The following is a 115343-nucleotide window of genomic DNA, read 5'->3' on the forward strand; positions in this document are numbered from 1 at the left end:
CTCACTTTCTTCGAGCTGTCACCCAATCCGAGCAGAATCGCTTGGTTGCGCAATTCCTCTGACAGCGTCTCCTTTGCCGCTAATACGGTTTGCGTCACAAACACGCGATTCTCTGTATCCAGCTTGTCAAATTGAGCCAGACTCATTTCCGGATTCGCTACGACCAACGAACGATACACCTCTTCATTGACGTCTGTGTAATAATAGTGCGACTCCTTGATCGACAATATCTGATAGAAAAGTGTCTGGATATCTACAGCTTCGTCCTTCCGGTAATGATCGATGATGGCGGTCAATCGATCCTGGAACGCATGAGCGAAGCACATATGGCCTACTCTGCGATTGGACTTGTCTTTGTATTGGCACATGAACGGAATCAGACGCGCAATAAACGGATGGTCTACAGGCAAGAAGCTCAGCAGGATCATCTGCTGTCTTACGAGCTGTACGTCCTCCAGATGAACATGCTCAAGTACATCCTCTAGTACAGCTTTGTCATCCAAATAGTTCGCCAGCTTTGTCGAGCCCTTCGCACGGCGCAACGCGTCTTGAGCAATTCCTTCCAAAGTAGGCTGGAAATCGGAGAGATCCACGCCTTGTTCCGCCAACGTTTTGTGTAAAAATCCTTTGACCATTGGGATCGAAGCAAGCTCAAGTGCTCGTCTTGATTTCGTTACGTCTTCTAGCACCAGCTGCTTCACTTGCTCCCATTTTGTCGGCGGGGATAGCAAATGCTCGCGCAGTCCCAACAGTAGATCGTAAGGCTCATCCATGTGCACGAGGTCAATCAGTCTCTTATCTTCGGACAAGATATCAAGCGGGAACATGTCAAAAAGGATTTGCAAGGTGTTGTGCAGCTCCCGATCCATCTCCTCTTCCTTCTTCAGGAATGCACTGATCCCGCCTTTGACGTGAATGCGGTAGTACAGCAAGCTGATGACCAGCTCCATATATCGCTTCAAATGCTTCTGGTTCAAAAGGGAGCCTTCCTTGACCTGCTCTTCTGGATAATACTTTTCTCGCAACGCAGCCTTTTTCTCTTTAACGTATAAAGGGTACAACGACTCGTTGGTCAGCAAATTGTTGCTCGAAAACTGCATGGTCACGACTTCTTTGGCAATGATTTGCAGCTCTTTTATATATTCACGCGTATCCCCTGTAAGCAGGTAATAATAGATCGGCATCAGCTTTTCTTTTGCTTCCTCCAATACGCTTGGAGAAATCGTGTATGCATACGAAATAAATAGCAAAAATTTGGCCCGCTCAAATGTCGAGGAGTAATCACGGCTGATGCTTACGCGATAATCCTCCGCCGCTTTTGACAAAAATTCGCCAAACAATGCAGGACCAAGATGCTCGGCCGTTTTTCTCATAGCCTCCAATGCTTTCTGATCTTTTGCCCGGATATCAGCATCACCGATGTCCATCATACACTGCAATTCAATCTGGTCCAGGAAGCACTCATCCATCACGTTTTTCTTATCGTAAAAACGGTTGCTTGCCTTGTAGATCAGTACGGCTGCTCGGTAGAATGCAAGCTCCTCGCCGCGTTTTTTCAGCTTGTCAAATTCGGATCGAACCGTATAGCTGTAAAACCGCGGGTCCTCTGCGATTTCCGGGCATTCGTCTGTGTCACCTGCAACGTAATCAGCGATTGGATCGTACAAATGCTTGTTTCGATCACTTGCACTGATAAACTCCTCCACAAATTTCTTCGTAATCGGATTCAGATCTGTCTTTCGTAAAACCATTCCTTACTCCTCCTTCTCTCTATTTGATAACCTTACCAATCCACTGGGCGAGCTCATCAGGCGTGATCGCGGCGACATTTGCCCCCATATCGCTCAATACCCTTGCAGCATGCTGGTTGTACGTAGCGTTGCCATTGAAGTCCAAGGCCGTCAGCACTAAAAACTTACAACCCGCGTCAATAATTTCCTTGCTCTGGCGATACATTTCCTTGATCGGATAACCCTCCTCCAAATCGCTGACGAGGATAAATATCGTCTTCGATGGATTTTCGAGCAGTGTTCTTCCGTATTTGAGCGCTTGGGCAATATGAGTCCCCCCACCAAGTTGCACACTCATCAGCACATCGACCGGATCATCCAGTCTATCGCTCAAATCAACGACTTTTGTATCAAAAATAACCAAATGCGTCTTCAAGGCGGCGAGCTTGTAAAAAATACTTGCCATAACGGAGCTGTAAATCACAGAGTCCATCATACTTCCGCTCTCGTCCACAACAATGACGATGTTCCATTTGTTGTGATGCTGAATATTGCTGTGGAAATACAGCTCATCGATGATAAAACGACTTTTTTTGTGATCGTAGTTCTTCAAATTTTTGCGAATCGTTTTATGCACATCCAGGTTTTTCATCGACTTCGTATAGCCGCGTTTGTGGCGATTGCGTTTGCCGACAATGCTGGTCTGCACTTCATTTTCCAGCTGACGCCGCAGATCGTCTACGACCTTGCGTACGATTTCCTTTGCGCTTTTCACGACCTCTCCTTTCATCCTGCCTTTAAATTGAAGGATGTTTTTCAAGAGGGTCATGTTGGGCTCCATGCTTTCCAACACTTTTTTGTCTGTCAACAGCTCTGTCATGTTATAGCGGTCCAGAGCTTGCCGCTCGAGGATTTCTACCGTCTTTTTGGGAAACAGCTTGCGGATTTTATTCAGCCAGACGGGAACCGTCAATGCCGAATCTCCCCGGCCACCTTCTTTTCGATAGCCTTGCTCTTCTCCGTATTCACGGTCGTATAAAAATTCAAGAATCGAGTCCAGTTCCTGATAGGAAAACTCGGATGATTGATAGCCCCCGCTGCCTTCCAATGACTCCTCGGCATGAGAGCCCAATAACAACCGCCAGCGGTTCAAGGCTTCGCGGCTCAAATCAGGTTCCATTTGGCAAACTCCTCCTTGATCGCTTGATCGAGCATGCGGGCATCACGCAAGGTACGCTCATCGATGACTGGATTCGTGACTTGTTCCACCGTCGTTTGGAAGAGAGCTGCCACTTTTTCCGAGAGCATACTGATTTCCATTGGGCTAAAATATGTAAACGCCAATCGCAGCTCAGGCACCACCTGTAAAAAGTCGTCGTAGGCCAGAGCTGTAATCATCTGATGCAAATCGCGCAGGATTTCCTCTTGATGAAACAGATAGTCACGAGCCACGATAAAAACGCCATGTAAATACGCGGCGGTATGCAGCATTTGCTCAGGCGAGCCGAACATATAGGCACGGGCACGTCTCGAGATTTCTGCGCGGTCGATCACTTCGAGATTGCACAAGATCGCGACCACTACCCCCTCCAGTTTCGCGGGGAGCTTGTCGTTACGCAGCAATTCCCGCAGTTGATCACTGAAAATCTCTCGGGAATCATCCGCCTGTCTCTTCTCACTCAGCATGTAGAGGAATTTGAGCTGATCGGCCAGCTCATCCAGTTCGTTGGGGTTCGGGTTTCCCTGCTCGACGATTTTGGTCACAGCCTGGTAATATACTTCTTCCACCAAGTTCTCCAACCGTTCTGTTTCGCTAAGGCCGAACAAGCGTTTTTGCTCCAAAAGAATGGTGAGTGTCTTCAACGTCTTGCAAAGCGAGAGAAAATGTCCATCCTGCCTAACGGACTCTACTACAGATTCAAAGAGCCTTTCCGACAGCTCTTCCAACCCCATAACGACCGCCATCAATAGCCATTTTGCCAGCTCATGGCTCTGGTGTTGCGGCAGTTCTTTTACCATATCGGCTAGCTTATGGGCAGCTGCCTCCTTCACCATCCCACCGTAGACCGAGCTCTCGATCAGACGGGCTTCTACGAAGGAGGAATAGCTGTAGCGCCATGTTTCTCGGACAAGATTGACATTTCGGTTGTTCATCCAGTCAGGTCCGGTTTCTTTCGTGCAAAATTCTGTACCCAAGAACTGCATGCAGTGAAAAAACTGGCTGGCTTCGCGATGTGACTTCTTAGCATACAGCTCTAGCACCTTCTGATTGCGCGCTGTTGTCGTGATCGCAAGTTTTAGCGATTTACATCTGTCTTTGCAGTCGCGAACGATGGGCACATCCAGTGAATTTGGAGCAACCTCACCGATTCCGTCTCCTGTCAACAGCTCTCGCAATGTCTCGATCGGCTGTGAGGTTGCAATAGAGCGCTCGCCTTTTGTAAAAGCAGAGAGAACGGAATCGAACAACTCATAGGCACCGCCCTCGGCCTTTTCCCGCATAACTGCCAAGCCGTTCATGAGGCTGTAGGCTTCAATCGCATCCGCAGTCGACGTCGTTTCTCCTTTGTCACGCAGCCTTTTGAGCAGCTGCGGGAGGTACATCAAGGCACTTTTCGAGAAGGGAGCACGCTCCTTTTTCTCCAACGCCTTCCACACACTCTCGTAATAGTGAACGTACGGCATTCCGCTTGCGTACCCATTCAACTGATCTGCTTCCTGGTACGTGTACACCATTGGGTATATTTTTTCTTCCTGCACCTTTTGTATCTTGTAGGAAGTCTTGCGTTCCTCGATGAGTCCGTAGGTATGAAATCCCCCGGTAACCACGAGAATTCTCGCATGTTTTTGCTTTGCCTCTGCAATTTTTTGACGCATGTGGGCCTCGCGAATCAAATCCCCTTCTGCTTCCAAAGTGGCGTCATCATAGCATTTTCGAGACAGATAGCAGTAGGCAAAGACATCCTGGACGAAATCCTTCGTCTGTTTGCGGATACCATCAATCTCAAAAACCTTTTCCCACAGCTCATCGAAGTTCCGACATTTCATCGTCTGGCACAATCGCTGAATAAATTGCGAGCCTGCCAGCATCCGCTCATCGTGATAGGACAGCTTTTCATTCTTCTTTTTCAAATCATGGCCGTCTTCCAAGCTTTCGAGGCGGCTTCCGTAGCTTAGATCAATGAAAGCAGCAGGAATCTGCCGACGCTTTGCTTCGACCAAGGCCACATATTCCGGCGAATACTGAAGAAACGGAAAGTAACAGACGTATTTTTGCTCCCCTGAGGCGTACGCATAATAAATGCTCACAGGTGGCTTCGTCCGTTCATCCGTCAAGATCGGAATGATATGATTGCTATGGTCCGGGCCTTCAATCAGAATGATTTCCGGTTGGTACTCTTCAATCGTTTTTTTCAAATGAAACGCGCAGGCAGGACTATGATGACGAACCGGGAAATAGACGACCTGTTTGCTGAGGTTGTAGACCTCTTCTTCGACGAATGATTTTATGAAGCGGTCCTGACCGTTTATTTGATCCATTTCTTCTCGTTGTAATACGTTCCCCATAGACCCTCTTCCTTTGCCCGTTCTTTGACCACTTTGGTAAAGTAGGTTTTCAGGATATTTGCGTCCTTTTGGTTTTCCTTGACGACCGCTCCCAGCATGTTCTGCACCAGTCGATCCATGGAAATTGGCCTGCCATCATAGTAATGGGACGTCATTGCACTTTGGACATAGACGGATACCGCTTCGGCTGTACTCATCACGGATTGAGGGGAATCGATTTTGAATCCTTCCTTCGTCTCACCCATACGCAGTTCCATGAAGGTCGTCGCCAATATCTCAACCACATCCCGATCGATTTCGATGTCTACGCCACTTTGCTCCAGAATTACTTTTGCTTGGGATTCGATAATTTGTGCTTCCATTTTCACATGATTAATCGGCGCGATTGTCTCGAAGTTAAAACGGCGTTTGAGCGCGCTGCTCATTTCATTGACGCCTTTGTCCCGCAAGTTCGCTGTTGCAATGATATTAAAACCGGGCTTGGCAAACAGGATGCCGTCTGACAGCTCGGGAATGTTCATCACCTTGTCACTCAAAATACTAATCAACACGTCTTGAACCTCAAACGGACAACGGGTAATTTCTTCGAATCGCGTAATAATTCCTTTACTCATACCGGTGTATAGCGGCGAAGGAACCAGGGCTTGCAGCGAAGGACCTTTGTCCAGCAGCATCGCGTAGTTCCAAGAGTATTTGATCATATCCTCTGTCGTGCCAGCGGTACCTTGGATCGTATTCGTGCTCGTACCGGAGATGGCCGCAGAAAGCAACTCAGAGAGCATCGTTTTTGCCGTTCCAGGTTCTCCGACGAGCATCAAGCCGCGATTGCCTGCCAACGTGACGATGGCGCGCTCAATAAGCACGTCGTCTCCGTAGAACTTCTTCGTAATGGGTATGCTTTCGCCCTCATAAGAGAGGGGGTCATCCGTTCCTAAAATAAAGTCGCGCACAGCTCGAGGCGACATCAGCCAATTGGGAGGTTTTGTCCCTGTATCATGGGATCGCAGCGCATTCAGCTGTTTTGCATATAACACTTCCATTGGTGGCTTCATTGTTTCCATCCAAATGCCCACTCCATTTCTGGTTGTACTTGAAAAATAAGGTATACTATAAAAAATGAAAACATATGTTTGTCAGGAAAAGAAGGGTATTTGTACCCATTATTAGGAAAGATATGTGAAAAGATGTGAATTGAGTACTACATGCCAAAAAGCGCCCTGGGTCCCCAAGACGCTTTTCTTCTTTATTTGAAGAGTTTTTTTACAACAGTGTCCGCAAGCTCCAAAGCTCCGGGAAAAAACGGTGATCGAGAGCTCTGCGTAAGTACATGACGCCTGATGACCCTCCTGTTCCCGACTTTTGGCCTATGATGCGTTCGACTGTCGTCATATGGTTAAAACGCCATTGTTGCTGCTGGCTGGCGATATCCACCAGCTTTTCTGCCAACTCGTATAAATCCCAATACTGGTTTACATTTCGATACACGGTCAGCCAGGCCTGCTCTACACTCTGATTGGGTTGATAGGGCTGTGACCAATCGCGATTCAAACATTCCGGATCAATTGGCAAGCCACGAGCAGCCATCTCCCTGATCGCCGCATCGTAAATGCTGGGCGCTTGCAAGGCCGCACTCATTTGGGCGTGAAGCTCTGGTTGATGCGCATACACCGCTAGGACATGCTGGTTCTTATATCCTAGTGTAAATTCGATGAATCGGTTTTGATAGGATTGAAATCCGGACGAATGACCCAGCTTGTCACGGAACTGGAGGTAGTCCGCTGGCGTCAATGTAGAAAGGACATCCCACGATTTAATCAATTGCTGCTGGATACGCGAGACACGCGCGAACATTTTGAAAGCAGACTCCAGATCGTGATTACAGATGCATTCATTTGCTGCTGACAGTTCGTGCAAAATTTGTTTCATCCATAGCTCACTCACCTGATGAATGATGATAAACAGCATTTCATCATGATGCGTGGATTGACATTGTTGACTCGACAAGATTTGGTCGAGCTGTAAATAATCGCCGTACGTCATTTCTTTTTGGAAATCAGTGTGAATCTGTGTCTCCAATGAGGTGTCGTTCGGTTGATTATTTCCTCGTTCATGTTGACTCATCGTGGCATGACCTCCTTTTCCATCTAATTCCTTTCCATCCCTCCTTCTTCCTGCTTATTCTCCTTCTCACCCTATTTTATTTCGCTGATTCCAAATATTTCAAATTAATCAAGCCATCGATTTTATTACTCGAAATATAGCCTGCTTCCTGGCTGATATCTGCCATTTCCTGAATGACTTTTTCATTAACCGCCGTCGTTACTTCCAAACGGGAAAAAGCTGCCTGCACTTCTTTTTTGCTCAGCTCTTTGCCAGTCAGATTTTTTAAATGCTTGATGATCAGGTCTTGGCTTTCTTCAGGATTTTCTTGAATGAATTTGACTGCCTTTTTATGTGCTTGCAGGTAGGCGGTGGCCAATCCTTCTCTTTTCAAAAATTCATCGCTGGCTGCTACCACGGTATTGGTTGATTCTTTCCCCCAAGCGAATTGGTCCCAGTCCAAAAGCAATTTTCCTTCCGCCTGATCTTCCAGTACATATCCCCACGGCTCCTGCGTTGCTGCACCGTCAACCGATTTTTGCACGAATAATGCTGCCGTATCTGCTGGAGCCGCTGCATACAGTTCCACATCTCCACCATTCATCGTCGGTTTCAGGCCAACGTCATTCAGTGCTTTTCTGAGCATGACATCCTGTGTACTGCCGATGACCGGTATCGCGATTTTTTTGCCTTTTACATCTTTTAGTTCTGTAATATTGATTGAACCATTCATGACGAGCACAGCTCCGCCGTTGGCCGCACCTGAAATCAAACGATACCCGGGATGCTTGACATAAAAGTTCAATAGCGGCCCTGGCCCCACTGTCCCTACATCAATCGCCTTCGTTGCCATTGCTTCCATAAACAATCCGCCATTAGCGACCGTTTTTGTTTGAATCTTCATATCAGAACCAAAGGCTTCCTTGAAATAGCCTTTCTCCAGCGCGATGATCGTTGCGCTATGGGTTAGATTTGGGAAATATCCGATCCTTACTTCCTTCTCGGAGGATGCAGCTCCGCCAGTAGAGCACCCGCTCGCAATCCCCATCAATAATAGAGATGCAACAACGGTACTGAACACTTTTTTAAGCATGTGACGACACACTCCTTAGCCATTTTTCTTTTATGAATGGACTCCCCACTTCATCTGAACGTTGCGTTCGATCCGTGAAAAGACAACATTATCGACGATGGTACCGATGACCGCAATCATAATCATGACAGATATCACCAAATCCATTTGTCCAAGTGAACGTCCCATCTCGAGCAGTTGACCGAGACCACCGCCACCACCGAGCAACTCACCAGCCATGAGTGCCCGCCAGGAAAATGCCCAAGCGATTCGAAGGCCAGAGATGATCTGTGGTATGGATGCAGGAAGAATGACTGTTCGTACAAAGTGAAAGCCAGTCGAACCGTAAGTCTTGGCTACCCGCTGATATAGCGGCGGGACATTTTTGAATCCGCTGGTCGCGTTGACCGTCATCGTCCAGGTCGCCCCAATCGTCACGATGAACAAGATGGAGAAGTCATTTAAGCCAAACCAGATTATCGCAAGCGGGAACCAGACAATGCTCGGGATAGACTGAAGAGCGGTCACCACGAAGCCAAGCGTATCTTCTACGAGTTTGTACCTCCAAATGAAGTAACCCAATATCAGTCCGACGATAATGGCTATAAGAAAGCCCAACATGATTCGTCCCATGCTTTTTCCAATCGCAGCGGTAATTTGCCCGCTTATCAAACCATTTACGAGTGTTTCAAAAACCTGGGCCAAGCTGGGAAACATGAACGATGGTAGCCCAGATAATTTAGATGTGACTTCCCATATCGCCGCTATCATAGCGATGAAGATGACCCGTCTGAAAGCTGTAGTCATTGCCCATTTCCTCCTTCAGCACCTTTTCTATCTCTTCTTGCAGGATCGACAGCACCTTTTGCTCGGTGTTTACTGTCACACTGTCCGGCGTGACTCCATCGCGCATGGCAGGAACGGCAATGATCTCCTTGATTTTTCCGGGGCGTGTGGCAAAAACGACGATCCTCTCCGCAAGCAAAACGGCCTCCCGGATATTATGGGTGACGAAAAAAATCGTGACCTTGGTCTTCCTCCAAATCTCAAGCAACTCCTTATGAAGAACCATCCGCGTCTGTTCATCCAGCGCCGAGAACGGTTCATCCATCAGCAAAATGTCGGGTTCCATGACAAGTGCCCGAGCGATGGCTACACGTTGCTTCATCCCGCCTGAGAGCTGATGGGGATAGGAGTGAACATACTTGCTTAAATGGACCATTTTGAGCACTTCCAGCGCCTTTTCGTTGGCTTTCGATGCAGACATTTTCTTCAACTTGAGCCCGTATGTAACATTTTCCAAGACGGTCAGCCATGGAAATAACCCTGCTTCTTGAAAAACAACGACTCTGTCGGGGCCGGGCTTATTCACTTTATGGCCAGCAACGCGTATGTCACCGCTGTCAGGTCGGTCCAATCCGGCTATTAAGTAGAGCAGCGTCGATTTTCCACAGCCAGAGGGACCGACAATGGAAACGAAGCTGCCCTTTTCCACTTCCAGATTGATATCATCCAGCACCTTTACTTTTTGTTTCTGCTCATTCACAAAATGTTTCGTAACATTATCAATAGTCAGATACATGGCTGCACCTCTTTTTATTCCAACTTTGTAGATGGGGATTATGAATAAATAATGATTAATCCTATCGTTTTTGTCAACTATAATCCAATAAAAAAGGGAAGGCGACGGGCACCTTCTCCTATTCAATGCAAGGGCAACACTTTAGGTGCAGCATTGCACTACGTCCATTTCATCTAATCGGTTGACCCATACGGAACCGTCTTCTTTTATAAGAAAATCGATGTTATTTTTCTTAAATGCTTCGATTTGTTCGAGAGAGGCACCTTCCGAAATCTTGTAATAGTCGTTACCTGTTTGAAAAAATAAAAATGTGATAACAGCAATGGATACAGTCGCTGTTGTAATCAGAGAAATAGCAATCTCCCTTTTCATAAAAACTCACCTCGCGTAAAAGATAAGCATTTTCATAATATACCATTTTAAGGAGATATCTTACAAAATACCTCTTTCTCATAAGTGCGACACAAATCCCGTTTTATTCATGTGTAAAACTGGAATAATCCCCCACCCAAATAAGCTCGCCCATGCCCCCAGAAATACTCGCTTGGCTACATGTAGATTTCCAGACTTGCCCGCTCGATCGTCGATTCACCTCTCGGTTCCAAACGGAAAAACCACCTTCCCTCGAAGGAAAGATGGTTTTTAAACTTTAGGCATCCGCTTTTCGTTTGCGGAGGAAAAAAATGAGAAACACGATCCCGGCAAAGGCAAGTACAACATAAACGATATTGGAATAGAGATCGAAATAGTAGAGAATGTCTTCCCATGATTCCCCCAATAAGTGACCAGCCATCACAAGGACGATGTTCCAAATAAACGTACCAAGTGTTGTAAACAACAAAAACAGCGGGAAATTCATTTTGGTCATACCAGCTGGAATGGAAATCAGGCTTCTGATTAATGGGACCATGCGGCAAAAAAAGATCGTCCAGTACCCGTATCGATCGAACCATTCATTCGCTTTATGGATATCTGCCGTTTTAATGCGCAGAATATGCCCCCATTTCACTACGATTTTCTCTATCTTTTTGACGTCTAGGTAATAACCGATTCCATAGAGAATGATTGCCCCGATCACCGAACCGATTGTAGCTGACAAGATTACGCCAAAAACCGTTAAGGATGATTGCGTGGTCATAAATCCACCGAAGGTCAAAATCACCTCAGAAGGTATGGGTGGAAAAATGTTTTCCAGTGCCATCATGAGCAAGATACCGAAGTAACTATATTGTTCAATAATTTGGGTCATCCAGTTCTGCATGCTATCCCTCACAATTATTTACCAATGCTTATCTCACCAGTATAGAGACACGCGTTGCATAGTTCAATGAAAAGCGATAATCTTTTCCTTTATTTCATTACGAAAGAAGGAGGTCTTGGGTTACCCTTCCTTTGAAATTTTTCATTTCAACTATTTCCGGGTCAAAAATATTGCAAAGAAAGTTAATATATGGAATATTAAGAAGGTGCCTCCATGCACAGAAAATCATGAATCGTTAGGAGGTGAACAGTGTGCTTCGGAAGATTGTCCAATCACTCGTATGTCTTTTACTGGTTATGACTGCTAGCGCCGTTCATGTAAACGTGGCCGAAGCAAAAGAAACCGGCATGTTATTCATTGAGAAGCCATTTAAGAAAGAAGGACTTCGCTTTCAAGTGACCGTTACCGAAATCGACAACCCCAAATCTGACTCCCCAGAATACCGAGTAAATACGATTGTCACGAATACTTCGCGGAAACCGATCACATTCACAACTGATCGTTGCTATTTCGTAACAACAGAAATCAAAGCGTATGCTTCCTCCGGAGACTCTTGGGAGCTTCCTTACCGTGAAGACGAACCTGCCTGTACCTTGGAAATCAAGGAAAAAACCTTAAAACTTAGACAATCGATCGAGCAAGATGAATATTTTCGAACAGACGAACTGCCGGTTGATCTCACGCCAGACTACTTTCAGTTAAACTCTTCCGTAAATATCCTCGTTGGACCTGAAGATAAGGAACGCGAAGAAGAAATCGTAAAGATGCAGACGAAATTTCTTCCAGGGCTAGCCCTCAATCCAGACGAGATTGAGATCCAGTCTGAATTGAGCGAATTTCCTAGATGGCATTTCGAAATCAATGCGACAGGAAAAGTCTCTAATAAGGAAATCAAGCGTGTAACGCTTCAGGTCTTTAATACGATCATTACGTTGCGGATTGACTCGAAGTCAGGAGAGTTTTCCACGAAGAAAAAAATAAAAGCAAAACACGAGTCCCTTCAACCAGGTATACTCGAAGTGACGTATAACGATGGAACGAAACACATCTATAGCATTCCCATTAAGAATACCAGCAACTGATGTTTTCCACGAAAAAAAGGACGGCCATGTGTGCGTCCTTTTTTCGTGTTTCACTCTGGTTTATGTTCTGTTGTGCTATTCCCTACTGCTTAGACCAGTAAATCAATGTGTCGTCCCTCTTCATTTCTGTAAATCCCATTTTGACTAATATTTTCGCGGAATCTATGTTATCTAGCAGGCATTTCGCCGTAATCTTTTTCACATCTGGCTGCAATAACGCCCAATTTGCTAGACCTTCTGACGCCTCATACGCGTAGCCTTTTTTTCGCTCGGCTTCAATAATTCCATAGCCGATGTCCACTTCTCCCTGCGCATTCGGAACTCCCTTGAATCCTACATCCCCGATGATCTTCATGCCATCTTTTGTAATGATCATCCACGATTCAAATCCTGTCGGTTCCCCTGTGAGTTCCAGTGCTTTGATGATTTTGGGTATCGTTTCCATCGCATCCTCATCAGGCCAGCCTTTGCCTAATGTAAGCCCCAAATCCAATAACTCTTCGTAATTTTCTTGCAAAATATTCGTCGCGATTCTATGTGTAAATGGAATCAATTTGAGCCGTTGTGTATGAATGCTTTTTTCATTCACGGACAAGTACCCCTTCCTCTTTCCTAGATTGTCGGTGACGATATTTACGTTGGATTTACACGCCATATGTTTTTCAGAAAGGGTCTATTCCTACACCTCAGCTACTCTTTCCATACTCCGATAATAAGAATCACTCGGGCATCACCATTATAGCATGATTTTCCATCCCGTTTTCTCAGAACGAATGGAAGATTGATTAATGGGTATCTTTTCCGAATAATGAGAGATAACGAATGATGATGGACACCAAGTAAAGCCAGTTGATAAGGAGTGAGAGCATGTCCACAACGCTAAACACGCTGGCACCGTACAATACCCATGAGGAAATTGACCGATTCATTCAAGGGATAAAAGCCATTATACGAGCATAATACAAGACCCGGGTCAACGCGACTCGGGTCTTCTACGTTTTTATCCATGAAGCCCGGTCTGAAATCTGGCGCGAGGGCGATAATGCCCGACCGGGATTTGAATCAAGCAGGTTTTCTCTTCGGTCTTCAGGTTGTAAAGATCATCGCAATTCTCCACGTCAAATCCGAGTAGCGGATGACCGCCCATTCCACACGTGAACGCTGCCAAAAGCAATTGATGCACGACGATTCCCGCCTCCATCTGCTGGATGCGATAGCCTCTAAACCCTAGCTGATTGATCAAATGACCACGTTTACCCGCCACGTGAAAACAGAGGGGCACTTGATACAAATTCACGTTGTCCATGGTCAGTCCGTCTTGAAGGCGTGCTCGTAAATCTCCATAAACAATCGGATAAAGAGCGTGCTCCTGTGGTTCGTATACATATGCCCCATCCGGCACCCCTTCTACCTGATGAATGCTCACAAAGAGAGAAAGCCGTCTCCACGCTGCTTCCTGATTATTTCCTAAATCATTGCCATACGACAGAGCACTCATCGTCATTTCCATGATACGCGCTACCTGATTCAGGTCTGTTTTCCTCCTGATAAAGTCCATTTCCGGCGAAAAACGCTCCCGACAATATTGCGCCAGATCATAGCTCGATTTCTGTAAACGCGGGAGACGAATTCGTTTATCGAAACGACGAGGCCACTTGCTTTCCAACTGATCCGAATATCGTCTAAATGCATGGATAGATTCCTGCATGGCAGCTTCATTCATTTTCAGGAGCGCAGGATATTGTCTCATTCTTTTTGAACGCATCACATGCACATGCTTTTGCTCAGCCAGTTCTCTTATTAGCTCGCTTGCCGTCTCCTCACCTCGCGTTGTCCATTGTGCCGGTGAGTGCGAATGACTCTCCCCTTCTGTTTGCAGCGATAAGGGAACTACCGCGTATACACTCTCCTGATCGGCAGATAATCCTAACAGTTTATTCATCGCTCTATCTAGGAACTGGTAGTGTACCGCAGTCGTCACACCGAGCTGATTTGCCATTTCCTGCAATTGCCCTAGCAGTACACCGGCATCGAGGCCCTGCAATCGATAGGAAAACTCATCATACTTAAAAAAGTTCTTCCAAAAATAGATGGATACGAACGCAACTCCAAAGCATGCGTGTACTTGACAATTGCCACCAAGCGCCAGGCTAAGGATGTGATCAAAATTCCCTTCGCGCAATTGTACGAGTCTGTGATGGGCCACATCGTAGTGGTATAGACCTGGAGGAATACTCGACAGCTTCAAATACACATATAGCTCACTCGGATAGAGCGCTCCCCCGGACGGAACCGGTCTTCGATTCGTTACAAGCGGCAAAAACGACTCAGAGCCTGCGTCTGTCGAAGTTGAGGTTAACAACGATTGGCTCATTTGGATGAGTCCGTAGCTATACCACAACCAAGCGCCTAATTGAGGAAGAGACATTTCTTGTGTAACCGTTTGATCTACGAGCGATAGAGGGACGTCTTCTCGCAGAGGAATGACAGGTAGCCCCCTGTACAGCTTATATGTCAGTGGCGCATCCTCCCAATCCACTTCAAGGTCACTTGGTCGGGAGTTTTCTGTATCAAAATGAAGGCGGTACAAAAAATTTTCGAGACTCATCCGGCTCACTCCCAGATGCATGTTATGGAAACGGATGCGGAAAAGGATTCAACTCGTCTACACGCAGTGGTTGTTTCGTGTACCCCAGCTTCACAGGGACCTCCCGTACTCTTTTCAATCCCGTTACTCGCGTGAGATGATGGCCAAAAGTCATCGGAAGCATGCCAGGAATCAAGACACGCACGCAAGTTAAGCCATGGCGCCCTACCTCTGGTGTCGTTTGATCTACCACAATGACATCGAGATCGAACTTTTGGAACACTTTGAGCAAATCCCGTAAATCGTCTGTTAGGTCACGATGTTGGTTTCTTCTAGGAAATTGTTCAGCGAAAGAGACCATCGGACGTGAATCATCCAAAAGGAAGGATAAGCGCTCCGCTGCTTCCGGCAAGCTATAAAGCATCGCATGATCATCCATTTTTTTCACCAGGGACGAATCATGGAGCATGCGTAAGTATTTGACTCGATTCGCTTCGTACTTCTCTGTCAAAGTCATGAGCATAGCGGCCGTTTCGAAAATGGAGCTTTTTACAGCACGGATGGGGTCTGGATGCGCTCCTGCTGCACAAACGAGGTGCAAGCCTTCCGCTCCGCGGTTTTTCGCAATCGTCCATACAGCGGGAATTCCATTTTCCATTGTCGCATCGAACAAGTACAAATCGTAATTGGTAATCGTCTGCATCCGATCGATCAACAAAAGCAATTCTTGATCGTTGACCGAAGCCGGATCGAGGCGCGGCAATGGCAATTTGGCATACCAGGTCAACAAGAAAGCATCTCGCTCTACCACTTCGAGGATGCCGTAAAAGATCGCCTCCTCCAAACTGCCGCCTAACGCACAGCCATTGGAGGTCTCAAATACAACTCCCTCCCCGAATCCCATACTGTAGTAGGCCATGAGCTCAGGTACAAGAATGGGTCGCTCTTCTTTAAAGGAATAACCCCATACCCAGTTCATTTCTCGCTTGGGATCAAACGGCTGAAACGGAAAATCTGGCAGGGCATACTGCTCTTCTGAATGGGTTCCTGCCGTCGTCGGATCAAGTGCATGTGGTGCAAGATTTGCATAGCAATCTCGAACCGTCGTCCTCTTACCACGCGGCATTATCCCGCAATATCTTTCCATTCCCTCCAAAATCGCCGTTAACTCGCTATCCGCGTACGAAACGGATCTGCCTGCTGTGCCCTCATTATGCGAAAATAAAGGTAAATTGACACTTACATCTGCAAAAACAGACACGAGATCCCGGACTTTTCCGTTCAAAAATCCGGTTCGGGAATCCAAATACTCGGAGGTCAGTGCTTGTTTCATCTCAGCAATGGATTTTGTGCGGTAACTATCAGGACTTCGCTTTATGTTTGGCTTCAAGCGTATTCTTGCCCGATCCTCTGAATCCTCAGGCAACCGATTACATACTGGACATAATGGATTTGGTAAAAAGAAATGGCGGGTACTTGTCAATGTTTGTAAATCAATGAATTGGATATGCTCCGATAAGTGGGCTTGCCTGCCCTCTATGAAACGTAACACCTCCGCGATGACGTGGTGTGCCACCTGTAGTAAGCCAGAGCGAGATGACCACGGATCTCGATGTATTTCTCCTTTTTCGCTCAGCATTTTTTGCATCTTCCACATCTCTTGCCGATCGCGTCCCGCCATCAAACGACGCATATCTGCGCACTGGGAGCACCCTGTTTGACCTGGTCGTACCAACGGGCCTACTATCGCTTCTCCGAATGAAACAAAACCGCGCAGCCATGGAATATTCGCTTGTTGGAAATGTTTTTCTGCATGCAGAAGCAAAGAAGGATGATAGGTATCAAGCAAGAGAAGTGCCAAGTCTGCTACCCTTGTCTTCGGTTCCATTTTCTCACTCCGCCACACGCGGTAGTCCGTCATCAGGCGTTCGGAAATCAGCTCTGCCAGTACACCATCTCCGATTACAAGAATGTCAGCACTCATGGACGCACCTCCCGAGAGAGCAGCAAAGCGAATACCCCACCAAGGTCTTCCTCCAAGAAAGGCTCTATCGCCGCGTTGATGATCAGCGGTTTATTGTGATGAAGCGCTAATACTTCGACGGCGTGCTGCCAGACTTCACTCTCAGATTCTTCTTTACTAGGGATGAGTGTCAGTTCCGTTGTTTCACCCGTCAATGCTACAGATTGTGCGGTAAGTACATATTTGGACAATTGTGTTGATTGATCCTGGATACGATGCAAGGCATGCATCAACGCTTTTCGCAACGCATCTAACTCCTGTAATCCGACACTCCCAAACCAACCAAAGCGCGTTCCCACCCAAAAAACCGGAAATCCGCACACATCATGGCCCTTGGCAATCGTCGTTTCTTCACCCAATGTAGCGAATGACCTCATATAAAACTGGGATTGCTCATCTGCAATCGATCCAACGTGCACTGGTCTGGCTGTTGGTTGTCGTCCTTTCATTTCTGACACATACGTGAGTGTTAAATAATGTAGTAACGCCCGATTTAACCCTTCTGCTGCCGTTTCTCCCGCTCCAATTCCGATGTTGCCATCTACCCCCCTTTGAAAAACCTTGTTTTGGGTAGCGAGATGGTTCACCATTCTTCCGACATACATCTCTGCCCCAAGTAATCCTGCTTCTCTTCGCGCCTCATCATGGGTATAACCCGCGCATACGACGGATGGCAAAAGCTCTGCGGGACCATCTGCGACGGGATCGACTGCTGTGACGATACACTGAGTAAGCGGCAATTGCGTTAGCTCACCCTCATCCCATCTGTCAAAAATTCCGGTACCAGATGAGATCCATGATGGAAACAGAGAGAGTAGACTTTCCTTTTGTTCTGCCTCTTTTAATAGCCGCGATTGGAGATCACTTTCATCCAATACCTCCATGCTCATGTCCACTCTTAGCATCGGATGCCGCATGAATGACTGCCAGCTTCCTTCCAATGTCTCTAGATTTAGCAAATAAATCTTGTCAGGCGCCTCGGTTTCTACGACCCCTGTAACGTATTTGAACCATTCAAAAACAGCGATGTTTGCCAACATGGCTGCTGCGGTCATCGAAAATGCATGATGATCAGGGTCTGCACTCAAAGCCTGTCGATGCAACCGACGCCAAGCCGATTCAAAGCAAGCCTCTGATTGTGGATGAATCAGCGGCCCTACCATCCCTTTTTGGAGGACGAATAGCGCCGGAATAAACACCTTCTCTCGCTCTCTGCATACAGAATGAATCACACTTATTTCATCCTTGTTTGCCTGTGCTGATGTATACAAAATAGCAGTGAATGGCTCGATTGCCTCCGACCACTCTACCTTCCCCCACGACGTTAGTTCTAGCTCTTCTAGCTTTACTTGAGGGTCTTTCCTGCGCGTATTCTCGATGAGCGTCTCTAGCCGCTCACGATCAGTCGGAGTCTCACCCGTCATTGCATAATGGAATTGAACGCATCCCGATTCTAACAATGCATGTATGACAGAAAGGAGAAATGGACCAGCCCCGATTACCAGAACGTTTTCTTCTCGATACTTTTGAAACCGATACCCTCCCGAACCGCCAAACTGGTCCAAAAATTCAATCTGCGCTGCATAAGTTGACATCATTTCTCGAGATAAATCATGTGGTTTATCCTGACTCACGTCTTGGAGAAATCCATTTTGCAAAAGAGTACCTGCTACCTGGTATATTTGCTGTTGGTATTCATCCGGCAAATCGTCGGTCAATTGTTCCAATGTATGCTCACCATTAAACATGGGCATTAATTGGTCTACCCATCGTTCGATCATGTCACCCTTCATACGGAAGGTCCCTATGTTATTGCGAAAATAGACACTTCCATCTGCATCAGGAATATAAACGGTATCCCGCTTCACTTTTATACGCATCGCAGGATTCAACCTATCCATTCTCCTCCCCCTCCCTTTGCGAAATCAGTCTATTTGTGACGAGACATGTCACTCTCATTTTATGTAGCACTATTTGTCTCACATTCCTGTTCGTAAAAAAACAAAGCTCCTGCCAAAACAAAACGGTTGGCAGGAGCAGAATACGGGGTGCGATCATTATTCGTCAAATATGATAAAGCACGGAAAAAAGCAAGAGCAAGAGCAACTGCAAGAGCAACTGCAAGAGCAAACGCAACTGCAGGAACAGCTACAAGAGCAGCTGCAGCGACCACATCTGTGGCAGCCACCGCATCTTCCACAGCCGCCACACCGACCGCGAACGAGCATCGCTTCATTCATTTTTTGTTTTTCCCAACGGTGCACTTGATCGGCTTTTATTTCAGAAGCCTTCAGTTTTTTTAGCTCTTTTTTGAAATCATCCATTCATTTTCACCTCCGCCACTTCATGGAGCTACTCTAGGTTTATGAAGTGACGTTGGGTATTCGTTCCATGATCATGCGCCCATTTTTTGTTCGACAGGAGAAAAACCAGCTATGCTGCAAGATTCCCAGCAAAAAAAAGAAGCCGCCCTCAAAGTGAAGGCAGCTTGGATGATCACTGATTTACAGTTTGAAGATAATGCCCATCAGCGAGTAAATAATCACCGTCGAGAACAGCACCGTCATATGAATCAGCGAATAAATAAACATCGTTTTAGACCATTTCTGTGAATCCATTTTCCGGTATCCAAAAACACTTAGAACCAGCCATAAAATATTCAAGAGCAGGGCCATAAACGTAAGACCAACGCTTAATGACCAAAATAGAAAACTGCTAGCAATTAAAATAACTAAATAAACATTTGTTTGGATGTAGGTACGTCTTGCACCTTTGACCACAGGCAACATCGGAACCCCAGCCGCTTTATACTCATCATGCTTACGAATCGCGATCGCATAGAAGTGAGGCATTTGCCAAATGACCATGATGATAAAGAGACCAAGGATAGCAGGATGCGTGATATCTGGGTGAATGGCAGCCCAACCGATGAGCGGCGGCATTGCGCCAGAAATACTCCCTACCTCCGTATTGTATACCGTCCTTCTTTTGGTCCACATCGTATAAGGCACGACATAAAAAAACAGTCCGAGAAAACCCATAATAGCAGCCAAAGGTGATGCCAAGACGAGAGCGACCAAGCCCAAAATTGTCATCAGGGATGCAAGCCATAAAACCGTCTTCGTTGATATTTCTCCTGTCACCGTAGGTCTGTTCTTCGTTCTCTCCATGACAGAATCGATATCGCGATCATACACGTTATTAAATGCACCCGCTGCGCCCATGATTAAAATAGAGCCGATGGTAGCAAATAAGATTTCTGGTAGCTTATCCATTAGACTGAAGTGATACGTATATAAAGCCAATGTTAATCCGGCAAACATCGGAATCAGATTCGATTTGATAATCCCCGTCTTAACCGTTTGCGCCAAAATATTGGACATAGGCCGATTCCGCGTTGCAACGCTTTCTTCCCTCTGCATTCGTACACTGTCCCCTCTTACTAGATGATCTATTCTATCGTACTCCAAAATAGCATGACATAGTAGACGGTTAAATCCTACAAAACTGCCATTTATATCATACATACCGGTAAGGATTTAAATACTATATGGAATGTTAATTCTATATGGTATGATTGTCAAGAGAAGGAGGCGGACGAATGAACAGACGCAGATTAACCCAAGCAGAGCGTAAACAGGAAACACGGCAATTGCTCATTGACGCAGCCATTGAAATCTTTGCTCAGTTAGGCTTCCACGGGGCTTCCGTTGATAAAATCGCAGACCATGCTGGTTTTACCAAAGGAGCTGTTTATGCTCATTTTCAGTCCAAAGAAGATCTCTTTCTCGCTATCTTGGATGGTCAGATGCAATTACATGTGTCCAATATCCATCACGTAATTGATCACCAGCCATCATTATCGCATTTTATAGAAGCCATGGACGCCTATTTTATGTCCGTTCAGCAACAAAATCGCACGTGGAGCATGCTAAACCTGGAATTTTTGCTTTATGCCATGCGAGAAGAATCTGTTCGAAAGCGATGGTCAAACATGATTATAGAGGCGGTACATCATCTTTCCAAGGCTATACAGACATTGATGCCAACAGAAAGTGACTCTAGTCTATCTGCCGATGAAATGGCATGGACGATTCTTGCTTTAGAGAATGGCATGGCTATCTTTTATTACATGAGCGGCGACCAGATGCCCCTGTCTTTATACGGAAAAGCTTTGCAAAACATGCTATCGTCAAAATAGCGATTGCCTCATTTTACATTCTTACTGTGAGTCTATTCAGCAATTTCTCTCCCTCTGTTTTGAACTGCTTGTTCGCTTCGAGAAATTCGTTCACTTCACGTAATTGGGCTGGTCGATATCCTGGTCCATCACAGCCACAGGAATGATAAGCAAATCCGTGCTGATAGAGGATTTCAACCTTTTTCCACTGCTTCACATCCGTTTGCTTTGGTGCCTTGAAATCATGCCCCATCTTCTTCATTCCCTCACCACATTGCGGACAGCTATGCTTGATCTTGCTCCACTCTTCCTCCGTCAACTCATTCTTGGAGGTTTGCTTGAACACTTTTCGGCACGTGAAACAGGCGTATATCTGTTTATAAGGACCATACATCCCATATCGACACATGATGATCAACTCCTCTTTCGGTATTGCTATATATCCCCTTTTTTGACGAGCGTACTACCGATGAATTCAAAGCGCAAAGGCGCACCCTTTTTGTCAGGCTGCCATCCCAGCTTGATCGCCTCTTCAATAATAGCCGCGACGTCAGCTGGCTTTATCACTCTCATGTCCAAATGCTGCACAAGTGGAAACTCCACCCAAAAATCATTCACATCTGATTTTACATACACGCGAATCAATTGACCCGTACCTTCGTTGTGCTGGATTGTCAACGCGAGCAGCCCCTTCGCTGCTGGGCTAATGACCCAACGATATCGCTGCTCTCCTACCGTGATACCCCGTGTTCCTTTTTTGGGTAATGCCATGACTACCTCCTCATTGCGAATAAATGTTTATTAGTTCTGCCAAATACGTTTTTATTCCATCCAACATTTCCGGTGAATGCTGTACAGTCACTTCTTTACCCAGCCCAATCAAGAACTTTGCAAAAAATAAAATGTCTCTTCTCGCTACCTTTCCTTCCAACCAACCACTTCCATCCTGCCGTATATGCAGCATGGATGCAAGCCAAAGTTCAGCCTCACAAGCCTGCACACCTTCAGTGGTCAGCTCAGCAAATAAGTGGACCGTGCCCTGATCCTCGAATGTTTTGATCTGTCGATTTTCCAAGTGAATGTCTCGAAACATCTTCTTGCCCGATCTTGCTGATCCATGGCAAAAAAAGCTTTGTATTGGATGAAAATCAAGCCGAAAGTATGGTGACCCAAAGGCCAAACACAAAGCTTGCCAGTTTTGCAGAGTGTGGGCATGATATCCATTCTACGGACCCTGACGGATACTATCAGGCTGTAAGTACCTTTCTTGACGAGTGAAAATAATGGCCGATGCTCCCAATAAAAAACAAGCCACGATACCCCCGCAGCTTGTTCCCTCTTCTCTTTCTTTACAATTCCAGCGTATGTTTCTCCAAGAAGTTCGTAGCGAAATTCCCTGATACAAAGTCAGGGTGCCGAAGCAGCTTCTCATGGAATGGAACTGTTGTATGCACGCCTTCGATCACGAACTCACCCAATGCCCGCTTCATGCGTGCCAATGCTTCGTTGCGATCTGTTCCCCAAACGATCAGCTTGGCGACCATCGAATCATAGAAGGGAGAGATTTCGTAGCCGGGATATACCGCACTGTCCACGCGAACTCCGTAGCCGCCAGGTGGTAAGTAATTGATGACCTTTCCTGGTGATGGCATGAAGTTTTTCGCAGGATTCTCCGCATTGATTCGGCACTCGATTGCCCATCCGTTCATTTTTACGTCTTCTTGTGAAAAGGATAACGGATTGCCTGCTGCGACAAATATTTGTTCTTTGATCAGGTCAATCCCTGTGATCATCTCTGTCACGGGATGCTCTACCTGAATCCGCGTATTCATTTCCATGAAGTAAAATTGACCGTGCTTGTCGAGCAAGAATTCAACAGTACCCGCTCCGTGGTACGAAACCGCTTTGGCTGCCGCCACCGCAGCTTGCCCCATTTGCTCGCGCAACGCTTGGTCCAGCGCCGGAGATGGCGCTTCTTCTACCAGCTTTTGATGACGACGCTGGATAGAGCAATCCCGCTCTCCCAAGTACACAGCGTTGCCATGCTTGTCGCCCATGATTTGAATCTCCACATGCCGCGGCTCTTCCACGTATTTTTCCAAGTACACGCCAGCGTTGCCGAATGCCGTCTCTGCTTCTTTCTGGGCTTGCCGAATCGCCTTGGACAACTCATCGGCGTCAAAAGCGACACGCATGCCTCTGCCGCCGCCACCAGCCGTTGCTTTTACGATGACAGGATAGCCGATTTTCTCCGCCACCTGCAATGCCTCATCAATGTCATCAATCAAGCCATCTGTGCCCGGTACTAATGGAACATTCGCTTGACTCATCGTTGCTTTTGCTACCGCTTTGTCACCCATTTTGGTGATCGCTTCAGGATCGGGACCGATAAAGGTAATCGAGCAATCTTGGCAAAACTGGGCAAACGAAGCGTTTTCGGCCAAGAAGCCATAGCCCGGGTGGATAGCGTCTGCCTTCGTGTAAAGAGCGACCGTCATAATCCGTGCCATGTTCAAATAGCTGTCCTTGGACGCCGTAGGTCCGATGCAATACGCTTCATCCGCCAATTCTACGTGCAAGGCTTCCCGATCCGCCTCTGAAAAGACAGCGACGGTTTGTATACCAAGTTCCTGGCAAGCGCGAATAATGCGGACAGCGATTTCGCCGCGATTGGCAATCAATACTTTCGTAAACATAGGCGCACTCCTTCCTACTGAGTTTTGACAACGAGCACTGCTTTTCCATAATCGACAAACTGACCATCCACCGCAAGAATTTCGGTGATAATGCCGCTAACGGGAGTCGTAATGTCGGTAGAAAGCTGAAGAGCATCAGCCGTGCAACGTCCAACTTTTTCGCCTGCTTGAACAGTCTGCCCTACTGTCACTTCCGCATAAAACAGTCCTACTCCCAAAGACATGACTTGCTGTGTCACTTCCTTAGGTACCTTAGCAACGACATCGACAGACTCAGCAGTGGCGGCTGCCTCTTGATAACCATGCTGCACTTCGCCCACCTGTACAGGCGCATGGACAGCCACGACTTCGGCTGGTGCGCTTTTCTTAATTACGATTCGAGTCTTGCCCTTCTCCCATTCCAGCTCCTCAATGGAAGACTGATTCACCAGCTTGATAAATTCACGCAGTTCATGCAGCTTCATAACACGATCAGAGCTCCTTTCTAAAGTGGGATGTTCCCGTGCTTTTTGTACGGGCGATCTTCCTGCTTGTTTCTGAGCATTTCCAAGGCCTGGGCGACCTTTTGGCGGGTTTCGCGCGGGTCGATGACGTCATCCACCATCCCGAGACTTGCCGCGACATAGGGATTGGCAAACTTTTCACGGTAGAGGGCAATTTTCTCTGCGCGAGTCGCAGCCGGGTCCTCACTTTGTTCGATTTCCTTTGCAAAAATAACGTTGGCTGCTCCCTCGGGACCCATGACGGCAATCTCTGCGTTCGGCCATGCATACACGACATCTGCTCCAATCGATTTGGAGTTGAGCGCCACATAAGCTCCTCCGTAAGCTTTGCGCAGAATCACGGTGATTTTGGGAACCGTTGCTTCTGAGTATGCATACAAGATTTTCGCCCCATGACGGATAATCCCTCCATGCTCCTGATTGATTCCTGGGAAAAAGCCAGAGACATCCTCAAAGGTCAGCAGCGGAATGTTGAAGCAATCGCAAAAACGGATGAACCGGGCCAGCTTATCCGATGAATGAATATCCAGTCCGCCTGCCATGACCTTCGGCTGGTTGGCGATAATGCCGACACTATGTCCATCAATACGCGCCAGACCGATCACGATATTGCGGGCAAAGTTCGGCTGTACTTCCATGAAATCACCGTGATCCACGATTTTTTCAATGACTTTGCGCACATCGTATACTTTGGTGCTTTCAGCAGGTACCAGCTCCAAGAGATCCTCTTGCCAACCATTATTTTCCTTTTCTTTTATCACAGGTGCGCGATCACGATTGTTTTGTGGCAGGAAGCTGAGTAGCCTGCGCACTCCTTCCAATACTTCTTGTTCGGTCTCTGCCGTAAAATGGGCATTGCCGCTCACTGTCGAATGGACTTTGGCTCCGCCTAGGTCCTCGGCGGATATTTTTTCACCTGTAACGGTCTCGATCACTTTTGGACCTGTGATGAACATTTGGCTCGTCTTCTCAACCATGAACACGAAATCCGTAATCGCTGGGGAGTAAACGGCTCCTCCCGCACACGGACCGAGGATGACAGAGATTTGCGGAATCACGCCGGAGTAAATGGCATTGCGATAAAAAATCGTGCCGTAGCCATCCAGTGAGCTTACTCCTTCTTGAATGCGTGCCCCGCCAGAGTCGTTTAGACCGATAAAGGGAGCGCCGTTTTTCGCTGCCAAGTCCATCACCTTGGCAATTTTCATCGCGTGCATCTCACCCAATGCACCGCCAAACACCGTGAAATCCTGCGCGAACAAATAGACAGGGCGACCATTGATTTTACCGTAGCCCGTCACGACACCTTCGCCTGGTGCCTCCATCTGGTCGAGACCAAAATGCGTAGCACGGTGCTCAACAAACGGGTTCAGCTCCATAAAGGTGTCTGGATCAAGCAGGAGCTCGATTCGCTCGCGTGCAGTCAACTTGCCGCGGTTATGCTGGGCATCGATGCGAGTATCTCCGCCACCAAGCTGGATTTTATATTTGCGTTCCATCAATTCATCAATTTTTTCGTACATATTGTTGCTCATATGGGCCACCATCTCTCTATTCCTTTTTCATGATCGCACTCTCATAGATCGCCACTAATTGCTGTACGGCACTCGTCGGTGAAATCTCGCCACTCGCAACAGCTCCTTCAATGGAGGGAAGCAGCTCGGCTACTTGCTGGTTGCCGAAAAAGGTCGCGCGCAAGTAGTCCTGAGCCATACTGTGCATCCAATCGAGTAGCTGCGCTTTGCGCCTGCTCTCGAAGCCACCTGATTGGATGGTGGTTTCACGAAATTGACCGATGACCTCCCAAATATCTTCAATGCCTTCCCCTGTCAGCGAGGAACACATATATGCCTTCGTCTCCCAGCCAGTTGTTGCCGGCTGTAAGTAATGCAGAACACGATTGTATTCACCTTTGGCGATCAAGGCACGCGTGCGGTTTTCCCCATCGGCTTTGTTGATCAGAAGCGCATCTGCTATTTCCATGATGCCTTTTTTGATTCCTTGCAGTTCATCGCCTGCCCCTGTCAGCATCAGCAGTAAAAAGAAATCGACCATAGACCTGACTGTCGTCTCACTCTGTCCGACCCCGACCGTCTCGACCAAAATCACATCATAGCCTGCTGCCTCACAGATCAGCATTGTTTCCCGCGTCTTCCGATTGACTCCTCCCAGCGTGCCACCCGTGGCAGAAGGTCGGATGAACGCCTGTGGATTGCGCGACAAGAGCTCCATCCGCGTCTTGTCACCGAGAATGCTTCCGCGTGTAACCGTACTGCTCGGATCAACGGCCAAAACAGCGACACGATGACCTTTTTCGCAAAGCATACTGCCAAATGCTTCAATGAACGTGCTCTTGCCTGCACCTGGCACACCGGATATCCCTATGCGTATGGATTGACCTGTATGAGGAAGCAGCTGTTTAATCACCTCTTGAGCCATATCCATATGAGCGGGAGCATTACTCTCGACCAGCGTGATTGCCTGTGCCAAAACCGTTCGGTTACTATCTCGTACGCCTGTGACATATTGATTCACTGATAAGCGTGGGAGACGTGCCTTGGAGGAAACGTTCAAGAAATTCTTGTCAGCCTTGCCCCCGGTCATTGTCCAGCAGCCTCCAGGCGATACACGATCTCTTGCAGAACGTGCTGGGCTGCTACAGGAATGACTGTTCCTGGCCCAAAAATAGCTGCGGCACCATGCTCTCGCAAAAAGGCGTAATCCTGTGCTGGTATCACACCACCTATGACGACGACAATATCCTCGCGTCCCAACTTCTTGAGCTCTCCCACCAGTTGTGGCAGCAATGTTTTATGTCCTGCCGCAAGCGAGCTGAAGCCGATCACGTGCACGTCATTTTCTATTGCTTGCTTCGCTGTTTCCTCAGGAGTCTGGAACAGTGGACCGATATCGACATCAAAACCCAAGTCGGCAAAAGCGGTCGCAATCACTTTCGCGCCCCTATCATGTCCGTCTTGACCCATTTTCGCGATCATAATACGGGGACGTCTGCCTTCCCACTGCTCGAATTCGTCTGCCATCTTGCGCACAGCCGCTACCTCATCGACATCTGCGTATTCGGAACTGTAAACGCCGCTAATGGAGCGAATGACCGCCTTGTGTCTACCTACGACTTTTTCATAGGCATCCGATATTTCGCCCAAAGAAGCTCTTGCTCGCGCCGCTTCAATAGCCAGCTCCAACAGATTGCCTTCGCCCGTTTTCGCGCATTCCGTAATGGCCTGTAGAGTTGCTTGCACTCTCGCCTCATCTCGGTTATTGCGCAGCTCCTGCAAACGTCTGATTTGCGCTTCTCGAACCGCTGTGTTGTCGACTTCGAGGATTTCCAGCGGATCTTCCTTGTCCAGACGGTATTTGTTCACGCCAATAATGGCTTCCTTCGCTGAATCGATATGTGCCTGACGGCGTGCAGCCGCTTCCTCGATTTTCATTTTTGGCAATCCCGTCTCAATTGCTTTTGCCATACCGCCAAGTGCTTCGATCTCTTCGATGTGCGCCCACGCTTTTTCCACGAGCTGGGCAGTCAAGGACTCGACGTAATAGGAGCCAGCCCACGGATCGACGACCTTGGTTATCTCGGTTTCGTCCTGCAAAAACAACTGCGTATTCCGCGCGATCCGAGCCGAAAAGTCTGTCGGCAATGCAATCGCTTCATCCAGAGCGTTTGTGTGTAGAGATTGGGTATGCCCCAGAGCCGCGGCCATGGCCTCGATGCACGTCCGCACCACATTGTTATACGGGTCCTGCTCGGTCAAACTCCATCCCGATGTTTGCGAATGCGTCCGCAGTGCCATCGACTTTTCGTTTTTTGGATCGAACTGCTTGATCAGATTGGCCCAAATCAAGCGGCCTGCACGCATTTTCGCTACTTCCATGAAGTAGTTCATGCCAATCGCCCAGAAAAATGACAGACGTGGCGCAAACGCATCGATGTCGATGCCTGCTGCAAGGCCAGTACGAACGTATTCCAAGCCATCTGCCAACGTGTAGGCCAATTCAATATCCGCGGTCGCACCCGCTTCTTGCAGGTGGTAGCCTGAAATACTGATACTGTTGAATTTGGGCATGTGTTTGGAGGTGTAGGCAAAAATATCGGAAATGATCTTCATCGACGCTTCTGGCGGATAAATGTAAGTATTCCGAACCATGTATTCCTTCAAAATGTCATTTTGGATTGTTCCGGTCAGCTCCGCCTGCGATACTCCTTGCTCTTCGGCTGCCACGATATAGAACGCCATAATCGGCAATACCGCTCCGTTCATCGTCATGGAGACGGACATTTTATCGAGGGGGATGCCGTCGAACAAGATTTTCATATCGAGAATGGAATCAACGGCCACGCCTGCCTTCCCGACATCACCAACTACCCGGGGATGATCGGAGTCATAGCCGCGATGAGTCGCGAGGTCGAAGGCAATCGATAGCCCTTTTTGTCCCGCTGCCAAATTCCGTCGGTAAAAAGCGTTACTCTCTTCCGCCGTAGAAAATCCGGCATACTGGCGAACCGTCCACGGTTGAGTCACGTACATCGTCGGATACGGTCCGCGCGTATATGGTGGCAAACCAGGCATGTAGCCGAGGTGATCCATGCCCTCCACATCTTCCCTGGTATACGCAGGTTTTACAGGGATCTGCTCCAGCGTCTGCCACATTTGCTCCATTCCTTGTGAGTTTGTACATAGTTGGGGAAACAAATCAGACACATCACGTTTGGACTGATAAGCCATTTGTGAAAAATCAGGTCGCTTCATTATGAGCTCACTCCTATCCGCTCCTGAAGTTCTCGCAGCATCTCGTAGCAATTGGAACGCATGTGGATGCAATCATCTACACCCGCCGCCTTATAAGTAGCCAGCTGCTCCGCCTCAGGCAAGCCAGCCAACAGCACCGTCATCTGGGGTACACCTTGCTTGATTGCATGAGCTAATGGTGGGACCTGCTCCGGATAACTCGCATCGTCCGAACAAATGACTGTGATCATCGCACCTGATGCCACCGCAGCTTCAGCCGCCTCTACAATCGTAGAGAATGCTTGCTTGCGCAAAATGTCAAAGCCGCCAACCGCAAAAAACTCTGCTGCGAAATCTGCTCGGCCCTTATGCTTTGCCACTGGACCCATCGTAGCCAGGAACACGGTTGGTCTTTTGCCTGTTGTTTTCAAGTAAGCATCTGCCTGTATCCGCAAGGCTTCAAAGCGTTCGGATGCCCGGTGAATACGGAGTGGCTGGATGATTGTCTCCACCGAATCTTCACGTCTCATGGCTTTGGCGATATCGCCCACAGTCGCTCCATGAAGCACTGCTTTTACTGCATGCACTACGAATTCCTGATTGGTATGTTTCGCCAGCTCATTGAGCGCTGAGGAGACGTTCTGCTTCATCCGATGGGAACGTGCTTGTGCTGCTCGCTCTTCGTGTATGTTCGGATGACTCTCGGCCTGCAGTGGCTGCTCAGCCGTATTGGGATACATGTTGGTTCCAACCAAACGCTTTTTACGTGTATCGATGCTCGCTGCTTTTTGATCCGCGATCTGGGCGATCAAGCCTTGTGGGAAGCCTGCTTCTAATGCGCTCAGCATGCCACCGTGTGCTTCTACCTGCTGGAACAGCTCCCATGCTTTTTTCGCTAATGCGTCTGTGAGCCATTCTACGTACCAAGAACCACCCGCAGGGTCGATCACTTTTGCCAAATGCGCTTCTTCTTGCAAAATGATTTGCGTATTTCTGGCGATTCTTCTCGAAAACTCGCTGGCAGGGCGAATGGCTTCGTCAAAGGTGGATACATGCAGACTGTCTGCTCCGCCAATGACGGCTGAAAATGCTTCTGTCGTGGAGCGTAGCATGTTGACATACGGGTCGTAAATCGTCTTCGTCCAGGCGGAGGTTCTGGCGTGAATCGTCATCTTCTGCGCTTCCGTTGTTCCACCGTAGGCCGTCACGATGTTTGACCAGAGCATTCTTGCAGCACGCAACTTCGCGATTTCCATGAAGACGTCAGAGCCGATCGAATACGAGAACTGCATACGTGCTGTGATATCCTCTATGGAAAGCCCCCGCACAAGCATCGCTTGCAAATAGTCGACCCCTGTGGCCAGTGAAAAAGCAAGTTCGGTTACTGCGTTTCCGCCGCCATCCTGATAAGGATTGCTTTGAACCAAGATCGTTTTCAACGCGGGCGCATGATCTTTTGCCCATTGCGTCATGCTTGCCATGGCGCTATAAGCTGTCTGCAAGGAACAAGCGAGCTTGCCCTCTGTGAGAAGGACCGCTATAGGGTCTTGCCCGATGCACCCACGAAGCTCGAAGGCTTGTTGGCCTGTCGCTTCAACATGTGCGAGGATGAGTGAAAGAATGGGCAACCCAAGCGCTCCCGTGTTCACGTAAAGAGGGACCTCTGAAAGCTTCACCCCTCGAAATGCCTGTTCTATATCCTCTCGGCAAAAAACAGATATGCCTTTGTGACCAATCGTATCTGGTAATGCTTCGTCCGGATCAAGTCCAGCCAATGTCGCTTGATCCACCATCAGATGCAGCATCGTTTGTCCACGCGCTAAGTCGTCTACGGCTGCCTGACTAAATGCCTCGGCACTCGTTGCGATGATTTCCTGACAGACCTGCCATTTATGTTCCTTATGCTCGCTAGGCTGCTGATTCCCTCTATGAAAAGGTGCCTCACCTGGTAGCGCTTCCAGATGCGGCAATGTTTTGACATCTTCGTACCGATAAATGGGCTGGCGAACAATTCCCTCGTACGAATGCGTTAGTAGCTTGGCATCAAAAGATGCTCCCTTTAGCGATTTCTCTGCTGCTTCCCGCCATTGCTCGTACGTGGGAACGGAGAATTCCTTGAACCATGTATGTTTGCTCACTCTTCGAGTCCTCCCCTTAAAAGCTGCTCCATTACGCTTGCTTCACCAGGAACAACGGCTGTCCATGCTCCACCAACTGACCGTTTTCCACCAAGACTTGGACAATCTCTCCTTTTACTTCTGCTTCAATCTCGTTAAACAGCTTCATGGCTTCGACAATACAGACAATAGTAGTAGGCTCTACTCGATCATTTACGGATACGTATGGTGCTGCGTCAACGGCAGGCGCTGCATAAAAGGTTCCGACCATAGGTGAAGGGATTTTGTACAAGTTTTCCGTCACTTCCGCCGATTTCTGAGGCGCTTCCGCAGGGATTATTACGACCGGGCGCTCAATCGTTTCTGTTTTAGGCAAAAGGACAGCGGGTGCCGCCGTCACGATTGGCGCGCTTTTCGTTTGTACGGGGGCTTGATGTACCGATGTCACTTGATTTCCATTTCTTCGTTTAATACGCAAAGAAGAATCTTCGTCATTTACCTCAAAAGATTCTATGTCCGTCTGCTCCAATAACTTCACAAGTTCTCGTAATTCGTAAATGGTAAGCACGACTATTCCTCCCCTATTCCCGAATCTGACTGGCACAACCTCACGAACCGACTAGTTGGTCTCTAATGATTACGCAAGACCGACCAGTTGGTCTTTTTGATATTATAACAAATGTCAGAATACTAGTACAGACCAACCAGTTGGTCTGATCGAGTTGTTTTAGATGGGACCATCAAGCGACTATGCCCCTGTCTCCTATCGAAAAGCTTGAGTGTAGCCGCATGATCCTTGTTAGCACCCTTACAATGACTTGAAGGGATTTTCTTGTGATTGCAGGAAAAAACGTTGAAATGCCGGGTTTTCCATCGATTCTGATTTCAAGACGGAATGAAGAACCATATCTGCATAAATATCCGCGATTTGCTCGATCGAGTACGTCCCTGATTTTTGATACCATTTGTAAATCCAGTTCACCATGCCAAAAATAGCCATGGACACAATCGGCACAGGCAGCTCCGGACGGAACTCACCCGATTCGATCCCGTCCGAAATGACGGTGAACATACTTTTTTTATAGCGATCCCGTTTCGTTTCAATATCCGTGTAGTACTCCGGAGCTAAAAACAAGCTTTCCTGATAAAAAATCGTAACCTGCGAGCGGTACAGATCAATCATCATGACGAAGGATTTTACGATGGCTTGCAGTCGTTCTGTCGGGGTGTCCCACTTCTCGTAAGCCTCCTCTGCTTTCTCCAGCACATACGTAATGAATTGATCATGAATGATGTAGAGGAGTTCATCCTTGGATTTGAAGTTGTGATAAAATCCTCCCTTCGACGTTCCGCTTTCTTTCACAATTTGATCCACAGTCACTTTGTGGTAGCCATTTGCTTCAAACAAGCGCATGGATGTTTCAATAATACGTTCTCTGATTGATTTTTCGGCCATTATCTTCACCCGTGAACATTATAGCATAACTACATAGCAAAAACGCCGATTCTCTTCGGTGAGAGATCGGCGTTTCGTTTTTAATTCGTTGGTGTGGAAACAGGCACCGCACCTGAATATTCTTCAAGCGTAATCCCTTTTTCTCGGATTTCTTGGGCGATCTCGACACCTACATAACGCAAATGCCACGGCTCATAAATATAGCCCGTAATCGCGTCTTTTCCCTCTGGGTAGCGAATGATAAATCCAAACTTCTCGACGTTTTCATCCAGCCACTTCGCTTCCTTGGTTCCGGCAAAGCAGCTCATTGCTGCACATTTGCCATCCTTACCAGAAACGTCAATCGCCAGTCCCGTCTCATGCTCACTCGTCCCAGGAACCGCACTGTAAGTCCTTGCCTTCTCTACGCCGTCTTTTTTTACATAGCGATTAAACAGCGCTTTCTGGTACGCGTGGGAGCGATAGGCAGACACACCCGCCAACTGGACACCATCAGCCTGGGCTGCCGCAAATAATTGCTCAAGCGCCCCCCCTGCTTCTTTGCGCATTTTGCGTTTCTCACTCTTTTCCGGGAGCAAGTAAGGGACGTTAGGAAACACTAAATCATTTGGCTGATAGCTCTCCGGAAGCTTGCGTTGCTTGTTCACCAGTACAGCAACACTCTCAGGCTCACCCACGACCTCGATGTCCGGGAACGACAGCTCAGGCGGCTGACCCGCTGATGGCTTTTCTCCTGACTTCGTTTCCGTTGGCTTCGCTTTCTGGGGTTGCTCCGGTTGTTCTTGCTTTAGTGTTTCAGCAGGTGGAGAGGTGGTCTCCTCCTTTGGCTTCGCTTCTTCTTTCTTTGGAGGAGTTGGCGTCTCCACAGATGGTGGTGTCTGGGGTTCTTGTGGAGCAGCCGTACTGCTACAACCAGACAACACAAATGTCAATGCCGTAACGAGTACGAGCGGATGCAAGAGTCGGTGTCGAAAATTTCTCATTGTAACGTCCCTTTCGTTTTGGAGCTGATCCAATTATGTAGGTCATAAAAGTACGTACCTATTATGACATAATTGGCCGGCTTTTCGTTACATGTTTTATAGAGAAAGACGACCATGATTGCTGCGAGTAACAGTCCAATTCGTTTGTGAAAGGATGTCTGTGTGTAGATTGGCCCCTCCCTGCATGCTCTTATGATTTACCTAGTAGTATGTTTAGCAAAAAGACCGCCCTTCTCCCATGTTCCCCAGAGAGTAGCGGTCCACGCTCTATTCTTTTTCAAATAATCGCTTATACGCCCCGAAGCCATCTTCTTCCAAACGATCCTTCGGAATGAAGCGCAATGCGGCTGAATTGATGCAGTAGCGCAATCCATTTTCTCCAGGACCGTCCTCGAAAACGTGGCCGAGATGAGAATCTGCTTCTTTGCTGCGAACCTCTGTACGAATCATATTATGTGTCAAATCCACATGCTCGGTTACGGTTTCCTCTTGCAATGGCTTGGTAAAGGATGGCCACCCGCAGCCGGAATCAAACTTGTCCAAGGAACTGAACAAAGGCTCGTTGGAGACGATGTCTACGTAGATGCCCTCTTCCTTGTGATCCCAGAATTCATTCGTGAATGGACGTTCTGTCCCGTTATTTTGGGTCACCTCGTACTGGAGCGGGGTCAAGATTTTTTTCAATTCTTCTTGTTTTGCACGGTCGCGCCATGCTTCCTTTGTGAATTTCGCTCTGCCTGATGCCGCCCGGTAGTATTGGTAGCGAACGGAATTTTTCTTATAGTAGTCCTGATGATATTCTTCCGCTGGATAGAACGGCTTGGCTGGCAAAATCAGCGTTGCAATGGGCTTTTGGAAACGACCGCTCGCATCTAGCTCTTGCATGGATTTTTGCGCAAGCCTTTCTTGCTCTTCATTATGATAGAAGATCGCTGGCGCATACGATTGACCTCGATCACCGAATTGACCACCAGCGTCAGTCGGGTCGATTTGTCTCCAAAACATTTGCAGCAATTCCTCGTATGAGATGTGCGACGGATCATATGTAATCTGGACCGCTTCGTAGTGTCCTGTCGTATCAGAGCATACCTGTTCATAGGTTGGGTTTTCGACATGACCGCCTGTATAGCCGGAGACGACTTCTTCAATGCCTGGCATCTTGTCAAACGGACTGACCATGCACCAGAAGCATCCGCCTGCAAAGGTTGCGATTTCGAATGGATGTGTATCGCTGTTCACGCATTCCGCCTCCTGTAAATGTATGTATACTATCATTTACGATTGTACATGGTTTACAAAAGCAAAGTCCACTCTGGAAGTGCTGCGAGAGGGTTCCAAATAGGAAAGGAGACCTTTTACACGAAAGGTCCCCTTTTCGCTATCGAATTGCATGATTCTTCACTCGTATGTCGCTACTCTGAAAGCGCTTTGGCAAATCCGGAGAGCATGACAACCATATGGGCAATGCCTTCCTCGAAGTCTTTCAAACGGATAGATTCGTTCGGCGCATGTACTTTGCAACCAACCCAGCCTACCCCTGTACTGACAACAGGAAGCTTCAGCTGTTCCCCGAAAATATACATCGGCCCCGTGCCTGCCGCGTTTGGAGAAAGCACTGGTTCATGTTCGTAAATGGCGCGAGCCGAATCCAGCACGTGAGCAACAAACGGATGGTGGAAATCAGATCGATACGCTTTTTGTCCGTTGATCATGGTGACGGTAATATCCGTAAAACCATGCTTCTCCAAATGATGCTCGATGCAATTCATGATATGCTGTGGATCTTGTCCTGGGACAAGGCGGCAATCCAACTTGGCCATCGCGCTTTTCGGAAGTACCGTCTTCGCGCCCTCTCCTGTATAGCCGCTTTCCAGACCGCAAATGGTCATGGTCGGGTGAAAAACCATAGCTTCTCGTGGGTCCACATTGTTTGCTGCGGTAATCAATGGGCGTTTCAAACCGTATAGCGTTGCGGTCGCCTCTTCACTGAACGGCAATTCGGAAACGACTTTCTTTTCATCCGCTGTCGGTTCCTCGATCCCATCATAGAAGCCTTTGACCAAAATTTCGTTTTGCTGATTTTTCATTGTCGCCAATGCCTGAACCAAGCGCCATGCTGCATTGTCTACATACGCACCGACAGAGGAGTGCATGTCGATCTCTGCCCCAACGCATGTCAGCTCTAGGTACGCCATTCCTTTGATCCCGGCAACCATGCTGATTCGCTCATTTTCGTCCTTTCCACCGAATTCCCAAATGCAGGCATCCGCCTGGAAAAGATCCTTGTACTCTCGAAGATATGGCTCCAGATTCGGGCTGCCGATCTCTTCTTCTCCTTCGATCAGGAACTTGATGTTGCAAGGCAAACCGCCCGCTTGCTGCTGCAAAATGTGAATCGCGGTCAAACGTGCAACGAGGTCACCTTTATTGTCGGCAGCACCACGCGCATACAGCTTTCCATCGATGATCGTAGGGTCAAACGGCTCCGTGTTCCACTCATGAAACGGCTCAGGTGGTTGAACATCGTAGTGATCGTAAAACAGAAGCGTTTTGCTGGCGTCTCCTTCACTGCCTGCTGCAAAAAACGCATACACGACCGGATTGCCGCCAAGATTGTCGAGCACCTTTGTCTCTCCGCCAACCTCATGAATCATCTTGACCACGTATTCAACTGTCTCTGGGATGGCCTTATGCTGTGCGGATACGGTAGGAAAACGCAAATATTGCTTCAGCTTCTCGATTGCTTGCGGCAAGTTTTCTTGCACGCTACTTATGACTTGTTCTTTGTTCACAAACGGGCACCTCCTGTTGGCTTATTCGACTTTCTCTTTTTGGTGTGCAACCAAATAGCTGTCAAACCAATCTGTCGTATATTGCAGTCTCAACACGCGTTGCCGAGGATCACCACTGCGGGAAAGCTCATGACTGGCACCCGGGAAGCGAACAAACGACACCGGAGCCTTACCTTGATGCTTCAACGTTACATAAAGCTGCTCGGCCTGTTCGATTGGGCAACGGTAGTCATGTTCCCCATGCATGATCAGCAGAGGCGTCTCGATGTTCTCTACCAAGCGAATCGGTGAATGCTGCCACATTTTTTCCGGATTCGTGAATGGATTTGCCTGAATCTCTTCGGCAGTGAAGTAGTAACCGATATCACTGACACCGTAAAAGCTGACCCAGTTGCAAATACTTCGGTCGGTTACACCCGCTTTGAATCGATTGGTTTTACCAACGATCCAGTTCGTCATGAAGCCACCGTAGCTGCCGCCTGCTACACCCAAGCGGTCCTCATCGACAAAATCGAAATGGTCGCATGCATATTCCACGGCTGTCATCAAATCGCGATAATCGTTCCCTCCATAGTCACCGCAGCACGCCTGAACAAAACGCTCTCCGTAGCCAAAGCTCCCTCTCGGATTCGTATAGAGTACAGCGTAACCTTTTGCAGCGAGCAGCTGGAACTCATGGAAAAACGTATTTCCGTACATGCTGTGAGGACCACCATGGATTTGCAGAACCATCGGATATTTTTTTCCTTCTTCAAAACCGACAGGCTTGAGCATCCAGCCATGCAGCTTCCAGCCATCCTTTGCGACAAACTCCATTTCTTCTGGAACAGGGAGCTCAATCCCCGCAAATAGCTCTTTGTTCAGTGCTGTCAAACGTTTTTCTTCTCCGTCCTTCAGACCTACTTGATACAAGTCGCCCGGCGTAAACGGATCACTGATGGCAGCAACCACCGTTTGGTCTTTTTCATGCAGCGAAAAACCGTAAATATTCCGGTTGCCCGCTACAACATTCGTGACTTGTCCGTCCAGTGTTACGTGATAAATGCCGGAATTTCCTCGCTCACTTGCAATAACATACATGCCTCTTCCGTCCGCTGTCCATACAGCGCCTGGATTCGGGTGACCTGGCGAGCGCATGTCTCCGATGGTGGAATCGCCAACCTGAACGTCCCAATCCGCTGTGATGCAAGTATAGTCGCCCTTTTCAAAATCATACACCCAGATGCGCTTCTGCGCTGCGTACAATTGGGTGTCCGATTCACTTCCGATATACGCTAGCTTCTTACCATCATGTGACCAGGTTGGATAGGCAAAGGTCCCCTTACTATTGGTCAGCTTTTTCCATTCTCCCCCTTCCGAAGGGATAAGAAAAACGTCGATACTATGCTGAAAATCAGGATCCTCCGCTCGGTTCGCCGTAATGGCGAGCCATTTTCCATCCGGGGACCAGGAGCCAATTGTATGATTGTACGGGCCATCGCTGAGTGGAGTAACCTCGCCTGTTTCTACATGAACAATGGCCAACTGCTTGTTTTTCTCGTAAATGAACCCGAGATCATCGGATTTATACTTCATTCTGCCGACATGAATGGCTTTGGCATTTACTTTTTCCTCGGTCCCCTCCTGATCTGCGAATGTTTCACCCTCATCCAGGAGAGACGAAAAGACAATGTAGTTGCCGTCAGGTGACCAAATCGGATTGCTGACGCCGTTTTTGCAATGTGTGAGCTGCCTTGCTTCTCCTCCGTTTGCCTCGATCAGCCAAATCTGTGGTTTTCCAGATCGATTCGAAACAAAGCTAATCTTTGAACCATCCGGGGACCAGCGCGGGAAGGTGTCGCGGGAGCCAGCCGTCAGGGGCTGTGGTTCATCCGCATCCAATCTGCGTAAAACCAAGTGATTTTGATAGGCGTGGGACTCATCGATTTGATTTTCGACATAGGCAAGCGTTTTTCCGTCTGGTGATAGCTGCGGATCGCTCGCGTACCGCATTTGATACAAATCTTCAGCCGTTATGCCTCTTTTTTCTTGCGTCATCCTAATCACTCCTCGATTTTCTTGGTGGATGCGAGTTGCTCCAAAAAGAACTGGGAAATCTTTTGATTCATCGTGATGTGATTGTCCAGCTTTTCGGTAAAGTGGCCTTCATCCTCAAAAATGTGCAAATCGACTTCTTGACCCCTGCCTCTCATGTCTGCTACGAGCTGTTCTGCTTCGCTGACAGGAACACGCGTATCATTGCGCCCGTGGAATACGAGAAGCGGAGCCGTGATCTTATGGGAATGATTCAAAGGAGCAATTTCTTCAAAAAAGTCATCGTCTTCGCCGAGGAACCCGTACTCGAGCTCACGCAATCTCCTTCTCCATGCCCCGGTGTTCTCCAAAAAGGTTTTGAAGTGGGAAATCCCTACAATATCAACACCCGCGGCCCACAGATCGGGGTAGTGCGTAAGCGCAGCCAGTGTCATGAAGCCTCCGTAACTGCGACCCATGATACCAATCGCATTCGGGTCAACACTTGGGCGGTTGCCTAAATCTTTGACCAGCCAAGCCAAATCTGCGACAGAATCCATCCGCTTGCGACGATCATCGAGCTGGACATATTCCCGACCATAGCCCATGCTACCGCGAACATTCGGTGCTACCACCGTAAAGCCTTCATTCGCTAAAAATTGAAAAACAGGATGATACTCTGGGCGAATTTGGCTCTCTGGCCCGCCATGGGCGTAGACGACGACTGGTTTTTTTTCTGCATGATCAGATGTATCTTTGGCATAAAGGAAATACGGCACTTCCAAGCCATCAAATGAGTGAAAGGTGCACAATTCCGGCTCGATGAGTTTATCTTCCAGCACATCGGATTGGCCAATATTCGTTACACGGCGGCTGATTTGCTCCGAGATGGTGTACGTCCAGATGTCTCCTGGAAGTGTAGGGCTTTTCAGCGTATAGGCGAGCTGATCATCACTCACCCACGCCAAGGAAGAGATCACGCCACGTGGTGCTTCCTCTACCCGCTTCCAACTTTGCTCTGTCAAGGAATAGAGAGCAAGAACGGAGTAGCCTCCTTCATTGATCGTGAAGGCAAGAAGCGTCTCGTCCGGGGATAATTTGGCCTCCTCGATGTCCCATTTCGAGTCATGCACCAGTTTGTCCAGCTCTCCTGTACGCAGTGAAAAACGGCACAACGCTTTCGTGTTTTCATCGCGGTCGGTTACAAGATATCCCGTTTGGCCGTCTTCCGACAGTACCAAGGAATGGTAGCGAGCATGTTTGCTGCAAATGGCGAGCTTTTGTGCTTCCTTCGTTTGCAGATCCAACCAATACAAGCAATTGTCAATGTTGGTTTCCTGCACGCTGAAAATGAGTCCTGTCCCGTCTGGCAGCCAGCCGATTGGAGTTGTGCGCCCATCGTAACGAAAGACTTCCTCATACGCACCACTCTCGACATCCTGTACGAAAATATCAAAGCTACGCGGGTTGCGACGATTGCTGGACCACGCGATCTTTTGCCCACACGGAGACCAGCCTCCTAAATAGTGAAAGTAATCGGGAGCGTCCGTCAGCGGCTTTACGACTACACCATTGCCGGTCAGCAAAAAGAATTGCTGCCGCTCGTCGCCCTTGTTGTCCATACCGACAATTGTTTTCGTTCCACATGGGGAATGGTCAACCTCTACTACACGATCAGGCAAAAAGGTCACTTGCTCCGAACTGTTCGCCTCATCATTCCAGCGCCACAACTGCGCGATGCCTGTCAGCTTCGTTAAAAAGGTAATCTCTCTACGCTGCGGCACCACCTTCAATTGATACGCGGATTTCACTTGCAGAAAGTCCAAAATCACGAGAATCATCCTTTCCTCTTTTGCTACTTGTACGTTGGAGTATGTAAAGAGAAAAAAGAGGAGAAGCTCCTCTTTTTTTCTATTTCTTTGTTGCCCAGCGAGCGCTAGGGAACGCGTTGACTGGGAAAGTGAGACCTTCTAAATTCGGTTTCACCAAATAGTTTTGCTGGTAGTGGTAGACTGGCATGAACGGCATTTCATCCATCAAAACGGCTTCTGCCTGATGAAGCAATTCCATACGCTTGTTCGGGTCTTGCTCAACTTTTGCCGCCATATTCAACTGATCATACTCTTTGTTCACCCAACCCGTACGGTTGTTCGGGCTTTCACCCAAATAGTAGTCAAGGTTAAATGAAGGGTCGTTGATTTGACCTACCCAGCCCATACGGCCCATTTGATAGTTCTTTTGTTTGGTTGTATCCAGATACACTTTCCACTCTTGGTTTGTCATTTTCACTTCTACGCCCAAGTTTTTCTTGAGCATTTCTTGGATCGCTTGTGCTATTTTCTTGTGGCTTTCATCAGTGTTGTACATGAGTGTAACTTCTGGCAGCGTAGACCAGCCTTCTTCTTGCATACCTTCAGCCAACAACTTCTTCGCTGCTTCGTAATCTTCTTTGAAGTAGTCTCCGCCCTCTTCGCGGAAGTCTTTACCGTTTGGTTGCATCGCTCCACGCGGAACCATGGAGTAAGCTGGTGTTTCTCCACCTTGGCTCACCATTTCTGACAGGGCTTTACGGTCGAGCGACATGGCGAATGCTTTGCGAACCTTTTTATTCGTAAATGGCTCCTTCGTTACGTTAAACATGTACATGTAGGTACCGTAGTAAGGAACGGATTTAAAGTCTGGGCTCGATTTTTCTTGCGCGAGAATGTCAGATGGCATCTCTTTGTTGAAGTCGAGCTCACCGCTCTTGTACATCTGATAAGCAGTCGTGGCGTCATTCACCATTTTCCAGGTGATCTTTTCCATTTTTACGTCCGCTTTGTTCCAATAATGCTCGTTCTTTTCTACCACGAGCTCGGAGTCATGCTTCCATGAAACAAGCTTGTAAGCACCGTTTGAGATGTAGGTATCTGCATTTGCTGCCCATTTTGGAGTGGCTTCTGCCTGCTTCTTGTTGATTGGGTGCCAGTAACGGGTAGCCAGCATTTTATCAAAGTACGATGTAGGAGCAACCAGCTCGATTTCGAGCGTTTTTGCATCCACGGCCTTGATGCCCACGTCTTCTGCTTTTCCTGTGCCCTTGTTGTACGCCTCTGCTCCTTTAATGTAATAGAGCAAGTAAGCCGTAGTCGAAGCAGTTGCTGGATCAAGATGCTTCATATACGTGAAAACAAAATCCTCGGCTGTCACTGGCTCGCCGTTGGTCCATTTCACATCATCGCGCAAAATGAACGTGTACTTCAGCTTGTCATCCGACAGCTTCACTTCCTTGGCTTGTCCTAGAATCGGATTACCGTCCTTATCCTTGGTGTACAAGCCTTCGCCCAAGTGATCCATGATCCAGAAGGACGTGGTATCCGTCGAGGTGAGCGGGTTCAAGTCTGGCGGCTCAGACTTGGCATTGAACGCGACTTCTTGTTTGGCAGCAGCGCCTGGGGTAGTGGTACCACCAGTCGATGCTGACTCGCCACTTCCGCCGCAACCAGCCAGAGCCGGAATGACGAGCGAGAGCGACAGGGCAAAGGTAGCTAATTTCTTCACGTTGTTTCCCCCTATATATTAAGATAGAAAATCGAACTACTGATAGAGATGACAAGCAACCCAATGGTTCGGTGCGGCTTCCTGCCATTCAGGAACCTGTGCCGCGCATTGCTCCACGGCCTTTGGGCATCTTGTTCGGAAAACACAACCGCTTGGAGCGTTGGCAGGACTCGGCAAATCGCCCTGCAAAATGATGCGCTCCCGCTTGATTGTCGGATCAGGAATCGGAATCGAGGACAGCAATGCTTGTGTATATGGATGAAGTGGCTTTGCGTACAACTCGAAGCTGTTTGCCATTTCTACCATTTTGCCGAGGTACATTACTCCGATTCGAGTGGAAATGTGCTTCACCATGGACAGATCGTGTGCGATAAACAAGTAAGTCAGCCCCCTGTCCTGCTGCAAGTCTTCTAATAGATTCACGACCTGCGCTTGAATCGACACATCAAGCGCAGAAATCGGTTCATCCGCGATGATAAATTCCGGCTCGACTGCAAGTGCTCGGGCAATCCCGATCCGCTGTCTTTGACCTCCGCTGAATTCATGGGGGAATCGATTCGCATGTTCCTTAGACAAACCAACCAGCTCCAGCAATTCTTTGACCCGATCCGCTCTTGCGCCACGGGACAAGCCGTGAATATCCAAGCCCTCCGCAATAATATCCATGACGGTCATGCGTGGATTCAGACTTGCTTGCGGATCTTGAAAAATCATTTGGACGTCGCGGTGGAACTGCTCTGCCTCTTTTCCCTTTAGACGGTGGGCATTTTTACCTTTGAACAAGACTTCTCCGTCTGTATTTTCATAGAGGCGAATCATCGTTCTGCCCAACGTCGACTTGCCGCAGCCGCTCTCTCCGACAAGCCCGAGCGTCTCACCGCGATTAATGCTGAAAGTCACGCCGTCGACTGCCTTTAGCGTAATCCCATTACCGATCTCAAAATGCTTTTTTAGATTTTTGACTTCAACCAACGCTTGGCTCATCTACGTCTGCCTCCCTGCTGCGACCAGTTCTTCCCGCTTCGGTGCCCGTGGATCATGTAGCCAACATGCAGCTTGGTGACCCTCGGTGAATGTGGAAGCGTCCGGCATTTGCTGCTCACATATTTCCATAGCAAACTGACAACGCGGAGCGAACGGACAACCTTTTGGCGGGTGGAATAAATCTGGCGGCGTTCCCTCAATCGGTACCAGTCGTTCCTTTTCCACGCCATCGATCCGCGGCAGAGAGCGCATCAAGCCCCATGTATACGGATGCTTCGGATTTGCGAAAATATCTTCTACCTTGCCTGTTTCCACCACAATTCCTGCATACATGACCACGGCCCGGTGCGCGATTTCGGCTACGACACCCAAGTCATGAGTAATCATCACGATAGAGAGCTGCTGCTTTTCCTGTAATTCTTTAAGCAAGTCCAGGATTTGTGCTTGAATCGTTACATCTAATGCTGTCGTCGGTTCATCTGCAATGACGAGCTTTGGATTATTGGCGAGTGCAATGGCGATGACGACACGTTGCCGCATTCCCCCGGAAAACTCATGCGGGTATTGATCGACCCGTTTTTCCGGATCAGGGATACCGACCAGTCGAAGCATCTCCATCGCTTTTGTACGCGCTTCTTCTTTGCTGACCTGCTGGGTACGAACAAATCCCTCTACGATCTGGGCGCCGACCCTCATCGTCGGGTTCAATGCCGTCATCGGGTCCTGGAAAACCATCCCGATCTCAGCTCCACGAACCGAAAGCAATTCCTTCTTGCTCATCCCCGTGATGACTTTTCCGTCAAAACGAATCTGACCATCCACGATTCTTCCCGGCGGGTTCGGGATCAAGCCCATGATTGCTTGGGCGGTTACACTCTTCCCACAGCCGCTCTCTCCCACTACCGCAAGCGTCTCGCCACGATCAACATGAAAGGTAACTCCCCGTACAGCCTGTACCTCTCCACCGTACGTTTTGAAATGTACGCGGAGGTTTTCTACTTGTAGCAAATGATCCGCCATGTCTGATCCTCCTATCTGCGTGGCGAGGTTACTCGCGAATTCTTGGGTCCAATGCGTCCTGCAAGCCATCACCGAAAACGTTGAAGGCAAACATCGTCAAAGAAATCATCAGGGCCGGGAAGAAAAGTCTCCACCAATCCCCTGTCAAAATGACGCCGAGTGCATCGTTAGTCATCGTACCCCAGCTAGCGATTGGCGCTTGCACACCCAAGCCCAAGAAGCTGAGGAAAGATTCTGCAAATATCGCCGACGGAATGGTAAACGTCAAGTTCACGATGATGACTCCGATGGTATTCGGAATCAGGTGTCGCAACAGAATGCGAGGGAATTTGGCACCCAGCACTTGCGCTGCCATGATGAACTCCTGGTTTTTCAATTGCAGGATTTGTCCCCGTACGAGACGAGCCATCCCTACCCATCCGGTTGCAGACAACGCGATGATAATGGTAACAATTCCAGGCTCCATGACAACCATCAGCATGATCACCACGAGCAAGTACGGCAGTCCGTACAAGACCTCGATCAATCGCATGATGATGGTATCGATTCGGTCTCCCTTTTTGCCTCGACCGGCCATGTATCCGGCAATACCGCCGACGGTCACCCCGATGACCAAATCAATTAACGCTGCCGATATTCCGATAATCAGTGAAATCCGCGCTCCGTACCATGTTCGTGAAAACATGTCGCGCCCCAGCTCATCTGTTCCGAACCAATGCTCGCTCGAAATTTCCTGATTCGCATTCAAGAGACTCTGATCGGAATAGCTATACGGAACGAGATGTGGACCAATGATCGCCATGGCTATCAGCAAAACAATCAGGGTCAAACCCACCATGGCCAGCTTGTTTCTAACGAGCTTTCTCGCTACTTGTTGAAAATGAGTCAGGCTCGGTCGCATCTGGGCGATCTGTCCATCTGCTTTTTGAGCTCTAGGTCGAAACAACTCATTTACTGATTGATCTACCGCCATTGGCTACCTCCCCCTACTCGATAGTTTAATTCGTGGATCGATGAACATATAGGCCAGGTCAATCAAGAAGATAATGAGCACCAGGATGGCACTGTAGAATACTGTCGTTCCCAAAATAACAGGATAATCCCGATTGAAAATCCCATCGACGAAGTACTTCCCGATGCCCGGTACCGCAAAAATCTTTTCGACGACGAACGTTCCCGTTAACAAACTCGCGATAAGCGGTCCCATAAATGTGACAATTGGCAAAATCGCGTTGCGGATTCCATGTTTGATCACTATCAGAAAAGTCGGAATTCCTTTCGCCTCAGCGGTCCGTATATAGTTCTGGTTCATCACGTCGATCATGCTCGTACGCATATAGCGTGTAATGATCGCTAAAGGTCCAAAAGCAAGTGCGAGTGAAGGCAGAACCGAGTGTTTCCAGCTGGTAAGCGTCGCTACTGGGAATAACGGCCATTTGATTGCCAAGTAATTAATGAGCAATGGCGCCATGATGAAGCTGGGTACAGCAATTCCTAATACAGCCATGACCATTGCCGTATAATCAATCCAGGTATTTCGGTTTAATGCCGCAATTGTTCCGAATAAAAGTCCGAAAAAAAGGGCAACCGCTATCGCTTGCAAACCGATCAGTGCAGATGCTCCGAAGCCATCCTTGATCATATCATTGACACCGCGTGTCTCCGATTTAATAGAAGGTCCTAAATCGAGCATGACCAAACTTTTTAGATAAAGCAAATACTGCATTGGCAGTGGTTCATCCAAATTGTATTTGGCACGCAGATTCAACAAAATTTGCTCGGGCAATTGATCTGATTCTGACGCGAATGGATCTCCAGGGATCATATGCATCAGGCTAAAGGTCAACGTTACAATAATCCACAAGGTGAGTACCATCATCAGAATTCTTTTAAGTAAATAACGTGACATCTTATAAGAGCCCCCTAGTCCAGACTTGCAAAAAGATTAAGAAAATTCAACATTCCCTCCTTTTGAGAAATCTTTAACGGAAATTGACCTAAAACATTCCTTAATTCAACAATATAGTACCGTAATTATTTAATGTCAATTCTGATTTTTTTATTTTTTACGTCGATTCATAAAGGAATTTGTTGAAAGTTGTCAAATATAAAACAATTAATACGGAAATTTTCCCTAAAACATCCCTATTTACAACTTCGTGGTCGCTTACAGCTCGCTTGCCCATTTGATGGGTTATATTCAATCTACATAAGAAAGACTGACATACTAGAATACCGAAATAAGGATGGATCTCCTTCCTAACAAATGGTTTATTCCGTAGTTTAACTTTTTTGGAGGACATTTTGATGATAAAAGTTGGCATAGTCGGTCCAAAAGATTCCGTAGATGCGATGGTAGCTGTGGGACGTGAGTTTTCCGATCACATCCTGCTCACCTCCTTTATTTATCAAGGAGTGGAGCAAGTACCTACCTATGTTGCCGAAAATGATCTGGAAACAGACATCTGGTTTTTCTCTGGAGTCGCTCCCTACTCGATGGCGAAAGCGCATATAGGCAAGAAAAAAGCCTTTTATCCGCAAGTCAATTCAAGCGTCCTGACCAAAGTATTGCTCGAATTGGTCTACCGCGATGGCTTGTCTTTAGATCGCGTGAGCTTCGATACCATTTCGGAAGCGCATTTTCGTGAGACGTTAGAAGAATTGGGCCTGCACTGTGAGAATCCATACCTAAAGCCGTATAAAGAATTCCGAAAGAGAGCTGAATTGGTAGCCTATCACACCCGCCTGATCCAGGAAGGCAAGGTAGACGCTTGTGTCACTGGAACGCTTTTCGTCACCGAAGAATTACAGCGACAAGGAATCAGCGTATACCGAATGGGCTTCACGCGCTTCATATTTCGAGAGATTTTCAAGCAAATTCTGCAAGAGGGTGAAACGCTCCACTTCAAGCGCTCCCAAATTGCTGTTCAATTGATTGAGGTATCCGACATGGAAAAGCTCGTAAATGAACCTACAAACGCATACGAGCTGCGGCGCCTCGACTTGAAGCTGCAAGAGCTCGTACTCGATTACACAGAGTCGATTTCCGGTAGCTTCGTCGCGGTCGGCAATTCCAAGTTCATTATTTTTTCTACTCGTGGATCATATGAAGACAATCCAGATTTTCACCCCACGATCCTTTTGAAAAAAATCAAGCTGCTCACCCATTCGCATGCGAATATGGGTATCGGCTTTGGTGTCACAGCATTGTCTGCCGAGCGCAATGCACAGCTCGCTCTCGGTCACGCCAAAAACCATAAGGATTCCGTGATCCTCGTTGATCATGACGGTTCGATTGAAGGACCGCTGCGTCAGCCGAACAGCATCAGCTACGAATATTGGACACAGGACAAAGAAATCAGCGAAAGTCTAAAAAAAGCCGGTGTCAGTATTACAACGTTTAACAAAATCATTTCTGTCCAAAAAGCATTGGGGCAAAAATATATTAGTGCATCGATGATTGCGGAATGGATGGGGATGACTCCTCGCAACGCGCGAAGAATATTAAGTGATTTGGCAGAGCACAACATCATTGAACAAATCGGGGAAGAAACACCTACGAACCGAGGCCGACCGCGAAAAATTTATCGTGTGTTGCCCTCCCCTTCCTCTTGATTTTTTTTCGCCAAAAAGCGTAAGCCTGTGATTTCGGGAAAATGCCTTTTTCCGATTACCGCTTACGCTTTTTTCTTTTCGATTGCTCTCTTGCTAGAAATTATACGAGGTCCCTTTATAATTGCTCGATCCTCGATTCGATCTCGCCAATATTTATAGGAACATTTACCTTTATTTCGGAAGTTCGCAAATAATCGACAACTTCGCCTTTCGCGTTATACAGCTCAAATTTGATAAGAATACCAGCATCTTTATCAACCCAGAATCGAAAAGTATCCGCATTTTGTTTTTTAGAAGCACTCTTGTTTAAAGTACCTTTCATCACAATCGCATTTCGCCCGAGCAGCTTTTCGTTGTCTTTTTCTATATCCCATTTGTCCAAATCTCCTGCAAAATTAGATGCGATTTCATATGGAAATAGGGAGGTTTGGGCTAATCCGATAGGAGGTCGCTCTCGATAGTATGCGATAGATTCGTTGTTTGCGTTTTTTTGATAGGCTTCCGTTGGTGTTAATGTTCCTTTACTTGTTGGTAGTTGATACTTTTTTTCCCGAACCGCTTTATTCACTTCATCTACAGACCATACCTTCTCGTCCTTATAATAAATGGTTTGTTCTTTCGTCTTAACACCTTTTTCGTTCATCACGAATACAGTGCTGAAACCTGCTTGTGGGGAAACCTTGTATTCAACTAACTTCGTATATCCATTTCTAAGCATCTCAAACTTTCCTTCTGCTGTCTCAAAATGATCAATAGTATTGATAAGCTTTGTCAATACGTCTTCTTTTGTCATTTGGCTAGGTGTTGCATATTGCATTGTGGGGACGTATATATTCTTTTCATTTTGCTGCACACTGATAGTTTGTTCATTCTTTACTTCTATTTCGCTAGCTGGTTTCTCGGATGTATGCTGGCTTGTAGATTGGGTACATCCAAGTAACGTCGTCGTAAGTAAAATCAACACTGTTATACGTTTCATTTAGTTCCCTCCAAATTTATTATTTTGCTCAGTAAAGTGTACTTATCATGGACTTTTCACAGCTTGAAAGATCTAATTATATTCTATATCTATTTGAACAGACCTGTTGCTTCTCCCTGGAAAGGTGTATTAGTATCGGACTGAAAGGTTTCAGGCGTAGGTATCGTGATATCTCTCTGATCTTCTGGATTGCTCAATTCATAAGCCTTTGATCCGTTCGCTAACCAGTCCTTATCTTCTTCGTGGACATAGATTGTGTCAAATTGTCCATGGTTGCCAATTGTCAATACCAAGAACAGTATCAATCAGGATCTCTTTCTCATTGCATATCAGTAAGAAGGAATAAACTTTTTCCCAAAGCCTGTATTCACTGATGCGTATGTATGTTCATCTGGGTGGTAACAGATACAAAAAAGGGACCCAGTGCGACAGGTCCCTTTCTTTTGGGCTAACAAACTCTATACCGATTTCGATGGCTGAACAGCTTGTTTCTTTTGAACACTAGCAACAATCACACCCACGACGATTAACAAGGAGCCTCCCACTTGAATCGACGTCACCTGTGAGCCAAGCAGTAAAAACCCAACTAGCATCGCTACAAAAGGCTGCAAGTTAAGGAAAATAGCGGCTTTGCCCGTCCCTACCACTTTTAATTGTTGATTCCAGACGATTCCACATATTCCTTGCATGAGGATCGCGGTCAAAATGAGCATCGCCCATGCCCACATTTCGTGGCTGATCTGCGCCCCTGGCTCGATCGTCAACAGCGCCGCTGGTGTCAAAAACAAAGTACCAACCGTTGTCGAGTAAACCGTGGCAATAAACGGTTGCAAGGTTTGCGTCAGTTTGCGAATGATGATCATGGATGACGAGAATGTGACCATGGCAATCACAATGAGAAAGACTCCCTTGGAAATCGAGAGTCCAGCCCCAATACCGACTACGAAGAATGTTCCCAGTAGAGCCAAGCCAGATCCCATTTTCATCCGCAATGTAAACTGTTCCTTCAAAAACAAAGAGGCTAGCACACCGGTGACGATTGGCGACAAGGAAAGAATCAACGATGCCGTTGTCGCGTCTGTCGTCAAGAGCCCGTTGAAATACGCCGTTTGGTTCGCCAGCGTCCCGATTAATCCGAGCAATACAAGAAATCCTAGCTCACGAGCGGTGATTTTTACGAATTTTTTGGTCAGCCACGCGTAAATGATCAGAAACATAGATGTGAAAAGCAAGCGAACATCTGCCAAAAACAGCGGTGGAAACTCTTTAACTAGCATGCTTCCGAACACAAAATTACTGCCCCACAGCGTTACACAAAAAAGCAACAGCAAGTACGACCGAATCATGATTGTTCCTTCTTTCACCCGATGCATTATTCTTCCGTTAGCTATCGTACAAGAGAGTGAGAAAAAAGTCCATGAGCTGATCTGCTATTGTTTGATGAAAATTATCCTTTTTTCATCAATTCAGCAACTTCCTCGACATAAACCCATTCTGACATCCCTAGTTTCCAAACTTGTAACTTCGCCGTGTCAACCTGCCCCATTTCAATCACCCAATGAATATCGTTATTCCGCAAAGGATACAGCGGCATCCCATTCTCGACCAACATCCATTTATCATGATACGTCCGGACGGTAGGAATTCGCCCTATGTGATTATAAGATTGATCGTAATGATACATAATTGGGTTATTTGTCACCAATAGCGATGCCATATAAACATAAAAATCTTCCAGAACCTCTGTGAGGATATTTGACCTTCTGGATTGAAATATATGGTCAGGTCTGAACTGAATGTAGCAAACCTCATCAACTGCCGATGTAGCTTGAGCGTATTGTGACCATGTCAAATACGATGGATCGAGATTCATTTGACCTGATCGCCAATAAATCCCTTTCGAGCTAAGCAAAATCTCCTCCTTTGCCCTATTAAAAATATACCTATTGGAATAGAAAGCAAGAATAGATTCCCCGTCTGCTATGCCATAATATTTATCGATCAACTTTAGATGTTTTGAAGATAATCTTGTACTCGAAATAAAATCAAAATCCTTGCCATAGCGATTGCACAATGCTTCCATGTACGCAATATCGAGATTTACGTTCTCTTCTGATTTTTGAATTTGATTATTTTCTTCCTGTATATTGTAATGATATTTCATCTTTACCTCCTTTCAGGAAATTCCTTACTTTTAAGTAGATAAATTGAATTATCGCAGGACTATTCTTAATAACCAAGCACGGATAAATAATTAGCCAAATAATCAACTTATAAATCGGTTTTATGCCCCAGTAAATAAAATTAATAACAAAACTTCCACTTTCAGATATTCTATCTATCCAATTTTGAATATGCTCATTATCCAGAAAAATGGTATTACATCTCCGAAAATGCTCAAGGGCCTCTTTATACTCCAAATTGTCATAAAGAATCTTCCCATAGCTAAGATTCATTTCAAGATCATTCGGATTTAATTTCAAATAGGCTTTTATTTCTTTTCTAGGTTCATTTTCCCCAAAATGAAATAATATTTTGATCAGCCGAAGGTGATGAACCTGACTTTTCGGATACAACTGCACAATACGTCTGTGAAGACTTTTGATTTGAACAGCATAAATAGCACCATATTTATCGATTTCACCCTCTTTATCCATATATTGAGCTATTTCTAATGCTGTACTATCTTCGGGATTAATAGTTAGTGCCAAATGTACCAGCTTTTTTGCTTCATCTTTTCTTCCTAAAAAATATTGCAACTTACCGTACACTACATAATACTTCACAAATTGAGGGTTCAAAGCCAGAGTGGTTTTAAAGGCATCTTCGGCTTCCTCAAACATACACAAACGAAGGTATGTGAAACCTAACAGGCCATGCATTGACGCACTATCTGGCATGAGTTTCATCCCGGTCTGTAATAGTTCAACAATTGTGTCAAGTTCAAGCTTATATTCTTCTAAAATCGTCGGGTGTTTTATCCCCGTAAAAATAAAGGAATCACCGTGTTTATCCTGAACTTTGGCATTCAAAGTAGTAGCAAGATCCAAATAATGAAACCCCTTATTTGAATTGATTTCAATTGCTTTTTTCCCATGAAAGATCGCTTCCTCAAATTGATACAGCCCTCGATATAACAGTCCCAATAAACAATGTACTTTGTCGTCTTCGGGATACAAGCTAACCAGACGTTTGAGGAGTTGCGCTCCATCTTCATCTTGGCCTAAATAATAATGCGCCCAACCGGCCTGTAATGTCCCATCATAATGATCTGGAACATGACGCATTAATTGACCGTATTCTTCCAGCACATGATCATACTTTCGATTTTCATAAAAAAAGTCCATTCTTTTTATGATCTGTTCTACTTGATTGTCCTTTGTCAAATTCTCGGTCGACATTTATCCATCCCCCTGAACTAATGATGAAGACTATATCAACCTACCGAACTGCCTGATATAATGCTCCACATCGTTATACAACCCGCTTTGATTGGAGTATTTCACGTAATTTTTGGCCGTTTGCAACCACTCTATTGTGGTAGGCTTTACCACCTGTAGAGTATTCTCCATATCCTTCATCATGATGGGCCGCTCTACGCCTGAGTCGAGGATTTCTTCGAGAACCGCTTCCGTAGCTCGTTCGATCACATTTTCAATATCTGCTCCTGAGAAAAATTCGGTCGCTTTTGCCAGTGTATAGGTATCGATGTCCTTCGAGAAACGACCCTTTAGTTTTAACTCAAAAATTTGCTTACGCGCTTCCAGGTCAGGTGGTGCTACGAACACTAATCGGTCAAAACGGCCTGGGCGTTTCAACGCATGATCTACGTCCCATGGCATATTCGTGGCTCCGATAATAAGCACTTGATCTGTACTCGTATCAATGCCCTCCATTTCAGTTAGAAACGTATCGATAACACCCCTCATATAACTACTAGAAGACTTGGACCGACTGTAGCCGATCGTATCAATCTCATCAAAAAACATGATACTCGGTTTTTGTGCACGAGCTTTTTCAAACATCGCCTTCAGATTTTGTTCGCTTACGCCGATATATGGGTCTAACACGTCTGTGATATGTATTGGAAAGAAGTTAGCTTTGCATTCTCCAGCAGTCGCGCGAGTAATAAAAGTTTTTCCGCAACCAGGAGGTCCATAGAGAAGTACTCCTCCACCGATCTTCTTCCGAAATTTCGAGAATAGTCCTTGGTTGAAAAACGGGCTAATGATTCTGATTTGGATCGTTTTTTTCAACTCCACCAATCCCGCTACATCTGCAAAAGTTACCTTGTTTAAGCTTGTAATTTCAGTCGGTTCTGGTTTCTGACCCCCATCAATAACTTGAAAGCCTGGATTGTTTTTTATCGAATAGGTATAGGTTTCACTTCCGTCACACGTCTCATCTGAGACCACTTCTTCGTTTTGGTCATTGTTTAACGGGTCTTCTGTATTACGAATGATTGGACCTAAGCTTCTTTCGCTTGTGCTTTGTTGTAATTGCTGAGTCGATGTAGTTAATTCTTGCAGAAGGTTATTTCTGAGTTCGTGATCATCGCCGCAATATGTCAGCCCTTTAGAGAATGCACTTATCGCTTCTAGCCAGCGGCTGTTACTCGCTAATTCCTTCCCTAGCCAATAAAAAGTTGTGGCATCCTCTGGTTGTCTTTCGGAAAGCTGTTGAAGCCATTCTATTTTTTCCATGATTAAACTACTCCTTTTGTAACATAAAAATAAAAGCAACCATTCTAACCAGTTATTTACACATAATCTTTTAATCGGTATTTCTGCGTTTTTATACAGGGGTAATAAGACCTAGTTCTTATTACTTATTCAAAAGTGTAAAAAAGGACAAAAAACAGAGATCTTTTTTCGATCTCATGTCTTTTGTCCTCTTGTTTCAATTCACTATTTCCGTTGAACTAACTTCAGGCCCTTCTGCTTCCAATACTGAATTGTGTGTATCAATCTGCCCTGCCTCTTCTACTGCCGACTTTTTCTCTTTCTCTTCCTCTTTCACTTCCGGCTTCTTCTCTGGCTCCGTCGGCGCGATTGCACTCGCCACGAGTGCCGCGTATTTTTGCGAGCCTTCCTTATTCGGGTGAACACCGTCTTTGTAAAAGTAAGAGCTTTGCCCTTCACTTGCCGCATACCAATCCACAAGAACGACATGCGGATGGGCTGTAGCCGTTTCCGCCAGCATCTTATTCACGACGCTTTCCCACGGTTTAGGTACGCGAGAATTGACGAGAATGATTTGCTCTACACCATCCAGTGATTGCAGTAGCTTGTCGAGCTGTCCTTTACTAAATGCGCCGTTCGAGCCTAATTCAATCACGACGCGATTTCCCAATTGACCTTTTGCCTTGAGCTGCGCAATTACGTCAGGAGCTTTCGACATTTGCCTTCCGATTTTGGCATCCACGACGATCCCTGGCAATAGTTTCTCCAGATAAGGAGCCACATCGAGCATGACAGAGTCACCAATTACAGTGATCCCTTTACCGGAGCCTATCGCTTTGATCGGTTCCTGTTTTTGGTCAGGCTGTTTGGAAGCATTCGAATCTTTCTGCTTCTCTACAGGCTTCTGCTTTTGTGCATTGTTATTTGGCTTCGGTTTTGCCGGTGGAGTAGCTGGTTTTTGGACCGTCTCTGACTTCTTGTCTTCGATTGGCACCTCAGGACCATGGGGCTTGTCGGGGACCTTTGTCTCGGTGACCGCCTCCGTTGATTGTGGCTGCGTCACATTTCCAGCGGTCGCATCTGACGTAAGCGAAGCGATCCCATAATACGTGACACAAAGAGCGATCGCGCAACCAGTTGCCAATACACGGTTTAACCGTTTTGTTTTCTGCCCAACCTTATTGGAGCGATGCCAGATCCTGCCTAATGCACCGTGACGAATAGGCTCTTCGAGATATTTAAATGACAACGATGCCAGCAAAATGCTTGCGAGGAGCTGCAAAACCGCTCCAGGTACCGCCATCCACTCCCTTTCCGCTAAAAACGGATTCGTCCAAACGATAACAGGGTAATGCCACAAATAAATACCGTAAGATCGAACACCAATCCAACGCAGTGGCTTGCAGCCCATCCACTTCGCCAAGCTACTTGCCGGATGTGCGAGTACGGCGACCAGTACGGCACTGACGACAGACAAAAGGACGAGCCCGCCCTCATACAAATAATCATCATATTGATTCGTGTTCCAAATGCTGTACAAAAGAATTCCTAAGCTCAAGAGACCGCTTAGATCAAGCGTAATTCGCGCTTTTTGTGAAATGTTCGCCGTAAGGAAGCGACTCGGCCACATCATGGCGAGTGCGGCACCGATCAATAACCCGAATGCCCGTGTGTCCGTTCCGTAATAAACACGGCTCGGATCAAGACCTGGCTCATACAAAACGACCATGGAGATGGCGGATAGTGCAGCCAGCACCAAAGTAATGATCATGATTGGCCCCCTGCGCTTCAGGAAGCGGAGTCCCAGCGCAAGTAACAGCGGCCAAACGACATAGAACTGTTCTTCTACTGCCAATGACCACAGATGGCCTAATGGTGAAGGTGGACCGAATTTTTCAAAATAAGAGACGTCATGAAAGACCAGCCACCAGTTACTTACGTACAGAACGGCTGCTCCTACATCTCCGCGGATGGTTACGAACTGGGCTGGCGAAAAGATGGCTACCCCTGCCATAACCACAAACAGCATAAGGAACAAGGCTGGAAGCAATCTTCTGGCTCGGCGCAACCAAAAGTCTTTCATGTCGAGTCTGCCATTCCGATTCCATTCTGCAATTAATAAATCTGTAATCAAATATCCCGATAAAACGAAGAAAATACCGACACCCAACAATCCCCCGGGTGCCCAATCGTAATTCAAGTGATAAATAATGACTGCGAGTACCGCCAGCGCACGAAGCCCGTCGATCCCAGCCATGTAGCGGCTGCTGCTTACGCCTTTGATCGGCTCAGGCATGCTGGTGGCCTCCTGTCGTTGCATATTGGCGAGTGTTTAATTCGTTCTGATTATTGATTCTTTTTGTACTCATCTTCCTTTTTAATTTTTTTTGGTGACTCTTCGTGCTCGCCATGCAAAACATCTGCATTCTCCCCTTTTATTTCCGTTCTGTTTTTATCCTTTGGTGTTGGGGGCAGTCATTACACATCGGGAATTGCGTGCTCTATGAATGCAAAAACCCCTGTTTCTGGAATCGTGGAGAAAACGGGGTTGGTCTCGTTCATTATCTTTTTTGGAAAATGAATTCTTCCCATCATCGTTGCCCGTATTCAGGATGTGATGAACTACTCACTGTCTCGTTGTTTTCCGTTCGCTTACTCCCTTATATATGCATCACACCTTCCTTATAATAGATGGTCTCACAAGGAAATTACCCGGTCCTTGTCTAACGCGAAACTCTGGTTGAATCGTTGTTTGTAACCTGATTATATGACGGTTTCGGGGGATAACTCGTTACAAACTGTTTACATTCTGATGATGTTTTTGCCCGGTAAAAACGCGGAACAAAAAAAAGCTGCTGGTATACCTTTCCCCATCAGCTTCACGATTGTAGATCATCGCAGACCACCACTGTCAGATGCAAAATGCAACGTGTTTACTTGTCACAAAAGAATTACTGATCAACAGCCTGCATCAGTTCGTAAATTTTGCGAGTTGTATTGACATTCCTGATTGTCATTTGTTGATAAACCTCTGAGCCAATAAGTTTCTGCATGGTGCCATGCCAAATCCAAAAGCTAGTATGTATAACGTCTTCCAATCTGTGAGGAATCCTTGCTATTGAATCGGTATCCCCCAAGGAAAGCGACATCAACCACGGTTATTCCCCTATCACTACCATTTTCGCCAATTGAAACGGGAAACACAAGACAAAAATAAAATCCCCATCGATTACCAGCACCGACGAGGATTTTGCTTGATTATTCAAATTTAAATATGATGAGTAAACAAATAATGTAAGAAAAAACCACCACTGACAACCGCAATCGCCATGCATACGATGCCACTTTTCACCCGTTCGGAGAGCAATCGCATAAATCCAAGACAGAAAAAGACTCCTGTGACCAAAAAATAAGCGACTCCAACCCAAAAAACATTCCAAGGCAAGCTCGCAAAATCTACGTTACCCAAACGTGAACACCATCCCTGTCCGATTCTACTGATCACTTATATGTACGATACTCCATTATAGCATTTGTTCACGCTTACTTTCCCATTTTTGCAAAATGCGTAACAGAAGTGTCATACATCCTGTCTTCATGTTTTCTACACAATCGTTTGGTACGCTTTCTCCAACAGCCCAAAGGAGGAAAAAGTACACATGAACAAATGGAAAATGCGCCCATGGGCTTATCCCTTGGTTCTAGGTGGCGTTTTGCTGTTATCCGCCTGCTCCACTACCACTGAGAATACTACGATGGATCATAATGGACACAGCATGAATTCTTCACCCGAAACATCCGCACAAGCTCAACCTCAACAGATTCCCGCATCCAGCGACTCGTCGGTGGATGTGCTTACAGGCAATACATTTACCCTCACGGCAAAAGAAAATATCCTCCACCTCGATGACAAGACCATGAAAAACACATGGACGTACAATGGAACCGTGCCAGGTCCACAGCTTCGTGTCAAACAAGGGGAAACCATCAGTGTGACCTTGAAAAACGAATTGCCCGAGCCGGTCACCATTCACTGGCATGGCTTACCTGTCCCGAATAACATGGATGGAATCCCTGGCGTGACCCAAAATGCCGTAAGACCAAACGAAAGCTTCACCTACAAATTCAAGGTGGATGTTGCCGGGACATACTGGTACCACTCACATCAAAACAGCGCCAAGCAGGTAGACAAAGGCTTATACGGTTCTCTTGTGGTAGAACCGGCTACTGCAGTACCAGTTGATAAGGACTTTACCCTCGTTCTGGATGAATGGATGCAGGACGATCGCATGGCGGAAATGCACGGAAATGGCATGAACCACGGCATGAGTGCCCCTCCTCCCGATAACTCGTCCTCTAGAAGTCACAACATGCCCGGTATGGAGATGCCCATGAGTGACGCTGAGATGATGCCGTTGATGTATACGATCTTTTCCGTGAACGGAAAAACAGGATCGGCAATCCAGCCGCTATCTGTTAAAGAAGGAGAGAAAGTCAGAATCCGCCTGATCAATGCCGGATACTTGAACCACAAGCTGAACCTGCAAGGTCATGAATTTAAAATCGTGGCAACAGACGGGCAACCCATCAATAATCCACCCCTTGTAGGAGGCCAACTCCTCAATATCGGACCAGGAGAACGATATGATCTCGAATTTGTCGCAAACAATTCTGGCAAATGGTTACTAGAGGAGCGTAGCACGAATCCAGGTGCCAAGTCCCTTGTCGTGCCCATTGTCTACGAAGGCTCGGAATCAAAAACAGCCAAATCAGAAGCTGACGATATGCCAATGATAGACATCACCAAATACGGTGAAGCTGCAAAAAGCAGCTTTGCGCTGGAGCAGAAGTATGACATCACGTATCAAATGGATCTGAACACGGAAACGGCAGATGGAAAAATGGCCTTTACCATCAATGGAAAAACGTTTCCGAATGTCCCTCCGCTCAACGTCCAAAAAGGCAATCTGGTCAAAGTCACGCTGGTGAACAAATCACCAAAAGATATCCACCCGATGCATTTGCACGGACATTTCTTCCAAGTAGTAAGCAAAAACGGACAGCCTATCTCAGGCTCCCCTCTGGTTAAAGATACGCTGAACATTTTACCGGGTGAATCCTATGTAGTCGCCTTCGAAGCTGACAATCCAGGAGATTGGATGTTCCACTGCCATGATCTAGGTCATGCCGCGCAAGGAATGGTGTCCGAAGTAAAATATGAAGGCTTCAAGCCAGATTTCATCGTCGACCCTACCGTCGGGAACATGCCGGAATAACCATAGAAAAAAGCAGGAGGCCACGCAGGCTCCTGCTTTTTCGTTACGCCAATACACCGTCCAAAGACGTTTTCCACTCTACCCCAGCTGGGAAAACATCCTGTACTTGCTGTCTCAGCTTGTCATTTTGGCTCAATTGCGGACTCAAGATCGATACCAGGCCGCTATCTTCTCTCGAACGGATCAATCGCCCGATGCCTTGACGCAGTCTCAGCAGCATGTAAGGCATATCTACCTCGTCGAAAGGATTCGCTGCACTTTTTCTTTTTGCTGTAAACACCGGATCATTCGGCGGGAATGGCAGTGACCAAATGATCACATTGGACAGCGAAGGCCCCGGAACATCTAGCCCTTCCCACAGACTCACCGCACAGAGGCTACTTTTCTCGTCGTTTTGGAACTGAGAGATCAGATGGCTGATTTCAGCATCTCCTTCGAACAAGAATCGCAGATTCGTACAGGTAGGCTCGTTTTTGATAGCGGCCTTGAATTGCTGTAATTCCTCCATGGAGGAAAACAACAACAGCGCACTACCCGCTGATTTTTGCAGCAATTGGGTAGCCTGTCTCATTTTTTCCGCAAAGGAGTCGGTCGCAGATAGTGTTGGTACGTATACTTCCATTTGCTTGTCGTACTCGTATGGAGAAGCAACCGAGAACGAAAGATATTGCTCAATGCCCAAGCTGTCCGCCACATAGTTGAATGATCCATCAACAGATAGAGTCGCCGACGAAAAGACTATCGGCATCTTTTGTGAGAAGACGCGCTCTTCCAGTACTTCCTGCACCTTTTTTGGCATGACGACCAAGGTCGGCCCTGTAATCTCTTCACTCATCCAGGAAATGACGTGATCCGGGTCTTGGAAAAGTCCCAGTGCCAGCTGCATCATTTCCAGATGCTCCTCGACAATTCGCAGCTGGAACTCGTCCAACGTATACAGTCCACCCTCTAGCGCCAGCTCTTCCTCAATCCAACTGACGAGACTCGTAAAACGGTGGATGGTTGCAAGGAGTTCTGGATGAAAATAGATTTCTTTGCGGTTGGAGCCCATCACAGCCTTGCTCTCTTCGTTCAATCGGGAGAACATCTCCTCGCTCTGAGCAATGGCTTCTTCAATGGCAATGGCGAGCTCTTCCCTGATCTCACCCTTCAAGACACGCGTAATCGTTTCTTCGAAGACGGAGTGATTCAGCTTGTACGTCAATGCTTTTTGGGCAGCAGGCTCCAGCAGATGACCCTCGTCAAAAATGACTGCGCTATGCGGTGGCAGCAACGGTAGCTGACCTCCGCGCTTGCGGATCTCATAGGTCCACACATGCTCCATATAAAAGTCATGGGAGCAAATGATCAAATCGGCGGACTGACGATAATGATTTCTGGACAGGGTCTGCCCACAGCGATGCTGTCTATCGCACACAAAGCAATCTTGAAAAGTATCCCAGTTCATCTGCGCCCATTCTTGATCATCCAGATCAGGATATGCGCTGCGATCCCCGTACGGATAAAACGACTGCAAGGCCTCATGTGTATGAACAAAGGAAGGCAGCTCTTGATAAATATGCTGGAAAGCTTCCCCTGTCTCAGGCTGGAATCTCGCCTCATCCAGCTTGCGCAAACAGACATATTGGTCCGGAGATTTTCCGAGTCTCGCGTCAATCGTCAAGTTGAGATGACGAGCCAGTTTGGCAATGTCGCCTTCTGGTTTTACGAGCTGCTCGATCAACGACTCATTCGCACAGGCAATGATGGCGGGCTTACGGGTATATCGCGCATAGCAGATAGCGTACAGCAAGTAAGCCAATGTTTTTCCCGTGCCTACTCCTGCCTCTGCAAAAATCGTTTGCTTTTCTATAAAAGCCCGTTCAAGCTGAAAGGCCATGTAGATTTGCTCATCACGCACCTCGAATCCAGCCTCAGGCAATACTTCATAAAAAACGTCCGCTACCCAATCGCTCACCTGAGAGATAAACGGCTGGGACGGATCGTAGGCAAAAGGATAACGTTCCAATTGTGACCTGCCTCCAATTAATGTAAAGAATCGTCAAGCATAGATACCAACATGTTATGATGACATGTCTTGACGATAAACACAATACAGATGAGAGAAAAAAGCATTCCTTTTCGTGGTAAGATAAGGATGGTAGAAAAGTAGAATAAAACAGGAGTGAACAAGCCAATGGAAAAAGTAATGTTTATTGAAATAGGAATGGGCATCGACATGCATGGACAAAACGTCACCAAAGCCGCAGTTCGTGCTGTTCAAAATGCCATCCATCATAATTCGATGCCTGGACTGCGTTCTGTCTTGCCAGGAAACGATATCCATAACATGAAAGTAAATGTGAGACTTGCCGTTCCTGCAGACAAGGACAAGCTCGACCTGGAAACGGTTCGTAAAGCCTTGCCTTACGGGGAAGTCTCCTTCGAAATCGTCGATGGCGGCATGCTGACAAGCAGTGGAGTCGTGATCGCTGAAAAAGAGGACAAGAACGACCTTGCCTATATCGTCATCGCCTCAGTAGAGGTAGGTTATTAGAATACCGGCTCATCCACTACCTGTGGGTGAAACTGATATTGCTCCAACTCTATTTCTCCTGCTGCTGACACGACTATCCCTTCGCTTTCCAAGGCCATTTTTTGCAGCGTGAACGAATCCAAATCTTGCAATCCGATCTTCCCTTGGGCGTTGATGACTCGATGCCATGGAAGCTTGTGCTTTTTGGACATGGAATGAAGGATGCGAACGATTTGTCTGGCAGCTCTCGGACTCCCGGCCAACGCAGCAATTTGCCCGTACGTCATGACATGGCCCGCTGGAATCCCGGCAATAATTTTTAGTGCGCGCTGCGTAAATTCGGTCATGATGACTACTCCTTCTTCCTTGATCAAATCAAAAGGCTTGTGACTCCTTGCGATCACAAGCCTTTTCTTCTTTTTATCAGATTAGAACAGTCTTTCCAGCTCGTCAACCAGACTACCGACGTATGCGACAGCCTCGCGGATTGGCTGCGGATCTGACATATCCACGCCAGCTTTTTTCATCAGTTCCAGCGGTGTTAGTGTTCCCCCAGCTTTGAGCACCTCGATCCAACGATCAACGGCAGGCTGTCCCTCTTGCTTGATGCTTGCTGCCATTGCCGTAGAAGCGGTCAAACCAGCTGCGTACGTGTACGGATACAGCCCCATGTAATAGTGCGGTTGGCGCATCCATGTAAGACTTGCTGCCGCGTCCAGATCAACTGCATCCCCCCAGAAGTCTGCGAGCACTTGCCCTTTCCATTCGGAGAGCTGTTTGGCAGTCAAAGGAACGTCTTTTTGCGCTGCTTCGTACACTTTTCGTTGCATTCTCGCTTCTAGCAGATGCGTGACAAAGTTGTGGTAATACGTATTCATCAATTGCAAAATGACCCAACGCTTCAGACGAGGATCGTTGGATTGCTCCACGATGTGCTGCGCGAGCAAAAGCTCGTTGAGTGTGGAAGGCGCTTCGATAAAGTACAGTGACGGACGAGAGTTCGTAAAGCTTTGCTCTCTTGTCGCCAGCATAAAATGTCCGCAATGCCCCAGCTCATGAGCCAGCGTGAAAGCACTGCGCATATTTCCCGACCACGTAATGAGAATGTAAGAGTGTTTGCTGTATGTCGTCGAGCAGAACGCACCTGTCGATTTGCCCACGTTGTCTACATAGTCGATCCAGCGTTCATTCAGTGCTTTTTCCATAATGGCTGTATATTCAGGACCCATTACTTGCAAGGAAGCCAGTATCTTTTGCCCTGCTTCTTCAATCGTAATCGGTGGGCTAAATTCTGGATCAAGCGGCGCCTTCAAATCGCAAAAGGCCAACTTCTCAAGACCGAGCTCTTTTGCTTTCAACTTCGCATAACGACGCATGTGGGGCGCGAGTTCATTCCCGATGATATCCAGGATATTGTGGTACATATCCAGCGTAACCTGCTGCGGCTTAAGCAGCATGTCCGTTACGGTCTCATAGCCACGCAGGCGAGACATGACGGTTTGTTTTTTCACCTCTGTCGCGTATACCGCAGCGAAGGTGTTTTGGTAAGAAGCGAGTGTCTTCGAAAAGGATTCGTACGCAGCACGGCGCAACGTCGTATCGGAAGACATCTCATAATCGGTCTCAAACAGCGCGAAGGATACTGGACGCTCATTTCCTTCGCTATCATGGACGGGTCCAAAAGACATGTCCGACAACTTTCCACGCGCGTAAATTTTGTATGGCGCAGAGAAAACCTCGCCCATCGCCGCAAACGCTTCCTCGGTCTCGGCCGACAATCGGTACGGCTTTGTTTCCAGCAAATCATTCAGGCTTTTGCGGAATACTTCGAGTCCTGGTTCTTCCGCTAAGAAGCTCTCGATTTTTCCTTCAGACAACGCCAAAATCTCGGAAGGTATAAAAGAAAGCGCAGCGTTTAGCTGGGATACGACATCCCCTACCCGTGCAGAGTTCGCTTGGTTTTGTGGATTGGTCCCCTCTTCAGACGACCGCAGGCTGGCATACGTCGCTGCGATATTCGCCCGCACATTGATCTCCTCGTTTGCCTCCAAGCATGCCAACAACGTCTCTCCACTCTTGTGCAGTTGGCCTTTAAATGCAGTGACGACAGGCAGATGCTGTACAATTTCTGCTAATTCTTGCTCCCATGCTTCCTGGCTCTCAAACAAATCGTTCAGGTTCCACGTATATTCGACAGCGACTTGATCACGGTTCTGTCTTGTCTTCACTCTGACTGCCTCCTTAGTTCTGCCAATAAAAAATTTTTTATGTAATAAATTTGCCTTTTCATTTGAATTTTCCTACAATTAACCAAAATAAACAAGTGGATAACTTGCTCGAATTAGGCCATAATCTGTCTTTTTCTGCGCTTTCCTAGGAAATTCTTTCAAATTAATAGCAGGTGATTTCGGTGGGGAAGGTAAAATAGATAGAATGCAAGTAAGCCTTTGTTCTTAAAAGGAGGAAATAAACCATGTCTTTTGAAACCTTGTTTGACCGTTATGCTGATCTCGCTGTAAAAGTCGGCGTGAACGTACAGCCAATGCAAACGTTAGTAGTAACCGCTCCGCTATCTACTGCTCCTTTTGTGAGAAAGGTAGCCAAAAAAGCGTACGAAGTGGGTGCCAAGCACGTACATATTGAGTGGAACGACGATGAACTCACTCGGATGAAATATGATTTGGCTCCTGATGAAGCGTTTCGAGAATACCCGCAATGGAAGGTACAGGGGTTAGAGGAAATGGCGGAAAATGGCGCGGCATTTCTCTACATTTCTGCTGCGAATCCCGATTTGCTGAAAGGGGTAAATCTTGACCGCATTTCTACTGCCAACAAAACAGCCGGTCAAGCCCTCCATAAGTTCCGCAGCTATACCATGTCAGATAAAGTGAGCTGGTGCGTGCTAGCAATTCCATCACCTGCATGGGCCGCCATGGTCTTCCCGCATTTGCCACAAGAGGAACAGGAGCCTGCCTTGTGGGATGCTATCTTCCGCGCGACTCGCGCAGATATGGATGACCCTGTCCAAGCTTGGCATGACCATCATGCGACACTGAACAGCAAGGTGGATCAGCTCAACGCCAAACAATACCGCTACCTTCATTACGAAGCTCCCGGTACTAACCTGACGATCGAGCTGCCTGCCAACCACATTTGGATTGGCGGCGGTAGCGTAAATAAAGACGGTGTCTCCTTCATGGCCAACATGCCGACAGAAGAAGTCTTTACCGCGCCCTTAAAAGAAGGCGTCAATGGTACCGTACGCAGTACCAAGCCTTTGAGCTATCATGGGAATTTGATCGAGAACTTTACGCTTACTTTTGAAAAAGGAAGAATAGTCTCGGCAACTGCTGAAAAGGGAGAAGAGTCCCTGAAGCAATTAATTGAAACAGATGAAGGCTCGCATTATTTGGGTGAAGTGGCGTTGGTTCCTCATTTGTCCCCAATCTCGCAATCAAATATCATTTTCTATAACACGCTCTTTGATGAGAATGCGTCCAACCACTTGGCGATCGGGAACGCTTATTGTGTGAATATTGAAGGTGGCGCTGACATGAGCAATGAGGAACTGGCTAGCCGCGGTATCAATATCAGCCTCACCCACGTCGATTTCATGATCGGCTCCGCCGAGATGAACATTGATGGAGAAACAGCTAACGGCAAGCGTGAACCGCTATTCCGCAACGGAAATTGGGCTTGAATCTAACACGAGAATGACATAGCGAGAGGCTGGATTTCGTCATCACCATGACAAATACAGCCTCTTTTTTCTCGGATACAACCACTTTTCGCGGAGTGCTTTCATGAAGGCGAAATAATCGGATACAAATGTCCCTGCATAGCAAAGGACGCCTTCCCCGTTTCCTCGGAGACAACAACGATCAACGCATCACTTTTTTCACTCAACCCCAATGCAGCACGATGTCTGGTTCCCAGCTTTTTTTCCCCTACCACAACCTGAGATAATGGCAATACATTGGCCGCAGACACGATATGATTTTGCCGAATCAGAACAGCCCCATCATGCAAAGGGCTGCCAGGATAAAAGATCGATTCCAGCAAGGAATGGCTCATCGTGGCCTCAATCGGTATGCCTGCTTGCAACAGCAAATCAAGCGGGTCCTCGCGCTCAACGACAATCAATGCCCCTTGGCGCCTTTTGGCCAAGTGCTGAACAGCCTTGGATAAATCCAGATATTTTTCTGTATAGGGTGAGAGATAGCATTGTAAATAAAAGGAGGCTGCTACTGTTTCGAGTCGGCTAAACTTCGTCCGTATTTGATCAAACGTCCTGAGCACACATTCGTTTTCATTTTTTAACGCATGGATGCTCTCATCCAACGTAACGGATATTCCCCTCAGCTCTTGCAGTAATTCCGCCTTCAGCGATGATGTATCACAGTTAACTTCTAGCATATGAACCCCTCAATTTCCATTTCTCTTCACGCTTCGTTCTTTGTTTGATTGTTCCCCAGCCTATAGGAAATCATTCTATTTCCTAGATGATAATTCCACTGCAAACCGGACATAGTAAAACACAAATGATCAACAGCTTATGGAGCGAAACCGACATGATAACGGAATGGAACGAGTTTCTTTCCATCGCACAAGACTCGAACGATTTTAAGCATTTCCCCCTACTGAACGAGGAAAGTCCTTTTGTCATTTCGTACTATCAAACCTTAGTAAAAACAGAGTTACTGCAAAAAAATCTCTTGCGTCCTTATCAAGAACGCATAGAAGCAAATGAATTGCTCACAGAACTCCGCCATTTTTCCCGCTTCGTCCATGTGGAGGATATTATTTATACAGATGACATACAGACGGTCGTCTCCAAGATCATGATGGGCTATGCTGCTATACAGCCAAAAGACAACTGGCAGTTTTTTGCGCTGATCAATCTGTCCAATCCGACTGAAGGACTGCGAACGGACAACGATACGGAAAACGAGTTTAGTGTAGTTGGACCAAAAGTTGGCTTTGTTGAAAATATCGATATCAACCTGCATCTCATCCGTCAACAAATCAGCACGCCCAAATTAATCATTCGAGAGTTAACGTTAGGTACGCTCTCCCATACACGCATCGCCGTTGTTTATTTGTCTGGTATTACAAATCCTCAGCACATTGAAACCGTTCAGCAAAGACTACAGACGATCGACTTCGATATTATTTTTGATTCGTCACAGCTCGATCAGATCATGAGTGACAATTCAAATACGCCTTTTCCATTGTTCCTGTCTACTGAAAGGATTGACCGGGTCATTTATGCGTTAACTCTCGGGCAAATTGTGATTATTTCCAATGCTTCCCCGTATGTCATTACAGGTCCAACTACCATCTTTGATTTCTTCATTTCTCCCGAGGATTATTATTTACCGTGGATCTTATCGTCTTTGTTTCGGTTGATTCGCATTTTCGGGGTGCTTTTTTCGATCTTGATGACACCTGCCTATACGGCGGTTCTCACTTTCCATCTGGAAATGATTCCTCAAGACATGCTGGCTCCGATCATTTTATCGAGGAAGTACGTCCCTTTTCCTCCCGTCTTGGAAGTACTTTTCTTGGAGCTGACGATCGAATTCTTGCGAGAAGCAGGGGCAAGGCTCCCGACAAAAGTCGGACAGACTCTCGGAATCGTTGGTGGAATCGTCATTGGACAAGCATCGGTAGAAGCAGCCTTGACCAGTAATATCTTGCTGATCATCGTAGCTCTGTCGGCGCTTGCCTCTTTTACCACCCCCATCTACAAAATGTCAAACACGATCCGGTTCTTGCGCTTCCCGCTCATTATTTTGGCTGGAATTTGGGGCGGGCTTGGAATCGCTATCGGTTTAATGTTCATGCTGACTCATCTGCTTCAACTCAAATCGTTAGGAACACCTTATCTGGCTCCGCTTTACCCTTTTCGAAGACGTAGCTTTGCGGACAGCTTCATTCGCTCTTCTTATAGCAGAACGGCCAGAAGGTCTGCTGTTATGCGTGTCATCTCGCAGTGGAGATACGATCCTGACAAGGCGACTCAAAAAAGAGATATGGATGAATAGATGAAGGAGCCATCGAAGAAACATGGTTGCAAAGAGGAAATGGATACTCGTGCTATTGATCGTGATCTTGGCTGGCTGCTCTTCGACTCGAATTGTCAGCGAAGTACAATTGATTCATTCACTCGGTCTCGATCTCGAAGACCAAAAAATGAAAGGGGCAGCCATCACTCACATATACGGAAAGGAAAAGACTCAGGTAGAGCTGTTGGAAACAAAAAGCTCGAATTTATTTACGATCCTCCCTGATTTTAACGCCATCACCCCCTCACAAGTGGAGCTTGGACAGTTGCGATCCGTCATTGTTGGGAGGAAATATGCTGAAAACGGAGTGGAAACGCTGGTACATACGCTTTGTCGCGATCCCGCTATCGGTTTTCGCCTTCAACTCGCAGTCGCGGAACCAAAAGCATTGACGATTTTGAAAGGCATGCGTCATATGCAAGTCCCTTTTTTCATCTCCGATAGCGTCGCTCAAAATATCAAAACGCTGAATATGCCCAAGACCAACCTGCATATTTTCTTGTTTCATTTATACGGCGAGGGTCGCGATCCTTATCTTCCCTATTTCGTGATGCATAATGACAGAGTGAAGCTAGATGGTGTCGCGCTTTTCCGAGATGACAAATTCGTGCATCGCATCCATTCAAAAGAAAGCTTTTTGCTCAAAATCATGGTCGAAAAAGCCAAGAGTGGTCAAATTCCGTTTGAGGTAACGATCAATAATCGAAAAGAATCCGGACTCTTGAAAAATCTGCATTCCCATGCCGTCTTCGATCTCAAAACGACTAAGCCTATCCCCAGCATCATGGTAAAGCTCATGGTAAATGGGCAAATCAAAGATTATTCGAAGTGGCTGCAATTATCCAATCCACAAGTTCTACATCAAATGGAAAAAGAGCTTTCCTCGTACCTGCAAATGGAGGCGACCAGCTTTGTGAAGCATTTACAGAAGCTTGAGGTTGATCCGGTTGGATTTGGTGATTTCGTTCGTAGTCGAAGCACGTCATGGAACTACTCCCACTTCAAAAAGATTTATCCACAAATAAAAATCGCCGTGACGGCCTCGATCAAGCTGGAGCAAACGGGTGAGTAATGAATAACCAGGAGGGATCAGGTGAGTACTTCCATTCGGGAAAGCGCGATGGTTTCACCTTTTTTCGTATTTTTTCTCGTGCATGCCAATATTGTGGGGATCGGTATACTTGGATTTCAACGGACAATCGCAGCCCATGCCGGATACGATGCCTGGATCTCCCTTCTACTTGCTGGGGCAAGCATCCATCTCATTATTTGGATGCTCTATTCCATGCTGAATGCGGGCAGCCATGATCTCTTCTCCCTTCACGAGCTGATCTTTGGAAAATGGCTAGGCAAGTTGATGAGCTTTGTCGTGTTAATCTACGTCTGGATGGCTGCTTTTCTCATCTTGCGTTCTTACGTCAGTATTGTGAAGCAGTTTATTTTCCCGCTCATGCATACGTGGAGTACGACCCTGATTATTTTGCTCCTCATTTTGTATATTGTCGCTGGTGGTTTTCGTACAGTTACGGGCGTCTGCTTTTTCGGTGTGGTGATTCCGGCGATTTTGATGCTTCCTTTGTTTTTATTCCCTTTCGAATACGCTCACCCGAATAACCTGTTCCCGATGTTTTCGCATAACTTTACCGCCTTATTTGCGTCTGCCAAAGACGCTGTGATCAATTATATGGGCTTTGAACTACTGCTCTTCTACTACCCGTTTATCAAGCAAGCAGCCCACTCGCAAAAATGGGCTCATACTGCGGTCCTTTCCGGCACCTTCCTGTATGTAGCCGTCGCGATCGTAACATTCCTCATGTTCACCCATGGTGAACTGGATAAGATTATTTGGCCGACCTTGACCATGCTCAAAATCGTCGAGATTCCGATTTTGCAGCGATTGGAGTTCATTGTAATCTCTCTGTGGCTGTTTGTGATTTTGCCCAACATTTGTCTCAATCTATGGGGGGTTACCCGCGGAATGAAACAGATATTTGGCATTAGTCAAATCCGCGCCATTTTGCTTCTCTTACTATCTTTGGCAATGGGTTCCTATCTGCTCGAAGGTACGGCTTCCTTGCTCATGACACTCGATTTTTATGGGAAAGTAAGCATCGTTTTTATTTATGGCTATATCCCTCTGCTGTTCTTGCTCTTCCTCCTCTGGGGGAAAAAGCGAGGTACCGCACGTTACCAGACTCCCAGTGCGGAAACAGAAAAAGCCCGATAGGTATCTATCGAGCAAATCGTGCTGCGATTGTAATTCCAGCTCCTAACAAAGCTTCTCGGATGCTCTGTGCGAACTCCAACGCATGGGCACCGTCGCCGTGAATACAAATGGAATCAGCCTGAATCGGGATATCTACGCCTTGCTGGGTCAGGACACGTCCGTCGCTTACCATACGAATGACTTGCTGGAGGGATTGCTGTTGGTCCGTAATCATCGCATTCGGCTGACTGCGCGGTGTCAGCGTACCATCCTGTTGATACGTACGGTCAGCAAAGACTTCGTGCGCTGTGAGAAGACCGATTTTTTTCCCTGCACGCGTTAACTCGCTTCCGGCCAAGCCATACAACACTAGTTCCGGATTTACTTTATAGATAGCCAACGCAATAGACTCAGCCAGAGTAGGTCTTGTGGCTGCCATATTGTACAAGGCCCCATGTGGCTTCACATGATGCATGACGCCCCCTTCTGCCCGAACAAACCCTTGCAGGGCGCCGATTTGGTACACAACTAGATCGTATGCCTCTTCTGGGGAAATCTCCATGTTGCGGCGACCGAAGCCGACCAAATCAGCGAATCCGGGATGGGCACCGATTGCCACACCTGCCTCCAAAGCCATTTGCACTGTTTTTCTCATCGTCGCAGGATCGCCAGCGTGGAAACCACATGCCACATTTGCAGAGGTGATATAGGACAAAATTTCTTGATCGTTGCCCAATTGATAGGTGCCAAAGCTCTCTCCCATATCACAGTTTAGATCTACTGTTTTCATCTTTTTACCTCCATCCCACGGTTACTTCTATCCCAAGCTTGATCGCCTTCATCCATGAATCCCTCTCGATAAGCTCCTTTTGAGCATCGCGCAGAGAAATTTCTTGAAAATGGATCTTTTCGCCTGGCCGCAACTGGGCGACGATCGGCAAATCTATCGTTGGCACATAGCCTATCTTCGGATAACCGCCAATGGTTTGTCTGTCTGCCATCAGGATAATAGGTTGACCGTTTGGCGGAACCTGTATCGTACCCATGGTGACCGCAGCCGAGATCAGTTCCATTGACTGCGTAAGTTCGAGCGCCGGTCCTGTTAAACGATACCCCATCCTGTCTGATTGAGGAGACACTTGATAGGTTTGTTCGAAAAAGCTTTGACGACTCTTTTCCGAAAAATCTGCAAATTGCTCGCCTTGTATCACCCGTACAACCGCTTCTCCATTTTTTACAAGCGTACTCGAAGGAATAAACCAATTCGCTTGGTAGAAGGGAGCTGCTCCTGCCCTTTTTGCCAATTGGTTAGCGAGAAATTGACTGAATGAACCTGGAGAGCGTTGAACTAGCTGATCTCCTGCCGCAAGCATTCTACCCGCTAGGCCTCCGAAGCCTCCACGGAGATTCGTACTACGACTTCCCATCACAAGTGGCACATCCCATCCGCCTGCGACTGCGAGATAGGCGCGACAGCCTTCCTTGGCCAAGCCAAATTTCAAGATGCTTCCACTCCTGATCCAGACTGCTCGATTGGGCAAGACGGATCTATTATTGATCGTGACTTTGAAGTCACCACCACAAATGGCTATGAGCATGTCCTTATGAAACAATAAGCTTGGGCCTTTCATCGTCAGCTCCAGAACCGCATCCGTTTGTTGATTGCCAACTAGCATGTTCGCAATCTGTACAGCTTGCTTGTCCATCCCCCCACTGACACTGACCCCAACCTGCTGAAAGCCAAATCTACCAGTATCTTGAACGGTGGTGCAAAGTCCCGGCGTAATCACCTCTATACTCACTTAGTACACCTTCTCCCCGTTATCGTATTCCCGCTCGGAGATAGGACGGAAGCGAACTTTATCGCCAGCGCACAAGAGACTTGGAGAGCTTTCACCTGCCTGAAATAAGCGCAGTGGTGTTCTTCCGATAATTTGCCATCCACCTGGGCTCTCTATCGAATAAATACCTGTTTGCAATCCTCCGATCCCTACACTCCCCATCGGAATAGATAGTCGTGGAGAGGAACGTCGCGGCGTGGCCAGTCGCTCATCCATTCCACCGAGATACGGAAAGCCGGGAGCAAATCCGATCATGTACACCAGATACTCTGTTGTCGAATGGATCGAAATCACTTCCTCTATACTCAGACCATTTTGGTTGGCTACTACCTCCAGATCTGGCCCAAAGCTCCCACCATAACAAACCGGGATCTCTACCAGTCTGTACTCTTTAGAGTGAGTGCTGGAGATTTGCTGCGACATTTGCTCAAGAATCGCAACGGCGCGATCGTATGGCAACATATGATCAAGTGGATCGAAAAGAGTAATCGGATCGTAATAGACTGTAACAGTCGTAAAGCCAGGTACAGATTCGATCATCCCGGGGAAAGGATGCTCCTGTAGGTATTCAGAGAATAGGATGACCTTCTCATGGGTTTGTTGATCGATAACCTCTCCTAGTTTGACCATGACACCCGAGTCCCCAAGAGGAGAGAATTCATATCTAGGCAACGTTTTTCCCTCCATTTTCGAATATCGGCACTGCCACATGAATGGAAGGGAGGAGGGTTTCTCCTCCTGCTCAGCTAATTTGTCCGCCTTCCATGACAATATCCCGATCATGAGATATGGTCGTCTCGATTGCCAATCGCAAACCTTTTACGATTGTTTCTAACGCCATACTTGGCTGATCTGCTTGCCTTGCTGCCTGTTCAGGCAAATAAGGGATATGGATGAACCCTCCGCGTACGGAAGCTTTTTTCTCAGCAAGGTAATGCATCAATCCATAAAAAAGATGGTTGCACACATATGTACCCGCCGTCTGCGATATGGAAGCCGGAATTCCTTGTTGTTTTAACTCATGGACAATCGCTTTGATTGGCAATGTAGACCAGTAGCCAGTAGGACCGTTTTCCCTGATTGGTGTATCAATCGGCTGATTTCCTTCATTATCCGGGATTCGAGCATCATTGACGTTAATCGCTACACGCTCAACCGCAATATCTCCTCGTCCACCTGCTTGACCGATACATAACACGATATCCGGTTTCGTTTCTTCTATCGCTGCATACAGCTGTTCGATAGATTTTTCAAAAACGGTAGGAATTTGGCGCAGCTCTACTTTATACAAATCAGACTCGATTTTTCCTAGTTCTTTTACCGATTCCCAAGCAGGGTTAACCATTTCTCCACCAAAAGGATCAAACCCTGTTACTAAAATGGTCTTCATGATTGTCTCCTCCAATTCGCATCGGTCTCATTCGTGAGAGTCGAATATGGTCTTGTCCATACTGTCGCGAAACACGCCGTGGGCTGGATGCCACACACTCCATGACAGCACGATTGAAAATCTTATGCGTTTCGATGCAATCTCGCAACGCTCCTCCCGCGACCGTCTCATCAGCCGCTTCCGTTATTAAATCAAGCGTCACCCATTCAGGAAAACGAGAGAGTAAGGAAGGAGAGGTTCTGTTCGGCTTTGTAGGCCAACGATAAAACAAGAAATCTTGATCAGTAGGCAATGGGAAAATAGCGGGCTCCCAGTTATGTCCATACCGAATGTAGCGATCGATAAAGCGTTTATTTTTGTTCCACAGACGCGGATGATGTCTCAGCCCTTCCTCGGCTGCCTTTTGAATCGTATCAAGAGCGACGGCATGATGAGGATACTCAGATCGCTCCATCTCGCGGCCAATTCCGTAAAAGAGTGAAATCGGCATCCAATAAGATACAGGAAATCTCGGCGGACTATTGTACCCTGCGAATGGTTGTGTCCATTCGTGCGAAGGGATTCCGTGATCATCGATAATCACATCCGGCAACCAGCGATAAAACAGTTGGGGAACTACCCGCGATTCGCCAAAAACACTCGGCTGAAAACGGTGATTGGTATATTCTAGTCCTACTGCATTATAACGGGCAGCGTGATGCTTCCAAAATGGATGATCTTTGACAAGCTCTTGATGAAGTGCGACCCCATCCGGATTGGCAAATGGAATCACAACCAGATTGAAACGAGTAAGCCAATCCATTTTTTCGGTTATGAGCTCTGCCACCAGCTCACGTGCAGCAGGCATACTGGAAACCTCGTTTGGATGATGTCCGGTTTCGAGCAAAATGGTTGGTTTATACAGAGAGAGCTTGTGTGTTGATACGTATTTGGAAATCTGGGGTGCTGTTACCTCCACTGCAAAAATCGGCCGTCCTTCAAACGATTTCTCTACTTCCCACATATGTACAGATGGATGTGTAGCCAGCTCTGCCCATTCGCCCTGATCTGGATGATTGTTTTGGTGTAAATAAGGAAGCTTCCTTTCTTCGATGCTGGTACTTTTTTCGTTCGTTCTCAGGATGCGTGCTTTTACAGGAGCAGATTGCTCTGCCTCGAAGTATAAATGAGTCGTTTTGATAGAGAAAGCTTGTTCTTCTTTATATTCTTTTACGCGAATGGTTGCCACTGGAGAGCTCGCTGGTTTGACCTTTATAAATGGTCGCACCGCCCCAGGAGAATTCCACGCCATTCTCGTTTTTCTTTCACCCAAATACGCATAGTAGTCTAGCGTATAAAAATAAATATCTTCATGCAGCGCTTCTAACGACGATATTGTTTCTTCGTCGATGTCTAGCCGTTCTTCCTGTTCACTCATCGTGACAGTTACCTCTATCGAATGAAAGAGCGGACTGTTTCCTTGATACGGTTCATTTTGTTTACATAACAATTCTTCCGTCAACTCAGGTAAAAACTGCTGCGTATAGAATTGCCAGAACCTCTCTCGATCCGTAGGAACCATGAATTGTTCTTTTGTTGTTCCATAGGCGAAGAAGAGTCCTGATGTGGTTGGATAAGCTCTACTTTGCTCGTCGGCATACGGCACTGCGGATACAGGTACATCCAAATTCCATGTGCCTACATGCACAAGCCCGGCTCCCCATGCCTCTATTTGGTATGTAGTCGGTAGATTCTCATCCATCACGAATGATACTTGCGACAAGGACAGGCCCAATTCTTTTTCCAACAACTGATCAACCGGGTATAATTCTTGAAGCCATCGATGAGACAGCTCCATCCCGCCTTCTCTTTCTTCTCGTTGGAAAGAGATCAAAATTCGTTCTACTCGCTCCCCTTTACGTACAAGAGAAGGCAAAATCGTTTCTTTTATCCAGCACAAACCTGGTTTAAATGCAGAGTGAATCTGTACCGTACTATCGTTATCCGGAAGCAGCTCCGTGATTGCGCTCTTCCAACATCGCTCCAACGCACGTCGAATCTCTTTTGGTTCTGACAAAAACGCCGTGACCGCGAGCGGAGAAGATAAGCGCCCAGCCGTCTCCTTTTGACTAACAATCGCGATCAACTGCTCATGAAACAACTGTTCTATCTCATTTCGTTCGCCTTGGTCTTTCCAGGTTTTCTCTAAAAATAAGGGGAATTCCTTCACTTTTTGCTCGTCTGATTCTTCCCATGCACCAAAAGTACCCCCGAGTGGGTGCGGAGTGGCCGTCCCGAAATAATCAAGCGCCGCAACAATTGCTCGCCCTCCCCCTGAAAGCTGGATGACTCTTGCTGTCTTTTCACTAGAGTCTGGGATTACTTCGACCACTCCACTTGCTAGTGGCGCTTCACCATTCATGTCTAAGGAAAAAGTGAGCTCCGCAATCCGATTTGCTTCGCCTGTGAGCGGAAAATGTATCCCAGTCGAGGCTAGACCAACCCGAGCTGCAAAGCGAGCGGCAGACATAACCGCCTCTGTAGTATGGACCCCTGTAAAGAATACATCTGTCCGACTCGTTAAATCTGTGCGCCCCGCTTGATAGAACCCTGCCGTTGTCCAAAGCTCTGTCAGACTATCAAGTGGAGTTGGTCTCTCTACGATAGGACCTCCCTCGTACGAGCTCATCAGCACACACTGGGGTATCGCAATCTGGCAAACAGGTGAAGCATCCGCACAAACATATAGTTGAACTTCATGTAACGAACAACGAATCCTTTCAATCTCGCCGAGCGAAGTCGTTGCAGGTACTGCATCTGTCCAATATGCCGCCATCCAGCGCAGTAATCGGCTAAGACTCTCCTCGCTTCCACCAACGAAAGCAATTCGATTGTTCCCTCGATCGAGCGTGCATGACGCATCATCCACGTCGCAGGATGGCTCGATACATACTGTGCAAAGCCACTCACCGCTTTTCGTACTGCTAGCATCCATCGGTGAATCTTCCATTCGAATGGAAGGCAGATCCAGCTCACTTGTTTCAAGGCCTAATCGGGCACAAAAATCAATGAATCCTTCTACGACGATTCCCGTTTGAAAACAGAAGGAAACAGACAACGAATCAGCTATACCGTCATTGTTTCGGTCCGCAACTAACCCTTTCGTTGTAAAAATATCACCTAGCCCTCTCATCGGTTAGCCCCCTTACACGCGCAGATTTGGATCTAGCTCATCACGCAGCCAATCGCCCAGCAGGTTAATTCCAAACACGGTAATCATAATAGCGATGCCAGGGAAGGTAGCAACCCACCATGCCGTCTCCAGATAGTTGCGACCGTCTGCCAGCATGCCGCCCCATGTAGGAATCGAAGGGTCTACACCCAATCCAATAAACGTCAACGATGCTTCCAACAAAATGTTGGTGGCTACATTTAACGTTGCCAACACAATGATCGAAGAAGAAACGTTTGGGAGAACATGTTTTCTGATGATCCGCATATTCGTAGCACCGATTGCTTTGGCAGCCTGGACGTATTCCATTTCTTTTACACTCATGACCTGTCCTCGTACCAGTCGCGCAAAGCCTACCCAGTTACTAATCCCCAAAACAAGGATGAGCTTCCATAGACCTGCTCCAAAGACTGTCATGACGATAATCGCAAACAATATGAAAGGGAATGCCAGCTGTACATCTGCCAAGCGCATTAGCAGATCATCTACCCAGCGCCCGTAAAAGCCTGCGATGAGGCCCAGTATCACCCCGATAACTAAGGAAATCAGTACGGATACGACACCAACCAATAACGATATTCGCGCTCCATAAATGATTCGGCTCAATAAGTCACGTCCTACCTGATCCGTACCTAGCAAATACTCGGATTTCCCCGTATCGTCCATCCACGAGGGAGCAACCAACCGTGCACGCAAATCAGCTTTATCAGGAGTGGATGGCGCGATTACCGGTGCAAAAAGTGCGGATACGACAGTAAGCATAAGCAAAAACATCCCCGCCATTGCCCACGGATTTCGAACGAATCTTCTGCCCATCTTGCTCCATTTTCCACGATTTTTGATTGGTGGATTCGTCTGATTGTTTGTAACTGTCGCTGTCGTCATTCGCTTTTTCCTCCTCCCTGTCTAATACGCGGATCAATAAAGCCATAACTAATATCAACCAACAGGTTCACGAAGATCATCAAAAAAGACAAGATAATCACAGAGCCTTGAATCACGGGAAAGTCACGTTGCGATATCGCATCAATCAGCATACGCCCGATACCTGGCCATGAAAAAACTTGCTCAATAATCACAGTACCGCCCAACAACGTTCCAAATTGCAATCCAATAAAGGTTACCGTCGGGATTAATGCGTTTCGCAAGCCATGCTTGATGATGACAAGCCATTCCTTGATCCCTTTGGAACGGGCCGTATTGATATACTGTTGATTCATTACCTCCAGCATGGAAGAGCGAACTAATCGAGCCAAAATGCCTGACAAGATGAGTCCGAGTGCAACGGAAGGCAGAACCAAATACTCCAGACCTTCATAACCAGAAGCAGGAAACCAGCCCAGCTTAACAGCAAATATGATGATTAACATAATCCCTAACCAAAAGTTGGGGAAAGAAATTCCTAGCAATGAAAAAATGCGCCCGAAAAAGTCAGCTACGCTGCCTCTGTAAACAGCGGAAATGATCCCTACTGGAATTGCAATCAACAGAGCGACAAACATTCCCCCGAAGGCAAGCAGCAAAGTTGCTCCCATCTTCTCGTTCATCATGTTGATCACGCTCTCACCCGTTCGGAAAGAGGTGCCAAAGTTACCAGTAAACATATCTTTTACATAAAGCCCGAACTGTACATAAACAGGCTCGTCCAGACCGAGATTTTTCCGAAGCTCAGTAATCGCCTCTTTGGTAGGCTCACCTGCTTGAAACATGATCGATACTGGGTCACCAGTCATTCGCACCAGGACAAAAATGACAAGAGTAATAGCAAGAACGACAAAAACACTATGTAGTAGACGTCTAATTAAAAAGGCTGCCATCCCGCTCCTCCTTTATCAAAAATGAAGGGAATAGAAGAGACATCTTCTACTCCCCTGCTCAAAACATTCCTTATTCAACCGATACTTCGCGCAAATCGATACGTTCATCTGCCGGAGGTTGGAATCCTTTTACTCGTTTGTTCGCAGCCCACAGGTTGATCGTTTGATAAAGCGGTACATCTGGGACTAGCTCATACAGACGTTGATTCAGCTCTTTAAATGCTGCCATACGCTTTTCTTGGTCAAACGTGGAGCGTTCTGCTTTCAAGAGCTCCTCTACTTTTTCGTCATGGAAATCAGGGTTCCAGAACTCGCCTTTGTGATACATCAGATAGGCAGTATTATCAAAGTCGAGCGTCCATCCACCCCAGCCATTCCGGTACATATGTCCTGCTTTTCCCTTCGGAATGAGGTCAGAAGTAAATGTGGAAGCGTCCACCAGATTCAGCTTCACCTTGAGACCGACTTGGCCTAATTGCATTTCGATTGCTTGTGCTACCTCTTTAAACGTAGCATCTGTACCAGGGAGGAAGAGATCAAGCTCAGTTCCTTCCTTCACACCTGCTTCTGCGAGCAGTTGTTTTGCTTTTTCTGGATCATAATTACGTAATGGCAGGTTAGCATCATAGCCGAAAGACATATCGCTTTGGAATGAATTGACGCGCTTACCATATCCGCTGAGCAGCGTTTCGATAATCAAGTCTGCATCAATCGCGTAAGCAATCGCTTCACGGACTTTTACATTGTCGACTGGCTTCATCGATGTATTGAATCGAATCGAATAAACGGTTGGCGACCCGACTTGCATTAGTTCAAGATCAGACATACCCTTGATGGATTCTGTTTGGCTAATCTCGACTTTTTTCATAATGTCGATGGCACCTGTTTGCATTTCAGCTAGACGAGTAGTCGCTTCTGGAATAAAACGGAACGTTACTTTTTCTAGCTTCGGTTGACCTTGCTTCCAATAGTTTTCATTTTTCACCAATACAACCTTGTTATCTTTTTCATAGCTATCCATTTTGAAAGGACCCGTACCTACCGGATGTGTGTTAAAGTACTCGTCCCCTTTTTCCTTGTAATACTTAGGCGGAACGATCACAGCGCCATAGCCTGCCAGCTTTGTAATGAACACAGGATCTTTTTCCTTGAGAATCATGTTGACTGTAAACTCGTCTACCACTTCTACACGGTCAATCGAAGTGTAGTTCGCTTGCTGTGGTCCTTTTTTTCCTTCTTCACCAAGCAGGCGATCAAATGTAAATTTCACTGCTTCCGCGTTGAATGGCTCGCCGTTGTGGAAGGTAACTCCTTGACGAAGTTTAAACTGAAGTGTCTTATCATCCTTGAACTCCCACGATTCAGCGAGTCCTGGCTGAATTTTCAAGTCAGTGGTACGCTCGACTAAGCCTTCAAATACAGATGTTGCTACCGTACTCCAATCAAGCAAAAACGTATCAATCGGATCCCAAGAGTGCGGATCTCCATTCACACCAAGTGTGAGTTCATTTTTTGCCGGAGCTTGCGCTACTGTTTTCGGTTGCGGATTTGCCTGTGTGCTAGTGTCAGCCGGCTTACTGGAACATCCGCCCAAAGCAGCAGCAAGCACAAGTAATGCGGAGCAAGCGCTGATACCTACCTTCTTTTTCAAAACAAGTCCCCCTTTTCTTTTCGTTCTGGAATTCATGTTGAAAAAATATGATAGCCGTCATTTGTTCCTATTGGTTATACAAATGACAGGCAACATATCGACCATCGCCCATCGATTGAAATTCGGGCTTGTCCGTTTTGCAAATTTCCATACACTCCGGACAACGCGTATGAAACGTACAGCCACTCGGAGGATTCGCAGGACTCGGTACATCACCAGTCAAGATGATGCGCTCACGCTTCATTTTTGGCTTGGCAATCGGAACTGCGGATAGTAATGAGCGCGTATAAGGATGCAGTGGCTCTTCATATAGCGCATTTTTGGGTGCCAGCTCAACCATCCGTCCCAAATACATCACACCGATCCTGTCGCAAAAATGCTTCACGACGCTCAAGTTGTGAGAGATGAATATGTAAGTGAGTCCGTATTGCTTTTGCAAGTCTCTCATCAGGTTCAATACCTGGGATTGAATCGATACATCGAGCGCAGATACTGGCTCATCTGCCACAATCAGCTTGGGATTAAGCGCTAGCGCACGTGCAATGCCGATCCGCTGTCTCTGACCACCACTAAACTCATGCGGAAAACGTTCCGAATTTTCTGGTTTCAAACCGACGACCTGCATCAATTCCGCTACTTTTTCCTTGCGTTCTTTTGACGTTTCATACAGTTCGAATATGATCATCGGCTCTTCAATGATCTCCCCGACCGTCATGCGCGGATTGAGGGATGCGAACGGGTCTTGGAAAATGATTTGCAAATCCTTTCGCTTCATCCTCATCTCATTTGGGGAAAGGGCCGCTAAATTCTCTCCTTGAAAAATCACTTCGCCACCCGTAGGCTCGAGCAATCGTAGAATGGCTCTACCTGTGGTTGACTTCCCGCAACCGGATTCCCCTACAATTCCGAGCGTCTCTCCCTTTGCAACGGTAAAAGAGAGATCGTCAACAGCTTTTACGTGATTCGTTACCTTCTTCAATAATCCACTGCGAATTGGAAAGTATTTTTTTAACCCTCTCACCTCGAGCAAGGGAGTAGATTCTGATTTTTCCAAAAGGTCCACATCCTTTCCGCTTACTCATACAGCCAGCATCTGCTTTTGGTACCATCATTCAGATCGAATAACGGTGGAGCTTGCTCGTAGCATTTGTCAAAAGCCTTCTGGCAGCGTTCAGCAAAACGACATCCTGCGGGCATCTGACCTGGACTCGGAACGGTCCCGCCAATCGTAAACAAGTACTCCTGCTCTGTGTCGATATCCGGGATCGAGCCCAACAAACCAACCGTGTAGGGATGCTTTGGCGTATCAAATAACTTTTCTACCTCGGCTTCCTCGACGACTTGCCCTGCATACATGACGACCACCCGATCACACATCTCTGCTACCACACCAAGATCGTGCGTGATTAGCATGATGGTCATCTCGCTCTTCTGCTGTAGCTCTCTCATCAGGTCAAGAATCTGCGCCTGAATAGTCACGTCTAGTGCGGTCGTAGGCTCATCTGCAACCAATAGAGATGGACTACAGGACATCGCCATCGCGATCATCACACGCTGCCTCATCCCGCCAGATAGCTGATGCGGATACTCATCAACGATTTCTTCCGCTCTCGGAATCCCGACCAGCTTTAGCATTTGGATCGCATGCTCTTTGGCTTGTTTTTTGTTCATACTTGTATGATTCAAGACGAGCTCCATGATCTGCGCCCCGATTGTATAAACCGGATTGAGTGAGGTCATCGGTTCTTGAAAAATCATCGCGATCTCTTTTCCCCGTACCTTCCTCATCTGATCCTTGGAGTAGGCAATCAGATTTTCACCGTTGTACAGGATCTCTCCTCCAGTGATTCGCGCGGTTCTCGGCAGAAGCCCCATGATGGATAGTGAGGTGACACTTTTCCCACAACCCGACTCCCCTACTACTCCAATCGTCTCACCTTTGTTGATTTGAAAACTAACGCCATCCAAAACGGTAATTTCCCCATTATCGGTTCGGAATCTCGTCTGAAGATTTTTGATTTCCAGCATCAAAGTCCCGCCTTTGCATCTGAATAGCCCAGCTTGCTCATGATTTGATTCGCTACCGCTTTTGTCTCCTGTACCAAATATTCCAATCGATCTGGCTGAAAGCGTGATGTAGCTCCAGCCAAGCTCAAGCCAGCTATGACTTGTCCCGTAAAATCTCGAATAGGTACAGCAATGGCTGCGGAATCCGGCTCCAATTCACCGTAGCTTACTGTATAGCCGTTTTCACGTGCATCGTGAATCCATTGCCATAGTAGATCTTTGTCTATATTTGTGTCTGGTGAGATTTTCTTCATGTCTACCCGGTTCAACAATTCTTCGATTTCATGATCCGGCAGAAATGAGAGTAAAATGCGCGGGCATGCCCCTGCGTACAACGGTGATTTTCTGCCTACCTGCGTATATACACGAACGTACTGGCGGGTATCGACTTTTTCGATGTAAACCCCTTCGTCTTGATCACGAATAATCAGGTTGACTGCCTCATCCACCGTATCTCGTAGCTGCAGCATATACGGGAGCGCGATTTTCCTGATCTCCAGCCGTTGGGCAACAATGTTCCCAAACTCCAGCAGCTTCAATCCCAATTGGTATTTAGGCGGATTATGAGCGGTCGTTTTGGAGACAAAGCCGCGCATTTCGAGCGTCTGAAGAATTCGAAACACCGTACTCTTCGGCATATCTGACAACTCGACAAGCTCAGCCAGGCTTAACTCACTGTTTTGGATAAAATATTCGAGAAACTCTAGCGTTTTTAACACACTTCGGTTTGCCGTTTTTTCTGTTTTTTCCATTTTCATCACCATTCGACTGTCCCAAAATACGGAACGTTATTTTGTATTTTGGCATGACACAATATTAAATGAATTCTGTTATTTTCGTCAATACATTTTTACCCCTTCGCAATCAGGTCGTTTTACCTACTGGCTCAGGGGTAGTTTGTACGTAAGGTTTTAGTGAATATTCTTTTTCTTAAACCGTCCACCCGAAACATCGTGAATATGACCGATTGCCAAAAATGCAGAGGAATCGATTTCCTCCACGATGGATTTCAGCTTTGCTTCTTCCAATCGGGTGATGACACAGAAGATGACTTTTTTGACGTCTCCGGAGTAGCCACCTTCCCCATTCAAATAGGTAATTCCTCGCCCCAGTCTCGCCGTTAACGCATCGCCAATTTCGGCTGGATAATCACTGATGATCCACACTGATCTGGATTGTTCGAGTCCGACCATCGTAATGTCGATCATTTTATAAGCGATGTAGTAAGCAATTAACGAGTACATGGCTCGGTCCCACCCAAAAATGAAGCCGGCACTGCCTAGAATAAAAATGTTAAAAAACATGACCATTTCGCCGACCGAAAACGGACTTTTCCTCGTCATCAGGATCGCAACAATTTCCGTTCCATCCAAGGAACCGCCCGCGCGAATGACAAGTCCCACACCGATTCCGATGATGATCCCACCAAAAACAGCAGAGAGAAGCAAATCGTCCGTCAAGCTAGGAACATGATGGAGGTAGCTCGTCCCCACCGACATTACAACGACACCGAAGAGTGTAGAGATGGCAAAGGTCTTGCCAATTTGCTTGTAGCCAATAAGTAAAAAGGGCAGGTTCAGCAGGAATAAAAATAAGCCGAGTGGGCCTCCCGTCAGCTTTGAGACCATAATGGAAACGCCAGTAACACCACCATCAATGATGTTGTTTGGAACCAGAAAGATTTCCAGACCGACTGCCACCAACAAGGCTCCAATGATGATTCCGAGAGTTCTTACTGCGATCCTTCTTTTTTTCTTCCGCTTATGAGTGATCGGAGCAATTGCTTTTGCATCCATTTTGATCATCCTTAGCCGTTATTTTCTTACCCCTTCATCTTTCCCAGGTAGTAAAAAAAATAGTCAGCCAGGATTCCTCCCAGCCGACTCTTCATCTAGCCTTTAGCCCCAGACAGCAATGGTAATAATGCCAATCGTGATCATCAAAGACATGGATAAACGCCATAAGCGTTGTCGCTCCTTTAACAAGAAGACCCCGAGCAGCGTACCAAAAACCGTACTTACCTCACGAATGGGCGCAATAGCTGCCAGCGGTGCCAATGTCATGGCAAATAAAAACAATAAATACGAACCTGGTGACAGGATGGCACCGAGTACAATCGTTTGCCAATTTTTTTGCCACTCACGGCGGATAAGTCCCTTCTTCCAAACGAAGCCCCCAGCGACAATCAGACAGGCAAAGTTCGTTATTTCCAATAAAGCGAATGGAGATAATTGCTGGACGATTTGCTTGTCGGTTAACGTGTATCCAGTAATGCATAGTCCAACAGCAACAGCGTATCGCAGGGCGAGCGGATTCACTGGTTGTGCCTGACGATTTGGCCCTATCATCCCGCTAATGGCGAAGACTCCGATGACGATGCAAATGACCCCCAGCCATCCTGGTACCGATAAATACTCTTGAAAGAAAATCGCGCTAAAAAACGGAATGAGAAGCGTCCCCGTTCCCCTCATGATGGGGTAAACCTGTGAGATATCCCCGTATGTATACGCCTTTGAAATCAATAAGGTATAGCATCCTTGAAAGAAAAAGGACATAGACAGAAAAAGAACCAAAGACCATGTCAGTTGTACGTGCATCAATTCCCAAAGGAGAACAGGCAGGAGGATCACGGTTGTTGGCAATGTGATTAACCAAAGAAACGCCATTTTGTTCTCACTTTTTTTCGTGAACAGGTTCCAGACTGCGTGTGCAAGACCTGACGATAATACGAGCAGAATCGAAATCGATAGCATGTGTGCCCCTTCTCTCTCTTGTTGTACAAACAAAACCAAAAACAACAAAACACATTGTATTTAGTTGCTTTTCATTCGACGTGTACAGTATACACCCAGTCCCCTCAAAAATTAAGTATTGTTTCTGCTGATAGCCCAAACCATTTTATTGACCCTGCGAACACACGCATCTTTTTCCATTCTCCGCGTTTTGGGTTATAATGGAGGGATGACACTTCGTTCGGAGGATCTGACTACATGTTGCAAAGAGAGTTGACTCGGGAACAAGCGATACAGCTAGGCGAGCAAATCCTAATTGCCGTCGAAGTACACATCATTGAACGGGGCTATACGTACTTTTCAGATGGCGTCGTCTTCAATACTCGCGTAGAACAAGGCCAATATTTGACGAGTGATGTTCAAGGTTCCGAGGTGTATCATGTGCGCCTTGATATGGAAACGGTTCAAAACAGTACCTGTACTTGTCCTTATTCACGTATTTGCAAGCATATTGCTGCTACGTTTTTTCAGATGTATAGTGTGTTCGAGAATCCTCGCACATTTTTGACCCGCTCCCAACAACCAAGACGAGCTACTTTTTCTCCACATTTGTTGATTCCTGCTTATAAATATAGCCATGCCACTCCTGTTCAGCAGGATACAGGGTCAGTTTCCTCTCCGCTTACCGCAAACAGCTCCGTCAAAGAATGGTGGGCATTTTTTGAGAGCTGGACACGCAATCTGTTTGCGGCCATGGAATCATATCGAGCTTCCTCTGAATTATTATCGAGCTACCAAAATGTGCTGAGTGTTGCTGCCTCGTGGCCGAAGGATCGGGCACAACTTTTTGTCATTCATGCCAATCTGTTTCATCTCATGAAGCTTACACAGTTCGTCAAAACGTATCGCCAATCCTACTGGTTTCTAGATTTGGTTCAGACCGCCGAGCGGCTATTAGATCAATTAGAAGGGACATTGTACTTCGCAGACATCCCTGCTCTTTTAACTGATCACCAGGATGCCATCGAAGATACTCTTCAACTGACAAAGCAGTTGAAAGAAAACGAAGCTACTTCCCTCTACTGGATATTCGCCTATCAAATGTTATGGTGGATGCTATTGAAGAAGTCAGCGTGGATACAAGAGGAAATCCATGTACTGGATCAGCTTATTAACGATGAAAACAGTTCTGCCGCCGAAAAGGAAAAAGGGTTGCTGCTCCGTGCCCACTTTCATGTGATGGAAGAGGAGGACGAAGCTGCTCTACAAATCTGGAAAAGAATGAGCCGCTTGAACCTCTCCTTCTACTTGTCGTATATGAAATCATTCGCTCGCAATGGGGAATGGCAACGATTTCTCGATTGGACTGCTTCTTTGACGTCCTTAATCGGTCAAGCCGAGACACAGCAATACCGCCTCGTTATCGCTATTTGGCAGGAAGCGATGGAGAAAGTGGGACGATCAGCCGAGTGTGGCGCCAAGCTGAAGCAGTTCTTACCGAGCAGTTATCACGAATATGCCGCCTATTTATATGAAGAACGACAGTTTCAGCAATGGATTGATTTGCAAATGTCGTTTCAAGTGCCTATGGCAGATATCTCGATCGTGCAGGTGAAAGAAATCGAGGTAGCCGAGCCGACTCTGCTCTTCCCTTTTTATTTGCGTGAGGTGAACAGACTGATTGCGGAACGAAACCGAACGGCCTACAAAGAAGCTATCAAGCTCATGAAAAAAGTAAGGACGATTTACAACTGTGCGAACCAAGATGCGCGCTGGGAACGATACGTGGAACAATTATCTGCTAAACATAATCGGTTACGTGCTTTTCAAGAAGAGCTAAGGAGAGGAAATTTCAACTTATGAATACCGTCACTACATTGGTTCTAGATGGAGAGCTTTTGGCAGACGGACAATTCTTGATTACTGGCAAAGACACACAAGGAGCAGTGGTCGATCCAGAAGAATTGGCAGGAACACTTTTTGCGTGGGATGAGTCCTCCTATTACGGAACCTTCCTGGACAAAAACGAGCATGGCGTATTACTTAGCCCTGCCAAGGCCCTCTCCTTTTTTGTCTCCCCCCAGTGGCTTTTGCATCGGACCTATTCATCCAGCACGCCATTTGAACAATTTACGCATGTAGCGGGAATGATCCGTGAGACTCTCGCACAGGGCTCCTTTTCCCCTGATTTTTCTTCCTGGAAAAAAGGCCAAATCGGCTGGAGAGCTCTGCATACTCCCGGCGATTTTCCGGAGTACGGACACAGGTGGCTATCGCTTGTCGTGGAGGAATCCTTGCAAGGCGCAGGTGACATTGGACGAACATGGGAGCAGCTATTGACGCAGTATCCAGCTCTGTACGTCATGGGCGCCGAGCTTTCTCCACACCTTCAGGAACAAGAATGGTTGCAATCGATAGGCTGGCTGCCAGATACGACACCGTTTCGCACATGCTTGCAAATCGTCGAGGCCGAGGAGCACCCTAATGACTGGCAACTCCAAGTGTATTTGCAGAATCGGGAAGAGCCAGATCAGTTGTTTCTCATTGAGCCACACCAATTGACGGCTGAGGGAGTAGCTACCGCTCACATCCCCACTGGCTGGCGTGAACACTGGAATCGATTTCTCACGGACCTGGCCAAATGCAAAGAAATTCTCCCCTGGCAAAAAGACACCATGGAGAATCAAAGCCGTTTTCTCACCCGACTGACGAACGAGCAAGCATGGCTCTTTTTGACGTCGAGCAGTTTGCAGTTGGTGCAAGCTGGTATTCACGTCTTTCTACCAGCTTGGTGGGAACAAGTGCGTCGGGTAAAACCGAAGCTAAAAGCCAAGATTACAACCTCTGTCGGGGCTAGCAGACAGTCGTTCCTGGGTGTTTCCCAGCTCATGGATTTTGAATGGAAGCTCGCCTTGGGACCTGTGGAGCTCAGCGAAGAGGAATTTGAAGAGCTCATTAAACAAAAGCAGCGCCTGCTGAAAATTCGCGGGCATTGGGTGCAATTGACTCCCGATCTGTTCTTGCAGTTGCAGGAAGCGCTCAAGAAAAACCAAGCGAAAAACGGCATGACGCTGCGTGATGTCATGAGAATGCACCTCGCCCCTACTGTGGAGGTGGAGGAGCTACCCGATGATGAGTTCGATTTCGACACTTCTTTAACGGTTGAAGTTCAGCTAAACCAGCATTTGCGAGAGCTGTTGAATCAATTGCAAGAAACAAAGCGCATCCCGATCATGGAGCAGCCATCTACTTTTCACGGGACGTTGCGAAATTATCAGCTAGAGGGCAGTTCGTGGCTGTTCTTTTTACGCCGTTTTGGGTTGGGAGCTTGTCTGGCCGATGACATGGGATTGGGGAAAACGGTTCAATTTATAACGTATTTGCTTCATGTCAAACAACATGGCGCAGCCAGTACTCCTTCTCTCTTAATCTGCCCGACCTCCGTCATAGGTAACTGGCAAAAAGAGCTGAAACGCTTCGCCCCCTCTCTTCAAGTCATGATTCATTACGGCAATGATCGCCAAAAGAAGGAGGCGTTTTTGCCAGCGATCAAGGGAGCGGATCTGGTGATTACCTCCTACGCCCTGTCCCATTTGGATGAGCAGGCGCTAGGAATGGTTACATGGGATACGATTTGTCTCGACGAGGCGCAAAATATTAAAAACGCCTATACAAAGCAAGCGTCCGCTGTGCGCGATTTGAAAGCATGGCACCGGATCGCTCTCACAGGCACTCCAATCGAAAATCGTCTGAGTGAGCTCTGGTCCATTTTTGATTTCTTGAATCCTGGTTACTTGGGAAGTCTCGGGGAGTTTACCCAGCGCTTTGTCCATCCCATCGAACGCGACCAAGACCAGCAGCTCATCAATCAAGTGCAACGACTCATTCAGCCTTTCCTGCTCCGTCGTGTGAAAACCGATCCGAACATTCAGCTAGACTTGCCGGACAAGAATGAGAGCAAGGAATACGTACCGCTGACTACCGAGCAAGGCGCACTTTATGAGACAGCGATTCAAGATATGTTTGATCGAATGGAAAAAGCCTCCCCTATGGAACGGCGCGGTCTGATTCTGACAACACTGACACGTCTCAAACAATTGTGTGACCATCCTGCGCTCATTTTGAATGAAATCGCAACAACAGATGAAGCCAGTCGTTCGCACAAATTGGAAAGACTGCTCGAATTGGTGGAGGATATTCGCCAAAAGAAAGAGCGATGCTTGATTTTTACCCAATACATCCAAATGGGCAATATGCTTCAACGGGTGCTGACGCGAGAAGGCTATGGACCTGTCTACTTCCTAAATGGAGCCACGAAAAAAGAAAAACGCGATGAGATGATCGCTCGTTTTCAAGACCCGACACTTCCGGATGATGAACGCGGGGCCATCTTCATTCTTTCGTTGCGCGCGGGTGGAACTGGCTTGAACTTGACGGAAGCCAACCACGTCATTCACGTAGATCGCTGGTGGAATCCTGCGGTAGAAAATCAGGCCACTGACCGTGCTCATCGTATCGGACAACAGCGCAATGTTCACGTCTACAAATTCATCTCACTTGGGACAATTGAGGAACACATTGATGAGATGATGGAGAGAAAGCTATCGTTGAGCCAACAAATTGTCGGGACGGGCGAAAGCTGGATCACGGAGCTATCAACGGAAGAGCTACGGGACTTGTTTACCTTGCGTCATGATTGGCTGGACACGAAAGGATAGATGGAACATGGAGCGAGTAAAACAAAACGACAGCAATTCCATTATGCGCCGCCCTACCGAAGAGCCCAAGCTGCCCGAGGCATGGCTACGTTTTTTGGAAGCCGTTCAACAACAATTTTCCGATAACCAAACTAAGAAAGAGTAAATATGATAAACCCAAGGCCTGATCACGTTGTGGACCCTAGCCTTGGGTTTGATTTTGTAAGTGGAAAGGAAACCTCCACTGTCGTCCCTTTATTCGGGGTACTCGAAAAATGGATGTACCGGTATGAAACTCACGAACGCTACGCGCGAATTCTCATCAGAGCGCGCTCCTCTTCTTTTATCCGCGGACACGTATAGCAATACTTTTGCTCCCCTGTCTTATAGTACAAACAGCATTGATTCTTGAGGCGCACTTTGGCTTGGGGATCACGCATGTCTTCAATCCAGCGCACACGCACACGAAATGGATTTTTTTGCAATCCAAAGCTCTCACCTTCCAGCTGATTACAGAGGACATCATAATCAGCCTTCACTTGCTGCTTGATGCTATCCGGTTCTACCAACGCCACAAAAGCATCCGTATGGTAATTGAACTTGGTCGGGAACTGTCCCCAAAGCATCGCTTCGGGGTTTCCCGTTACCTCTGCAAGAGTCGTGAGCAATGGGTGTAGGAAGTCTTGGAAATACGCACGATAGCATTCCTTCAGCCAGATTGCGCGCGCGGCTTCGCTGGTAGGCGCTTCTACGATCTCATACGTCGGGATCACAAAAGCGAATTGCGGATAGTCTTCCTCGTAAAACAATTCAATCGTCATATTATCCAGCCTCATGGTAAGTGCACGATTCCAGACAGAGATCATGTACAAAAGACCGAGAGAAGGGCTCGTGAGCCAACCGCTGATGTAAGTACCAGCAGCAGTCAGCTCGTGTGCCTTGATTAGCGGAGCATAGATTTGAACAAGCTCATTCATATGTCTCGGATCTACCAAATCTCTTGCCTTCATCGAAAATAAGGCATTAGGTCTCGTTTTAGAAGTAAGATCAAACCGTTGTGCGATAAAATCGTCATCCCATTCTAGCATCACGAACTCCCTCTCTTTTCATGATCAAGAAAAAACGCTGTTTGACTGGTCGAGGTGCGTGCCGAACTGTGCTTGATACAGTCTGCTGTAGATGCCTTCACGAGCCAAGAGCTGATCATGACTTCCTTGCTCTGTGATACCTTGTTCCGTTACAACGATGATGCGATCTGCATTTTTAATGGTTGCCAGTCTGTGGGCGATCACCAAAGTCGTACGGCCTTTGGACAACTCCTGCAAGGACTGCTGGATCGCCGCCTCCGTTTCGGTATCGAGTGCAGAGGTAGCTTCATCCAAAATCAGGATTGGCGGGTTTTTCAAGAACATACGCGCAATCGCCAATCTTTGTTTTTGACCACCAGACAATTTGACTCCGCGTTCACCAATAATCGTCTCCAGACCAGCAGGCTGAGAACGGATAAACTCTTCCAGTTTAGCCAGACGTGCTGCTGCCCAGATCTCTTCCTCTGAAGCGTTTAGTTTTCCATACACGATATTTTCTCGGATCGTCCCCGAAAAGAGGAACACATCTTGCTGAACGATTCCGATTTGGCTGCGCAATGACGCTAACGTGATTTGACGGATATCCATTCCATCAATGGTGATGCTGCCCCGGTCGATCTCATAAAATCTCGGCAAGAGACTGCACAATGTGGTTTTTCCTGCTCCAGAAGGGCCTACAAACGCAATGGTCTCGCCCGCCCGGATGTTCAAATCAATGTTTTGCAGAATAGAAGACTCTTGGTCGTAGCTAAACGAAACATTCTTGTACGAGATATCGCCCTTCAACGACTCTACCTGAATCGCATCTGGAGCATCCGCAATATCTGGTGCTGTGTCCATGATTTCGATGTAGCGCTTAAAGCCGGCAATCCCTTTTGGATAGCTCTCAATAATCGCATTAATTTTCTCTAACGGACGGAAAAATACATTCGTTAACAGCAAGAAAGCGATAAATTCACCGTAAGTCAGTGCACCTTGAATAACAAACCAGCTGCCGCAAATCAAGACAAACAAATTGACTAAACGCATCAGCACGTAACTGACGGAAATATTTTGGGCCATGATTTTGTAGGACAACAGCTTGGTGATTCGGAAACGCTGATTGTTCTCTTCGAATCTTTTGTTTTCAAATTGCTCGTTGGCAAAAGCTTGTACGACACGCATTCCGCCGACGTTGTCCTCAACACGTGCGTTGAAATCCGCCATGTCGCCGTACAGACGATGGAAAGCACCCGTCATTTTACGGTTGAAGTAAACAACAAAGAATATCAAGAGCGGAATCACCAAAAACGTAAGCAGCGCCATTTCTTCATTAATATTGAACATCAGGAGGAAAGCACCGATCAGCGTCATCACGGCGATAAACAAATCTTCCGGACCGTGGTGAGCGACCTCCCCAATCTCCATCAAGTCATTCGTTAGACGAGAAAGCAGATGCCCCGTCTTGGTATTATCGAAAAAGCGGAAAGAGAGCTTTTGAATATGGTCGTACAGCTTCTTCCGCATATCCGTTTCGATATTAATTCCAAGCTTATGTCCCCAGTACGTGACGACATAGTTCATCCCGGCGTTAAGACCATACAACCCCAAAAGTCCAATGCACGCCCACACAATCATGTTCCAATCCTTGCTTGGAAGTAATTGATCGACAACCATATTCACTGCAAGCGGAAATCCCAACTCCAACAAGGCAACGAACACTGCACACGTGAAGTCGAGGATGAATAATCCACGATAAGGCCGATAGTAAGAAAAAAATCTGCGAAGCATTGAAGCAGCAACTCCTCTCTCTCAAGAACAACATCAATCAAGTGTTTGATTTTGAAAATCATTTTCATTATATATGGATTTGTCTTTTATATCGATGCTTTATTGGAATTTTTTTCTTCGTTGAGCACATTGGCACAAAAAAACGGTTCGAACCTCCTTGGCCATCAAGGAATGAGAGGTTCGAACCTGAATTTCACTTCGTGCAAATCTTGATACTGAGATTGTGTGCTGTAAATAGGTCAACATCTTTTACACAATTCATGATGTGTTTTGAACCCATTCTTTACTGTTGCTTACACTGGGTACATCTCGTGTGCTCATTAACGCATGTAGTATTTTTTACATTATTCCCTTACCGGATTCTTAGAATATTCTTCAATTCTCTGCATATCACCATTGGAAGTTATTTTAACATTGATAAGATATGATTCTTGGGCTTTTGTATTTCTGACTTTTGTCATATATGTCCCATGTGAGAAATTGTAAGTAGGCTCTTCTGTCCTTAAGCTCTCAATTGGTAAATTATACTTCTTACTTACATACTCTGTTGCATAGTTAATAGCCAATGCCCTGTCTCCAGATGTTCCATAAAATATAGTGTAAAGGTTCCAAACTAATATAATACTAAGTACACTAACTACACTCCAAATCATCTTTTTTTTAATGGTGAATGCCCTCCATCTATATGGAATGATAAGAGCAGAAACACCTGCTCCTTATTTAAATGACTCATGAAACTTCTAAAGATACCATCGTAATAATTGGCTTGTTTGTTGTGTAGTCAATGTACAATTCTTTCGACCAATCCCAAGTCCCATCGACTTCTACCAATTTCATACTTGTAAGTAGAAAAACTATTAAACGAGTCTGTTGACACAGTATGAGTGTGACCTCGGTTTATGTAACTTTTCAACCCACTACGCACATTTGAAACTGACATGCCATATGACTTTCCGCCATTTGCTACGCCAGTACTCAGGTTGCAGGCCCAGATGAGCCCAAATGAGTGAACCTTGCAGTGTTTACTGAAACAATAAAGAAATAACTTTCTTCCATTTTCCAACTCATAATAATATCCGATATGCTCATCGTTGGTGCCATAAAGTTTAACAAGAGATATTGCTTGGAATCGTTTAACTTTTTGAATCTGCTCGTTTAGCAGTTCATTTACTTAAATCTCGGATAGGTTAGGTGCAGTAGAGTACAAATTCTAAAGCTCTTTTACTTCTCCAGTTTGTGCATTAATTTGTAAAATAGTATCTGTTTTATGATCATAGTCGGTTGCTTTTATTAGCCCATGATCTTTCTGTCCCCTTGCACTTTTAATAATGATTCCATCATTATGTGTGCTCTTTAAGTAATTGATTGCGTGTTGAATCGCACTTTTTTCATCCATTTGATTAAAAGGATTTTTGCTTTCTTCATCAATTACAAGTTTACTGAGTTCTGCGCCACTGGGATAAGATTGTGCTGATGGTGTTGTTGACCATGTAGATACTGTGTGACCAACTTCGATTTCATCATACGAGATGTTATTCCCCTTGCTATCGAGGAATACGGCTTCTTCTTTTGGGAAATACCACTCTGCTGCATAGAAGTTCTCATCGCTCGTCTTGGTTTCATCATTTTCTATAACTAAGAGACCTTTTTTTACAAAATCTTTTTCAGTTACGTATCCTGTTAATGCTTGCTTTTCAACATCCTTGTGATTAGTTGCACATCCAGTTATAAGTAATGCTGCAGTGATTAATATCAAAGTTTTTTTCAATGTGCTCATTTCCTTTCTTAGTTCCCCATGAGAAAAGCTTCCCTCATGGGGAACTTTATTTCAACTAGTTACCGGTAAAAATTGAATCAATGCCAATACCATTTCCTAAAAAAAAGATGGCGAAGACGACTCCTTTTTACTATAATGAAAAACTGTGAAAAACGGCCCTGACTTTTCTGAAAGGGGAAAGTCACGATACGATACAGAAATGAGGAACCTATTTGAACCTTCAACAACTAAAAATGGAATGGTTTTCTAACGTACGTGCTGACATGCTAGCAGGTATTACGGTTGCACTTGCCTTGATTCCGGAAGCCATCGCTTTTTCTATTATTGCCGGTGTCGATCCAATGGTTGGATTGTACGCTTCCTTTTGTATCGCAGTCACCATTGCATTTGTCGGGGGAAGACCGGGCATGATTTCCGCAGCTACAGGAGCGATGGCGCTATTAATGATTACTCTGGTCAAGGAGCATGGCATCGAGTATTTATTCGCAGCGACTGTTCTGACTGGTATTTTGCAACTGGTACTAGGGGCCTGTAAAATCGGCAGGCTGATGACCTTTGTCCCTCATACCGTTGTGATTGGTTTCGTCAATGCGTTGGCTATTCTTATCTTTATGGCTCAGCTACCCCATTTCATTGGGGCGTCCTGGGTTATGTATGTCATGCTGGCTGGAACGCTCGCGATCATCTATTTGTTGCCGCGTCTTACCAAAGCAGTCCCTTCCGCTCTCGTAGCAATCATCGTCATGACTGTCATTTCCATCTGGGCAGGTCTTGATGTACGGACCGTTGGCGACATGGGTGAAATCACACGTCAATTGCCGATGTTCCACCTTCCTAGTGTCCCGTTGAACTGGGAAACACTCATGATCATACTGCCCTACTCCTTTCCACTTGCATTGGTCGGGATTCTGGAATCTTTGATGACGGCCGCCATTCTCGATGAGATGACCGATACGCGCAGTAACAAAAATACGGAAGTGAAGGGCCAAGGGATCGCCAACATCATCACCGGATTCTTTGGCGGAATGGCTGGTTGTGCCATGATCGGACAGTCCGTTATCAATGTGAAATCAGGGGGGCGTGGCCGTCTGTCCACTTTGGTTGCAGGGATTTTTCTCTTGTTCCTGATCCTGGTCCTTGGAGACATCGTCAAACAAATCCCGATGGCTGCCCTCGTCGGCGTAATGGTCATGGTTTCGATCGGGACGTTTAACTGGCAGTCCATACGGGACCTGCGGAAAATTCCTGTTGGGGATGCCGTTGTCATGATTGCTACAGTGATCATCGTCGTCGCTACGCACGATTTGGCAAAAGGGGTCATTTCTGGTGTGATCCTAAGTGCGGTCATATTTGGCTGGAGGATGGCCCGCTTGCATGCCACCTCCTACGAGAGCGATATGGGCGAAAAAGTGTACACCGTCTCAGGTCAACTGTTCTTCGGTACCATGACACACTTCGTCGACCAATTCTCCTTTCAGGATGATCCCCAGCAAATTATCATTGACTTTTCTCGTTCCCACGTCTGGGATTTGTCAGCTGTCACAGCTATCTCGAAAGTCGTAGAGAAATACAAACAGCTGGACAAATTCGTCGTCATCACCGGACTTAATGATGAAAGTAAGCGATTGATTGATCGTGTGGGTATAAGCACACCTGCCGGACATTAACCTGCTGCTTACATGAAAATCCCCTAATGAGTACAAGAGCTTCATCTCTTGTCATTAGGGGGTTTTCTTTTGTCCGAATGAAGTCAAGGTTTCCTCTTATTTCATTTTTGCAATAGTCCGATCATATTTCCGAATTGGTCAGCGGTAAATTGCAATGCTAGAATGATCAATAACAATATTCCTGCTTTTTAACTGCAAAGGTTGTGACAGAAGATGGAATTTTCATGGAAACGTAATTTGATTGTGTTATGGGTTGGGGTATTTTTTTGTAGTACCGCCTACTCCATCTCCATCCCTTTCCTGCCCATCTTCCTCCATACTTCACTGGGGGTCAATGAGCATCTGGAAGCCTGGTCCGGCATTTCGTTTGGCATCACGTTTTTGGCAAGTGCGCTCATTTCGCCATTTTGGGGCTCTCTCGCGGACAAATATGGACGAAAGCCAATGTTGATTCGCTCTGGATTTAGCCTCGCTTTGCTGTACTTTTTGACGTATTTGATCACGGACCCTTATTTGTTTCTTGTGTTACGGATCTTCCAGGGCCTGCTTGCCGGCTACGTACCTGCCGCCATCGCGTTGGTAGCGACGAATACACCAGAAAAAAACGTCGGTTACGCACTGGGGATCATGGCTACTTCGGGAGCAACAGGAGGAATCATCGGTCCTTTGGTTGGGGGTGTTGTCAGTCATGTATGGGGAAACGCGGAGGCGTTCATCTTTTCAGGATTCGTCGTGCTCGTAGCAGCGCTGATCGCTACTTTCTTCGTAAAAGAAACGAACTTGAACCGTTCCGGCAGCCGATCGAGTGTACGGGAAGACTTGCGCGCTGCACTGGCAAACCGCCCGTTGATGTCTATTCTTGGTATGAGCCTGATGGTCACGATTTCCGTTATGCTTCTTGAGCCTTTATTAACCGTGTATGTCATGCAATTGGGCGCTTCGCAGCAAGACGCATCCCTCAGCTCTGGCATCATTTTTGCGGCAGTAGGAATCGCCACGGTCATAGCTGCTCCACAATGGGGAAAACTCGGGTCAAATGTCGGTTATTCCAAAATCTTGTTCATCGGTTTAATGGGTGGAGCCATCGGAAATTTACTGCAATTTTTCTTCACGAATCTGTATGGATTTGGCATTTTGCGATTCGCGTACGGACTGTTTTTTGCCGCTGTTTATCCGTCGATCAACGCCATGATTGTGAAAGTCACAGAACCAGAGTTTCGCGGCAGGGCGTTTAGCCTGAACCAATCCTCGACACAGCTCGCGACGATGATGGGGCCAATCATTGGCGGTTTTCTCGGAGGACTCATCCCGATTCGCTACGTATTTATCATCAATGGTATCGCGCTGTTGATTACTGCCATCGTGATTCGATCCAAACGAGCACAATTGGTCGGACAGCCGTTGAAGCAGCAAACAACGGAGCGTCAGCTAGCTACGAAGTAAGCTGTGTAGCCTGATCACATGCGAAAACTCCCTCTAAAGCGTACAGGTGAACACCTGGCGATGACAGAAGGGAGTTTTTCACGTTATCCCGCCTTTTCTTCCACGATTGTATTCGCTACAATAGTAAGTACTTAGAATTCGAACAGAAGATTCTGACAACAAAAAGTCAAATTACATACCCCATGAAACGACCCGCATATTCCGATTTGACGAGACCACTCTGTTTGGGGAAAGGGGAATATGTACATGTCGGGTAAAACGGTGATCTTGCTTATTCTGATCATCATTGGGCTGATCTGCGTCAATCTGTTTGTCTCCAACGGTTTCATTCGCCTGTTTGCCATCGTAGGAATCTTAGGGATTACTTTCGTTCTGCAGGGGGCCGTCATTCGAAAGCGGTGAAGAGCGGACGGTTACCAGCGAAGGCGATCTACACCGTCACGCTGGCTTTTTCATGAAAACAGCGGTGGGCTCGGTTGAAAAATCCAATCCTAGCCCGCCGCTGTTACATTCCAACTTACTCGCTCTTTTCCTGTGAGTTATCACAACAACTGTCCTTAAACATCCTGATATTACTACTGATTTTGAACTGGCATTTTTTCAAAAACACTTGTAATCAGGTAAGCAATTTACACTGATCCCTTTCTTTTCCCCCTCGACTTTTACTGAGCAGCATTACTCTACAAACGGTGAAATAAAATCAACCGCCAACTGTGACGGTTGATTTTATCTAGGGCCTGTACGCAAACTTATTTCACCCATAACCTCATCGAAATCAACGCCAAAAATGGCCTTGAACATGCTCGCTATCTTGTCATAGCGGGTCGCCAAGCGCCCATAATTCTTCATTTTATTAAAAAAGCATTCGATTAGATGCCGTTCTTTATACGTATACTTGTCATAAGCTCTCGCTTCTTTCGCCGGTTTCGCTTGCTCGGAATAACAGGGGTTGCTTGTTGCTCCTTCAACAAGGTAACAATTGCATCGGTATCGTAAGCCCGATCCGCCAACACTTCTCGATTTTGTAGATCCAGGGTCGAAAGCATTTCGTAACCCATCACGGAATCGTGTGCCTGTCCAGGCGTTAATTCAAAGTGTAGCGGGTTTCCCAGTGCATCGGCCACGGCATGAATCTTGGTCGTTAATCCGCCCCGGGAACGTCCGATCGCTTGCTTGCTTTGCCCCCTTTTGGGCCAGCTCCATGCTGGTGGACACGAACAATCGTTGTATCAATCATCAACTGCTCAAAGTCAGGTTCGATGGTAACTATAATTTTTATCTGGAATAAGGGAATCCTGGAGCTGTGATCTATTGATTAGCAAATGGATGCGACATTCAATAATACTACATCCATGTTTGCGAATTTCTTCTCCCACTAAGGCCTTAACATTTTTTATGCGTGGCGACTCCTATTTTACTGGCACACCCAGAATAGGTTTTCAAAAAATAAGTATTGCTCTGATTGATTGAATACCAACACCCCTTCTTTTACAGGGGTGTTGGACTAACTTGAAGGCGTCATTAGTGTTTCCAATGCAGCACTTCATCCGGATTGGCAACATTTCGTCCGTAGTATTGGTGGGCGCGGAAGTTGTGGATCTCCTGACAGGCCTTGGACATATTCCCGAGTACGACTTCCTGTGGTAGATCATTGTGCGGACTCCAGTAATAGATTTTCATTTCATATGTCTCGCCATTTTCTTCTTCCCAGCTGTATTGAATGCGGTCCGCTTTCACAAACCCGTTCTTTTGATAAAAATGGACTCTCTTGATGGAATCTTCATCATTTCGATCGATAGGTTCTACCTCCAGAATGATGTCTTTCCCTCTCTTTTTGAGTGTCTGGATGACCTTGGTACCGATACCTTGTCCACGCGTGGCAGGATTGATTAGGAGGTAATCGATGAAGATAAACGTCGGAAACTCCGCGTACAGCAAAAGAAATTTGTCTGTATCGACTTTGTGGTAAATGTCTGTTTCCCTGATAAGCGCCTGAATTTGTCCTTCCTTTTTCATTTCATATTCTGGAAAGTATTCATTTAATCGGTCATACCAATCCATGAGACATTCCCCCACTTGATCACTCGTAATGATCTCTTTAGCTTATACAGAATTGCCCAAAACCACTCAGTGTCAAAACAGCATAGATGGAAAAAATCCTTGATATAACATTATGACACTTCCCCTAAACAGCTAATCAAACCTGACATTATAAAAAGTTCAAAAAAACCTGTTATGACAACGGTTTGTCATAACAGGTTTCAGATGTTATTTGTCACTTTTCCTTATAATCAGGTGACATACTTAAATATAAGCAGTGAAAACATCAATTATAAATCACATTTCCCCATCATGAATGGACGAGCACAATCTTGCCACGCACTCTACCCGTTTGACTAAAGAGATGCGCATCTCGAACCCCTTCAAGCGTCAATGGATATACCTTCGTCAAGATAGGCTTTACGTTCTTGGCTTCCACTAGCGCACGGATATGATTCAGATTTACCCCATCTGGACGCGTAAACACAAAAGTAACAACCAGCTCTCGTTCATTCTCAACCGCATCAGCGAACGAAAGTTTCTTGGCGTCACGCTCGCTTATAATGGTTGCCACTCTTCCTTGCCGCTTCATCAATTTTAGAGCATCACCATACGCTTCTCCACCCAGCGTGTCCAACATGAATGAAAATTTTGTAGAGGTATGAAGTGGTCCTTGATCATAAACAATGACTTCATCTGCTCCCAGCTCACGGACAAAATCGCTATTTTTGGAGCTGGTTGTCGTAGCCACATAGGCACCTAGCGCTTTTGCTAGCTGAATCGCCATGGAACCGATCCCGCCGCTTCCGCATACGACAAACCATGTGGCATCGGGGCTACGATATTCGCCGGAACGACAATTTCATCTGCGTATGTCCCTTCCCTATCCAGCTCTGGACGGAAGAAGACATCGTCTCCGATTTGAAAATCCTGCACATTCGTACCGACAGCCGTTACCGTGCCCGCCGCATCCCACCCTAAAATAAGTGGCAGTTCAAAAGGAAAATCTGCTTGCAGCAGTCCTTCCCGCACTTTCCAATCCACAGGATTTACCCCGCTCGCTTTTATCGATATGAGTAAATCGTCCGGCCCGATTGATTTCGTTGGCAGTTCAATTTCTGTTAACTGTTCGATGCCGCCGTATTGCTTCATGCCAATTCCTCTCATCGAACTTCCCCTTTTCATTCGACTATTTTTCGCAATTGGTTTTCGATGTGACTCTCTCCCCATTCACACATGACATCCAGGACCTTCGACAGTGTCTTGCCGTACTCCGTCAAGTCATACTCGACACGCGGGGGAACCTGCTGATACACATTGCGGGTAATGATGTTGTCCGTTTCCAATTCTCGCAGTTGCTGTGTTAACATTTTTTGCGTGATGGCAGGCATTGCTCGTTTCAATTCGCTTGTCCTCTTTGCCCCTTTTGCCAACAAGCAGAGGATCACTACTTTCCATTTTCCTCCAATAACTTCCAATGTTGCCTCTACAGGGATATTGTATCGTCCCATATCCTCCCCTCCTCATGCGAAGATGTTGTCAAACCCGCTCCGGTGCGTCGATATGAGCCGGGAAATAAGGCAATACTTCTTGTCCAAGCTCATCAATGACCTCGTCAATGGGACGCTGGCTAGGGAACAGGGCGAAGAACAAATGGTTGACACCGACCTCTTGATACATGGCCAGCAGTTCTACAAGCATTTTTCTACCGACTCGGTACCCTAATCGAATCGGCGTGACTGACTCATACGGGTCTTCCGCAAGATCCAAGTGAAGAGGCTGAATAAACGGCTTGAATACACCTGGATGATATTTCTGGACAAGCTCTCTCCATTCTTGGATGGCATGTGCTTGATTGAATGGATCACGGGGGTAATAAATCCAGCCATCTCCGTTTTGCGCAAACCAGTCCATCGTTTGTTGACTGTACCCCGTGATAAAGGTAGGAATGGGCGAAGTCGATTTAGGCACAAGATTCGCTCCATTAATCATACCGTATGGAGAGTTGATTTTCGGGAAATCCTCTGCCATAACCTTCTGCAAGTAGTCGTAACCGTCGCGAAACAACTCCGCACGCTGTTCATGTGGCACATTCAATCCATGAAAATCAGCCCGTCTGTCCCCAGAAGAAATCCCCATCATCAAACGTTGGGGAAACAAATTTTCGATGGTCGCTGTCTCTTTTGCCACTCGCAGCGGATGCCGCAATGGAAGCACGATACTCGAGGTACCAAAAGCGATTTTTTTGGTTTGCGCAGCCAAATAGGTTAAATAAATCATCATGTCATAAATTTGCCCGGTTGCAGGGTCACCAAAAGCAGGGTCCTGCAAAATCACATCGCGCAGCCAGATTCCGGTAAAGCCATAGTCTTCTGCTGCTCGGACGAGTTCAACCTGGCGCTCCATTGTCGGTGCATCCCATTCGTATGCCTCTAGCGGAATGTGAAATCCCAAGGTCATCTTTCCTTCTTGGAACATTCGCTGAAAACCATAATGACCGTCGAATTTACTCATCGATGCTCTCTCCTCACGTGATGTATTTGGAAACCAACGACGGACACATGCTTTCATCCATCCGCCGTCTTTGTTCGATTACTGACGAGCTTTTTCCAGCTTGCTGCTGATCACCGTGAGTAGTGCTGCACCTAATACCATCACGCCGCCGACCCATGGGGTATGAATCAATCCGATCGTATCGACAATGATTCCCCCCACGAAGGCACCAATCGCAATGCCGAGATTGAATGCTGCGATGTTAATGGCAGAAGCTACATCAACAGCGCTTGGCACGTATTTTTCAGCCAACTGCACGACATATACCTGTAAGCCTGGTACGTTCATAAAAGCCAAGAGGCCCATCAGCATAATCGTGAGCGTTCCCACCCATTTGAACGGAGCGGTAAATGTTAAGATGATCAGAATGATCGCCTGAATGATAAACATCCAGCGCAGTGCTTTTAACGGATTCTTGTCAGCTGCTTTTCCTCCGACCGTATTTCCAATCGCTACTGCAATCCCATAGACGAGAAGAATCAGACTGACGGCGCTCGCTTGATAACCTGTGATTTCTTCCAGAATCGGACCTAAGAACGTAAAGGTTACAAAGGTACCGCCGTAGCCAAGAGCCGTAATGGCAAAGACAAGCAACAGTGGCAAGTTTGTAATAATTTTCACTTGATCTTTAATGGAAGCTGGCTTGGCATTTTTTAAATTGCTTGGTACCAGAATCGCTGTTGAGATAAGTGCAATCACGCCAAGAATGGCCACTCCCCAAAAAGTCGCTCTCCATCCAAACATTTGACCAATATACGTTCCCAAAGGTACTCCTGTAACGGTTGCAACGGTCAGACCGGTAAACATCGTCGCAATCGCGCTGGCACGCTTGTTTTCTGGCACCAGATCGGCTGCAATCGTCGAGCCGATGGAGAAAAATACCCCATGAGAAAATGCGGTAAAGAAACGGGCAACGATTAAGATTGCAAAGCTACTCGACAAGGCTGCCGCACTGTTTCCGACAACAAAGACAATCATCAAAAGCATGAGCAGCGCTTTGCGTGGAATTCGACTTGTGAGTGCTGTAATAATCGGTGCACCAATAGCTACTCCTAATGCATATCCAGAAATCAGTAGGCCTGCTAGAGTGATGGTTACTTTCAAATCCTGTGCGACAGTAGACAATAAACCGACGATAACGAATTCAGTCGTCCCAATACCAAATGCACTGATTGCGAGTGCAAGTAAAGCAAGAGTGGATTTTTTCGCACCAGTTGCTTGCTGCTTCACATTGGATGTAATCGTGCTCATCTAAGTTGTATCCTCCCTTTATTTTCTTGCCGTTCACAAAGTAGGGCCCTTACTTATTATGATTGGCATTATGATTGGCGAATATGTTGGTTCTGAATGCTATTATGTCTCATGCCTAACTTGATAGGAAGTACGTACTTTCAAGTATCATAGGCACCAAAAAGTACCTTACACCAATCATCAAGCAATAAAAAAAGTCGGGAAGACTGTCTCCCCGACTCATTCTTTATCTTTCTTGCAGCGCTACTTTTAATCCCAATAAGATGTAAACAGAACCTACGATCTTGCCACTCCAGCGGCCCAGCCAGGAAATTCGCTTCACCAGATGCCCCAGTGGTCTGATGCTGATCGCAATCAACGCGGTGTAAAAGAACCCCAAGATGGCGAAAATCAATCCCAAGACAAGGAATTGGTAAATGGCTCCCCCACGCTCCGGATGTACGAATTGTGGCAGAAACGCCAGAAAAAACAACGCGGTCTTCGGATTCAGAACTTCTGCGAGGATCGCTTGCCCATACGATTGCAGCGGTGGCAACGGTGTTACTTTTGGCAACTCTGGGTCAACCGGTTTTTCAAGCATGGCCCGAACCCCTAAATAAACCAAGTAAGCCGCTCCCGCAAATTTTACGAGATGGAAGGCCCATGCAGATGTCATCAATATCGCGGACAAACCGACCGCAGCAAAAATCGTATGAATGAAGTCGCCTGTAGCAATGCCAAGCCCTGCCATAATGCCTGCTTTACGTCCTCCCTGTACGGTACGTGTCGCAGTTAACAGGACAGCGGGTCCCGGAATTAAAAAGAGGCCGATCACAACAGCCAAAAATGCTCCCATGGTAGTCCAATCAAACATGTGCTCTCCCTCTTTGTATCGAATATTCCCATTCTCTTTCCATCATAAACGAAGTGCAGCCAGAGCGAAACAGATCATTCGATTTCATGCCCTTTTGGCGGAAATAAAATCGTAATGGTTGTTCCTACACCCACCCTGCTATCCAACGAGATGATTCCCTCGTGTGCCTCTACAATACCTTTCACAATCGTCAGCCCCAATCCCGCTCCACCGCGTTCCCTTGCTCGCGAGCGATCTCCCCGATAAAAGCGCTCAAAGACGTACGGGATGTCCTTTTGATCGATACCCGTGCCGCTGTCCTTCACTTGCAAACGGACCATCGTACTCGGTTTGTCTACCGTAACAACGACTTCTCCACCGACTGGCGTATGCTTGCAGGCATTCGTCAACAAATTGGCCACAAGTTGCGCCAGTCTTTGCCTGTCCCCTTGGATCCAGTCAGCATGATCTCCTTTCAAGTGATAATTCACTTGCGCACGGGCAAACGTAGCACTCATCGAGTCAGTGACTTCTTTGACAACCTGACTCAATTGCACCTCTTCACTGCGCATTTGCAAGGAACCCGACTCCACCTGGATCACCTGATCTAAATCGCGGACGAGACGGCTCAAACGCAATACCTCTGACCTTGTGCTTTCGAGATTTTTGGGAGTTGCTTCCCATATGCCGTCGATCATCCCCTCGACTTGCGCCAGCAAGGTGTTCAGTGGTGTTCGCAATTCATGGGCAATATCGGAGGTCAGTCGCTTGCGCAGCTCCTCCTGATGCTCCAGACTTTGAACCAGGTTGTTAAAATCTGCGACCAATGACATAACCTCATCCTTGCCACGAGGCTCCGGTACCCGTATCGACAGATTGCCTCGCGCGACTCGTTGCGCTGCGGTGCTCACTTGTACGACGGGACGCACCATGATCCGGGCGAGCGGTATACTGATGATCATGACCAGGATGAGCAGCACCCCCATTGTCCACAGTGTTGTATTTTTATGCGCCCATTGGAAATGACTTTCCAAGTTCGTATACGCACTCCGATCATCGTGGCTAATCACCAGTTGCCCGATCATGACACCCTTGCTGACAAGGGGAATCTTGTCAACACTGTAATTGCTTGTATGGACTGGCCGCTTGCCCCATTCGTTTTTCACTTGTTGCTGTTGATCGAGGAGTGTGATATGCAATCCCAAGACCTCAGAAACCGCTTCAAGCTTATGATAGCCTTCCGCTCCCCAGCCTTGATTGTCTTGATACGCCTGGAGTGCGACACGCGATATTTCTTGGTTATGCTGATTTCTCACTTCATCGGCATACATAGAAAAATGAACATCCATTTCCTTTACAGACAACAATGAGGAAAAAAGAACAGCGCAGGCGCCGACTGTCATGATCACGAAGGCGAGCTTTACCCATATACGCTTCATCGTGGCCTCACTTCTTCATGGGATCGTCAAAGCGATAGCCCAATCCATACACCGTCTTGATATACTCCGGTTGCTTCGGGTCTGCTTCTATCTTTTGGCGAAGGTTTTTGATATGCGTATCAATAGTTCGGTCGTATCCTTCGAAATCAAACCCCATGACCTCACGCACGAGCTCCTCCCTGCCCCACGTTCTCCCCGGATAACGGACAAGCGTTGTGAGCAAGCGGTATTCGTTCGGCGTAACCTCCAAAGCGACTCCATTTTTCGTGACTCTCTTCTCGTTCATCGATATGGTCAAATCGCCCACTTCAACGTAATCGGAGAGTGTTGAATAATCACCCGCACGACGCATGACGGCTCGAACACGCGCTACGAGCTCTCTCGGGCTAAAGGGCTTGATTAAATAGTCATCAGCGCCAATCGTAAGCCCACGAACCCGATCCGCCTCTCCACTTTTCGCCGTTAACATCAAGATCGGGACACGCGACTCTTTGCGAATTTGGACGCAAACTTCTTCTCCGCTCAGATCAGGAAGCATCAGGTCCAAAATCATACAGGTGAAGGAAACTGTCGTAGCCATTTCGATTGCTTCCTTGCCTGTTTGAGCAGTCAGAACATGATAGCCTTCCTTTTGCAGATAGGAGGACAATATTTCTAAAATTTGCGGCTCATCATCGACTAGCAAAATGGTAGACATAAGAATCCTCCCTACTCTTCTTGTGTTTGAGCCTTTCCTTTTTTCCAGAAAAGCAAAAAGACGAGAGCGCCTGCCAGCAAGGCAAAGAGCAAGCGAAACTTGTTTTCACCAAAAGTAATCAGATCATGACCGACGAATGTTTCAAAAACCATCGACGGCACTTTTCCTAGCAAGGTCGCCACCAAAAATTGCCCGAAGGTGATATTCGTCATAGCCGCGCCTAAATTGATTACACCCGAAGGCATCAGCGGATTGATCCGGAGCAAAACGATGGCAAGGCACTTGCGAAAACTCGTCGTTCCATTGATGGTATGTACCCATTTGAATGATTTCAGCTTTTCGCTTCGATCTGCTTTTTTGATCGTGTAGCGGTAAAGGAAGAAGGCTATGCAAGCACCAACCACCTCTCCCGTTAAGGAAATCAAGAACCCTCCGTACAAGCCAAACACGACTGCGTTTGCACCCGATAAAAAAATGGACGGCAATACACCTGCCACACTGATCACGATGTTCAATAAAATACTACCAACAATCCCCAGCATTCCCAAAGAGCGAATCCACTCTGTCAGGGCTTCTATATTGGTTATCCAATCCATCCGTCTATTTGACTCCCCTCTGCCACGCTCCCTCTAGAGTAAACGAAACTTGTGAAGAAATCATGGAAAATAGCAAAACAGTCATAGCCTGATCGACTACGACTGCATGTATGAGATGCTGCACTATTATTCTTCAGCGATCGCGATGTACAAATCCACTTGCGCGTTGTTAGGATCAGCACAGCGCACTCCGTCATATCGTTCGAAATCTCCAGTAAATGTCCGCTTGTTTCCCGGTTGATGGGACCACTCCCACACCTGCGCCCACGCTTCCATCACAACCTCTACCGTTGGGCCGACACGAGTCGTAAATACAGCGTAAGTAGAAGCCGGCAAGGTCTTGACTGTGAGCTCAGCAGGAAGCTCACCGTTTTTTTCTACAACGGTTCCCACTAACAAGGCGTACTCGCCTGTCTCGTCACTGTCGTAATCGGAATACACCCCCAGAACCACACCCGGTTCTTTTTGATGGGGAGTTTTGAAGGGATGCTCTTCTTGATAATAGCGCTGCCACAGTTCCCCAATTTTCGCATTCGGTCCGCATTCCGCCTCATTGGTTGTCCGAATTTGCAAGCCTGCTACACGCATTTCATCCAGTTTGACAATCGTTGGGTTCATCATTAACCACGCTCCTGTCAGAGTTTGTTTACATGACTTAGTATAACGACCATACCCTGACAACTATCTGTCAACGTTCCAATGTTTATTCATAAAGTTTCGCCATTCTTTTTACCGTATCCCCCATTCGCTGTCTTACATGGGAAGGCTCATGTACACACAAGGCATCGCCAAAGCTAAGCAGCATACCGTTTAACCATTCATCGTCTGTCATCTTCGTTCGCACCAGCAATGAGCCATTCTGCATGGTCTCTATCGTTTCTGGGGCAAACATATCCCGTACTCTTACATGGACACGCTGCGCAAATTCGAGGACAAGAGAAATGCGCTCTGCTGTATCCCATTCTTCGAGCCATTCCAGCTTATCTACTTGATAGGAGCGAGGGGAAAACTCCTCTGTCAGCACGGACATGTCTGCAATCCGCGATAAGCGAAACAGACGATCTTCCTGGCGCTGTAAACAATAGCCATATACGTACCACACATAACCTTTAATAATCAGTGTGACAGGCTCAATGGTGCGTTCTGTTGCTTCGCCTTGCATTTTCGTATAGGTGATCCGCACACGAAGTCTCTTATCGATGGCTTCCCGCAGCTTGTTTACTTTTTCGGCGATTGCCGGTGTACTGCCCCACGGATTAAAGTCGTAAACAACGGGATGTGCACTTCCTTGCAAAGAAGATGGTGCATTGGTGAGCAACGCTTTTATTTTTTCCAGAAGCTGTCCGATTTGCTTATCGTCTGTGGAGGAATGAACCCCTTTTAGCGCAGCAATAACCGCGACTAGCTCGTCCAAGGATAAGTATTGCCGATCAATCGTAAAATTCTCCATGATCTCGTATCCGCCGCTTGCCCCAGGGTACGCGACGATCGGAATTCCTGCTGCGTTAATGGTTTCCAAATCCCGATAGACTGTACGCAAGGATACTTCAAAGTGGTCGGATAGTTCACGAGCGCTCACACGGCGCTTATTTAACAGCATGATGACAATAGCGAGTAGCCGTTCTACCTTCATGAACGCCTCCGTTTTTTTGAGTCAACATAGTGGTGGAGAAGAAAAAGCACAGGTCTCTTCGACTCTGACACGCCAGCTGGGGGGATTCACTGGACGTCTCCACTTCAAAAAGGGGACCGTCGAGCCAAAGCCACCCTACGGGCGGAAGTTTCTCAGAGAAGAAGTGTTCGACAAGCGTGGTCCCCTTTTTGAAGTTCCGACTGGGTAGGCGTTGTCAAGGTCTACGAGCCCTGTGCTTTTTCTTCTCGCCAGCTTTATTTGTTCATCGATACCTTTAAAAATTTGAAGAACAAACTGTATATATGATCATACAAAAAAGGAACCTGCAGCCTAAAGTTGCTGCACATTCCCTTTTTGCCTTGCTTCATTTGAAGCTATACGCCCATACGTCTGCGTTGATTGTTTGGTTTTTTGGTGAGCTGGCTTTTCATGGATTGATTTTGCGCCTTTTGATTCATTGGGTTATTAGCCTGTGCTTGCGCTTGTTTCTTTTCTGCCATTTTGCGCTTCATTGCCTCTTGCAGGCTGATTTTCCCAGGCTTTTGTTCGGTGGTATCTTTTTCGTTTTGGTTTGGCTCCGTCATGCGTAGCAACTCCTCATAGAAATTGGTTATCTTCTATGTATTCTAGTGCAAGACAGGAGGAAGCGCCAGTGGGAATCTACCCGTTAATCGCCCGAAGCTGTGATAATTTTACTCCACTCGCCTGGTACTTCAAAATTTCCTCCAAAAGCTCTGCAAGGTAAGCACCTGCCTCGATCGGTAGTGTGCCACCCTTATGAATATTAGAAATAACCGTACGATCTGATTCTACCGTATTGGCATCTGGTTTGTAAATCATGTAAGCACTGAGACTTTCTGCCGTCGCAAGTCCTGGTCTTTCCCCGATCAAGGAGATGACGACCTTGCATTTTACGATGGACGCGACCTGATCTTGAATCCAGACGCGACCTTTGTTAATGAACACTGGCTTTCCTACACTGATGTTTCTCATGGAAAGACCTTGGATTAACGCAGGCAGCAAGTCTGGAATCGTCGCCTCACACGCCGAGGTGCTGAGTCCGTCCGAGATGACGATTTGAACGTCTTTTCCTTTATCCCCATTCTGCTCTAGCCAACGAGCGGATTCATCCGAAAGCATCCGGCCCGAGTCGAGGTTCATTAAATACTCCTCCATGCTCGTCGCTCTTGAATGGAGGACGGGTAGTTGCAGACTCTCGATCAGCTCTGGACTGATGGTTTTCATGACCGCATCGCGTGCTGCTGCCTGATCAATCCGAAATTGGAGGTAGCTTCCCGTCTTCATCCGGGTACCCGCCCGCCCGATTCCGATGCGAGCTGGCGTTCGTTTCATTGCTTGCTCCAGTGCTTCTGGATTGTTTGGATTCCTGACCCCGCATTGCTTTTGCTCAGGAAAATGAATCACTCCTTGGCCTTTTTTGGACAGCTCATCGATTACGCGCTGGACCAAGTCTTCCATATTGATCTGTTTCATCTTGCTTCCCTCCCCACGCGTTAGTCAAAAATGGTTAAATCGCCTGCGCGCTCTGTCAAACGACCATTTTCCATAAGGCCCATTTTTTCCATCCATTTCTCAAATTCTCGGAGAGGTCGCAGCCCCAAGAGCTCGCGGTAGCTGGCGTCATCGTGGTAGCTCGTGTCTTGGTAACTGAGCATGACATCGTCCCCACCTGGTACACCCATATAAAAATTCGCCCCTGCCAAGGTCGTCAGCATCCCTGCAATCTCCTGGTCATTCTGATCCGCGTACATGTGGTTCGTATAAGTCGGAGCGATTCCCATCGGCAAACCATGCAGCTTGCCCATGAACAAGTCCTCCAGATCGGCACGAATCATCTGTCTGCCATCATAAAGTGTTTCTGGTCCGATAAAGCCAGAGACGTTATTGACCATGAATGGCTTCCAGTGACGGCAAAAACCGTACGTACGGGCTTCCAGCGTTTGCATATCGACGCCTTCATGAGAGTCCAGCGACACTTCGGAGCCTTGCCCTGTCTCAAAATACATGACGTTTGGTCCCGACGCTGTGCCTTTTCGGAGCATCAACTCCATTGCCTCATCCAAAATCTCTTTGTTCACGCCAAACGCATCATTCGCGCGTTGTGAACCTGCCAGACTTTGGAACATCAGGGAAATGGGCGCTCCGCCACGAAGAGCCTGCATCTGTGTCGTGATATGAGCCAGTACGCAGTTTTGCGTAGGGATTTCCCATTTCTGCATGAAATCATGTGTCATTTTCAAGAGCTTGGTAACGCTTTCAACGGAGTCGTTATTGGGGTTAATTCCAATGACAGCGTCGCCTGATCCATATGACAAGCCTTCCTTCATCGAAGCCAAAATGCCATCGGGATCATCGATTGGGTGATTCGGCTGGCAGCGGAACGCCAGTCTTCCCGGCTCGCCGATCAATGTGTTGCAGTACGCTTGATGCTTCATTTTTTGGGAAGCCATGACTAGGTCAATGCTGGACATCAGTTTGGCCGTAGCGGAAATCATCTCGCTGGTCAGCCCACGACTAATTCGTGTCAGCTCAGGCATTCCTGTGGAAAACGACAAGATGTACTCCCGTAGCTCCCCTACTGTCCAATTTTTGATCTCATTGTAAATAGAGAGATTGATATCATCATAAATGATCCGTGTCACTTCGTCCTTTTCGTACGGTATGACCGGATTTTCATATAGATCACGAAGTTGCATTTCGCTTAATACGACTTTGGCCGCCATCCGCTCCAGTGCGGAATTGGCTGCTAGTTTACTCATGTGATCGCCAGACTTTTCTTCACTCGCTTTTGCCAATACATCACGAACCGAAGTAAACTGGTAATGCTGTTTACGTACGACGCAAGCCAATTTCATCTCTAGCTTCACTCACTTTCTTTTCAACTTTCCGTAAACTCTATCTCATGGAACGTAAAAAAGCGCTTCGAAACATAAGACGAATTGCTCGCCTAGGTCCAAGCGCCGTTGCTCTTCATACGATTCACTTTTTTGCGTTCATTGTCTGCCCGTAAGCACGAACTCCACTGCCGGTAGCAGTTCTTCCTCCATGACAGGTTTGACCAGATAGGCACATATCCCTTTCGCTTTGGCTTGCATGACCATGTCCTTTTGACTGTAAGCAGTCAAGAGAAGGATAGCCACGTCCGAATGCTCTCGGATAATCCCAGTCGCTGTCAAACCGTCCATAATTGGCATTTTGACATCCATAATAATGAGATGCGGGTTCCACATTTGCGTCAATCGAACGGCCTCTTTGCCGTTTTTTCCTTCAGCTATGACGTTATATCCCTGCTCTTGCAACATCTCGACCAGGTCCATACGTGTTATGGGGTCGTCGTCTATGATGATGACTCGATAATGCTGACGCAATACTCCACCTCCCGATCACCAGTGAACGGACGTGCCAACTGCTCATCATTCCATGCGCAACCAACGCCGTTGTCGGTTTATCGCATATTTCTGAATACGTTTATTATATCGATATTTTCAGGCTAATTCCAGCTTAAATCGAGTCCATCATCGTCAGAGATGGCATTTCCACAAACGATCCGTTTCTCCTAAAGCCCCTCCTCTCACGGTACTCTTCTCGTCGAGTCTTGTCTCACCTAAAAAAATCAATGTACGATTTTCGGCTGCAGCCATTTTTGGTGAGCGATAAAATGAAAACATAAATATGGAGGGGGAAAAGAATGATAACGGCCGAGATGAAGTCCGAGTATTATCAGGCGTTACTAGATAAAAATTCAGAATATGAAGGTGTCTTTTTTGTTGGAGTAAAGACTACCGGCGTATTCTGTCGCCCGACATGTCCAGCAAGAAAACCTAAGTTTGTGAATTGTGAGTTTTTTGCTCATGCCAAACAAGCACTTCTGGCCTCATTCCGGCCCTGCCAGCGCTGCCGTCCACTTTCACATCCCAATCACGTTTCAGAGCTCGTGCGCCTGCTAGTAAACGCTGTAGAAGAAAACCCCGAGCAGCGCTGGACGGAAAAAGACTTTCAAAGATTATCCGTAGACGCTTCAACAGCGCGACGCCAATTCAAAAAACGTTTTGGCATGACGTTCGTCGAATATGCTAGGGCGCGACGTATGGGGATTGCACTGAAAGAAATCAGAGAAGGAAAAGCAATCATCGATGCCCAACTATCCACCGGATACGAGTCCAGCAGTGGTTTTCGAGACGCATTTTCACGAATTATGGGGGCAGCACCTACTCTTCTTGGAGATCAGCATGTCTTAAAGGCATCGTGGCTGGATACGCGGCTGGGTCCCATGATAGCTATCGCGGATGAAGAAGCGCTATATCTACTTGAATTCGTAGATCGCCGCGGCTTGGAACGAGAAGTTGAACGTCTTCGACAAAGAACGAAGTCAGCGATTATCCCTGGTTCTACAGCGCCTATCCGTTCGATTGAACGTGAGTTAGAGGAGTATTTTGACGGAAAGCTCACACCATTTGCAACGCCTTTGTTTATGTGCGGATCGCCTTTTCAAAAAATGGTTTGGGAGCATTTACAAACGATCCCGCCCGGTCAAACTTCATCCTATTCCGAGGTTGCAGCAGCTATTGGGAAACCAAGCGCCTTTCGTGCTGTCGCTCAAGCAAATGGTGCGAATCAGTTAGCGATTGTCATTCCTTGTCATCGCGTCATCCACTCTAATGGTGATTTGGGTGGGTACGGAGGAGGACTTTCACGCAAACGCTGGCTGCTTCATCATGAAAAAGAAACGCCCGCCCCACTTGACTCGGATTCGTGAAAAATTCGGCAAATGGATCATAGATGAATAAGCAAAGGAGTGTACAAATTGAGAGCCTTACATTCGAATAAATGGGCTATTTTATCTGTGGTCACGCTTGTTTCGTTCATTACTAACTTAGACGCAACGATTGTGGTTATCGGTCTTCCTGCTGTCATGGAAGATTTGCGTATTCCGATCAACATTGGGATGTGGACGATTACCGCGTTCTACATCATGAGCACATTATTTTTGCTTCCCGCTGGGCGTTGGTCGGATATGCTCGGGACCAAGCGCATTTTTTTATGGGGGCTCACCTTGTTCACGATATCCACTGCGCTGTGCGGTCTTGCGAACTCAGGCACAACACTGATCGGTGCACGGCTCCTTCAGGGAACTGGTGCCGCAATGGCAATGGCATCAGCAACACCAATCCTCATACGGACATTCCCACCCAATCAACTCGGAATCGCTCTCGGGATTAACAACATATCATGGGTGACTGGATCACTCATCGGTCCGGTGATCGGAGGCGCGCTTATCGGTGATTTCGGATGGCGATCCATCTTTTTTGTAGCTGTCCCTGCTGGAGTCATTGGTTTGATCGCTGGCCTCCTGGTTCTCAAAGACACGCCCCCAATCGAAAAGGGCAAGACTGACTGGCCGGGTATTTTGACCTTTGGACCAGGTTTAGTCGCTCTGCTTATCGCACTGTCTGAGGGGCAGTCTTGGGGTTGGACATCGGTACCCACACTTAGCCTCTTTGCAACCGCTCTACTTTTATGGATAGCATTCGTACTCATCGAGCTACGTGTTCGGCATCCACTTTTTCCTCTAAGCCTTTTCACCTATCGAAACTATTCGATTGGTCTTGGAATCACGATGAGTTATTGCATTGGTTACTTCGCCGTCACCATTCTCCTGATGCTATATCTGCAAGGGGCACATCGCTTAAGCCCTTTGGAAGCGGGATTGTTAATGATCCCATTATCGATTCCCCAACTCTTCACGGCCCCTTTTGGCGGTAAACTTGCCGACCGTTTCGGCCCCGTGCGCATGATTCTGTTAGGATCATTCCTAATAGGCCTAGCCTTTCTGCTACTTGGACAACTTGGTTCTCAGTTGTCGAACCTGGCTGTGATTATCCCGCTTCTTATCATTTCCGCCGCCACTGGTCTGTCTTGGCCTTCGCTCGCAAAAGCAGTCCTATCTGCTGCTCCGCAAGAGCGCGCTGGCTCCGCTTCAGGTATGTTCTGGACTGTCTACGAAATGTGTCGGGCAATAAGTCAAGCTCTCTCATTGGTAGTTGTACAGCTAAGCGTCAAGTCTTCATCCGTCTTGCCGCTATTTTCCGAAACGGGAGCGGGAGAAATCGTCCAATCTAAGAGTGCCTTGATCTATGCAACAAACAACGGTTTCCCATTCTTCGCCATCTTCTTTGCTATCGCTATCGTGTTAGGTTTGTTTCTCATGAGGCCACAATTGAAGATAGATAACTGGAAGGAGAAGAAAATAGTCCGTCAGTCTGGATGAGCTGCACAAGCATGGAGAGCATCTTTCCCACCCGTCAGGTGGCGGGAATCGACACGTTGCTGGCACTCCTTCCTGGCAAAAATGCCCTCGCATACGCAAGGGCATTTTTGTTCTTACTGCGCTTTTTCTGTTATTTTTTGACGAAGGTTATTTACGAGCTCGGACATTTTCACTCCGCCCAAAATCTCCTCCATAGCATGCTGCGCACGGGTCAGAATCAACTCCAGCACAAACTGTATATTCGCTCCCACTGGACAATCGGGATTCGGTTGCTCATGGATGTGAAAAAGTTGCCCTTCTTCCACGACATCGACTGCACGGTAAATCTCTAGTAGTGTGATTTGATCCAATTCCTTGGCGAGAGAAGCGCCGCCAGCTCCGGCACGTACGTTCACGAGCCCAGCCTTCTTCAACAGCCCCAGCACACGTCGGATCACGACTGGATTCGTATTCACACTACCTGCGATCCATTCCGAAGTGCAATGCGAATTAGAATCAATGGAAAGCAGTGATAAGATGTGGACCGCAATGGAGAAACGGCTGCTGATTTTCATACGTTGTCACCCTTTCGTTGTAATGATTATAGTTACACCCCAAGCAAGAAGTCAAGTTAACCAGACCGTCACATTTCGTCTCGTCAAACTTTATTCATTCTACTATAATGACTGTGTCAAGTGTTCCCGTAATCTGGAAGGAGTGTTGACAAAAATGATACTTCCACAAATTGAAGTTACCCCTGCAACAGCCTTAATAGATGTTCCCGTCCATATTACACTCAGCGGGTTTATCCCGAACCAATTAATCACCCTTCATGCCACTCTGAAAAATGGTTTACCTGGAGGAGATTTGACTGCATCCTCACATGCTATATTCCAAGCAGACGAAAATGGCTCAGTGGATTTAGTTTCCCAAGCTCCCTTATTTGGTACTTATGAGGGGATTGATCCGATGGGGCTTTTCTGGTCTATGAATGTCCAAACCATGCGTTTTTATCATGCCTATTCGCTGGACGACTTTCAGTTCACCCCTCGCTCCACTGAGATAGAATTAGCGGCAGAAGTCAACGATAAACCCGTAGCGAAAGCCGTCGTAAAACGTATTTTTGTCTCTCGCGACGTATCGATACGGAAAGTGACAGACCATGGGCTAGTCGATCTGTATTTTTCAAAACCTCACACTGAACAAAGACCCGCCATTGTCGTACTTGGTGGAAGCGAAGGTGGAATTGGTTCCTGCTCACAATTTGCTGCTTTGTTCGCCTCTCATGGCTATCCGACACTAGCACTCGCTTACTTCCAATGCAATGATCTTCCTGACGATATTCGCCAGATCCCGATTGAATATGTTCAACGCGCCATTCATTGGCTACAGCAGCAGCCCTCCGTACATCCTGATAAAATCACGTTATTCGGACGCTCCAAAGGTGCAGAATTGGCATTAGTCACAGCATCGTTCGAGCGACACGTACATGCTGTTATTGCT

Annotated in this window: 101 protein-coding genes and 1 pseudogene (2 of these 102 cut by a window edge); 18 read left to right on the forward strand and 84 right to left on the reverse strand. The window is 46.9% G+C overall.

What is annotated here, in order from left to right:
* The 10 genes from E8L90_RS09260 to E8L90_RS09305 form a co-directional block, all read right to left on the reverse strand.
* Window positions 1-1751 carry the 5' portion of a DUF4132 domain-containing protein gene (locus tag E8L90_RS09260; protein WP_137029136.1) on the reverse strand. 1717 nt of this gene lie to the left of the window's left edge, so 1751 of the gene's 3468 nt are visible here — the first part of the coding sequence; it begins with the start codon at window positions 1749-1751; the stop codon falls past the left edge of the window.
* A 19-nt stretch (window positions 1752-1770) separates the two neighbouring features.
* Window positions 1771-2910, reverse strand: coding sequence for a VWA domain-containing protein (locus E8L90_RS09265; RefSeq protein WP_137029137.1), 1140 nt, complete (start codon window positions 2908-2910; stop codon window positions 1771-1773).
* Complete coding sequence (locus E8L90_RS09270) at window positions 2895-5297, reverse strand: DUF5682 family protein (protein ID WP_137029138.1); 2403 nt, start codon at window positions 5295-5297, stop codon at window positions 2895-2897. The genes E8L90_RS09265 and E8L90_RS09270 overlap by 16 nt, the downstream gene beginning before the upstream one ends.
* Window positions 5258-6358: an ATP-binding protein gene (locus E8L90_RS09275; RefSeq protein ID WP_208759422.1), complete on the reverse strand. Its 1101-nt coding sequence runs from the start codon at window positions 6356-6358 to the stop codon at window positions 5258-5260. The genes E8L90_RS09270 and E8L90_RS09275 overlap by 40 nt, the downstream gene beginning before the upstream one ends.
* A gap of 199 nt (window positions 6359-6557) precedes the next feature.
* Window positions 6558-7418: a tryptophan 2,3-dioxygenase gene (gene kynA, locus E8L90_RS09280; RefSeq protein ID WP_137029140.1), complete on the reverse strand. Its 861-nt coding sequence runs from the start codon at window positions 7416-7418 to the stop codon at window positions 6558-6560.
* A 76-nt stretch (window positions 7419-7494) separates the two neighbouring features.
* Window positions 7495-8490 carry an aliphatic sulfonate ABC transporter substrate-binding protein gene (locus E8L90_RS09285; RefSeq protein WP_137029141.1) on the reverse strand — a complete coding sequence of 332 codons (996 nt, stop codon included), beginning with the start codon at window positions 8488-8490 and terminating at the stop codon, window positions 7495-7497.
* Between the two features lie 30 nt (window positions 8491-8520).
* Complete coding sequence (locus E8L90_RS09290; RefSeq protein ID WP_137029142.1) at window positions 8521-9276, reverse strand: ABC transporter permease; 756 nt, start codon at window positions 9274-9276, stop codon at window positions 8521-8523.
* On the reverse strand, window positions 9209-10051 hold the full coding sequence (locus E8L90_RS09295; RefSeq protein WP_137029143.1) for an ABC transporter ATP-binding protein: 843 nt from the start codon (window positions 10049-10051) through the stop codon (window positions 9209-9211). Before E8L90_RS09295 ends, E8L90_RS09290 begins: the two co-directional genes overlap by 68 nt.
* Before the next feature lie 141 nt (window positions 10052-10192).
* A complete protein-coding gene (locus E8L90_RS09300; protein ID WP_137029144.1) occupies window positions 10193-10423 on the reverse strand; it encodes a hypothetical protein in 231 nt (76 codons plus the stop codon).
* Window positions 10424-10700: 277 nt separating this feature from the next.
* The gene (locus E8L90_RS09305) at window positions 10701-11312 is read right to left on the reverse strand and encodes a DedA family protein (RefSeq protein ID WP_137029145.1); all 612 of its coding nucleotides are present in this window, start codon (window positions 11310-11312) and stop codon (window positions 10701-10703) included.
* A 251-nt stretch (window positions 11313-11563) separates the two neighbouring features.
* Here E8L90_RS09305 and E8L90_RS09310 point away from each other — a divergent pair, with 251 nt between their 5' ends.
* On the forward strand, window positions 11564-12394 hold the full coding sequence (locus E8L90_RS09310) for a hypothetical protein (protein ID WP_137029146.1): 831 nt from the start codon (window positions 11564-11566) through the stop codon (window positions 12392-12394).
* Window positions 12395-12476: 82 nt separating this feature from the next.
* On the opposite strand, the gene E8L90_RS09315 is transcribed toward E8L90_RS09310, so the two are convergent.
* The 6 genes from E8L90_RS09315 to cyoE form a co-directional block, all read right to left on the reverse strand.
* Complete coding sequence (locus tag E8L90_RS09315) at window positions 12477-12983, reverse strand: GNAT family N-acetyltransferase (RefSeq protein ID WP_137029147.1); 507 nt, start codon at window positions 12981-12983, stop codon at window positions 12477-12479.
* A gap of 411 nt (window positions 12984-13394) precedes the next feature.
* Window positions 13395-15002, reverse strand: a complete 1608-nt coding sequence (locus E8L90_RS09320) for a SagB family peptide dehydrogenase (protein WP_137029148.1) — start codon at window positions 15000-15002, stop codon at window positions 13395-13397.
* 22 nt (window positions 15003-15024) lie between these two features.
* The gene (locus tag E8L90_RS09325) at window positions 15025-16965 is read right to left on the reverse strand and encodes a TOMM precursor leader peptide-binding protein (protein ID WP_137029149.1); all 1941 of its coding nucleotides are present in this window, start codon (window positions 16963-16965) and stop codon (window positions 15025-15027) included.
* Entirely contained in the window at window positions 16962-18905 is a 1944-nt protein-coding gene (locus tag E8L90_RS09330; protein WP_137029150.1) for a putative thiazole-containing bacteriocin maturation protein, read from the reverse strand. Before E8L90_RS09330 ends, E8L90_RS09325 begins: the two co-directional genes overlap by 4 nt.
* Window positions 18906-19061: 156 nt before the next feature.
* Window positions 19062-19328, reverse strand: coding sequence for a heterocycloanthracin/sonorensin family bacteriocin (locus E8L90_RS31365; RefSeq protein ID WP_137029151.1), 267 nt, complete (start codon window positions 19326-19328; stop codon window positions 19062-19064).
* 180 nt (window positions 19329-19508) lie between these two features.
* The gene (gene cyoE, locus E8L90_RS09340) at window positions 19509-20426 is read right to left on the reverse strand and encodes a heme o synthase (RefSeq protein ID WP_137029152.1); all 918 of its coding nucleotides are present in this window, start codon (window positions 20424-20426) and stop codon (window positions 19509-19511) included.
* Between the two features lie 179 nt (window positions 20427-20605).
* Between cyoE and E8L90_RS09345 the strand changes: the two genes are divergently transcribed.
* Complete coding sequence (locus tag E8L90_RS09345; RefSeq protein WP_137029153.1) at window positions 20606-21205, forward strand: TetR/AcrR family transcriptional regulator; 600 nt, start codon at window positions 20606-20608, stop codon at window positions 21203-21205.
* A 13-nt stretch (window positions 21206-21218) separates the two neighbouring features.
* Here E8L90_RS09345 and E8L90_RS09350 read toward each other — a convergent pair whose 3' ends face one another.
* The 21 genes from E8L90_RS09350 to E8L90_RS09455 all read right to left on the reverse strand — a co-directional run bounded on the left by E8L90_RS09350 (window position 21219) and on the right by E8L90_RS09455 (window position 45948).
* The gene (locus E8L90_RS09350; protein ID WP_137029154.1) at window positions 21219-21593 is read right to left on the reverse strand and encodes a hypothetical protein; all 375 of its coding nucleotides are present in this window, start codon (window positions 21591-21593) and stop codon (window positions 21219-21221) included.
* A gap of 26 nt (window positions 21594-21619) precedes the next feature.
* Window positions 21620-21955: a hypothetical protein gene (locus tag E8L90_RS09355; RefSeq protein ID WP_137029155.1), complete on the reverse strand. Its 336-nt coding sequence runs from the start codon at window positions 21953-21955 to the stop codon at window positions 21620-21622.
* Between the two features lie 10 nt (window positions 21956-21965).
* Window positions 21966-22259, reverse strand: coding sequence for a WYL domain-containing protein (locus E8L90_RS09360; protein WP_244297188.1), 294 nt, complete (start codon window positions 22257-22259; stop codon window positions 21966-21968).
* Between the two features lie 274 nt (window positions 22260-22533).
* Window positions 22534-23880, reverse strand: coding sequence for an acetyl-CoA carboxylase biotin carboxylase subunit (gene accC, locus E8L90_RS09370; protein WP_137029156.1), 1347 nt, complete (start codon window positions 23878-23880; stop codon window positions 22534-22536).
* A 14-nt stretch (window positions 23881-23894) separates the two neighbouring features.
* Window positions 23895-24344, reverse strand: a complete 450-nt coding sequence (locus E8L90_RS09375) for an acetyl-CoA carboxylase biotin carboxyl carrier protein (protein ID WP_137029157.1) — start codon at window positions 24342-24344, stop codon at window positions 23895-23897.
* Window positions 24345-24364: 20 nt separating this feature from the next.
* Window positions 24365-25930 (reverse strand): acyl-CoA carboxylase subunit beta, encoded by a 1566-nt coding sequence (locus E8L90_RS09380; protein WP_137029158.1) that lies wholly within the window; start codon window positions 25928-25930, stop codon window positions 24365-24367.
* A gap of 4 nt (window positions 25931-25934) precedes the next feature.
* Window positions 25935-26987: a methylmalonyl Co-A mutase-associated GTPase MeaB gene (meaB, locus tag E8L90_RS09385; RefSeq protein ID WP_137029159.1), complete on the reverse strand. Its 1053-nt coding sequence runs from the start codon at window positions 26985-26987 to the stop codon at window positions 25935-25937.
* Window positions 26984-29155, reverse strand: a complete 2172-nt coding sequence (gene scpA / locus E8L90_RS09390; RefSeq protein ID WP_137029160.1) for a methylmalonyl-CoA mutase — start codon at window positions 29153-29155, stop codon at window positions 26984-26986. Before scpA ends, meaB begins: the two co-directional genes overlap by 4 nt.
* On the reverse strand, window positions 29155-31272 hold the full coding sequence (locus E8L90_RS09395; RefSeq protein WP_137029161.1) for a methylmalonyl-CoA mutase family protein: 2118 nt from the start codon (window positions 31270-31272) through the stop codon (window positions 29155-29157). The genes scpA and E8L90_RS09395 overlap by 1 nt, the downstream gene beginning before the upstream one ends.
* Window positions 31273-31303: 31 nt before the next feature.
* On the reverse strand, window positions 31304-31819 hold the full coding sequence (accB, locus tag E8L90_RS09400) for an acetyl-CoA carboxylase biotin carboxyl carrier protein (RefSeq protein WP_137029162.1): 516 nt from the start codon (window positions 31817-31819) through the stop codon (window positions 31304-31306).
* Window positions 31820-32059: 240 nt separating this feature from the next.
* Window positions 32060-32707, reverse strand: coding sequence for a TetR/AcrR family transcriptional regulator (locus tag E8L90_RS09405; RefSeq protein WP_167497591.1), 648 nt, complete (start codon window positions 32705-32707; stop codon window positions 32060-32062).
* Window positions 32708-32787: 80 nt separating this feature from the next.
* Window positions 32788-33690, reverse strand: coding sequence for a M15 family metallopeptidase (locus tag E8L90_RS09410; protein WP_137029164.1), 903 nt, complete (start codon window positions 33688-33690; stop codon window positions 32788-32790).
* Between the two features lie 267 nt (window positions 33691-33957).
* Window positions 33958-34929, reverse strand: coding sequence for a peptide-methionine (R)-S-oxide reductase MsrB (gene msrB, locus E8L90_RS09415; protein ID WP_137029165.1), 972 nt, complete (start codon window positions 34927-34929; stop codon window positions 33958-33960).
* A gap of 173 nt (window positions 34930-35102) precedes the next feature.
* Entirely contained in the window at window positions 35103-36482 is a 1380-nt protein-coding gene (locus E8L90_RS09420) for a M20/M25/M40 family metallo-hydrolase (protein WP_137029166.1), read from the reverse strand.
* A gap of 21 nt (window positions 36483-36503) precedes the next feature.
* Window positions 36504-38519, reverse strand: coding sequence for a S9 family peptidase (locus E8L90_RS09425; protein WP_137029167.1), 2016 nt, complete (start codon window positions 38517-38519; stop codon window positions 36504-36506).
* Window positions 38520-38524: 5 nt separating this feature from the next.
* Complete coding sequence (locus tag E8L90_RS09430; RefSeq protein WP_137033361.1) at window positions 38525-40327, reverse strand: S9 family peptidase; 1803 nt, start codon at window positions 40325-40327, stop codon at window positions 38525-38527.
* Window positions 40328-40406: 79 nt separating this feature from the next.
* A complete protein-coding gene (locus E8L90_RS09435; protein ID WP_137029168.1) occupies window positions 40407-42035 on the reverse strand; it encodes a peptide ABC transporter substrate-binding protein in 1629 nt (542 codons plus the stop codon).
* 36 nt (window positions 42036-42071) lie between these two features.
* A complete protein-coding gene (locus tag E8L90_RS09440; protein WP_137029169.1) occupies window positions 42072-43019 on the reverse strand; it encodes an ABC transporter ATP-binding protein in 948 nt (315 codons plus the stop codon).
* On the reverse strand, window positions 43020-44039 hold the full coding sequence (locus E8L90_RS09445; RefSeq protein WP_137029170.1) for an ABC transporter ATP-binding protein: 1020 nt from the start codon (window positions 44037-44039) through the stop codon (window positions 43020-43022).
* A 28-nt stretch (window positions 44040-44067) separates the two neighbouring features.
* Complete coding sequence (locus tag E8L90_RS09450; RefSeq protein WP_137029171.1) at window positions 44068-45012, reverse strand: ABC transporter permease; 945 nt, start codon at window positions 45010-45012, stop codon at window positions 44068-44070.
* A gap of 3 nt (window positions 45013-45015) precedes the next feature.
* On the reverse strand, window positions 45016-45948 hold the full coding sequence (locus E8L90_RS09455; protein WP_137029172.1) for an ABC transporter permease: 933 nt from the start codon (window positions 45946-45948) through the stop codon (window positions 45016-45018).
* Window positions 45949-46346: 398 nt separating this feature from the next.
* Here E8L90_RS09455 and E8L90_RS09460 point away from each other — a divergent pair, with 398 nt between their 5' ends.
* Window positions 46347-47654, forward strand: coding sequence for a helix-turn-helix domain-containing protein (locus E8L90_RS09460; protein WP_137029173.1), 1308 nt, complete (start codon window positions 46347-46349; stop codon window positions 47652-47654).
* Window positions 47655-47769: 115 nt separating this feature from the next.
* On the opposite strand, the gene E8L90_RS09465 is transcribed toward E8L90_RS09460, so the two are convergent.
* The 8 genes and pseudogenes from E8L90_RS09465 to E8L90_RS30730 form a co-directional block, all read right to left on the reverse strand.
* Window positions 47770-48633: a LolA-like protein gene (locus E8L90_RS09465; protein ID WP_137029174.1), complete on the reverse strand. Its 864-nt coding sequence runs from the start codon at window positions 48631-48633 to the stop codon at window positions 47770-47772.
* A gap of 89 nt (window positions 48634-48722) precedes the next feature.
* Window positions 48723-48938 (reverse strand): hypothetical protein, encoded by a 216-nt coding sequence (locus E8L90_RS09470; RefSeq protein WP_162309071.1) that lies wholly within the window; start codon window positions 48936-48938, stop codon window positions 48723-48725.
* Between the two features lie 153 nt (window positions 48939-49091).
* A complete protein-coding gene (locus E8L90_RS09475) occupies window positions 49092-49979 on the reverse strand; it encodes a DMT family transporter (RefSeq protein WP_137033363.1) in 888 nt (295 codons plus the stop codon).
* Between the two features lie 101 nt (window positions 49980-50080).
* On the reverse strand, window positions 50081-50797 hold the full coding sequence (locus E8L90_RS09480) for a protein-tyrosine phosphatase family protein (protein WP_137029176.1): 717 nt from the start codon (window positions 50795-50797) through the stop codon (window positions 50081-50083).
* On the reverse strand, window positions 50763-52034 hold the full coding sequence (locus E8L90_RS09485) for a tetratricopeptide repeat protein (protein WP_137029177.1): 1272 nt from the start codon (window positions 52032-52034) through the stop codon (window positions 50763-50765). The genes E8L90_RS09480 and E8L90_RS09485 overlap by 35 nt, the downstream gene beginning before the upstream one ends.
* Window positions 52035-52064: 30 nt before the next feature.
* Window positions 52065-53336: an ATP-binding protein gene (locus E8L90_RS09490; RefSeq protein ID WP_137029178.1), complete on the reverse strand. Its 1272-nt coding sequence runs from the start codon at window positions 53334-53336 to the stop codon at window positions 52065-52067.
* A gap of 196 nt (window positions 53337-53532) precedes the next feature.
* Window positions 53533-55611 (reverse strand): acyltransferase family protein, encoded by a 2079-nt coding sequence (locus tag E8L90_RS09495; protein ID WP_244297189.1) that lies wholly within the window; start codon window positions 55609-55611, stop codon window positions 53533-53535.
* 655 nt (window positions 55612-56266) lie between these two features.
* A pseudogene (locus tag E8L90_RS30730) lies at window positions 56267-56368 on the reverse strand (DUF1697 domain-containing protein); the annotation flags it as partial.
* A 606-nt stretch (window positions 56369-56974) separates the two neighbouring features.
* Here E8L90_RS30730 and E8L90_RS09510 point away from each other — a divergent pair.
* Window positions 56975-58591 carry a multicopper oxidase family protein gene (locus E8L90_RS09510; RefSeq protein ID WP_137029179.1) on the forward strand — a complete coding sequence of 539 codons (1617 nt, stop codon included), beginning with the start codon at window positions 56975-56977 and terminating at the stop codon, window positions 58589-58591.
* A 43-nt stretch (window positions 58592-58634) separates the two neighbouring features.
* On the opposite strand, the gene E8L90_RS09515 is transcribed toward E8L90_RS09510, so the two are convergent.
* Window positions 58635-60599, reverse strand: a complete 1965-nt coding sequence (locus tag E8L90_RS09515) for an ATP-dependent DNA helicase (RefSeq protein ID WP_137029180.1) — start codon at window positions 60597-60599, stop codon at window positions 58635-58637.
* Window positions 60600-60767: 168 nt separating this feature from the next.
* On the opposite strand from E8L90_RS09515, the gene E8L90_RS09520 reads away from it, so the two are divergent.
* Window positions 60768-61127 carry a Lin0512 family protein gene (locus tag E8L90_RS09520; protein ID WP_048032795.1) on the forward strand — a complete coding sequence of 120 codons (360 nt, stop codon included), beginning with the start codon at window positions 60768-60770 and terminating at the stop codon, window positions 61125-61127.
* Here the strand turns inward: E8L90_RS09520 and E8L90_RS09525 are convergent.
* Window positions 61124-61453 (reverse strand): MGMT family protein, encoded by a 330-nt coding sequence (locus tag E8L90_RS09525; RefSeq protein WP_137033367.1) that lies wholly within the window; start codon window positions 61451-61453, stop codon window positions 61124-61126. The genes E8L90_RS09520 and E8L90_RS09525 overlap by 4 nt on opposite strands.
* Before the next feature lie 81 nt (window positions 61454-61534).
* Window positions 61535-63334, reverse strand: coding sequence for an oligoendopeptidase F (pepF, locus tag E8L90_RS09530; protein WP_137029181.1), 1800 nt, complete (start codon window positions 63332-63334; stop codon window positions 61535-61537).
* Between the two features lie 245 nt (window positions 63335-63579).
* Between pepF and E8L90_RS09535 the strand changes: the two genes are divergently transcribed.
* Window positions 63580-64806, forward strand: coding sequence for an aminopeptidase (locus E8L90_RS09535; protein WP_137029182.1), 1227 nt, complete (start codon window positions 63580-63582; stop codon window positions 64804-64806).
* Between the two features lie 101 nt (window positions 64807-64907).
* Here E8L90_RS09535 and cdaS read toward each other — a convergent pair whose 3' ends face one another.
* A complete protein-coding gene (gene cdaS, locus E8L90_RS09540) occupies window positions 64908-65522 on the reverse strand; it encodes a sporulation-specific diadenylate cyclase CdaS (protein WP_137029183.1) in 615 nt (204 codons plus the stop codon).
* 155 nt (window positions 65523-65677) lie between these two features.
* Between cdaS and E8L90_RS09545 the strand changes: the two genes are divergently transcribed.
* Genes E8L90_RS09545 through E8L90_RS09555 form a run of 3 tightly spaced genes read left to right on the forward strand, consistent with a single transcriptional unit; the run spans window position 65678 to window position 69401 of the window.
* Window positions 65678-67153, forward strand: coding sequence for a spore germination protein (locus tag E8L90_RS09545; RefSeq protein ID WP_137033368.1), 1476 nt, complete (start codon window positions 65678-65680; stop codon window positions 67151-67153).
* 22 nt (window positions 67154-67175) lie between these two features.
* On the forward strand, window positions 67176-68246 hold the full coding sequence (locus tag E8L90_RS09550; RefSeq protein ID WP_137029184.1) for a Ger(x)C family spore germination protein: 1071 nt from the start codon (window positions 67176-67178) through the stop codon (window positions 68244-68246).
* Window positions 68247-68267: 21 nt separating this feature from the next.
* On the forward strand, window positions 68268-69401 hold the full coding sequence (locus tag E8L90_RS09555) for a GerAB/ArcD/ProY family transporter (protein WP_137029185.1): 1134 nt from the start codon (window positions 68268-68270) through the stop codon (window positions 69399-69401).
* Between the two features lie 4 nt (window positions 69402-69405).
* Here the strand turns inward: E8L90_RS09555 and E8L90_RS09560 are convergent, their stop codons facing one another.
* From E8L90_RS09560 to E8L90_RS09620, 13 genes are all read right to left on the reverse strand, one after another.
* Window positions 69406-70170: a LamB/YcsF family protein gene (locus E8L90_RS09560; RefSeq protein ID WP_137029186.1), complete on the reverse strand. Its 765-nt coding sequence runs from the start codon at window positions 70168-70170 to the stop codon at window positions 69406-69408.
* A gap of 4 nt (window positions 70171-70174) precedes the next feature.
* Complete coding sequence (locus tag E8L90_RS09565) at window positions 70175-71182, reverse strand: 5-oxoprolinase subunit C family protein (RefSeq protein ID WP_137029187.1); 1008 nt, start codon at window positions 71180-71182, stop codon at window positions 70175-70177.
* Complete coding sequence (gene pxpB / locus E8L90_RS09570; RefSeq protein WP_137033370.1) at window positions 71183-71932, reverse strand: 5-oxoprolinase subunit PxpB; 750 nt, start codon at window positions 71930-71932, stop codon at window positions 71183-71185.
* 31 nt (window positions 71933-71963) lie between these two features.
* The gene (gene pcp / locus E8L90_RS09575) at window positions 71964-72611 is read right to left on the reverse strand and encodes a pyroglutamyl-peptidase I (protein ID WP_137029188.1); all 648 of its coding nucleotides are present in this window, start codon (window positions 72609-72611) and stop codon (window positions 71964-71966) included.
* Entirely contained in the window at window positions 72583-75783 is a 3201-nt protein-coding gene (locus tag E8L90_RS09580) for a M14 family metallopeptidase (protein WP_137029189.1), read from the reverse strand. Before E8L90_RS09580 ends, pcp begins: the two co-directional genes overlap by 29 nt.
* 12 nt (window positions 75784-75795) lie before the next feature.
* Entirely contained in the window at window positions 75796-76707 is a 912-nt protein-coding gene (locus tag E8L90_RS09585) for an ABC transporter permease (protein WP_137029190.1), read from the reverse strand.
* Window positions 76704-77639: a nickel ABC transporter permease gene (nikB, locus tag E8L90_RS09590; RefSeq protein WP_137029191.1), complete on the reverse strand. Its 936-nt coding sequence runs from the start codon at window positions 77637-77639 to the stop codon at window positions 76704-76706. The genes E8L90_RS09585 and nikB overlap by 4 nt, the downstream gene beginning before the upstream one ends.
* A gap of 70 nt (window positions 77640-77709) precedes the next feature.
* Entirely contained in the window at window positions 77710-79290 is a 1581-nt protein-coding gene (locus E8L90_RS09595; RefSeq protein ID WP_137029192.1) for an ABC transporter substrate-binding protein, read from the reverse strand.
* A gap of 67 nt (window positions 79291-79357) precedes the next feature.
* Entirely contained in the window at window positions 79358-80344 is a 987-nt protein-coding gene (locus E8L90_RS09600) for an ABC transporter ATP-binding protein (RefSeq protein WP_162309072.1), read from the reverse strand.
* 20 nt (window positions 80345-80364) lie between these two features.
* The gene (locus E8L90_RS09605) at window positions 80365-81318 is read right to left on the reverse strand and encodes an ABC transporter ATP-binding protein (RefSeq protein WP_137029194.1); all 954 of its coding nucleotides are present in this window, start codon (window positions 81316-81318) and stop codon (window positions 80365-80367) included.
* The gene (locus E8L90_RS09610) at window positions 81318-82109 is read right to left on the reverse strand and encodes an IclR family transcriptional regulator (protein WP_244297190.1); all 792 of its coding nucleotides are present in this window, start codon (window positions 82107-82109) and stop codon (window positions 81318-81320) included. The genes E8L90_RS09605 and E8L90_RS09610 overlap by 1 nt, the downstream gene beginning before the upstream one ends.
* Window positions 82110-82268: 159 nt before the next feature.
* Window positions 82269-83153: a YitT family protein gene (locus E8L90_RS09615; protein WP_137033372.1), complete on the reverse strand. Its 885-nt coding sequence runs from the start codon at window positions 83151-83153 to the stop codon at window positions 82269-82271.
* A gap of 102 nt (window positions 83154-83255) precedes the next feature.
* Window positions 83256-84110 (reverse strand): DMT family transporter, encoded by an 855-nt coding sequence (locus tag E8L90_RS09620; protein ID WP_137029196.1) that lies wholly within the window; start codon window positions 84108-84110, stop codon window positions 83256-83258.
* A gap of 237 nt (window positions 84111-84347) precedes the next feature.
* On the opposite strand from E8L90_RS09620, the gene E8L90_RS09625 reads away from it, so the two are divergent.
* Genes E8L90_RS09625 through E8L90_RS30245 form a run of 3 tightly spaced genes read left to right on the forward strand, consistent with a single transcriptional unit; the run spans window position 84348 to window position 88952 of the window.
* Entirely contained in the window at window positions 84348-85952 is a 1605-nt protein-coding gene (locus E8L90_RS09625; RefSeq protein WP_137029197.1) for an SWIM zinc finger family protein, read from the forward strand.
* Complete coding sequence (locus E8L90_RS09630; protein WP_137029198.1) at window positions 85949-88807, forward strand: DEAD/DEAH box helicase; 2859 nt, start codon at window positions 85949-85951, stop codon at window positions 88805-88807. Before E8L90_RS09625 ends, E8L90_RS09630 begins: the two co-directional genes overlap by 4 nt.
* A 7-nt stretch (window positions 88808-88814) precedes the next feature.
* On the forward strand, window positions 88815-88952 hold the full coding sequence (locus E8L90_RS30245) for a hypothetical protein (protein ID WP_167497592.1): 138 nt from the start codon (window positions 88815-88817) through the stop codon (window positions 88950-88952).
* A gap of 139 nt (window positions 88953-89091) precedes the next feature.
* On the opposite strand, the gene E8L90_RS09635 is transcribed toward E8L90_RS30245, so the two are convergent.
* The 4 genes from E8L90_RS09635 to E8L90_RS09650 all read right to left on the reverse strand — a co-directional run bounded on the left by E8L90_RS09635 (window position 89092) and on the right by E8L90_RS09650 (window position 93421).
* On the reverse strand, window positions 89092-89874 hold the full coding sequence (locus tag E8L90_RS09635) for a ferric iron reductase (RefSeq protein ID WP_137029199.1): 783 nt from the start codon (window positions 89872-89874) through the stop codon (window positions 89092-89094).
* Window positions 89875-89898: 24 nt separating this feature from the next.
* On the reverse strand, window positions 89899-91644 hold the full coding sequence (locus tag E8L90_RS09640; RefSeq protein WP_137029200.1) for an ABC transporter ATP-binding protein: 1746 nt from the start codon (window positions 91642-91644) through the stop codon (window positions 89899-89901).
* Between the two features lie 344 nt (window positions 91645-91988).
* Window positions 91989-92297, reverse strand: a complete 309-nt coding sequence (locus E8L90_RS09645; RefSeq protein WP_137029201.1) for a YfjL-like protein — start codon at window positions 92295-92297, stop codon at window positions 91989-91991.
* Window positions 92298-92854: 557 nt separating this feature from the next.
* Entirely contained in the window at window positions 92855-93421 is a 567-nt protein-coding gene (locus tag E8L90_RS09650) for a YobA family protein (protein ID WP_137029202.1), read from the reverse strand.
* Window positions 93422-93633: 212 nt separating this feature from the next.
* Between E8L90_RS09650 and E8L90_RS09655 the strand changes: the two genes are divergently transcribed.
* The 3 genes from E8L90_RS09655 to E8L90_RS30250 all read left to right on the forward strand — a co-directional run bounded on the left by E8L90_RS09655 (window position 93634) and on the right by E8L90_RS30250 (window position 96933).
* The gene (locus E8L90_RS09655) at window positions 93634-95088 is read left to right on the forward strand and encodes a SulP family inorganic anion transporter (RefSeq protein ID WP_244297191.1); all 1455 of its coding nucleotides are present in this window, start codon (window positions 93634-93636) and stop codon (window positions 95086-95088) included.
* A 213-nt stretch (window positions 95089-95301) separates the two neighbouring features.
* Window positions 95302-96531 (forward strand): MFS transporter, encoded by a 1230-nt coding sequence (locus tag E8L90_RS09660; protein WP_137029203.1) that lies wholly within the window; start codon window positions 95302-95304, stop codon window positions 96529-96531.
* A 246-nt stretch (window positions 96532-96777) separates the two neighbouring features.
* Window positions 96778-96933, forward strand: coding sequence for a hypothetical protein (locus E8L90_RS30250; protein ID WP_167497593.1), 156 nt, complete (start codon window positions 96778-96780; stop codon window positions 96931-96933).
* Window positions 96934-97400: 467 nt separating this feature from the next.
* Here E8L90_RS30250 and E8L90_RS30735 read toward each other — a convergent pair whose 3' ends face one another.
* From E8L90_RS30735 to E8L90_RS09745, 17 genes are all read right to left on the reverse strand, one after another.
* Window positions 97401-97697 (reverse strand): transposase, encoded by a 297-nt coding sequence (locus E8L90_RS30735; protein WP_279633708.1) that lies wholly within the window; start codon window positions 97695-97697, stop codon window positions 97401-97403.
* Window positions 97698-98052: 355 nt separating this feature from the next.
* Window positions 98053-98592, reverse strand: coding sequence for a GNAT family N-acetyltransferase (locus tag E8L90_RS09670; RefSeq protein WP_137029204.1), 540 nt, complete (start codon window positions 98590-98592; stop codon window positions 98053-98055).
* Window positions 98593-98881: 289 nt separating this feature from the next.
* On the reverse strand, window positions 98882-99358 hold the full coding sequence (locus E8L90_RS30740; RefSeq protein ID WP_244297193.1) for a zinc-binding dehydrogenase: 477 nt from the start codon (window positions 99356-99358) through the stop codon (window positions 98882-98884).
* Complete coding sequence (locus E8L90_RS30745) at window positions 99343-99738, reverse strand: alcohol dehydrogenase catalytic domain-containing protein (protein WP_244297194.1); 396 nt, start codon at window positions 99736-99738, stop codon at window positions 99343-99345. The genes E8L90_RS30740 and E8L90_RS30745 overlap by 16 nt, the downstream gene beginning before the upstream one ends.
* A gap of 14 nt (window positions 99739-99752) precedes the next feature.
* A complete protein-coding gene (locus tag E8L90_RS09680) occupies window positions 99753-100082 on the reverse strand; it encodes a winged helix-turn-helix transcriptional regulator (protein ID WP_137029205.1) in 330 nt (109 codons plus the stop codon).
* Between the two features lie 28 nt (window positions 100083-100110).
* The gene (locus E8L90_RS09685; protein WP_137029206.1) at window positions 100111-101085 is read right to left on the reverse strand and encodes an LLM class oxidoreductase; all 975 of its coding nucleotides are present in this window, start codon (window positions 101083-101085) and stop codon (window positions 100111-100113) included.
* Window positions 101086-101163: 78 nt separating this feature from the next.
* Window positions 101164-102375, reverse strand: a complete 1212-nt coding sequence (locus E8L90_RS09690; protein WP_137029207.1) for an MFS transporter — start codon at window positions 102373-102375, stop codon at window positions 101164-101166.
* A 226-nt stretch (window positions 102376-102601) separates the two neighbouring features.
* Complete coding sequence (locus E8L90_RS09695) at window positions 102602-103228, reverse strand: LysE family translocator (protein WP_137029208.1); 627 nt, start codon at window positions 103226-103228, stop codon at window positions 102602-102604.
* Window positions 103229-103302: 74 nt separating this feature from the next.
* Entirely contained in the window at window positions 103303-104646 is a 1344-nt protein-coding gene (locus tag E8L90_RS09700) for a sensor histidine kinase (protein WP_137029209.1), read from the reverse strand.
* A gap of 7 nt (window positions 104647-104653) precedes the next feature.
* Window positions 104654-105343: a response regulator transcription factor gene (locus E8L90_RS09705; protein ID WP_137029210.1), complete on the reverse strand. Its 690-nt coding sequence runs from the start codon at window positions 105341-105343 to the stop codon at window positions 104654-104656.
* 11 nt (window positions 105344-105354) lie between these two features.
* Window positions 105355-105939 carry a TVP38/TMEM64 family protein gene (locus tag E8L90_RS09710; RefSeq protein ID WP_137029211.1) on the reverse strand — a complete coding sequence of 195 codons (585 nt, stop codon included), beginning with the start codon at window positions 105937-105939 and terminating at the stop codon, window positions 105355-105357.
* 126 nt (window positions 105940-106065) lie between these two features.
* Window positions 106066-106560 carry a GyrI-like domain-containing protein gene (locus tag E8L90_RS09715; RefSeq protein WP_137029212.1) on the reverse strand — a complete coding sequence of 165 codons (495 nt, stop codon included), beginning with the start codon at window positions 106558-106560 and terminating at the stop codon, window positions 106066-106068.
* A gap of 82 nt (window positions 106561-106642) precedes the next feature.
* Complete coding sequence (locus tag E8L90_RS09720) at window positions 106643-107572, reverse strand: helix-turn-helix transcriptional regulator (protein WP_137029213.1); 930 nt, start codon at window positions 107570-107572, stop codon at window positions 106643-106645.
* Window positions 107573-107946: 374 nt separating this feature from the next.
* The gene (locus E8L90_RS09730; protein WP_137029215.1) at window positions 107947-108156 is read right to left on the reverse strand and encodes a hypothetical protein; all 210 of its coding nucleotides are present in this window, start codon (window positions 108154-108156) and stop codon (window positions 107947-107949) included.
* Window positions 108157-108232: 76 nt separating this feature from the next.
* Window positions 108233-109066, reverse strand: a complete 834-nt coding sequence (eutC, locus tag E8L90_RS09735) for an ethanolamine ammonia-lyase subunit EutC (RefSeq protein ID WP_137029216.1) — start codon at window positions 109064-109066, stop codon at window positions 108233-108235.
* Window positions 109067-109086: 20 nt separating this feature from the next.
* Window positions 109087-110448, reverse strand: coding sequence for an ethanolamine ammonia-lyase subunit EutB (locus E8L90_RS09740; protein WP_016740425.1), 1362 nt, complete (start codon window positions 110446-110448; stop codon window positions 109087-109089).
* Window positions 110449-110586: 138 nt separating this feature from the next.
* Entirely contained in the window at window positions 110587-110961 is a 375-nt protein-coding gene (locus E8L90_RS09745) for a response regulator (RefSeq protein WP_137029217.1), read from the reverse strand.
* Between the two features lie 320 nt (window positions 110962-111281).
* Here E8L90_RS09745 and E8L90_RS09750 point away from each other — a divergent pair, with 320 nt between their 5' ends.
* A complete protein-coding gene (locus tag E8L90_RS09750; protein WP_137029218.1) occupies window positions 111282-112349 on the forward strand; it encodes a bifunctional transcriptional activator/DNA repair enzyme AdaA in 1068 nt (355 codons plus the stop codon).
* 39 nt (window positions 112350-112388) lie between these two features.
* Window positions 112389-113861 carry an MFS transporter gene (locus E8L90_RS09755; RefSeq protein WP_244297195.1) on the forward strand — a complete coding sequence of 491 codons (1473 nt, stop codon included), beginning with the start codon at window positions 112389-112391 and terminating at the stop codon, window positions 113859-113861.
* 113 nt (window positions 113862-113974) lie between these two features.
* Here E8L90_RS09755 and E8L90_RS09760 read toward each other — a convergent pair whose 3' ends face one another.
* Complete coding sequence (locus E8L90_RS09760; protein ID WP_137029220.1) at window positions 113975-114415, reverse strand: Rrf2 family transcriptional regulator; 441 nt, start codon at window positions 114413-114415, stop codon at window positions 113975-113977.
* A 154-nt stretch (window positions 114416-114569) separates the two neighbouring features.
* On the opposite strand from E8L90_RS09760, the gene E8L90_RS09765 reads away from it, so the two are divergent.
* Window positions 114570-115343: the 5' portion of an acyl-CoA thioesterase/bile acid-CoA:amino acid N-acyltransferase family protein gene (locus E8L90_RS09765; protein ID WP_137029221.1), read on the forward strand. It continues 516 nt past the right edge of the window; 774 of the gene's 1290 nt are visible here — the first part of the coding sequence; its start codon is at window positions 114570-114572; its stop codon lies off the right edge, out of view.

Origin of the sequence: Brevibacillus antibioticus (assembly GCF_005217615.1) — a bacterium.
GTDB lineage: Bacteria > Bacillota > Bacilli > Brevibacillales > Brevibacillaceae > Brevibacillus > Brevibacillus antibioticus.

Coding starts and splice junctions, on each gene's coding strand:
- E8L90_RS09550 (WP_137029184.1), top strand. CDS start 67,176: ATGGTTGCAAAGAGGAAATGGATACTCGTGCTATTGATCGTGATCTTG.
- accC (WP_137029156.1), bottom strand. CDS start 23,880: ATGTTTACGAAAGTATTGATTGCCAATCGCGGCGAAATCGCTGTCCGC.
- E8L90_RS09645 (WP_137029201.1), bottom strand. CDS start 92,297: ATGATTTGGAGTGTAGTTAGTGTACTTAGTATTATATTAGTTTGGAAC.
- E8L90_RS09715 (WP_137029212.1), bottom strand. CDS start 106,560: ATGATGAACCCAACGATTGTCAAACTGGATGAAATGCGTGTAGCAGGC.
- E8L90_RS09580 (WP_137029189.1), bottom strand. CDS start 75,783: ATGAGAGGGCTAGGTGATATTTTTACAACGAAAGGGTTAGTTGCGGAC.
- E8L90_RS09680 (WP_137029205.1), bottom strand. CDS start 100,082: ATGGGACGATACAATATCCCTGTAGAGGCAACATTGGAAGTTATTGGA.
- E8L90_RS09560 (WP_137029186.1), bottom strand. CDS start 70,170: ATGAAAACAGTAGATCTAAACTGTGATATGGGAGAGAGCTTTGGCACC.
- E8L90_RS09440 (WP_137029169.1), bottom strand. CDS start 43,019: ATGAGCCAAGCGTTGGTTGAAGTCAAAAATCTAAAAAAGCATTTTGAG.
- E8L90_RS09520 (WP_048032795.1), top strand. CDS start 60,768: ATGGAAAAAGTAATGTTTATTGAAATAGGAATGGGCATCGACATGCAT.
- E8L90_RS09545 (WP_137033368.1), top strand. CDS start 65,678: ATGATAACGGAATGGAACGAGTTTCTTTCCATCGCACAAGACTCGAAC.
- E8L90_RS09290 (WP_137029142.1), bottom strand. CDS start 9,276: ATGACTACAGCTTTCAGACGGGTCATCTTCATCGCTATGATAGCGGCG.
- E8L90_RS09265 (WP_137029137.1), bottom strand. CDS start 2,910: ATGGAACCTGATTTGAGCCGCGAAGCCTTGAACCGCTGGCGGTTGTTA.
- E8L90_RS09710 (WP_137029211.1), bottom strand. CDS start 105,939: ATGGATTGGATAACCAATATAGAAGCCCTGACAGAGTGGATTCGCTCT.
- E8L90_RS09615 (WP_137033372.1), bottom strand. CDS start 83,153: ATGGATGCAAAAGCAATTGCTCCGATCACTCATAAGCGGAAGAAAAAA.
- meaB (WP_137029159.1), bottom strand. CDS start 26,987: ATGACCGGGGGCAAGGCTGACAAGAATTTCTTGAACGTTTCCTCCAAG.
- E8L90_RS09635 (WP_137029199.1), bottom strand. CDS start 89,874: ATGCTAGAATGGGATGACGATTTTATCGCACAACGGTTTGATCTTACT.
- E8L90_RS09495 (WP_244297189.1), bottom strand. CDS start 55,611: ATGCCTGAGCCGATCAAAGGCGTAAGCAGCAGCCGCTACATGGCTGGG.
- E8L90_RS09740 (WP_016740425.1), bottom strand. CDS start 110,448: ATGAAATTGGCTTGCGTCGTACGTAAACAGCATTACCAGTTTACTTCG.
- E8L90_RS09375 (WP_137029157.1), bottom strand. CDS start 24,344: ATGAAGCTGCATGAACTGCGTGAATTTATCAAGCTGGTGAATCAGTCT.
- E8L90_RS09670 (WP_137029204.1), bottom strand. CDS start 98,592: ATGGATTGGTATGACCGATTAAATGAATACTTTCCAGAATATGAAATG.
- E8L90_RS09285 (WP_137029141.1), bottom strand. CDS start 8,490: ATGCTTAAAAAAGTGTTCAGTACCGTTGTTGCATCTCTATTATTGATG.
- E8L90_RS09625 (WP_137029197.1), top strand. CDS start 84,348: ATGTTGCAAAGAGAGTTGACTCGGGAACAAGCGATACAGCTAGGCGAG.
- E8L90_RS09325 (WP_137029149.1), bottom strand. CDS start 16,965: ATGAGTGCTGACATTCTTGTAATCGGAGATGGTGTACTGGCAGAGCTG.
- E8L90_RS09350 (WP_137029154.1), bottom strand. CDS start 21,593: ATGTGTCGATATGGGATGTATGGTCCTTATAAACAGATATACGCCTGT.
- E8L90_RS09730 (WP_137029215.1), bottom strand. CDS start 108,156: ATGACGGAGCCAAACCAAAACGAAAAAGATACCACCGAACAAAAGCCT.
- E8L90_RS09640 (WP_137029200.1), bottom strand. CDS start 91,644: ATGCTTCGCAGATTTTTTTCTTACTATCGGCCTTATCGTGGATTATTC.
- kynA (WP_137029140.1), bottom strand. CDS start 7,418: ATGAGTCAACATGAACGAGGAAATAATCAACCGAACGACACCTCATTG.
- E8L90_RS09445 (WP_137029170.1), bottom strand. CDS start 44,039: ATGGCGGATCATTTGCTACAAGTAGAAAACCTCCGCGTACATTTCAAA.
- eutC (WP_137029216.1), bottom strand. CDS start 109,066: ATGAAACAGATCAATATGGAAGACTTGGTCCAGCGCGTAATCGATGAG.
- E8L90_RS30745 (WP_244297194.1), bottom strand. CDS start 99,738: ATGAGAGGAATTGGCATGAAGCAATACGGCGGCATCGAACAGTTAACA.
- pxpB (WP_137033370.1), bottom strand. CDS start 71,932: ATGTGGCAGTGCCGATATTCGAAAATGGAGGGAAAAACGTTGCCTAGA.
- E8L90_RS09425 (WP_137029167.1), bottom strand. CDS start 38,519: ATGACGCAAGAAAAAAGAGGCATAACGGCTGAAGATTTGTATCAAATG.
- E8L90_RS09275 (WP_208759422.1), bottom strand. CDS start 6,358: ATGGAAACAATGAAGCCACCAATGGAAGTGTTATATGCAAAACAGCTG.
- E8L90_RS09410 (WP_137029164.1), bottom strand. CDS start 33,690: ATGAGAAATTTTCGACACCGACTCTTGCATCCGCTCGTACTCGTTACG.
- E8L90_RS09605 (WP_137029194.1), bottom strand. CDS start 81,318: ATGCTGGAAATCAAAAATCTTCAGACGAGATTCCGAACCGATAATGGG.
- scpA (WP_137029160.1), bottom strand. CDS start 29,155: ATGAAGCGACCTGATTTTTCACAAATGGCTTATCAGTCCAAACGTGAT.
- cdaS (WP_137029183.1), bottom strand. CDS start 65,522: ATGCTAGAAGTTAACTGTGATACATCATCGCTGAAGGCGGAATTACTG.
- E8L90_RS09380 (WP_137029158.1), bottom strand. CDS start 25,930: ATGGTGGCCCATATGAGCAACAATATGTACGAAAAAATTGATGAATTG.
- E8L90_RS09485 (WP_137029177.1), bottom strand. CDS start 52,034: ATGTCGACCGAGAATTTGACAAAGGACAATCAAGTAGAACAGATCATA.
- E8L90_RS09660 (WP_137029203.1), top strand. CDS start 95,302: ATGGAATTTTCATGGAAACGTAATTTGATTGTGTTATGGGTTGGGGTA.
- E8L90_RS09585 (WP_137029190.1), bottom strand. CDS start 76,707: ATGACGACAGCGACAGTTACAAACAATCAGACGAATCCACCAATCAAA.
- E8L90_RS09760 (WP_137029220.1), bottom strand. CDS start 114,415: ATGAAAATCAGCAGCCGTTTCTCCATTGCGGTCCACATCTTATCACTG.
- E8L90_RS09620 (WP_137029196.1), bottom strand. CDS start 84,110: ATGCTATCGATTTCGATTCTGCTCGTATTATCGTCAGGTCTTGCACAC.
- E8L90_RS09270 (WP_137029138.1), bottom strand. CDS start 5,297: ATGGGGAACGTATTACAACGAGAAGAAATGGATCAAATAAACGGTCAG.
- E8L90_RS09695 (WP_137029208.1), bottom strand. CDS start 103,228: ATGTTTGATTGGACTACCATGGGAGCATTTTTGGCTGTTGTGATCGGC.
- E8L90_RS09320 (WP_137029148.1), bottom strand. CDS start 15,002: ATGAGTCTCGAAAATTTTTTGTACCGCCTTCATTTTGATACAGAAAAC.
- E8L90_RS09535 (WP_137029182.1), top strand. CDS start 63,580: ATGTCTTTTGAAACCTTGTTTGACCGTTATGCTGATCTCGCTGTAAAA.
- E8L90_RS09685 (WP_137029206.1), bottom strand. CDS start 101,085: ATGAGTAAATTCGACGGTCATTATGGTTTTCAGCGAATGTTCCAAGAA.
- E8L90_RS09525 (WP_137033367.1), bottom strand. CDS start 61,453: ATGACCGAATTTACGCAGCGCGCACTAAAAATTATTGCCGGGATTCCA.
- E8L90_RS09295 (WP_137029143.1), bottom strand. CDS start 10,051: ATGTATCTGACTATTGATAATGTTACGAAACATTTTGTGAATGAGCAG.
- E8L90_RS09750 (WP_137029218.1), top strand. CDS start 111,282: ATGATAACGGCCGAGATGAAGTCCGAGTATTATCAGGCGTTACTAGAT.
- E8L90_RS09720 (WP_137029213.1), bottom strand. CDS start 107,572: ATGAAGGTAGAACGGCTACTCGCTATTGTCATCATGCTGTTAAATAAG.
- nikB (WP_137029191.1), bottom strand. CDS start 77,639: ATGGCAGCCTTTTTAATTAGACGTCTACTACATAGTGTTTTTGTCGTT.
- pcp (WP_137029188.1), bottom strand. CDS start 72,611: ATGAAGACCATTTTAGTAACAGGGTTTGATCCTTTTGGTGGAGAAATG.
- E8L90_RS09450 (WP_137029171.1), bottom strand. CDS start 45,012: ATGGCGGTAGATCAATCAGTAAATGAGTTGTTTCGACCTAGAGCTCAA.
- E8L90_RS09480 (WP_137029176.1), bottom strand. CDS start 50,797: ATGAAATATCATTACAATATACAGGAAGAAAATAATCAAATTCAAAAA.
- E8L90_RS09475 (WP_137033363.1), bottom strand. CDS start 49,979: ATGATTCGGTCGTACTTGCTGTTGCTTTTTTGTGTAACGCTGTGGGGC.
- E8L90_RS09650 (WP_137029202.1), bottom strand. CDS start 93,421: ATGAGCACATTGAAAAAAACTTTGATATTAATCACTGCAGCATTACTT.
- E8L90_RS31365 (WP_137029151.1), bottom strand. CDS start 19,328: ATGGATGATTTCAAAAAAGAGCTAAAAAAACTGAAGGCTTCTGAAATA.
- E8L90_RS09460 (WP_137029173.1), top strand. CDS start 46,347: ATGATAAAAGTTGGCATAGTCGGTCCAAAAGATTCCGTAGATGCGATG.
- E8L90_RS30245 (WP_167497592.1), top strand. CDS start 88,815: ATGGAGCGAGTAAAACAAAACGACAGCAATTCCATTATGCGCCGCCCT.
- E8L90_RS09455 (WP_137029172.1), bottom strand. CDS start 45,948: ATGTCACGTTATTTACTTAAAAGAATTCTGATGATGGTACTCACCTTG.
- E8L90_RS09465 (WP_137029174.1), bottom strand. CDS start 48,633: ATGAAACGTATAACAGTGTTGATTTTACTTACGACGACGTTACTTGGA.
- E8L90_RS09630 (WP_137029198.1), top strand. CDS start 85,949: ATGAATACCGTCACTACATTGGTTCTAGATGGAGAGCTTTTGGCAGAC.
- E8L90_RS09510 (WP_137029179.1), top strand. CDS start 56,975: ATGAACAAATGGAAAATGCGCCCATGGGCTTATCCCTTGGTTCTAGGT.
- E8L90_RS09330 (WP_137029150.1), bottom strand. CDS start 18,905: ATGGATAGGTTGAATCCTGCGATGCGTATAAAAGTGAAGCGGGATACC.
- E8L90_RS30740 (WP_244297193.1), bottom strand. CDS start 99,358: ATGGCGATTCAGCTAGCAAAAGCGCTAGGTGCCTATGTGGCTACGACA.
- E8L90_RS09300 (WP_137029144.1), bottom strand. CDS start 10,423: ATGAAAAGGGAGATTGCTATTTCTCTGATTACAACAGCGACTGTATCC.
- cyoE (WP_137029152.1), bottom strand. CDS start 20,426: ATGCAGAGGGAAGAAAGCGTTGCAACGCGGAATCGGCCTATGTCCAAT.
- E8L90_RS09305 (WP_137029145.1), bottom strand. CDS start 11,312: ATGCAGAACTGGATGACCCAAATTATTGAACAATATAGTTACTTCGGT.
- E8L90_RS09705 (WP_137029210.1), bottom strand. CDS start 105,343: ATGTCTACCATTTTGCTAGTCGATGATGAGCCGCAAATTTTAGAAATA.
- E8L90_RS09490 (WP_137029178.1), bottom strand. CDS start 53,336: ATGGAAAAAATAGAATGGCTTCAACAGCTTTCCGAAAGACAACCAGAG.
- E8L90_RS09610 (WP_244297190.1), bottom strand. CDS start 82,109: ATGGAAAAAACAGAAAAAACGGCAAACCGAAGTGTGTTAAAAACGCTA.
- E8L90_RS09405 (WP_167497591.1), bottom strand. CDS start 32,707: ATGGCCGAAAAATCAATCAGAGAACGTATTATTGAAACATCCATGCGC.
- E8L90_RS09355 (WP_137029155.1), bottom strand. CDS start 21,955: ATGGCATTACCCAAAAAAGGAACACGGGGTATCACGGTAGGAGAGCAG.
- E8L90_RS09700 (WP_137029209.1), bottom strand. CDS start 104,646: ATGAAGCGTATATGGGTAAAGCTCGCCTTCGTGATCATGACAGTCGGC.
- E8L90_RS09345 (WP_137029153.1), top strand. CDS start 20,606: ATGAACAGACGCAGATTAACCCAAGCAGAGCGTAAACAGGAAACACGG.
- E8L90_RS30250 (WP_167497593.1), top strand. CDS start 96,778: ATGTCGGGTAAAACGGTGATCTTGCTTATTCTGATCATCATTGGGCTG.
- E8L90_RS09690 (WP_137029207.1), bottom strand. CDS start 102,375: ATGAGCACGATTACATCCAATGTGAAGCAGCAAGCAACTGGTGCGAAA.